A 113,021-nucleotide genomic window follows, 5' to 3' on the forward strand; every position below is an offset into this window, starting at 1 on the left:
CCCAGCGGACTGGAGCAGGGCATGCGATCGCAGGGCCGCGGCCAACCCGCCGATCAGCGCCGTGATTCTGGCCGACTTGATTGCCTGTGAAGTCCTGTCCGGATAGTAAGTCTTGAGACCTCTGTTCATCATACCGACCGAGATACGTTGTTTCTACCATTGGTTGATATATATCCGATGGAGGGCAACCTACGGACGTTCTTCACGATGCATCTTTCTGCAAATGCCGAGGAGAAGTTGGCTGCGCCGTCAGTGCTGGAATCTCAGCATGGCTCGGTTCGGCCGCTCGCCGCCGAAGATCTCGAGCGCGTCGCCGCACTCTTCCTGACGAAGTTTCGCCGGCGGCGGCGTCACCTCCTCGATCGCGCAATCGCCGAGACGGCCGCGTATATGAGAGAGATTTATCTCGACCCTGCCGGCCACTCCGGTGAAAGCAACGCTCTTGTCCAGATCAACCGGCAGGGTCGCCTGGGTGGATTCCTCGGCGTTCTGAGAGCCCGCTACGAGCTCAATGGAGCGGCATTGAATGCGGCGATCATCGGGCCGCTCATGGCCGACCCCGGCACCGATGACGGCTCGGCCGGACCCCAATTGCTGCGTGCCTTGCATCAAGGCGAATTCGATCTGCAACTGACCGATTCGGCCAACCGGACATCCTTGGCCTTCGCGCGTCCGATGAAGTATCAACTCCTGCCGGTGCATTGTCTGGGATGGACATATGTTTTCCGGCCGGCGGCGATGGCCGCCTCCGCACTGCACCGTAAATGGCCTGGCCTGCCTCGCCTTGTACTCGATCCATGCGCGAGAGCATTCGATGCTCTCGCGAAGAAAAGGTTCGAGCCCCCCGTCCTCCATTCATCGTCACATCGCACCCACCGTGAGCCGATCGATGCCGTGCAATTTGCCGAGAAGCTGCCGACTCTCCTGTCTGGTTACGCTCTTCGGCCGAGTTGGAAGGATGGGGAACTGCCACGACTGCTTGCGCTGGCGGCCGAGAAGCGGGCCGACGGCCCCCTTCATTTCGGTGGGATCTACGACGAAACGGGCAAAATGCTCGGTTGTTATGCCTTCTACGGTCAAGCCGGCGACATGGCGAACCTGTTGCAAATCCAGGCATTCGGATCGCACTGGGGCGCGACACTGGATGCGCTTGTCGCCGCCGCATGGGAGATGGGCTGCGTCGGCATCACCGGACAGACGCAAACCAAATTCATCCCCCAACTCTTTGGCTACAAGAATGTCTTCTTCCGCTATGCCGGGGGAACGATGGTCCGCTCGCGCATCGCCGAGGTCACGGAAGCGGTCCGCTCCGGCGACATTTTTATCGGTGGATTGGTGGGCGACCGCTGGACCCGCCTCAGTTCCGATGATTTCGGCCGCTGATCGCCTTCAACCGGTCGTCGGCCCCAGCGGCTGGCTACGCTTGGGTCACAAAGGCCGCCTCCGGACTGCGCGCCTCCTGAGGCGTCCACCGCCCGGTCTTTTCATTCCAGCCGCCATGTTCTATGTCTGCCGGGCAACGCGGGGGCGCGTCTTGTCAACCACAAAAGCATCCGGTACGTCCCGTTCATGACAGTTACCGTTCGTTTCGCCCCGTCGCCGACCGGCCGCATTCATATCGGCAATGCGCGCACGGCCCTGTTCAACTGGCTGTTCGCCATGAACAACAAGGGCCGATTCATCCAGCGCTTCGACGACACCGACATTGCGCGCTCGAAGCAGGAGTTTTCCGACGCCGTCCTCTACGACCTGCATTGGCTGGGCATTTTTCCCGACGCCACCGAGTACCAGTCGCGGCGCTTCGAAGTCTATGACGCGGCGGTCGAGAGGCTGAAGACGGCAGGCGTTCTCTATGCCTGCTACGAAACGCCGGAGGAACTCGATCTCAGGCGCAAGGTGCGCCGCACGCGCGGCCTGCCGCCGGTCTATGGCCGCGAGGCGTTGACCCTGACGCACGAGCAGATCGCCGAATACCAGGCCGATGGCCGCCAGCCGCACTGGCGGTTTCTCCTCCCCAATTTCTCAGGCGATCCACAACAGCCGGAACGCACCGAAATCCACTGGAACGACCTGGTGCGCGGCGAGGAAACCGTCGATCTCGCTTCGCTTTCCGATCCGGTCCTGATACGCGAGGACGGCACCTATCTCTACACTCTGCCTTCTGTCGTCGACGACATCGAGATGGGCGTCAGTCATATCATCCGCGGCGACGACCACGTCACCAACACCGGCGTGCAGATCGCCCTGTTCCAGGCGCTGGCTGCCGAGCCGCCGGTGTTCGGCCACCATAATCTCCTGACCACCGCATCGGGCGAGGGCTTGTCGAAGCGCACCGGCGCACTCTCCATCGAGAGCCTGCGCGAGGACGGCATCGAGCCGATGGCCGTCGCATCATTGGCCGTGCTGGTCGGCACTTCGGAGAATGTCGCGGCGGTGCCGACGATGGGCGAACTCGCCGAACGCTTCGATCCGGCGGCGACATCGAAATCCGCCGCCAAGTTCGATCCTGACGAGCTGTTCGTGCTCAACCGGTCGCTGCTGCACCATATGCCGTTCGCCGAGGCACAAGACCGTCTGATCGTGCTCGGCGTCTCCGGCGATCAGGCCGAACCGTTCTGGCTGGCGGTGCGCGGCAATCTCGACAGGCTGGCCGATGCGGTCAATTGGTGGCGCATCCTGCGCGAAGGGCCTCAGGAGACGCCGGAATTTTCCGATGAGGACCGCGACTTTCTTCGACAGGCGTTCGACCTGTTGCCGGAGGAACCCTGGACCGCGACGATCTGGAAGGACTGGACGGGCAAGATCAGGGAAGCGACCGGCCGCAAGGGCAAGGCGTTGTTCATGCCGCTCAGAACAGCCCTTACCGGACTGCCTTCGGGGCCGGAGCTTGCAGATCTATTGCCGCTGATGGGTCGGGAAGGAACGTTGGCCCGACGACCCTGACCTTCCGCTGTTCCGGCGGCAAGGCTGATATCGGCGACGTCACCGGCTTGGCGGAAACCCGCTTGATCGTCTCGCGGTCGAGCCCGCCTTCCTGATTGGCCAGCGTTTCGGGATCGGCACCTGGATCCGGTTTGGAGATCGGCACCGGAATGAACGGTGCGGAGTCCGTCTCGGGTTGCAACTGTTCCGGATTCGGCGGGTTGCCGGCGATGATCTGAAAACCCTGCGCGGCGGCGTTGCAGCCGCAAGCCGGCGGCCGCGACATATCGGGCTGCTTGTAGAGATAGGCGGTCGGCAATTCACTGTAGGGCCGGCCGGTGATAGATGACGTCATCGAGGCCGAATCGTCGCCCATGCCGCGCGAGTAGAAAACCTGCATTTCGGTGCCGGGGCAGCTCGATTCGCAATTCTTCTGGTCACGTTCGAAATCGCCAGCCGAGGCTGAGTTCGACATCGGGAAGAAGTAGCCGTCGCAGGTGCGCACACAGGAGGTGTGGAACTCACCGCCGACGCTCGGAAAATCGGGTATGCCGGGCTGGTTGAGCACCCGGCGGACATTGCGCTCCTCGCCTGGATCGTCGGGCGGGCTAGGCTCATCAAGCATATCGAGTTGCTGGCTGTTGCCGCCAAAAAGCTGATTGAACAGGTTTGCGCTGCCGCCGTCGCGGTTGGCTTCCTGCAAAGGCGTCCGCCCAAACGCTACGATGTCGTCGCGGCAGCCATTGGCGTCAAGCGCCGCCAGGATGCGTCCGCGGTCGCGGCGAGAGCCGCCGCCGGCCAGCCGCTCGCGCTTGTTCTGCAAGGCGTCGAGATTGGCATTCATGCGGTCGATCGTGGCGTTGAGTCCGGCGCATTGATTGAGGTTGCGACCAAACAGCGAAAAACCGCACCCGGCCCGGCTCGCCTGGCTGCGAGCCTTCGAAATCTGTTCATGCTGCCTGGCAATTGCGGAATCGTATTTCCGGATCAGCGCCGGACCGCCACCGCCGCCGCGCGAGGACGCGGCAAGATCGGCTTCCAGCTGGCGGCAGACCCGCGAAGCAGCCTGTGGCTCGGCCACCCCCCAGGTTGCAGACAACAGGAGGCCAAGCAGCACGGCAGCATGCGCCTGCTTCCACCCTCCGCTTGCCATCCGCCCAAACTCCGCCTGCCAAATCCCGACTGTTAGCCCCGCAAGGCTACCGTGTTCGCGGTTAACTGCAGTTTACCGCGAAATCCGTGTTCAGCCCAGATTGACGACCGCCTGTGCCTTGTGGGCGGCTTCGACCACGGCAAGCGCCGTCATGTTGACGACGCCGCGCGAGGTGACGGACGGCGTCAATATATGCGCCGGCATGTCGGTGCCGAGCAGGATCGGCCCGACGTGTAGCGCATCCGTCATGGTTCTGAGCGCCGTCAGCGTGATGTTGGCCGAATCGAGGTTGGGGAACACCAGCAAATTGGCTTCGCCCTTCAGCCTCGAATGGGGATACACGCGCTGGCGCAGGTGCTCCGACAGAGCAGTGTCCGCATGCATCTCGCCATCGCATTCAAGGTCAGGCGCGATGCGCGCCAGGATCGCCGCTGCTTGCCGCATCTTCAGGGCACTGGGCGAATCGCGCGAGCCGAAATCGGAATGCGACAAGAGCGCTGCCTTAGGCTCGATGCCGAAGCGCTGGATTTCTTCCGCCGCCAGCACGGTCATTTCGGCGATTTCTTCCGCCGTCGGGTCGACGGAGACGTGGGTGTCGGTCAGGAAGATGATGCCGCGCTGCGAGATCAGCATGGAAAGCGTCGACAGGTCGTGGTCCTTGATGCCGGCGCGGGGGCCGATGATCAAGGTGACGTTGCGCAGATGCCGCTCGAAGCGGCCTTCGAGGCCGCAGACCATGGCATCGGCATCGCCGCGCTTCAGCGCAAGCGCTGCGATTACCGTGTTGTCGGTGCGCACCATGGTGCGCGCGGCCTCCGTCGTCACGCCACGCCGGCCGGCGAGTTCGATCAAAAGGTCGACATAATGGCGGTAGCGCGGATCGTCTTCCGGGTTGATCAGGCCGAAATCGACACCGGGCTTGATGCGCAAGCCGTAGCGCTTCAGGCGCACCTCGATGACGTGCGGGCGGCCGATCAGGATCGGCTCGGCGATGCCTTCCTCGAGCACCACCTGGGCGGCGCGCAACACGCGCTCATCCTCGCCGTCGGCATAGATGACGCGCTTGGCGCTCGATGCCTTGGCGGAGGAGAACACCGGCTTCATCACCAGGCCGGAGCGGAAGACGAAGCGGTTCAGCTTGTCGATATAGGCGGCGAAGTCGGTGATCGGCCGCGTCGCGACACCGGTGTCGCAGGCTGCCTTGGCGACCGCGGGCGCTATGCGCAGGATCAGGCGCGGATCGAAGGGCGAAGGGATCAGGAATTCAGGGCCGAAGATCGGCGTCTCGCCGGAATAGGCGCGTGCCGCGACATCGGATGGCTCTTCGCGTGCTAGCGCTGCGATCGCCCGCACCGCCGCCATCTTCATCTCCTCGTTGATAGCGCTGGCACCACAGTCGAGCGCGCCGCGAAATATGTAAGGAAAACAAAGTACGTTGTTGACCTGATTGGGAAAATCAGACCTGCCTGTGCAGATCATCGCATCGGGACGCGCCGCACGCGCCGTTTCCGGCATGATCTCGGGATTGGGGTTGGCCAGCGCCAGGATCAGCGGTTTTGGCGCCATGTGCTCAAGCAGTTCCGGCTTCAGCACGCCTGCCGCCGACAAGCCGAGGAAGACATCGGCGCCCGATATGACGTCGGCCAGCGTGCGCGCCTCGGTGTCCTTTACATAAGGGTCTTTCCAGCGATCCATCTCATCAGTGCGGCCCTTGTAGGCAACGCCGAAACGGTCGGTGACCCAGATGTTTTCGACTTTGGCGCCGAGCGAGACCAGCAGGTTGAGACAGGCAAGGGCGGCAGCCCCGGCGCCGGAGGTGACGATCTTGATGTCCGATATGGTTTTTCCGGCGAATTCCAGCCCGTTGAGCACGGCGGCGGCGACAATGATGGCGGTGCCGTGCTGGTCGTCGTGAAAGACCGGTATGGCCATGCGGGCCTTCAACTGCTCCTCGACCTCGAAACATTCCGGCGCCTTGATGTCCTCGAGGTTGATGCCGCCGAAGGTCGGCTCCAGGGCCGAGATCGTCTCGACCATGCGCTCGATACCGGGCGCGTCGATCTCTATGTCGAAGACATCGATGCCGGCAAACTTCTTAAACAGGACGGCCTTGCCTTCCATGACCGGTTTGGAGGCCAGCGGGCCGATATTGCCGAGGCCGAGAACGGCCGATCCGTTGGTGACGACGCCGACAAGATTGGCGCGCGCGGTATAGTCGGCGGCGGTCGCCGGATCGTCGCGGATTTCCAGGCACGGGGCGGCGACGCCAGGCGAATAGGCGAGCGCCAGGTCGCGCTGATTGCCGAGCGGCTTGGTCGCCTGGATCTCGAGTTTTCCCGGCCTTGGGTGCTTGTGGAAGTAGAGGGCGGCTTCGTCGAGGTCCGAACGTGCCGTCTTTTTGCTCTCGCCTTCCATGCGGCCGCTCCCTCGAAATCTGGCTGGAGATTCCCTTTTAGCATGCAGCCGTGGTTTTTCGCGACGCTAATTGACGCGCCGAGAGCTTTACCCGGTGGCGCGTCGAAAGCCACAATTAATCAGATGCTTATCTTGATTTTCTGACAGACCATTCCTGCAGTTTCACGGACAAGTTGATCAGAATGCGCTGACGTAGAGACCACCATCGACCGGTATGTTCTGCCCGGTCAGATAGCCGGCATGGACCGAGCACAGGAAGGCGCAGATCTGGCCGAATTCCTCCGGCGTACCGAGCCGCTTGGCCGGAACGTCGGCGCTGATGCGGGTCTTGCGCGCGGCTGCGGCCTCAGGGCTTTCGACACTGCCGGCTTCATGCGGGCCGCGCAGCCGGTCGGTGTCGAGCTTGCCCGGCAAAAGACTGTTGATGGTCACGTTGCGGTCGACAACCGTTCTGGCCACGCCGGCAAGAAACGAGGTCAGGCCGGCGCGCGCGCCGGACGACAGGTCGAGGCCGGGAATGGGCACATAGACCGACAGCGAGGTGATGTTGACGATACGGCCGAAGCCGCGCTTGGCCATGCCGTCGATGACAGCCTGCACCAGCTCGATCGGCGTCACCATATTCTGGGTGACGCCTTCGAGGATTTTTTCGCGATCAAGCGTGCGGAAGTCGCGAAGCGGCGGCCCGCCATTGTTGTTTACGAGGATATCTGGCTCGGGACAGGCCGCGAGCAGCGCCTTCTGCACCTCCGGCTTCGAAACGTCGCCAACGACTTCCGTCACCGTGACGCCATAGCGCTCGCGCAACTCAGCGGCGGTTTTCGCCACCAGTTCGGCGTTGCGCCCGTTGACCACGACATCGCAGCCGGCCTCGGCCAGCGCCATGGCGCAACCGAGCCCAAGTCCCTTGCTCGAAGCGCAGACGATGGCCTTCTTTCCGCGGATACCAAGATCCATGACGATTTCTCCTGTGATTTGGCCGGCAGGCTAGTCCTTCGGCTGGACCAATCGCAACCGTCATACGGTTGTTGCATGAATCGGGGCATAGGCTCGCGAAAGCAACGGTGAAATCGCGATGTCCGGCCAAGAGCCCCGCACTTTCCGCAGCATGTTCATTTCCGACGTCCATCTGGGCTCGAAGGCGGCCAAGGCCGAGTTCCTGATCGATTTCCTTCGATATCACGATGCCGATATCATCTATCTGGTGGGCGACATCGTCGACGGCTGGCGGCTGCGACGGAGCTGGCATTGGCCGCAAAGCCACAATGACGTCGTGCAGAAACTGCTGCGCAAGGCGCGCAAGGGCGCCAACATCACCTACATCGCCGGCAACCATGACGAGTTCGCCCGCCAGTTCCAAGGCGTGCATTTCGGCGGCATCGTCGTCGCCGACCGCGCCATCCACGAGACCGCCGACGGCAAGCGGCTGCTCGTCATCCATGGCGACCAGTTCGACACCGTGGTCCACAATGCGCGCTGGCTCGCCTATCTCGGTGATCACGCCTATGACGCGGCCATGCTGGTCAATCGCGTGGTGACGCGGCTGCGGCAACTGCTCGGCCTGCCGTATTGGTCGTTTTCGTCCTGGGCCAAGCACAACGTCAAGAAGGCGGTGAACTTCATCGGCTCGTTCCAGACCATGCTTGCGGACGAGGCGCGCCGCTCGCATGTCGATGGCGTCATCTGCGGCCACATCCATCATGCCGTCATCGAGAATTTTGGCGATGTCCAGTACATCAACACCGGCGACTGGGTGGAAAGCTGCACGGCGGTGGTCGAGCATTTCGATGGCCGGATGGAAATCCTGACCTGGGCGAAGGTGCTGCCAGAGTCGCTGGACGAGCCCTTTATCCCGCTGCTCATCGAAGATCGGGTAGGGCAGGCGGCATAGGCCGGAGTTCGTCTCAGCTGCGGGATCAATCGATTAGTCCAAACGGTTTCGCCCGGTTTTCGTCCATGTTAAGGGATCGACACGCGTTGCCGTCCGGTCGAATACAGCGCGATTGGATCGATTCATGGCCCTGCCGCAGCTCTCGCCCGAACAACTCGTCAAGCCGCGCCATTTCGAACTGCGCATGAGCCTGATCTTCGCGACGCTGTACGTGCCGCTCGGAACGCATTTGCCTTATTTTCCACTGTGGCTGCAGGCCAAGGGTTTTCACGCCGAGCAGATCGCCGTCATTCTGGCGGCGCCGATGTTCCTGCGCGTGGTGACGACGCCGTTACTGACCGCGCTGGCCGACCGTGCCAGGGACCGCGCCGATGTCTATGTCGCGCTGATGGCTGCATCACTGCTCTTGTCGGCAGGTTATTTCCTGCCGCCGACCTATGCGATGGTGCTGGCGGTCTCATTGGCGCTGACCATTGTCTGGACGCCGCATTCGCCGATCGCCGATTCGCTGGCGCTTTCGGGGGTCCGCCGCTTCGGTTCGAACTACACAAGCATGCGCAAATGGGGCTCGATCTCCTATCTCTGCGCCAATGTCGCCGGCGGCTTCATTCTGTCGGCAACCGGCTCGCAGGCCGTTCCGGTTGTCATTCTGGCGGCGTTTGCCGCGGCCCTTGCCGCCGGCCTGCTGGCGCCGCGTCTAGGCCGTCCGCGGCGCGCCTCACCGCTGTCGGCCGCCGACATCCAGCATTCGGCGCCGAAGCTTCTCAACCCGTATTTCCTGTATTTTTCCGTCGGCGTCGGCGTCATCACCGCCAGCCACGCATTCCTCTACGGTTTCGTCTCCATCTATTGGAAATCGATCGGCATCAGTGATTCGGTTGTCGGTCTCTTATGGGCTTGGGGTGTGGTGTCGGAAGTCTGCATGTTCATGATGTTCACCCGCTTTTTTGACCGGTTCTCCGTCGTGTCGATCATGGTGATGGCGGGGATCGGCTCCATCGTGCGCTGGATCGCCTTTCCGCTGGTCTGGCCGCTCGGCCTCAGCATTCCCGGTTTCTTCGGTGTCCAGTCGCTGCACTCGGTCTCGGTGGCGCTTGGGCTGATCGGCCTGCAGAAGATGATCGGCGAAACCGTCTCCGAGGAGCGGACAGGTGCCGCGCAAGGCATTGCCTATTTCTCCAACGGCTTCTTCATGGCGGTGGTGACGCTGGCGTCCGGCCCGCTCTACGACCGTCTCGGCGTGGACGGCTTCTTTGCCATGATCCCGATCGCCTTGATCGGGCTGGTGCTCATCGGGCTTGCTGCGCGCTCAGCCCCACAGCGCCACATCGGGCGGTGACACCAGCGATCCCTGGTAGATAAGGCCCGGTACCCGGTCGCGGGCAAGCAGCAGCGGACCGTCGAGGTCGACGAAATCGGCATGCTGGGCAAGCAGCACCGCTGGCGCCATCGCCAGTGACGTGCCGACCATGCAGCCGACCATCACGCCGAAACCGAGTTCGCGGGCGCGATCGCGCAGCACCAGTGCCGCAGTCAGGCCTCCCGACTTGTCGAGCTTGATGTTGACCGCATCGTAAAGACCGACAAGCGCTTCGAGATTCTCAGCCTCGTGCACGCTTTCATCGGCGCAGATCGGCACGGGATGGGCGATATGGCGCAGGATCTCGTCACGACCGGCCGGCAGCGGCTGTTCGATCAGCGCGATGCCTTGTTCGGCGGCAAAGGCGAGGTTCGCAACGATGTTGTCGTCGCTCCAGCCCTCATTGGCGTCGAGGATGATGCGGCTGTCTGGCGCTGCCTGCCTGACCGCGCGGATGCGGGCAATGTCGTTGTCGCCGCCGATCTTGACCTTGAGCAGCGGCCGCGCGGCATTGACGCGGGCCTGCGCCGCCATCGCCTCCGGCTCGCCCAGCGACAGCGTGTAGGCGGTTTCGAGCGCCTGCAAGGGAAGAGCACCTATCGCGACTGCTACCGAGGTTCCGCTGAGCTTTGCCTCCAGATCCCACAGGGCGCAGTCTATGGCGTTGCGGGCGGCTCCGGCCGGCATCGCATCGAGCAAGGCGGTCCGGCCGATGCCACCGGCGATCCGGCCACGCATGGCCTCGATCGCGTCGCGCACGCCCTCCATGGTCTCGCCATAGCGCTTGTAGGGGACACATTCGCCGCGGCCGAAGTGGCCGCCGTCGCCGATCGTGCAGGAGATCACCTCGGCTTCAGTCTTGGAACCGCGCGAAATGGTGAAGGTTCCGGCGATGGGAAAACGCTCGGCCTCAACCGAAATGACACGCGCCATATTTTTCTGCTCCTGCTATGCGACAACCGTTGTCGGCAAATCGACAGGTCAGACCCGTCAGGCTAAACAGGACGCCATGTTGACCATCGGCAAGCGCGACGCAAGCGGCACGACCGCAGGGGAGGCTGACCACGAACCGCGCGTGGCGATCGGCGAGGAGGATGGCGTTCTTGGCTGCGCTTTCTCCGGAATCTGGACCACAAGGACCGTCGCGCTCATCGACGCCGACATGCGCAAGATCGAAAAGCGAAGCGGCTTCAAAACCTTGGCGCTCGATGTTTCCAAGATCGAGAAGATGGACACCGCCGGCGCCTGGCTGATCGACCGGCTGGTCAGCGCCTTCGAGAAGAAGGGCGTCGAGATCCAGATGCAAGGCCAGAGCGAGATCGCTTCGATCCTGCTCGAAGCTGTCGGCGAGGCCGTGCGGCGCGAACCCGAATCCGGCCCGGCGCGACCGCCCAACATCGTCATTCGCGCGCTGGAGGCGGTGGGCCGCCGGGTCTACGAGATGCGCGACGATTTTCTCGCCTCGATGAACATCCTCGGCGCCACCATCCGTGGCGCGCAGATGAAGCTCGGCCGTGGCCATGCCGTCAACCCGGCGGCGATTTTCAACCAGATCGACCGCATGGGCGTCGGCGCCATTCCGGTGGTGGTGCTGATGTCGGCGATCGTCGGCGCCATCGTTGCCCAGCAAGGCGCCTATCAGCTCAGCTATTTCGGCGCCGATATCTTCGTCGTCGATCTGGTCGGCGTGCTGATCCTGCGCGAGCTTGGCGTGCTGATGACGGCGATCATGATCGCCGGCCGCTCCGGCAGTGCGATCACCGCCGAGATCGGCTCGATGAAGATGCGCGAGGAGGTCGACGCGCTGAAGGTCATCGGGCTCAACCCGATCGGCGTCCTGGTCTTTCCGCGGCTCGTGGCGCTGGTCATCGCCTTGCCGTGCCTGACCATCATCGCCAATTTCGCCGCACTCGGCGGCGGCATACTGGCTGCCTGGCTCTATTCCGACATCCCGCCCGCCGCCTTCATCGACCGGTTGCGCGTCGCCATCGATCTCAGCACCATCTTTGCCGGCCTGATCAAGGCGCCGTTCATGGCCATGATCATCGGCACGATTGCCTCGGTCGAAGGCATGAAGGTCGGCGGCAGCGCCGAATCGCTCGGCCAGCATGTTACCGCTTCGGTTGTGAAGTCGATCTTCGTCGTCATCATCCTCGACGGACTTTTCGCCATGTTCTACGCAGCGATCGAGTTCTGAGATGAAGCTGCGAAACAGGAAAAGGGCAGGCGCATTGGCTGATGACGCGGGTGAGGGCGACATCGTGCTATCCGCGCATGACATCAGCGTGTCCTTCGCCGACAAGCTTATCCTCGACAGACTGTCGCTCGACATAAGGCGCGGCGAAATCCTTGGATTTGTCGGCGCCTCGGGTGCCGGTAAATCCGTTCTGCTGCGCACCATTCTCGGCCTGACGCCCAAGCAGTCGGGTACGATCAATCTGTTCGGCGTCGATATCGAGAAAGCTGATGATGCCGAGCGTCTGCGCATCGACATGCGGCTTGGCGTGCTGTTCCAGCACGGCGCGCTGTTCTCGGCGCTGACAGTGCTGGAAAACGTCCAGGTGCCGATGCGCGAATATCTCGACCTGCCGCGAAAGCTGATGGACGAACTGGCGATGCTCAAGATCGAGCTGGTCGGGCTGCCGCCCGATGCAGCGCAGAAATTCCCGTCCGAACTGTCCGGCGGCATGATCAAGCGCGCCGCGCTGGCCCGGGCGCTCGCGCTCGATCCCGACATCGTCTTCCTCGACGAGCCGACATCGGGCCTCGATCCGATCAGCGCGGCGGAGTTCGACGAACTGGTGGTCAAGCTGCGCGATACTATGGATCTGACCGTCTACATGGTGACGCACGATCTCGACACGCTGTTCACCGCTTGCGACCGGGTGGCCGTGCTCGGCAAGAAGAAAGTGCTGGTCGAAGGCACCATCGACGACATGCTGAAGAGCGAGGAACCGTGGGTAAAGTCCTATTTCCGCGGAAAACGCGCCCGGCAACTTGATCTTGCGGCGCGCGCATAGCCATAAGTGGGACAATGGAAACCAGAGCCAACTACGTCATTGTCGGCATCTTCACGCTGGCCGCGATCCTGGCGGCGTTTGCCTTCGTCTACTGGACGGCGGCCATCGGCGACAAGGGCGAGACGACGTTGCTGCGCGTGCGCATTCCGGGCTCGGCGTCCGGGCTTGGCCGCGGCAGTTTCGTGCTGTTCAACGGCGTCAAGGTCGGCGACGTCAAGCGCGTCTATATCGACGTCGACAATCCGACGGTTGCCATCGCCGATACCGAGATCGACCGCATGACGCCGATCACCAAATCGACGCAAGCCGATATCGGGCTTGCCGGCCTGACCGGGCAGGCCAACATCGAGCTCAAGGGCGCCGACCCCAAGGAGGTGAAACTCCTCGACCAGGCGGAAAAGGAAGGTAAGGTCGCCGAGATCGTCGCCAACCCGTCGGCGGTGACCAACCTCTTGCAGACGGCGCAGAATATCTTCACCCGCGCCGACAAGGTGCTGACCGAGCTCGAAGGCTTCACCAAGGACGTTCGCGGGCCGCTGACGCAGACCGTCCAGAATGTCCAGACCTTCTCCGATGCGCTGGCCAAGAATTCGGACGGGATCGACAAGTTCCTGTCCGCCGCCAGCACGCTGGCGGATGAGCTGAAAGGCGTTTCCGGCAAACTCGACGGCACGCTGAAAGCAGCCGAAGGCCTTCTCAACGCCGTCGACAAGGACAAGATCAAGAGCATCGTCGCCAATGTCGACGCGGTAACCGGTAACCTCAAGGAGACGTCGAAGCAGTTCGACGGCGTGATCAAGAACGTCGATACGGCCGTGGGGTCGGTCAACGATTTTACCAAACGGACGCAAGGCACGCTGGCCAAGGTCGACAACGTGCTCGACGGTATCGATCCCGCACAAGTGCGCTCGGCGCTCGCCAACATCCAAAAGGCCAGCGAGAGCGCCGACAAGGCCGCCGCCGACATCGCTGAGGTGACCCACAAGTTCGCCAACCGGGCCGACGACATCGACCAGACGATCAAGGACGCAAAGCAGCTCGCGCAACGGCTCAACGATGCCTCGGTGCGCGTCGATGGCATTCTTGCCAAGGTCGATACCTTGCTCGGGTCGGGGCAGGCCGATGGCGTGATGGCGGATGCCAGGGCGACGCTGAAGTCGTTCAAGCAGGTTGCCGACACGCTGAATGCCCGCCTTGGCGTCATCACCGACAATCTGGCGCGCTTCTCGGGACAGGGGCTTTCGAATGTCGAGGCTTTGGTGCAGGACAGCCGCCGTTCGATCAGCCGCATCGAAGAGGCGGTGACCGATCTCAGTCGCAATCCGCAGCGCATCCTTTCGGGTGGCGACGGCGAGGTTCGGCAATTCGATGGCAGGGCGCGGCGTTGACTTCGGCGTCGGCGCGCCCCAGAAACATGAGCCGCGAAAGCGGGTCGATCTTACGATCCGGGGACAACGGGGATCGCGCGTGAAGTCTGTGTGGGTGAAAACGGGCGGGTTGACATCGGCTGCGGCACTGCTTGCCTTGACGCTGGCCGGCTGCGCGGCGTTGGGCGGCAAGCCCGCGCCGCTCGATACGTTCGAGCTGTCGGCGCCTTCGGTCGACGCGCATGGCCATAGCCGCCGGCAGATCCTGATCGCGCAGCCGTCGGCGCTCAAGGCGCTGGACAGCCAGAACATCGTCATCAAACCGTCGGATCGCTCGATCCAGTATCTCAAGGGCGCGCAATGGGCCGACCGGCTGCCGCTGATCGTGCAGGCGCGGCTGGCCGAGACCTTCCAGCGCTCGGGCAGCTTTGCCGGCGTCGGCAAGCCGGGCGAGGGCCTGGCGATCGACTATCAGGTGATCGTCGAAATACGGTCCTTCGAGGTGCGTGTCGACGGCGGCGAACATGCCAAGGTCGATCTGTTCGTGCGCATCCTGAACGATCGCAACGGCGAGGTCCGTGCCTCCAAGAGCTTCACCGCAGCCGCACCCGTCTCGGGCAGCGGCAATCCTGCCTATGTCAGCGCGCTCGACAAGGCGTTCGGCGACGCCGCCGGGCAGATCGTGAGCTGGACGGATTCGGTGATCTGAGCGCGGGGGCGCCGGAATCCCACAAAGCTTCATCCCTCCAGGCTTCTCTACCTACAAGCGGTCGAAGATTTCCGGGCGGAGCTTTCCGGTCTGCATCAGGTGCTGCAGGGTATAGGTGACGGACAGCGCGTCATCGAGCGCGTCGTGCCCCTGCAATGGCGGGTGTTCGACGCCGTAGTAGTCGGCGAGCTTGTTGCTCGGCGTTCTCGCCAGATCCTCGATCGGCATTCCGGCCGCGATCAGCAGCTTGACGGCATTGTCAAACCGGGTGGCCGGGACCGGAGGCTGAATGCCCGCGACATAGCAACTGATGGCGATCATGTTCAATTCGTCCTTGCCCCAGGACCAGAATCGCGACCCTCCGGAAAAACGATCGACGTCAGCGAGCGCTTCTCCTAGCGCAACACCTTCGGTCTCCAGATCTTCCTCGGTGATGCCGGTCAGTTTGGTGAAGAACGGGTCGAGGGCGTATCTCTGACCAAACCGGTCGACCGGTCTGATATAGGCCTTGTGTGTGCCGAGCAGGGGAAAGTCGCCTTCAAGTCCAAGCCTGACCGCGCCAATCTGTGCGATGACGGGGTCGGGGTCGTGGGCTGCGCACCAAAATCTGCGTTGGGAGCCCTCAAGGCAAAGAAACTCACAGTCGAAGATGATTGCCGTCTTCACAGTCAGCATCCTCATGAAGCAGGACAACGTTTCGCCGACAGTCTTGCGGGTGTCGCGAAATCGGATTTTGGCGTCGAGACGTTTCTCGAATGCAAGAGGCGGGGCCGTGGCCCCGCCTCTTCAGTTCCGTCGTATGCCGGCTAGTGCAGACGACCGCTGGCATGGGCCAGCATGGTGTAGACCTTGCCGGTGTCCGACGTCAGGTAGGTCTGCGCCATGATGTTGTCACGGTCGTTGCGCGAGACATCCTTGAGCAGCTTCTCGAAATCGTCGCAGTAGCGGTCGACGGCGGCGCGGAACTCGGCCTCGGCCTGATACTTGCGACGAATCTCGTCGAACGTCTGCTGTCCCTTCAGCGTGTAGAGCCGCCGCGTGAACACGTCACGCTCGCCACGCCGGTAGCGGTTCCACAGCTCGATCGAAGCATCGTGGTCGATGGCACGCGCGATATCGACGGAGAGCGAGTTCAGCGATTCCACGACATGCAGGGGCGAGCGCTGGGCAGGGGTAGCGCGCTGCGCTTCCACGGGGGCCGTAGGGGCTGCCGACCTGAGGTCCTCATCGTTCGATGCCGCGGTAAGCAGATCGCGCACCCATCCGCCCTGAGGCGTGCGGGCGCTGGCATCGCCGCGCGGACGCGGTGCCGCCTCGCCAGGACGCTCAAGGTCGAGCGTGCCTCGCAATGCGGGGCCGCCCAAGGGCGCCTGAGGCGTGCGCAGGTCCGGCTGCGGTGCCGGTGCGCGGCGCGGCGGCTCGGCAGCGCGTGCGGCCGGCGCTTGCGGCGCCGGGCGCAGGTTGCGTGGTTCTGATCCGTCACCGCCGCCGCGGCCGGACTTGGCCACGATGTCCGAAAGCTCCTTGAGGGCGTTGATCTGCTCGGAAACGGCGCGGCGGATGGCCGAGGTCGATTCCTTTGCCTCTTCCGGCATTTCGATGACGCCTTTCTTGAGCTCGGCCCGGGTCAGGTCGAGTTCGCTCTTGATCGAGCCCGCGGTGCGCCGCATCTCTTCGGTCGCATCGGCAAAGCGCTTGGTTGCCGAATCGACGACGTCGGTGATGGCGTTGCGGATCTTGTCGGCCGACTCCATCGTCTTGCCTTCGGCGTTCTGCAGCGTCTGGCCGACGAGATTTTCGAACGAGCGCATGACCCTTTCGAGATCTTCCGACTTCTTGACCAGACCGACGGCGAGGTCTTCGAGCGACGACTGCCGTTCGAGCGTGTGTTCGAGATTGCTCTGGGCCGAGCTTAGCAGGTCCGAAGCGCTGGACAGCAGGCGGCTGTGTTCGTCGAACTTGGTGGCGATCGACGCCACCTCGCGCAAGGTGGACGACGACAGTTCCGTCAGCCTTGTCGTGTTCGAATCGACCAGTCGCGCCGAGCTGGCGAAGGTCTGCGCGGCTTTCTCCGTGGTGGCGGCGAAGCTTTGCGTGCTGCCGCTCAGGCGTTCATCGACCTGGCCGAGATTGACCGCGGCCTGTTCGATCAGCTGGCCGAGCTGCGAACTGGACTTGGTCATCCGGCCGATGAGATCGGCGACGCTGTCGGACAGCGACGAGCGGGCGCCCTCGACCGCCGACAAGGTTTCGGCGGTGCGGTTCGCGAGTGCGTCGACAAGCGCGGCATTCTCGCTGCGCAGCTTCTCGGTGGCGCGTTCGGTGACCTCTTCCATGCTCTTTTGCAGGTCCGAGCCGCCCTGGGCGAAACGCTCGACCAAGGGCCGTGCGGTTTCGTCGAGAATCTTCGACATTTCGGCCGAACGTGCGGCGAGCATGGTGTTGAGTTCGCGGGTGTTGGCGCCGATCGTCTTGGCGGCATCGTTGGTGCTCTGGCCGATATGCTGGCCAACCGCGGTGAAGGTCTCGGCGATCACATTGGCGCGCGAGACGAGTTGCGCCTCGGCATTCGACACCTGTTCGTTGAGCTTCTGGCCCATCGTCTCGGCCGTGAAGGCGAGGCGGTTCTCAACGCCTGAGACCTGCTCTTCGACACGGGCGGCCGCGGCCGCCGCGCTCGAGGCGAGCCGCTCGTCGGCGCCGGCAAGCGCCTGCTCGATTTCGCGGGCGTGCACGGCCATTTCCTGGCCGGTCCGCCTGGCGCGTTCGGCGACCCTTTGCTCGGTATCGGCAAAGGCACCGACGATGGTCTCGGCATGCTCGCCGATCGTGGTGGTGCTGCTGGCGATGCGCGACACCAGACGCTGATCCGCGTCGTCGAAGATACGGCCGATTTCCGAGGCACGGCTCGACAGCGCTTCCGAACCTTCGGCGATGCGCGAGACGAGTTGCTGGTCGGCGGCATCGAAGATGCGGCCAAGGTCCGATGCGCGTGCGGCAAGCGCTTCGGCCGATTCGCCGATGCGCATGCCGAGCCGCTGGTCGGCGCCTTCGAAGTTGCGCAGGATGTCGCCGGCGCGCGCGGCCAGCGACTGGGCCGTTTCGATGGCGCGGGCGACCAGCTTCTGGTCGGCGGCATCGAACGTGCCTGCAATCTCGCTTGCACGAGCTGCCAGATGATCGGCGGTGTCCTGAGCCCGGGCGGTCAGCTGATCGGCGGTTTCCTGGGCGCGGGCGGCGAGCTTCTGGTCCGCCGCTTCGAAGGTGCCGGCGATCTCGCTTGCGCGAGCAGCCAGTTGATCGGCGGTTTCATGGGCGCGGGCCAGCAGCGAGCTGGACGTGTCGTCCGCACGGGCAAGCAAGGCGCTCGACGTATCTTCCGCACGGGCGTGCAGGCGACGGTCTGCATCCTCGAAGGTGCGGGCGATGTCTTCGGCCCGCGCCAAAAGGGCGGCGGAGGTCTGCTCGGCGCGCTCGGCGATCTTGCGGTCGGCGTCGCTGAACGCGGCACCGGCCTGCTCGTGCAGGGTGCTGGTGACTTCCAGCACCTTCTCGCGCAGGGCGCCGGCGACAAACACGGCGCTCTTCTCGAGGACGGCGCGGACGTTGTCGACGCCTGTCGAGAGCGCACGCTCCATGGTGCCGGCGCGCTCCTCGATGATGCCGGTCTGACGGCTGAACGCCTGCTCGATCTTCTCGACATCTCCCGCAATCGCGGCAGAGATGTCCGAGCTTCTGGCGGCGATCTGGTCGATGTGGCCCGACAGCGAGCGGTCGACGTCCTTGCGGGTCTCGGCGAGCTTGCCGAGATCGTCTTCCAGCGCGCGGGTCAGCATATTGCGGCCTTCGGACAGCTTGCCGACATGTCCGGCGATGACGTCGTCGATATCGCTGCGGCTTTCGGTCAGCTTCTGCAGGTCAGCTTCGAGGGCGCGTTTGAGAACGTCGCGGCCCTCGGCCAGTTTCTCGACCTGGCCCGCGACCAGGCCGTCGATGCTGGAGCGGCTTTCGGCCAGCTTGGCCAGATCGGCTTCCAGCGCACGCTTGAGAACATCGCGGCCTTCGGCGAGCTTCTCGACCTGGCCGGCGACCAGGCCATCGATGCTGGAGCGGCTCTCGGCCAGCTTGGCGAGATCGTCCTCGAGCGCCTTCGACAGGGTCGAGCGCTCCTGGACAAGCCTTTCCGCGTGGCTGTTGACGAGGCCGCCGACATTTTCGAGGTCGGCTTCAAGCGCTTTCGACAGCGTTGAACGATCCTGGACGAGCCTTTCGGAATGGCTGTTGACCAGGCCGTTGACGCTTTCGAGATCGGCCTCGAGTGCCCGGGCGAACTGTGCCCGGTCATCGACCAGCTTCTGCGACTGGTCGGCAATGGTGCCCTTGATTGCATTGAGGTCGGATTCAAGGGCACGCCGCAGGATGTCGCGACCCTCGGACAACTTCTCGACCTGACCGGCAACCAGCCCGTCGATGCTGGAGCGGCTGTCGGCCAGCTTGGCGAGATCGTCCTCAAGGGCCCTGGACAGGGCGGAGCGGTCTTGGACAAGCTTGTTCATGTGATCGGCGATGACGCTGTTCACATTCTGCAGGTCGGCTTCCAGGACCCGGGAAAGCTGACCGCGGTCCTCGGCCAGCTTTTCCGACTGACTTGAGATAACGCCCTTGATCGTGTTCAGGTCGGATTCCAGGGCGCGCTTGAGAATGTCGCGGCCTTCGGCCAGCTTTTCGACCTGACCGGCGACCAGACCGTCGATGCTCGAGCGGCTCTCGGCCAGCTTGGCAAGGTCGGCTTCGAGCGTCTGCGACAGCAGGCCGCGGTCCTCGGCCAACCGTCCCGAATGGCTTTCGATCAGGCCGCGTATGCCGGACAGATCATTGTCGAGCGAATGGGAAAGCTGCGTGCGGTCTTCCGCCAGTTTGGCGGAATGGGTTTCGATGAGGCTCTTGATGCCGACGATGTCGTTTTCCAACGCCCTGGCGAGCACGGCGCGGCCTTCGGCGATCTTTTCCACCTGACCGGCGACCAGACCGTCAATGTCGGCGCGGCTGTCGGACAGTTTGCCGAGGTCGGCTTCCAAGGCGCGCGACAGGATGTTGCGGCCCTCGGCGAGCTTGCCGACATGGCCAGCGACCATTTCATCAATGATCGTACGGGCTTGCACCAGTTTACCGGAGTCTTCGTTTAGGGCAGTGGAGAGCCTGTTGCGGCCTTCTTCCAACCTTTCGAGATGGCTGCCGAGCGACGCATCGATGGCCGCCCGCGATTCATTGACCTTGCGCAGATCCTCTTCGAGAGCGCGCGAGATCAGGCTGCGGCCTTCGGCCAGCTTCTGCACCTGGTTGGTCACCGCCGCATCGATGCCGGCGCGGCCCTCGGCGAACTTCGCCAGGTCGGCCTCCATGGCCGCGGCCATGCGTTCGCGGCTTTCGGACAGTTTCCTGCTGTGGTTCTCGACAGCTTCCTCGATGCCGACGCGGGCGTCGGCGAGCCGCTGGATGTCGCTGTCGAACGAACGCGACACGACGTGGCGGGCGGCTTCCATGCGTCCGGCGAAGTCGCTGGCGCGGGCTTCGAGCATGGAGGAGGTCGAGGTGACGATGTCGGCCATGTCGGCGCCGATCTGGGTCTTGCCCTGATCGATCATCGCCGACAGCGTGTCCTTGCTCTCGGCGAAGGTGTGCGCGATTTCACGGGCGCGCTCGACCAGCGTTTCGTTGATCTGGCGGGCGCGGGCCTCGAGTGCCGCATTGAGCTTCTGCGTTCCGGTGTCGAGCGCCTCGGCGCGGGTCTGGAACTCGCTGATCAGTGCCTGGCCGCGTTCGGCGAGCGTGCGCTCGATGCCGTTGAGGCTGGCCTCGAATTCGGAATTGAGGGTGCGTGCGGCGCCGCCGAGCAGTGACACCATGCCGGTGGTGCGATCGTCCAGCAGATCGGTCAAGGACCGCGTCAGGCCGTCCGTGGTGTCCGTCAGCTTGGCAATGCGGGTGTCGAGCAGGCTGGCGAAGGCCTCGCCCGAGGTCGACAGCCGGTCGGTGATCGAATCGAGCCGGCCTTCTACCGAATCGAAGATCGACATCGAGCTTTCGTTGATGCGGTCGATGAGCGTGTCGCCGGAATTGGTGATCGTCATCGACAATTTGGTCGATGCATTGAGGATCGAGTCGCGGATGATGTCGGAGGCGGCGCCGATCTCGTCCTTCAGCGTCTCATGCGCGCCGGTGATCGAGGCGCGGACGCGCTCGGCATGGGTGACGACGGCTTCGCGCTCGCTGCCGAGCCCGTCGACCAGCGAACGGATGCGGGATTCATTCTCGGAATAGGAGCGTTCGATCTGGTTGACTTCGCTGTGGACAAGCGTTTCCAGTTCGACGGCGCGGGCAAGTGTGCGTTCGATGCCTTCGCCCATGGCCGCGACCTCGCGACGAACGGCCTGGCCGATCATCATGACGCGATCCTGGGCAAGGTTTTCCGGCTCGGTCAGGCGGAAGGCCACTTCGGTCATGGACTGTGCGGCGATGCGCATTTCCTGGGCGCGGCGAATCATGGCGGCGAAGGCCCAGAACAGGATGACGGGCACGATGGCCGCGACGGCGAGGCCGATCAGTTCCGGACGGGCAAGGAACTGGTCGAGCGTACGGATTCTCCAGATGCTCGGTCCGAAAAGCAGATTGGCCAAACCGCCGGCGCCGGCGAACCAGGCGAGCGAAACGAAGGCGACGACCCAGTAAATGGTGTTCGAGGCACGCCTGTTGAGGCTGTGCAGAAGCGTCTTGTAGTCCTTCTGGCGATCGTCATTGGCCGGCGCGAAACCCGCGGGCTGGGCGCCATTGCGTGTTTCCACGGGGCGCAATTCGGCAGGCTTGGCCTTGGGCGCGGGTTTCGCGGCGTGGTTCTGATTGACCACAGGCTCCGGGTTTTGTTCCGGCTTATGATTGCGTCCCTCGCGCGCCAGCTCGTCGGCCGCCTGGGATATCTGAGCTTCCAGATCCTCCATCGAAGCCGCGATGTCGAGGTCGCCGCTGCCGATCTCGTTGCTGAGGTCGAGATCGAGCGCCTTTTCCAGTTCCCTGGCCACGTCGCTGTCGAGAGTTCTCGTCGTCGTTGGTTTCTTTGCCATGCCTTCGCTACCCTGTACTAGCTGCCGCGGGCTTATAATTCTGTTTGTCTTGCCCCGCGCAGGAGGCTGAAAATGGACCCCTCGTATCGTAATGACACAGGGGGGTAAAGAAAACATGCATTCCGCGGGATACGTAAAACTTTAAATATAAGGTTAACGGAACTGTGATTTGGGCGCCGCTTTGGCAACATTTTTCCCGGCCATTCATTAACCCGTTGTCCATTGGATTCGCCTAGGTTTTTGGGCGAATCGAAGAAACGGAGTTCGAGTTTATGCGTGGCGAAAGCGGCATTGCCTTCTCAATGCCCGGGGGCGACGTATCCGGACCAAGGCGGTCACGGCCGGTCGATTTGGCACACCTTGCCCGCCAGACGATGGGTGACCGCAGCCTTGAGCAAGAGGTGCTGGCGCTGTTTGTACAGCAGGCGCTGTCCGTGCGCGACAGAATAGTCGACGCCGACATCAAGGACCGGCTTCTGCTCGCCCATGGATTAAAGGGTTCGGCACGGGGCGTGGGCGCCTTTGCCATTGCCGATTGCGCCACCGAGATCGAGCACCGGCCGGAAGACGGCCAGACGCTCAAGCGGCTTGGCACGCTGATCGACGAAGTGCGCGATTTCATCGCCGCCATCAACCGCTGAATCCGCGCCGAACCCGATTTGCGGAAAAACGTCATCGGGCGGCGCTTTCATGCGGCAGTTGACTTGTCAGCCGGAGTGATTATCTCGGCTGGAACTCCCTTCAGGTGACAAATGACCAAGCTGACTTTCATTGCCCATGACGGCACGCATTTCGACATGGACGCCGAGAACGGCTCTACGGTCATGGAGAACGCGATCCGCAACGCCGTGCCCGGGATCGAAGCCGAATGCGGCGGTGCCTGCGCCTGTGCCACCTGTCACGTCTATGTCGACGAAGCCTGGACGGCTGAAGTCGGCGAGCCGGAAGCGATGGAAGAGGACATGCTGGACTTCGCCTACGACGTCCAGCCCAACTCGCGCCTGTCATGCCAGATCAAGGTCCGCGATGCGCTTGACGGCCTGGTCGTACGGGTGCCTGCCCGCCAGGGATAAGCGGTATTTTTGCCAACTGATTTTTCCCGCTGCGGCTTGGCAGCGGAGCATTGGTCATGCAGTGTCCTGCTCTCTTCGCAGCGAGGCACATCGCATGACCGAGACCACCAAGACAGACGTGCTTATTGTCGGGGCAGGGCCGGTCGGCCTGTTTGCCGTGTTCGAGCTCGGCTTGTTCGACATGAAGTGCCACCTGATCGACATTCTCGATCGGCCGGGCGGCCAGTGCGCGGAGCTCTATCCTGAAAAGCCGATCTACGACATTCCAGGCTGGCCTTCGATCTCGGCGCAGGGGCTGGTCGACAAATTGCTCGAGCAGATCGCGCCGTTCAAGCCTGATTTCAGCTACAACCGAATGGTTTCCAGCCTGGAAAAACTGGAGGACGGCAGTTTTCGCGTCACCACCGACGAAAATGAGGTGTTCGAGGCCAAGGTGGTGGTGATTGCCGCCGGCGGCGGCTCCTTCCAGCCCAAGCGACCGCCGATCCCCGGCATAGAGCCCTATGAAGGCAAGAGTGTCTTCTATTCGGTGCGCCGGATGGAGGATTTTCGCGGCCATGACCTCGTTATCGTCGGCGGCGGCGACTCGGCACTCGACTGGACGCTGAACCTGCAGCCGGTGGCAAAGAGCGTGACGCTGGTGCACCGACGGCCCGAGTTCCGTGCCGCCCCCGACAGCGTCAACAAGATGTATGCCATGCAGGAGATGAAGCAACTCGAATTCCAGGTCGGGCAGGTGACCGGATTGACCGGTGCCGACGGCCAACTGTCATCGGCCACCATCAAGGGACCGGACGGCGATGTCGAGGTGCCTTGCACGCGCATGCTGCCGTTCTTCGGCCTGACCATGAAGCTCGGACCGATCGCGGAATGGGGTCTCAACCTTCACGAGAACCTTATTCCGGTCGATACCGAGAAGTTCCAGACATCGGTGCCCGGTATCTTCGCGGTCGGCGACATCAACTGGTATCCGGGCAAGCTGAAGCTGATCCTGTCGGGCTTCCACGAAGTGGCGCTGATGGCGCAGGCCGCCAAGCGCATCATCAGCCCCGGCGAGCGCATCGTTTTCCAGTACACGACCTCATCGACCAGCCTGCAGAAGAAGCTCGGCGTCTCCGGCTGAAGCTTACTCGGCGAGGATCGGCGCCGCATTGTCGGCGTAACCGCGAAGCTCCTTTTCGGGCATCAGCGTCAGCGTGATCAGCCCCAGCAGCAATGTAGCGGCGGCGACGGCAAAGATCATCACGAACGGCTCGACCGTCGCGCTATGGCCCACGATCCGCATGCCTTCACCGGCAAGCGGCAAGCCGTAACCCAGAGCGACCGCGCCGAGCATCGCGACACCAAGCGCACTGCCAAGCGAACGCAGGAATGTCAGCACGCCCGTCGCGACGCCGAGATGCACGCGATCGACGGCGTTTTGCACCGACACGGTGGTGACCGGAAACGTCGTTCCGGTTCCAAACCCGATGCAGATCGTCAAGACCTCTACCTCCAGCAGCGTTGCATATCCTGCGACGACGGCCAGCAGGCAGAGGCACAGCATGCTGAAGACGACGCCCACCATTGCAATGCGCTTGTAGTGGGTGAAATGCGGTATCATGCGCCCGCTGAATGCCGCGCCGCCGACGGTCCCCAGCAAAAGCCCAAGCATCGCGATGCCCGACTCTGCTGCCGACAGGCCGAGCACCGCCTGAAGATAGACGGGCAGGTACACAGCCATGCCGACGCTTGCGGCCTGAAGCAGGAACATCGAAAGCGTGCCTGCCAGAACGATTGGATTGCCAAGCACTTCAAGCGAGATGAGCGGCTCGGCGGCTCGCATAAGCCGCAAGGCAAAAGCGCCCCAGAAAATCGCCGAACCGCAGAGAACGCCGATGACTTCAAGCGAAATCCAGGGATAGGCGCTGCCGCCCCAGTTCAATGCGAGCAGCAGCAGCGCCGTGGCAATGATCAGAAGCAACGCGCCCAGGCCGTCGATACGATGGCGCTTTGCGGCAACGGGCAGTTTCTTGAGCGGCTTGTTGATGATCGCCATCGCAAGAAGACCAAGCGGAATGTTGATCCAGAAGATCAGTGACCAGTGTAGGTGCTCGGCGAAAGTGCCGCCGAGCAACGGACCGGCAACGCTGGCGACGGCCCATGTGCCGGAGAACCAGGCGGCATAGCGTGCCCGCTCGCGCGGCGGAACGAGATCGCCGACGACGGTCTGCGTCAAAGCGAACAAGCCGCCGCCGCCGGCGCCCTGGATCGCCCGCCCGACAACCAGCACAAACATGTTGGGAGCCATCGCACTGACCAGCGATCCCGCCAAAAAGATCAGGATCGCGGCATAGACGGTTGGCCGGCGTCCGTAGACATCGGAAATCTTGCCGTAGAGCGGGGCCACGGCGGTAGCGGTCAGGAGATAACCGGTGACGATCCATGGCAGATAGTGTGCGTTTCCGAGCGCATGCCCGATGGTCGGCATGGCCGGCGCGACAATGGTCTGATCGAGTGCCGCCAACAGCATCGACAACAGCACGCCGCCGATAATGGCGTTCTTTTCGCTCTCTGTTATCGGCGTGCCGGTTTCCGCCATCGTTTTGTTATCGACAGCCTGGTCCATGATCGTTCATCCATAAGCTTGCGATTTGACCGGCGCTGTTCAGCCGTTCCGGTTTCTCGACCGTTCGGATCGCATTGGTGTTTTATGCTCGCGTCTGGCGAGCCTGATATATGTCGTCCCATATAGGCCGGTTTCGACAGCGGCTCGAAAGTTTTTCGAATCTGGCACTACGCTTCGGCGAATTTGGCTTCAGTTCGGGTGCGTTCAGGCCGGCGGCAGTCGGCCGTTGCCGATGCGCTCCATGCGGTAGCGCAGCAGCCGCAGGATGCGGCTTTCGAAATTGACGCTTTCGACGCGGTCGAACTGAAGCTGGGCGCGGTCGTGCCTGGCCAGGACAGCCGCGGTGATCGCGGCCGCCTTGGCCTTGGCGGCGTCGCAGTTCTTTTGCGGGTAGGTGGCCTTCAAGGCCTCTTCGAGTTCGCCGCCATGGTTCTTGGCGATTTCGACATGGCGCTCCTCATGGCGCTTGATGTCGGCGGACAGCGTATCCCAGAACAGCCTGACATCGGCATCGGCCTTGCGCGGGCGGCGCCACTCGGGAAGGATCACCTTCACCTTGACGGTCACCACCGCGTCGGCGATTCGGCAGGAACTCGGTGTCTGCGCATAGCTGATACGGGTGGTGAAGGCCATTTGCGTGGCGCCCGGGTGCCGGGTGCCGGTGCTTTTCACCTCCGGCCCGCGTTTGGAGAGTTGTGCCTCGATGTCGTCGAGCGTGCTGCCGCCGATGGCGAAATAGCTGTACGTCTTGACGAGATTGGCGGCAGCCGCCGGAAGCGGGGTCATGGCGAGCAGCAGCGCGCAAGCCAAGGATTGTTTCACGCACAGGGACGGTTTTTTCATGCCAAGCATGGATCGTTTCATCATGTTGCCTCTTCGACCACCTTGCTTTACGGCCGTTGCCGGCGCAATGAAATTGATCCGCCAGGGATCACATGATTGATGAACTCCATGGTCGATGAGCAATGACGGCCAGGCGATGGCAGTTGGCGCATGGACGCCATCTCGACCTTGGCGGCAAGGCCGTGGTCGTCGGCATCCTCAATGTCACGCCCGACAGCTTTTCCGATGGCGGCCAGTTCGACGCCCCTGAAAAGGCGCTGGCCCAGGCGCGCCGCATGATCGGGGAAGGGGCACTGGTCGTCGATGTCGGCGGAGAATCGACGCGCCCAGGTGCTGCCGCGGTATCGGCCAGTCAGGAACAGGACCGCATCCTGCCTGTGATCGAAGCGCTGGCGGGCGTGAGTGAGGTGCTGATTTCGGTCGACACCTATCGCGCCGACACGGCGCGGCTGGCGGTTGCCGCCGGCGCTCATATCGTCAACGATGTATGGGGTTTGCAGCGCGAGCCCGATATTGCGCGTGTCGCCGCCGACACCGGCGCCGGGCTTGTCATCATGCATACCGGGCGGGATCGCCAGAAACTGCCGGATGTGATTGCCGATCAATTGACGTTCCTGCGAAAGTCGCTGGAAATCGTCCGCCAGAACGGCATCGCCGACGATCATATCGTGCTCGATCCCGGTTTCGGATTCGCCAAGGAGACGGCGAAGGAAAATCTCGACCTGATGGCACGCTTTTCGGAATTGCATGCACTCGGCTTGCCGCTGATGGTCGGTACGTCGCGAAAACGCTTCATCGGCACGGTCACCGGCCGTGATGCCGCCGACAGAGGGGTCGGAACAGCGGCGACCAGCGTTATATTGAGGCTCCAGGGCGCCGATCTGTTTCGCGTCCACGATGTCGCATTCAACGTGGACGCTTTGGCGCTTGCGGATGCTATGCTGGCGCGTCAGACGGACCGGGCGAGAAACTGAGCGATGTATGTCATCCGCATGAAGAACTGCGCTTTCTTTGCCCGGCACGGCGTGCTGGACGAGGAGGAAAGGCTCGGCCAGCGCTTCTATGTCGATGCCGTTCTCACCGTCGATCCAGGCCGGGCGCTTGCCGAGGATTCCATCAAGGATACGGTCCACTACGGCATTGCATTCACCGTCATTGAAAAGATCATCACCGGGCAGCGCCGTTTTCTGATCGAGTCGCTGGCGCTCGAAGTGGCCCGTGCGCTGACGGCGCGTTTTCCGCAGATAAAGAAAGCCGAGATCACGGTGCGCAAGCCGAACGCACCGGTGCCCGGCGTGCTCGATTATGTCGAGGTGACCGTTGTCTGGCCCGAATAGTACCGTTTATCTCAGCCTTGGCGGCAATCTTGGCGATCCGGCGAAATCCATGGGCGCGGCGCTGCGAATGCTGGATGCCGACGCGGATACGCGCGTCACCGGCGTCTCGTCGCTTTATCGCACGCCGCCCTGGGGCAAGCTCGATCAGCCGGATTTTCTCAATGCGGCCGCCGAGATTTCCACCGTGCTTGCACCGCGTGCCTTGCTCGACCTCTGCCTCGATGCGGAGCGCAAGCTGAAGCGGGTGCGCGAGGAGCGCTGGGGGCCGCGGCTGATCGACATCGACATTCTGGTGTTCGGCGACCGCGTCATCCACGAGACCGGGCTGGAGGTGCCGCATCCGCGCATGCTGGAGCGCGCCTTCGTGCTGGCGCCGCTGGCCGAGATCGCGCCCAGCCTGGTTGTCAGCGGCCGCAGCATCACCGACCGCCTGGTCGCCGTCGATACCTCAGGCATCGAGCGATTGTCGTCCGGCCGGGATTGGTGGCTGGCCTGAGGTCCGGACGAGGCAGTAGCCGGATCTTCAGCCAGAGAAGCCGCCACCATCCAGGAACGCCTGCTCCTGCACCGTGGTTTCGCGGCCAAGCATCTTGTTTCGATGCGGAAAACGGCCGAAATGCTGAATGATATCGCGGTGTTCGACAGCGTATTTCAGGTAGGGCTCGGCCCTGGCCTGCGTCAGCTCGACCGAAATGTCCTGGTCGGCCAGCAGTTCCGAATGCTCGTACGGCAGGTAGAGGAAAACGCGGAGTTCTTCCTCGAGTGCCAGGTCATGGCCGGCCGCGACCGCCCTCTCTGCGAAATATCTAGCGAGCGGATCGGTCGCGTACATATGGCCGGTGCCGCGAAAACAGTTCCGCGGAAACTGATCGAGCAGGATCATCAGCGCCAGCGCGCCTTCGGCATGTTCCAGCCAGTCGTCGCATTCACGCCGAGCGGCGGCATAGTGCAGGCCGAGAAAGCGGTCGCGGAACTCGGCATCGAATGCTTCGTTCTTCTCGAACCAGGCATCCTCGCCGGCATCGCGCCAGAATTTGGTGACCGATAGGGCCCGGCTGTCCAATTCCATGCATAGTTCCTTGCTCAATCGGCGGGTTCGGACTTGTGCAGCACACCCGCGGTTTCTTCATTGAGTGCCTGACCAGGCCGGCGCGGCGTGGAGAGCGGTGTCGGAATCGGCGTGCCGATATTGCCTCTCAGGAAGCGCTGTCCGGCGCGAATGCCTTCGGCAAGCTGGGTTTCGAAGCGATCGGTGTCGCGGCGCCTGACGTCTTCGATCGTTTCAGCCACGTCTTCGGGGTCGACGCCCAGCGATTCCAGTGCCGAGCCACCGAAAACAAGTGCGGATTCGAAGGTTTCGCGCAGTTGGTAGTCGACGCCGGCACGAATGAGCTGCAGCGCCGTTCCACGGTCGAATGCGCGGGCCAGCACTGTGAGCAGTGGGAATTCGGCCTTGATCAACTGGGCGATGCGAACAGCCACATCGGCCTTGTCGACGCAGATCAGCACGGCGCGCGCCCGGCCGGCACCGGCGGCATGCAGGATGTCCAGTCGCGTGCCGTCGCCATAGTAGACCTTGAAGCCGAAATCGGCCGCCGCCTGGATCATTTCGACATCATTGTCGATGATCGAGACGTCGATGCCGCGCAGCAGCAGCGGCTGGCTCGCGATCTGGCCGAAGCGGCCGAAGCCAATGACCAGCACGCTGCCGGTCAGGCCATCGGCGACATCGACGCCGTCGAGCGACTGCTCGTCGCGCGGCGTCAGATAGCGCAAGGCGATGATCGCCAGCGGCGTCAGCACCATGGAGATGATAACGATCGCCGTCAGCGTCGCGTTGGCCTGGCCGTCTATGATGCCGACCGCCGCGGCCGCCGAGTAAAGGACAAAGGCGAATTCGCCGCCTTGTGCCATGAAGACCGCGCGCTCCAGCGCTTCGCGGTGGCCTGACTTCAGGATACGGGCGACGATGTAGATGCCGAACGCCTTCATCACCATGTAGGCGACGACATAGACGGCGATCAGCCGCCAGTTCGCCGCGACCACATGCAGGTCGAGCGACATGCCGACGGCAAGAAAGAACAGACCGAGCAGGATGCCGCGGAAGGGTTCGATGTCGGCTTCGAGTTGGTGGCGGAAGGTCGATTCGGACAAAAGCACGCCGGCCAGGAAGGCACCCATCGCCATCGACAGGCCGCTGAGCTGCATGGCGAGGGCTGACCCAAGGACGACCAGAAGTGCCGCGGCCGTCATCACCTCGCGGGCACGGGCATCCGCCAGGATGCGGAAGAACGGGTTGAGCAGATAGCGGCCGGCCACCACCAGGCCGACGATAGCGGCGAGGCCGATGCCGACCTCGGTCAGCCGCTCCGACAGGCTGGTGTCGGCTCCACCGGGTGCCAGGAACGCGATCAAGGCCAGCAGCGGCACGATGGCAAGATCCTCGAGCAGCAGGACCGATACGATGCGCTGGCCTTTCGGTGCGGCGATTTCACCGCGTTCCTCCAGGAGTTGCATGACGATCGCCGTCGAGGTCAGCACGAAGCCGGCGCCGGCGACGAAGGATTGCGCGATCGGAAACCCTCCCGCCATGCCGACACCGGTCAGCAGAAGCGCGCAGACGCCGACCTGCAACGCACCGAGGCCAAAGATCTCACGGCGCAGGCCCCACAGCCGCGATGGCTGCATTTCCAGCCCGATGATGAACAGGAACATCACCACGCCGAGTTCGGCGACATGAAGAATGGATTCCGATTCGGAAAAGACGCCGAGGCCGAACGGGCCGATCACGACGCCGGCGGCCAGATAGCCGAGAATCGAGCCGAGGCCCATGCGCTTGAAGATGGGGACGGCGACGACGCCGGCAGCAAGCAGCGCCACCACCTGAACCAGATCACTGCCCGATGCTTCCGCCGCCATGCCTCTTGTCCCTGTGTCTCGCAGCACTCCTTGCATGCAGTTGGAGCGGGAGGCAAGGCGAGAAATCTGCCGGGAAAGGTAGGGTGCCGTTGCAGCGATTCCCCTGGTGGAACAACGCTCCCCGCTTGCCTGCCGGACGTTCGGCATCTATATCACGTATATGCCTGACTATTCGTCCCGGCCGTCTTCGACGCCACATATCCCGATGGATGCGCTCAGCGAAGTTTTACAAGACTTTCGCTTGAGTGGTGTCAACTATGGTCGCTGCGAGCTCCGGCACCCATGGAGCATAGACTTTCCGCAACAACAGCTGCTTCGGTTTCACTTTGTCGGCCAGGGCCCGTGCTGGATTCATACTGAATCGCAAGGCTGGCAGGAGTTGCGCGATGGCGATCTGGTGCTGCTGCCGCAAGGCATCGCCCATCGGCTGGCCAGCGCGCCGGACGTTGCAGGGGACTCGCTCGAAGGTTGCCAGGTGATCAAGTTGGGGGGCAACGTCTGCGAAGTGGTACGGCAAGGAACGGGCGCGACGAGCACTCTTTTCTGCGGCTCCATGGCCTTGGACTCCTATGCGCTCAACCCATTGATCACGTTGATGCCGCCTGTCATCAAGGGTTGCGACGTGGCCGGCAATGACCCGGTCGTCGGTCCTTTGCTGGCGGCCATGACGGTGGAGGCCTCGCAACCGCAGATGGGCAGCGCCACGATTCTCTCGCGTATGGCCGACTTGCTAACGGCCCGGCTCATACGCTGTTGGGTCAATTGCAACGGAGCCTCGACCACCGGTTGGCTCGCAGCCATCCGTGACCCCCATATAGGCCGGGCTTTGGCGGCCATGCACCGCGACCCCGGCCACAACTGGACGCTGGGAAGCCTGGCCGGCGTGGCAGGCCAATCGCGTTCGATTTTCGCCGAGCGTTTCGGTGCGGTATTGGGAGAGGGTGCCGCACACTATCTCGCCCGCCTGCGTATGCAGCTTGCCCGCGAATTGCTGGGCCAAAACGGCTTGTCGGTTGCCGAAGTCGCTACCCGTTTGGGCTATGATTCCGAGGCATCCTTCGCGCGCGCGTTCAAGCGCATCACCAATGTCTCGCCTGGCGTTGTGCGTCGCACAATTCCCGGACGAATGGATATGAATTTCGGATTCTAAGATACATATCATCCGAGCGGACTCGCCTATTTAAGACCTCCAAACTTTGGAGATCTTTCCGTGACTGACACAACATTACAGCTTGAAGACGCGGCGATTGGCCTTGATGCCGATGCACCAGCCGCGTGGAGCGCAGCCACTTGGTTCGCGGTCATTTCATTGGCGGCCACCAGCTTTGCCCTGGTGTCTGCCGAATTCCTGCCCGCAGGTCTGCTGACGCCAATGGCACGCGATCTCGGCATCAGCGAGGGGACGGCCGGCCAGGTCGTCACCGCCACCGCTTCCGTCGGCGCCGTGACGGCCATGTTGAGTAATGTTCTCATCGGCCGCTTGAACCGCAAGGCGGTGCTGGTTGGTCTCAGCGCCCTTGCGGTCGGTTCCAATATCCTGGCGGCGCTGGCGACCGATTTCTGGCTGTTGCTGTTGGGCCGGGCCGGACTGGGCATCGCTCTCAGCGCTTTCTGGGCACTTTCGGTCGCCGTCGTGGCGAGGCTGGTTGGCGCCAATGCGACAGGTCGGGGCATGGCGATCGTCACCCTCGGCGTCTCGCTTGCCACCATTGCCGCACCGTCGATGGGCGCGCTGATCAGTGACTGGATAGGGTGGCGCAGTGCCATGGCCATGACGGCGGGGCTGGCCGCGCTTGCCATGCTGCTGCAGTTTCTCAGCCTGCCGACCTTGCCTGCAACGGCAAGCAACAGCCTTGCAGATGTATTTCGGCTGACCCGGCGGCGCGGCATCCAACTCGGCATGTTGGCTATTGTTTTGCTGATGACGGGGCATTTTGCCGGCTCGGTCTATGTGCGCCCCTTCCTCGAACAGGTGACACTCCTTACAACCGGACCGATTGCCCTGGCTCTGCTCGGGTTTGGCATCGCTGCCGTGATCGGTAATGTTGCCGGCGGCCGCATGGCCGACACCAACATCCACATGGCCCTCGCAGTCACCGCAGCGTTGATGGCGGTTGCGGCACTTACTTTGGTGCTTTGGGGCTCGCATATCGGCGTTGCCTTCGGCTTCGTTACGCTGTGGGGTTTCGCCTTTGGCATGGCGCCGGTGGTGCTGCCGACCAATATGTCGCGCGCGGCGCCTGATGCGCTGGAGGCAGCGGGCAGCCTGATGGTCACCTCTTTCCAAATTGCCATCACCATCGGCGCGGTTGTCGGCGGCTATGTCGTGGACACCTATGGCGCGACTGGGCCTTTGACTCTGACTGCTATCCTTGCCGCATCGACCGCCGTCTTGGCGCTGCTGCAGCCGCGCAGCTGAACTTTGCTGCCGCTGATAAAATAGCCTGAATCCAGGCCGCCGCCGATGTTGCAGGCGCGATACACAAGTTGAGGCCGGGAACACGTTGCATCTTGCCGCAATCGAAGGCTAAGGACGCTCGGCTTCGGCCATTGGAGGGTGATCGACGATCAAGTCGCGCCCTTTTTGAGGAGATGACTGACATGAAGAAGTTTTTGTTTGTTGCCGTCGGCCTGGCGGTGCTTGCCGGTTCGGCTTGCTCGAAGGCGCCTGAGTGCACGGCGGAGATCGCGACCAAGAAGGCGCAGGACATGGCTGCAGCACTTCAGGAAGCGATTACCAAGGACCCGTCCAAAGCGGCTGATCTGACGGCCAAGGTCCAGGCGGTGACAACCAAGTATCAGGGCGCTACGACATTGGCCGACTCCTGCAAGGCCTATGACGAACTGACGGCCACGATCAAAGGCTAACGCCCTGATTCGATTGGATCAAACGAGGCGGCGACCGTTGGGTCGCCGCCTTTTCTTTTGAATTGTTCAGTTCGGCGCGATGGAGCCGACTTCGACCGCGTCGACGCGCTTCAGGCTCATGCCGATCACCGGCACCAGCTGGTCGTCGACGCGCACGGCAATAGTCACCGTCATCGAATTGTCGTCAGGGATGCGAGCCTGCATGACGCCGCGCAGCTGGTTGCGGTTGATGGTAAAGACCACTTTGCGGGCATCGACGACGTTGCCGCCGATGATGTCGAGGCCGGAACCGGTCGCGCCACCCATGAAGCTGCCCTTGTAGCCCTCACGGCCCTTGCGCTCGATCTTGGCCGACATCGGCTGGGTGAACATGCCGACCCGACAGCCGCCGTCGAGCGACATGCCGACCTTGCCGTCGGGCGTCGAGCCGGTGAAGCTGCAGTTGAACTTCGTGCCTTTGTACTTGCCGGCGACGATTTCGCCGGGACCGATCCACTTGCCTTCGGCGGACTGGAAGAACTGCTTGTCAGGCTCGGCCGCAGAGGCCACTCCGGCAATGCCGACGACTGCCGTAATCACCGTTGCCAGGGGCAGGACACTGGATAGAATTACGCTTTTCATCGACGACACCCGGCAACAAAGATGCTGTTTGGAACCCGTCTGACCATGAACAAGATTGGTTAATGCTTCGTCACCGCGGGGCCGCCGCAAAGCAGTCCGGTAACAATTCCGAAGGTCCAGACACTCCAGCCCGGCTCACTTGCCGGATGGGGTCGTTTCACCATCTTTCCTGGTTGCGAACGATGTCAGCGCCGAGAGGAAATCACCAAGTCCGGGACGCTTGGCGGCGCTGAAGGGCAGGGGTCGCGCCGTCTCCATCGCGGCAATGCCGATGCGTGCCGTCATCATGCCGTTGACGACGCCCTCGCCAAGCTTGGCCGAAAGGCGCGCGGCCAGGCCGTGGCCGACGATCTGCTGGACGAAACTGTCGCCGATCGCGATCGAGCCGGTAACCGCCAGATGCGCCAGCACGCTGCGCGCCAGGCGGAAGAAACCCAGCGTTCCCGGCCGTCCGCCATAGAGTTCTGACAGGCGGCGAATAAGCCGCCCGGCCTCGAACACGACATAGGCGACATCGACCAGTGCGCGTGGACTGACCGCCGTCACCAGCGAAACGCGTTTGGCGGCTTCGAGAATCATCACCTTCGCCCTGGCATCGAGTGGTCCGAGAATTTCAGCCTCGGCCAAGCGCACGAGATTGCCGCCGTCGATGATTTCGCCGCGCAGTTCGGCCAGCGCGCGCCGGCCGGCCGCGGTTTCGGGTTTGGCCGCGACAAAGGCCGACAATTCGTCGACGACCGATCGTGCAGCCTTGGGATCGTCGCGGGCGATCGCGTCGAGCGCACGCTTCTGCAGCTTTTCGACCTCGGCAAGGCGGGCGATCGCCAGGAACTCGCGAATCAGGATCACCATAAGCGCCAGCACGGCGATGGCAGCCATGCCCGCGGCCAGCCAGCCCAGCCATTCGGCGCGCGCGAAGAGGTCGCGTATGAGCTGGTCGGTCCACAGGCCGACAGCTAGCGAAACCAGCACGCCAAAGGCGCCGAAGAAGATGCTGCCGAGCAGTGAGCGTTTTCTGGGGGCGATCGCCGGCGGCGGCTCCGCGGCAATGATGTCAGGCTCGTCGAAGACATCGACTTCCGCCGGGATGACCATCGCGACATCGGCCTTCATCGCGCGGGGTTTGCGCTGGGCATCGGCCTGGGCACGGCGCGCCTGCGGCGCCTCTTGCCTTGGTTCGGCTTCCGGCTCGATGCGGAACGCTGCCGGCTTGCGGGGCGCAGTCATGCCAGATGATCTCCGATCAGGAACTGCAAGGCACGGTCGAGCCTGATATGCGGCAGCGACAGGGTGATACCTTCGGCCGTGCGTTCTAGCTTTGGGGGACGGAAACGGACGAAGCGGATTGCAGGGTCCGCGGCATCCTGCTTGTGATCGGCTCCCGAAAGATCAAAAACCGCATCAATTTTCTCCGGTAAATCACCGGGAAATATGGCTGTTTCAGCTTTTCCATCGAAGGTTTCGCCGTTGATCTTCTCGCCGGCGATCGGCGTGCCGATAATGACTGGCAACGTCTCTCGGCCTTGCTTGACGGTGCCTTCGCGCGTCGCGCGCACCGCCGCCATGGCGACCACATCGACGTCGGCGCCGGTGAAATTCGCCCGTGCCACGGCGCGGTCGGCAAGCCGCCGCACGATCGACTGCAGGCGGTCATGGCTTTCGTGATGCAGATGGTCGGCTTTGGTCGCGGCAACCAGGATGCGGTCGATGCGCCGCGAGAACAGGTCGGTGAGGAAGCTGCCCCGGCCGGGTCGGAAACAGCTGAGGATCTCGGTCACCGCGCGTTCCAGGTCGGCCATGGCGCCGGGGCCGGCGTTCAGCGCCTGCATGGCGTCGATCAGCACGATCTGGCGATCGAGTCGGGTGATGTGTTCGCGGAAGAAGGGTTTGACGACATGCGTCTTGTAGGCCTCATAGCGCCTGTCCATCATGGCGTGCAGCGACCCTGCGCGCGGACGCCTGTCGCCAATCCCGGCCAGGGGCGCGAAGGTCAGTGCCGGCGAGCCTTCGAGATCGCCCGGCATCAGGAAACGGCCGGGCGGCAAGGTCGAAAGCGCCCGCTCGTCGAGCTTGCAGGCCTTCAGATAGGCGGCGAAGCTTTCGGCCAGGCGGCGCGCCGTCATCTCGTCGGCGTCGGCGTTCGGATCGATCCCGGACGACAACGCCCGCCAGCCCTGCGAAAGGTCCTCGCGCACCGGCAGAACGGCCATTTCAAAGGCTTCGTGCGAAAAATCGGCAAAGGATTTGCCGAGCAGCGGCAGATCGAGCAGCCATTCGCCGGGATAGTCGACGATATCGACCGACAATCTGCCGGAGGAAAACATGCGGCTCCAGCCGGAAGCCGATTCATATTCGATGGTCAGCCGCAGTTCCGAAATGGCGCGCGTCGAATCGGGCCAGGCACGATCGTTGACCAGGGCGGCGATGTGGTCCTCGTACTGGAAACGCGGCACCGCGTCGTCCGGCTGCTGCTCGAGGAAGGCGCGGGCGATGCGCCCAGATTTCTGCGCCTCGAACAGCGGCAGGCGGCCGCCATGGATCAAATTGTGGACAAGGGCCGATATGAACACCGTTTTGCCGGCGCGGGACAATCCCGTCACGCCGAGGCGCAGCGATGGGGAAAAAAGCCCGGTGGCGCGGCCCGACAGCGTGTCGAGGGCAATCCTCGCCTCGTCGGTGAAGGTGGTCAGCGATGATGCCAAAATATGCTCTCTCGAACTTCGGTCCGTCCGATATAGGCTCTGCTACCCGGCTTTGAAATGGCTTCAGAGATCGGCCGGCGTCAGGAACGCTTCGAGATAGCCGGCGCCTTGGGCGGCGCTGGCAAGATCGCCGTCAAAGCGGACGACTGCCAGGCCCGCGGTCGGGAACCCATGGTTCAGCGTGACCCGCGCAGTCTCGTCGCCGTCGCCCGAAACTGCCATGGTGAGGTCTTCCATCATCGGGTTGTGGCCAATGACCAGCAATGAGCCTGATCCGCCATTGTCGCGGATAAGGTGGAGGTACCCGGCCGCGTCCGCGCTGTAGAGCGCGTCGAAGAACAGAACCCGGCCGGTGTCGGTCTGGCCGGCCAGGCCTTCCAGCGTCTCCTTGGCGCGCTTGGCATTGGAGCAGAGCGTCCGGTCCGGAACATAGAGGCGGGAGCGCATGGCGGCCCCCACCATTTCGGCATCGGCGCGGCCGGACGCATCGAGCGGGCGATCGAAATCCCGCATGCCGGGCAGTGCCCAGCCAGCCTTTGCATGTCGCAACAGATAAAGCCTGCTCACCCAACCTCCGAATGCCGAAGCGTCCCGGGATTAGCCACGAGAACGGCGTTGCGCACAATGGCCCGTGCTCTTCAACACGGCGAAGCACCCAATGCTGCTTGCTGCAAAGGTCTCTTGCGTATCGGCCCCGGGGGTCACGGCAATCTCGGAAAGCATGTGCCACCGGATCGAAAGTGTCTCGGCGAATTTGTACCAAAGCGACCGTACGCGGCCGCAGAGACGCGTGACGGGTACTTTAACAATTGCGTGAGACAGCGGCCGATTGCGCTTGTGCAGGCGTCGGACGACGAATATATAGGCGCCAAAATTGGGGCAGTTTGGGTGAGTCGAATGAACGACATCGTTACCGCCGATTACGTACCCTCCGAAGACGAGCCGTTCATGAACGAGCGGCAGAAATCCTACTTCCGCTCAAAGCTCGTCACCTGGAAGAGTGACATATTGCGCGAAGCGCGCGAAACACTGGAAATCCTGCAGCAAGAGAACGCCAACCACCCCGATCTGGCCGATCGCGCCTCTTCGGAAACCGACCGTGCCATCGAACTCAGGGCCCGCGACCGTCAGCGCAAGCTCATTGCAAAGATCGACTCCGCCCTGCAGCGCATCGACGAAGGCACTTACGGCTATTGCGAAGAGACCGGCGAGCCGATCGCGCTGAAGCGGCTCGATGCGCGTCCGATCGCGACATTGTCGATCGAAGCGCAGGAGCGGCATGAGCGCCGCGAAAAAGTCTATCGCGACGACTGAGGTCAAGGCCGGCGGCGCACGGCCGGCTGTCTCGAACGAACTCGATTCTGAAATGGCCGGTTTTCCGGCCATTTCTATTGGTGTGGCATCCACCGCTCTGAGGCGCGCGAAGGCGCAAACCCTTGATATTTTGCGCTTGGACGAGGTGGTTCGGCAGCGGACCGGCGACGATGTTTCGCGGGATAGCGACCCGGCGGTCGCTCATCTCTTCTGACTGGAGAGTTCGCCGAGAAGCTTGGTCATCTCGTCGTCGAGCGACGGCGGCGCCGCCGCCTTGCCCACGGGGCCGCCCGAACGGGGCTGGTCCAGCGACACTTCGAGTTCCCTCATCAGCGTGTCGTCGATGCTGTCCTGCACCGGCTGCGGTGGTGGCGGCGCGTGCCGGGCGGTGTTGGCGTTGGCGGAGCCGTAGGCAGGCAACGGCGTGACATTGGTCGGCTGATAGCTTTGCGTTGCCGGCTTCGGTGCAGGTGCCGGCGGCGCTGTTGTACGCGGGCGGGCGGGTGGCGTCGTGTTCACCGGCTGTGGAGCGGGAGCCTGTCTCGCCGGCGGCGGAGCGGGTTGCGGCGGACGCGGTCTTGCCGGGGCCGCGGCGGCCGGAACCGGCTGCAAGCCGCCATCTCCGGTCAATGCCGGCCGGCGTAGCGCCGAAAGTCGGATATCGCGCTCGACGACGACGTCGGTCGGGCCGCCGATCAGAAGCAGGTGCTCGATATCGTCACGGCGTATCAGCACCAGCCGGCGATGGCTGTCGACGGCGGTGGCATCCATGACGGCCAGTCGCGTCTTGCGGTTCCGGCCACCGGCGACGAAGGTTCCGAATGTCAGGTTGCGCACCAGCTTGATGATAACGAGAACGATAACCAGCAGGACAAGCGCTGCAAACGTCCACAACAATGCTGCGGCATAACCGGGACCTGCCACGCTATCGAGCCATTGCATTGGGTTCCCCTGATCGCCCTTGGAAGTGAAGAGACACTAGACCGTTGCAGCGGGCCACCGCAAGTTGCGTTTCACGCTGGTGAACAGCTAGAAAAACTCCGAAGCCTGGAAGACATCATTTTTATCCGACATTTGCCGCCCAGGCCTTTTCCGGACTAGGAGAATGTGATTCAACCCGCTAGGGGCGGGTGTCGGAACACCGGAATTCACGAGCAGGGGGCACATGGCCAAGGAAGCGCGCGGCGATTTCTATCCGGTACCGATCGTCGACCAGAATACGCGACCCGGCGCGGTCACCCGGCTTATCATTTTCATCGTCGTTCTGACGGGGGCGGCGATCGTCTTCGGGCTTTTCCGCGAGCGCCTCGGCGATCCTTTCCTGCTCGGCATGCTCGGCGTGCTGGCGATGATCGGCGTCGGCTTCCTGTTCGCGACGGCGATCGGCTTCGTGCAGGTCACGCCACGCTCGACAGGCGACGAACTGTCGAAATCCTTCGTCGATTCGATGTCGCAGGGGCTTCTCGTCACCGACACCAAGGGCCGCGTCGTCTACGCCAATCGCGCCTATGCGGATATGACCGGAGCATCGTCCGCTGCCGACCTGAAGACCGTCGAGGGATTGCTCTCGGATGTCCCCGAAGCCTCGGTGACGATCTATCGCCTGGCATCCGGCCTGCGCGACGGCCAGCCGGGCGACGGCGAGTTTAGGCTCGCACAGTCCATTCGGCCCGGTGCCGAGCCTGGCGCCCGCTGGTACCGGGCACGCGCCCGCGCCTTCAGCGTTCCAGGCCAGCGGCTGCCGATGCTGGCCTGGCAGCTTGCCGACATCTCGCAGGAGCGGGCCGAGCAGGAGCGCTTCTTCCTCGATCTGCAGAAGGCGATCGATCATCTCGACCACGCGCCGGCCGGCTTCTTTTCGGCCGACCAGGAGGGCCGCGTCACCTATATCAACGCCACGCTCGCCGAATGGCTGGGCATCGACCTCACCAGCTTCACGCCCGGCGCCGTGTCTCTGTCGGAGATCGTGGCTGGCGACGGCATGGCGCTGGTCCGCTCGGTCAAGGCCGACCCCGGCACCACACGCAACGCGGTGATAGATCTCGACCTGACGACCACGACGGGCGAAGCGCTGCCGGTGCGCTTCATGCACCGCGTTTCGGCCAGCCGCGAAGGATTGAACGGGCCGACACGCACGATCGTGCTCAACCGCACGCAAGGCGAGGATGCCTCTGCCGATTTGCGGGCTTCGGAAGTGCGCTTCACCCGCTTCTTCAACTCGACACCGATGGCGATCGCCGGCGTCGACCACAATGGGCGCATCCTGCGTACCAATGCGCCGTTCCTGTCGCTGTTTTCGTCTGTCGTCGATCGCGACGCCGTCGACCGTCGCGTAAGGCTCGACACGGTGATCCACGAACGCGACCGGCCGGCCTTCGCGGCTGCCTTCGAGAAAGCGCAGCAGCGGCAGGCCGACATCGAGCCGATCGACACGCTTTTGCCTGGCAACGACGAACGGCACATCCGCTTCTACGTCAACGCCGTCGCCGACGGCACCGGCGGCGAGGGGGCCGAGGAGTCGGCCATCGTCTACGCCGTCGAGACAACGGAGCAAAAAGCACTCGAAGGGCAGATGGCGCAAAGCCAGAAGATGCAGGCGGTCGGCCAGCTTGCCGGCGGCATCGCGCATGATTTCAACAATGTGCTGACCGCCATCATCATGGCGTCCGACCTTTTGTTGACCAACCACCGTCCGTCGGACCCCTCCTTCCCCGACATCATGAACATCAAGCAGAACGCCAACCGGGCGGCTTCGCTGGTGCGGCAGCTTCTGGCCTTCTCGCGCAAGCAGACGTTGCGGCCGGAAGTGCTCAATCTGACCGACGTGCTCGCCGATCTCAGGATGCTGCTCGCCCGCCTGGTCGGCAACGACATCAAGCTGAAGGTCGACCATGGCCGCGACCTGTGGCCGGTCAAGGTCGATATCGGGCAGTTCGAGCAGGTGGTGGTCAACCTTGCGGTCAACGCGCGCGACGCAATGCCGGCGGGCGGCGATCTCACCGTGCGCACCCGCAATGTGACCGCCGAGGAGTGCAAGGCCTTTTCCTACCGCGAACTCGCCCCGGCGGACTATGTCGTGGTCGAAGTCGAGGACACCGGCAGCGGCATCGCGCCCGACGTGCTGAAGAAGATTTTCGAGCCTTTCTTCACCACCAAGGAAGTCGGCAAGGGCACCGGCCTTGGCCTGTCGATGGTCTACGGCATCATCAAGCAGACCGGCGGCTTCATCTTCTGCGATTCCGAAGTCGGCAAAGGCTCGACTTTCCGCATTTTCCTGCCGCGTCACATCGCCGAAGCGAAAAAAGCAGGCGAGCCCGGCGATGCGCCGGCAGCGCCGGCAAAGGTCGCCGATCCGGCCAAGGATCTGTCGGGCTCGGCCACGGTGCTGCTCGTCGAGGACGAGGATGCCGTGCGCATGGGCGGCATGCGGGCGCTGACCTCGCGTGGCTACACCGTGCACGAGGCATCGTCGGGCGTCGAGGCGCTGGAAGTGTTCGAGGCGCTGGGCGGCAAGGTCGATATCGTCGTTTCCGACGTGGTCATGCCGGAAATGGACGGACCGACACTGCTTGGTGAATTGCGCAAGCGCCAGCCGGACATCAAGTTCGTCTTCGTGTCCGGCTACGCCGAGGACGCATTCGCCAGAAACCTCCCGGCAGATGCGCATTTCGGCTTTCTGCCCAAGCCGTTTTCGCTCAAGCAACTGGCGACGATCGTCAAGGACGTGCTGGAGTCTTAGAGACTTTCCCATGTTCCTCCTTGCACAACGCCGTGACAACGCCATGATTGCGGGTGAAACGGCAGGAAGGCTTAGGGGAGCAACTTGTGACGCCGCACAACGAAGCGGACAAGGACGACTACGCCGACACGGTGTTGTTGCCGGGTGATCCGCAGCGTGCCGAATGGATGGCGCGAACGTTCCTGGAAGCGCCGCGCTGCATCAATCGCCGCCGCGGCACGCTTGGCTTCACCGGGCTGTTTCGTGGCAAGTCCATCAGCATTCAGGCGACGGGCATCGGCGTTTCATCATTTCTGATCTATGCGCATGAACTGCTGGACCATTATGGCGCCCGGACCTTGATCCGCACCGGCACCTGCGGCAGCCTGACCGCAAAGGCGAAACTGCGCAGCCTTGTCATCTCACAATCGGCACAGGCGGAAAGCGCCCAGAGCGGCCAGGTTTTCGGCCTTTATGGACCCGCTGGCCCCGACCCGGCGCTTCTCGCATCGTCACTGGCCAAGGCGGTAGAATTCGGCATCGACCATCATGCCGGCCTGACGGTGTGCAGCGACATCTTCTATCACCCGGAAGGGCGCGCCCGTTTTGCCGTTGCGCGGTCGGAAGGAGCTCTGGCCGTGGATATGGAAACCAGCGCGCTCTATCGCATATCGGAGCATTTCGGAGCGCGTGCGCTGTCGATGTGTGTTGTGGTCGACAACATCGAGACCGGCGAACAGACCGACTATTCCGAGCGCCAGGAATTGTTCGCAGACATGAGCCGTCTGGCGCTCGCTGTCGCAGCAGAGAGCTAGAGTACGGGTCTACCGGGTCAGCCCCTTGCGTACGGCAGCGACATCGTCAGAGGAGACCGCCGGGGCGGCGTTGCCCCAGCTGGCGCGCACATAGGTCAGGACGTCGGCGACCTCCTGGTCTTTCAGGCGCCAGGCCAGGGAGGGCATGGCGGGCGTAGTCGGTGCATCAGCCGTGTGCACGGCCTGGCTGCCGGCAAGGACGAGCCGGGCCAATGTTTCGGAACTGCCCTGCGCGACGATCGAATTGCCGGCAAGGGAAGGGAAAAGCACGCCTGACCCGGCACCATCTCCACCATGGCAAGCCGAGCAATTGTCGCGATAGATTGCCTCGCCCGTTGCCATCCGTGTCGCGTCAGGTTTTGCCGGTTGGACGCTGTCGACATCCGAGCCCAGGCTCTTGAGGTAGACTGCAACCGCCTTGAGATCGGGATCGGTCATTTTCGACGTGGAGTTCTCGATGGCCTCCGCCATCGGACCTGATGCAATCGAATGCGCGTTGACGCCGGTCTTGAGGTATTGGACCAGATCCTCCTGAGACCATTTCCCAAGGCCCGATTGCGCATTGTTGGTAATGTCGGGGGCAAACCAGCCTTGCAGGGAGGCACCTTGCAGGAACTCGCTGTCCTTGTCGGCGCCAAGGAAAGATTTGGGCGAGTGGCAGGTGCCGCAATGTCCTGCACCCTGGACGATATAGGCGCCGCGATTCCACTCCGCCGATTTGGAGGAATCCGGCTGAAAGCTTGCCTCGGTAAAGTTGAGGGCATTCCAGCCCAGCATCGCCAACCGGATGTTCAACGGGAAGGGCAGCTGATTGGCCTCGACCTTGTTCGATACCGGTTCAACCGTCGTCAGATAGGCCCACAGGTCGGAAATGTCCCGATCGTTCATCCTGGTATAGGCGGGGTAGGGCATTGCGGGGTAGAGCCGCACGCCATTGTGGCCGATGCCTGACTTCATCATGCTGCGGAAATCGGCTTCCGACCAATTGCCGATGCCCGTTTCGCCGTCGGGGGTTATGTTGGGCGGGACAAGCATGCCGAACGGCGTTTCGAGCGGTAGTCCGCCAGCCAGCGGTTTGCCCCCGGCCTGCGTATGACAGCCTGCGCAGTCGCCGAGTACGGCCTGATACACTGTCCACGTATGATCTGGTCCGCCTGGTCGGCACTCCGTGCCGGGCCCGCGTTGAGGGCCGCGGCGCCGATGGCGAGCGTGAAAACGAGCTTGTTCATGCCTGCACCAGGGGTGCACCGGGATTGCGCAGATATTGATTGCGGATGGCATCGGCGGCGCGGAAAGCGAGCGCGCCGACGGTTCCTGTCGGGTTTTTGCCGGCATTCTGCGGGAAGGCCAACGCGCCGATGACGAAGACATTGGGGACGTCCCAGCTTTGGAGGAAGGTGTTGACCGCGCTCTTCTTCGGGTCCGTTCCCATGATGGCGCCGCCCGTATTGTGGGTGCTCTGGTAGGGGACGGTCGAGGTAGTTGTTGCGCGTCGCGTAACTGCTTCCCTGGGACGAGTAGCCAAGCGTGCTCCTGTAACCCTCGACCGTTGCCTTCTTCCAGGCGCTGCCCCATTTCGGCGTGCCGGGCAAGGTCGGCCTGGTTCCGATCGGGCGCCCGTTGGTGGGAATGCAGTTGATGCCCGCGCCGCCGACGAAGTCCAGCGCGCCGTGGTCGAACGCGTCACCATTGTAATCGTCGATCGTCTGGCCGAGCGCGCCGGCGGCGATGAACGGGTTGAAGTTCTTGTCGTCGAAGAACACCTGCACGCCGGCATTTGTCTGGTAGCAGTAATTGCGCCCAACCGTTCCTTCGCCACTGCCGGGATCGTAGATCTTGCCGATACCGGACAGCATCATCAGCCGGGCATTGTGCAGGCCGTAGGCGCACAGCAGCACCAGATCGGCCGGCTGGAAATATTCCTCGCCTGACGTGTCGACATAGGTGACGCCGCGCGCCGACTTGCCTCCGGGAGCCAGATCGACATGCAGAACCTCGCTGTCGGTGCGAACCTCGAAATTCGACTTCTTCATCAGCACGGGAAGGACGGTGGTCTGGGCGCTCGACTTCGAATAGTTGGCACAGCCGAAGCGTTCGCAGAACCCGCAATAGGTGCATTGACCCATGGCGATGCCGAGCGGGTTGACATAGGCCCGCGACATGTTGGCGGATGGGGTCGGGAAGGGATGCAGGCCGATCGACCGGCCGACCTCGGCGAACAGGGTTGGCGCGTAGGTCATCTGCATCGGCGGGTTCGGATAATCCCGCGACCTTGGATCCTCGAACGGATTGCCGCCTTCCTGCAACTGCCCCTTGATATTGCCGGCCTTGCCCGAGATGCCTGCCAGATACTCGAACTGGTCGTAATAGGGCTCCATCTCCGCGCCGGTCACGCCCCAGTCCTCGACCTGGAGATCGGCGATTCTCGATGCACCGTATTTCTTCGTCAGATTGGTCTTTATCTGAAAGTCCGAATCCCAGAACCGCCAGGTGTGGCCGTTCCAGTGGACGCCGGCGCCGCCGACGCCGTTGCCGGGGAGGAAGGAGCCGAAATCGCGCATCGGCAGCGCCTTCTGCGACGGGTCATTGCGCGCCGTCATGGTTTCGACGGTCGGCTGCAGGAAGAGGTCGCGCCGGATGCTGTAGCGCAACTCGTCCTGCGCATAGCCGATGTTGAAATCGGTTGCCGTGTCGCGCCAGGGGCCGCGCTCTATGGCCACCACGTCCAAGCCCTGATCGGTCAATTCGTGGGCCAGAATGGATCCTCCAGCCGAGGCCGACGATCACGACATCTTTGCGAGGCAGTATCTTGGTCATGATCAGGCGCCTTTGCCGAGCCATTCGGGACGCCCGATGATCGAGACAGGCGGCTGCGGATATGGCTGATTGTGTTTGCTGACATGGTCGCGGTAGTCGTAGCGGGCACCTGGAAAACCAAGCATGCGCCACGAGACCATGTCCTTGTTGCCGCCATAGACGGGGTCGGCAAAGAACCCTTCCATGGTGTTCTGCAGCAGAAGCCCGAAGAAACCGGGACCCTTGACGCCATTGGGCAGGTCGACTTTCCCGGCCTCCATTGCCGTCAGGAAGGCATCCTGTTCGGCCGATGCGAGCTCGACGAATGTCTTGCCGTCCCGCTGTTTGAGGAAGGCGTCGATGGCGGCAAGCCCGGTGCGGTAGCGCTGCGCCGGATTGGCCTCGCCCTGATAGCCCTGGGTGGGCAGTCCAGGCAGAAACGGGCCTTGCGTGTAAAGCCGGCTCGACGCTCCGAACGCCCCCATCAACTGCCTGTCGATATAGACGGCGCAACCGGCTTCCTTGCCGCCCATGCTGAGCTCGTCGGCCGGAATGATGCGGTCGACGATCGCCTCGACAAGGGCTGCTTCCTGGGCTGAGAAAAAGTGCCAGCCGCCGGCCACGACCTGCGTGGGTGGATCGGATGCCATTGGCGTCCAGGGCAAAGTGCCCGAGAACGATCGCGCAAAACCGGCCGATGTCGCGGTTGCCGTAAATATTGCGACCGAGGACAGGAAAAGACGCCGATTCATTCGAACAGGATTGCGATGGTTAATATTAGGAATCTCGAAAATAAGAGAACGCGCCCGGGAAGTGACGCCCAAGTAATCATGACAACGATAGTTGGGTTAATCCGCAGACCGAATGCCGATAGACTGCGAGATGAAAATGACCTCGTCAACCACATCACAAAATCGTTAGCGAGGGTTCGGTCGACTGCCGATCGGGTCTGGGTGTGTTGTTGAAGCCGGATGGCTGCCCGAAAGTCGGGCCACGATCCCGCGAAGCATCCGGCCTACCTGCCCGGATGCTGGACCGATAGAAACAGCGTCGTGCCATCAGGCATGAATCAGGAACCAGCCACTGACCGGGTGGCGTTCGAGGTCGCGGTCAATGCCAGGCCCTACCGCGACGCATCACCAGGCTCTCAAGACCCCTTGATCATACTTGCTCAGCTGGCAAGCAGGCTAATGAGTTTACGACCTGGACGACACCTTGTAGACTGAACACCATGGCGCTCAAACGGATGGACAACATAGGAATCGTCGTCGATGACCTTGAAGAGACGATTGGTTTCTTTGGCGAGCTCGGCCTTGAGCTCGAAGGGCGGGCTACGATCGAAGGAGAATGGGCCGGACGTGTCACGGGACTGGGCGATCAGCGCGTCGAGATTGCCATGATGCGGACGCCCGACGGCCACAGCCGGCTCGAACTGTCCCGTTTCCTCACGCCGCCTGTCGTCGCCGATCACCGCAACGCCCCGGTAAACGCCCTGGGCTACCTCCGCGTCATGTTCACTGTGGACGACATTGACGGGACGCTCGAAAGGCTCCGCAATCGCGGTGCGCGGCTCGAAGGCGAAGTCGTCCAGTATAGAGACGTGTATCGGCTATGTTACATTCGAGGGCCTGGAGGGCTTCTCATCGGGCTCGCCCAAGAACTCAGCTGAGCGCAATACGCTAAGCGGCCTCCCGCTTCGGCACCATCTGCTCATCCATCCCTGGCCGATGGCCGCGCAGATAGAGCGCGCAGGTGGTGCGCAGCATCGACGCAAAGTTCGGGATGGCGCCGTTGATCTCTATGGCTTCGTCATAGAGCTTGGAGATGAATTTCGGCGTCGTCAGGTTCTGGTTCTCGGCGATCTCGTCGAGCAACGCCCAGAATGTTCCTTCAAGCTGGATGCTGGTCGAGTGGCCGTCGATGCGAATCGACCGGTTGATCTGGCGATAGCCTTCGGGATCCTGGCCCGCAAACACCCTGCACATCCGACAAACCTCCCATGATTGTTGGTCTTGGGTGGACGGGCGTGCAGTTTGATACTGCTTGACCTGTCCCCACATGCATTCTCGGGTAAAATCGCCGCCACGGCAATCGGACTTTTGTCCTTGTTGGCGATGGAGGACGGTTCACGGCTTCGGGCGTGGTAACCGGCTGCCACCACCTTTTGTCCGTGCCGCGCATAATCGTCTCCACACCAGAGCGGAGACTGATTTGGCCAAGGCGATCCACAGCATGATCCGGGTTCTCGAAGAGGCCCGGTCCGTCGATTTCTACAGAAACGCCTTCGGGCTCGATGTCGCCGACAGGCTGGATTTCGAGACATTCACGCTCCTTTACCTCAGCAATGCCGAGGCAGGGTTCGAGCTCGAACTGACCGTGAACAAGGATCGGCAGGAGCCTTACAGGCTCGGCGACGGCTACGGTCACCTTGCGGTCTCGGTCGCCGATCTCGACGGCGAACATGATCGTCTCGGTGCGCTTGGCCTCAATCCGAAGAAGATCGTCGAGTTCAACCGCGACGGGTCGCTGATCGCGCGTTTCTTCTTCATCGAGGACCCCGACGGCTACAAGATCGAGGTTCTGCAACGCACAGGTCGCTTTCAATAGGAGACATTGCAGCCGCACCGGCAGGTAGCGCCAGCAACGGCACTCTCAAGGGTGCAAATAGCAAGCAGGGAGGAATAAAAATGGTCACGATCTATGACGCGAAGCCTGGGCTTTCCCGTCGAGAGCTTCTCAGACGCGGCGGCATCGGCGCGCTGCTCGTCATCTCCGGCAGCGCCGTCATCAGCCCCGAACATGCCTGGGGGCTCGAGACATCGGCACTCAAGCCCGAAACCATGGCGACGCTGATCCAGATGGCGCGTGACATCTATCCGCACGATCAGGTTCCGGACAAATATTACGCCATTGCCGTGAAAGGTCATGACGAGCAGGCCGGCAAGGACGCCGCCTACAAGGCGATGCTCGAGGACGGCATCGCCGACCTCGACAAGAAGTCCGGTGGCGGCGGCTATCGCGGCCTTGGCTGGGAGGAGCAGCGGGTCGCCGTGTTGAAGCAAATCGAGGTGACGCCATTCTTCCAGGCCATCAGAGGCGGCCTCGTCGTCAGCCTCTACAACCAGAAAGAGGTGTGGCCGATCTTCGGTTACGAGGGCGAGTCCTATTCCAAGGGCGGCTACATCGCGCGCGGTTTCGACGACATCGAATGGCTCTGAGCCCCGTCGTTCCTGAACCCGCAAACAGAAATCATGGGAGGAAACCATGGCAGCTTCATTTGATCTGAACAACGACGGCGTGGTCGTCATCATCGGCTCGGGCGCCGGCGGCGGCACGCTCGGCAACGAACTCGCCCAGAAGGGTGTCGACGTCGTCATCCTGGAAGCCGGCGCGCGCCACGAATACGAAGACTTCGTCAATGACGAGTGGGGTTCGTTCAGCCAGCTCGCCTGGACGGACAAGCGCACCACGTCCGGCGACTGGCGTGTGGCCAAGGATTTTCCGAACCTGCCGGCCTGGATCGTCAAGTCGGTCGGCGGTTCGACCACGCATTGGGCCGGAGCCTCGCTGCGCATCCAGGAGCATGAGTTCAAGACGCTGTCGACCTACGGCAAATTGGAAGGCGCCAACCTGCTCGATTGGCCGATCACGCTGGCCGAGCTGGAGCCCTACTATGCCAAGGCTGAAGCCAAGATGGGCGTCACCGGCACCAATGACTGGCCGCGGCTGCCGGGCAACAACAATTTCAAGGTGCTGAAGGCCGGCGCCGACAAGCTCGGCTATAAGGAATGCCACACCGGCAACATGGCGATCAATTCGGTCGATCGTGACGACCGCATGTCTTGCCAGCAGACCGGCTTCTGCTTCCAGGGCTGCAAATGGGGCGCCAAATGGTCGACGCTCTACACCGAGATCCCCAAGGGCGAGGCGACAGGCCATCTCGAAGTCAGGCCGAACGCCATGGCGATCAAGATCAACCACGACGCTAGCGGAAAGGTGACCGGCGTCGTCTACGCCGACAAGGACGGCAAGCTGCAGGAGCAGAAGGCGCGCATCGTCGCGGTTGCCGGCAATTCGATCGAGAGCCCGCGGCTGCTGCTCAATTCGGCATCGGGAAAATTCCCCGATGGGCTTGCCAACTCGTCGGGTCAGGTCGGCAAGAACTACATGCGTCACACCACCGGCTCGGTCTATGCCATCTTCGACAGACCGGTGCACATGTATCGCGGCACGACCATGGCCGGCATCATCCGCGACGAGGCGCGGCATGATCCATCGCGCGGTTTCGTGGGTGGTTACGAGTTCGAGACGCTGTCGCTCGGCCTGCCGTTCATGGCGGCGTTCCTCGATCCGGGTGCCTGGGGGCGCTCGTTCACCGCCGCACTCGATCATTACGACCACATGGCCGGCCTGTGGATCGTCGGTGAGGACATGCCGCGTGCGGAGAACCGCATCACGCTGCATACCGACGAAAAGGACGCGCACGGCATGCCGATCGCCGACGTGCATTTCGACGACCATCCGAACGACACCGCGATGCGCAACCACGCCTACAAGCAGGCTACGGCACTTTACGATGCGGTCGGCGCCACCCGCACCTTCCCGACGCCGCCCTATCCGTCGACCCACAATCTCGGCACCAACCGGATGAGCGAGAAAGCGGAAGACGGCGTCGTCAACAAGCACGGCCAGGCGCACGACATCAAGAACCTGTTCGTGTCCGACGGCAGCCAGTTCACCACCGGGGCCGCCGAAAACCCGACCCTGACGATCGTGTCGCTCGCGATCCGCCAAGCCGACTACATCGCCGCGCAGATGTCGGCAAAGACGATCTAGTCAAATCCTCCCGACAGACTGCTGGCGCGGAACCCGCAAGGTTCCGCGCCTTTTTTCCTTGCCGCCTCATTGCTTGGTGCAGGTCGAGGCGGTGAAGGCGCCGTCGGGCTGCTTCATGATGATGTCGAAGGAAGGCGCGGTTTCACCGTCCAGCGTCGCCTGGGTCAGCGACAGTGAATTGCCGCCGGCGGTATATCCGCCCAGCGGCCCCAGCCACGAGATCACGCCGTTTGCGTCCATTTGGTAGTTATAGCCCTGCCGCGCGGTGCCGAAGACGCCGAGGCTGGTGTAGACGGGGCCGCTGTAGACGTTCCCCTTGATGGTGATGTCGCCGAGGCTGAGGAACATGCCAAGCAGGTACACTTCGCAATGATAGGCGCCGTCAGGCATCTTGCCGTCGCTGAAATCGGCTCGCGCTGCCCCGGTTGCTGCCGTCAGAAGTACTATGCCGATGAAAATACGTGAAATACCTGAAACCATGACGTCGCTCGCTTGAAGAGCGAGCTTGCCCTATTTTTGCACCGCGCTGCAACATCGGTCGCCTGAGGCACTGGTGAGATCAAAATCTAGGCAGATTGGGAAAGTGATCGAAAAATAGGCAGCAGCTGCGCAAGCTGCGCAAATTTCCCTCAATCGATTTCTGGCCACCTCTCTTTGTTTTGTAAGCTCTATATTCCAAGGTGCTGATATCTCTAATTTATTTGTGCCCTTTCGGGATTGCCAGAGCGGTTGGCATGGGGGTTGCTTTGTAGTGTTGCGGTGCAATCAACCAGCTTGGGAGTCCGTAATATGAGGGGTAATTTCTCGACAATAACAAAAATGTTTTCGGCGAGCGTGGTCGCCGCCGGCATGTTGATGTCCGCTCCGGCGAAGGCCGCCGACGACACGATCAAGGTCGGCATTCTCCATTCGCTGTCGGGGACCATGGCGATTTCGGAGACGACGCTGAAGGACGCCATGCTGATGCTCATCGACGAGCAGAACGCCAAGGGCGGCCTGCTCGGCAAGAAGCTCGAGGCGGTCGTCGTCGATCCGGCTTCCAACTGGCCGCTGTTTGCCGAAAAGGCGCGCGAGCTGATCTCCAAGGACAAGGTCGCGGCGGTGTTCGGCTGCTGGACCTCGGTGTCACGCAAATCGGTTCTGCCTGTTTTCAGCGAGCTCGACAATATCCTGTTCTATCCGGTCCAGTATGAGGGCGAGGAGAGCGAGCGCAACGTGTTCTACACCGGTGCGGCGCCAAACCAGCAGGCCATTCCGGCCGTCGACTATCTGATGAGCGAGGATGGCGGTTCGGTGAAGCGCTGGGTGCTGGAAGGCACCGACTACGTCTATCCGCGTACCACCAACAAGATCCTCGAAGCCTATCTGAAGGCCAAGGGCGTCGCGGCGGAAGACATCATGGTCAATTACACGCCGTTCGGCTTCTCCGACTGGCAGACCGAGGTTTCGGCGATCAAGAAGTTCGGTTCGGCCGGCAAGAAGACCGCCGTCGTCTCGACCGTCAATGGCGACGCCAATGTGCCGTTCTACAAGGAACTCGGCAACCAGGGCGTCAAGGCCGAGGACATCCCGGTCATGGCGTTCTCGGTCGGCGAGGAAGAGCTTGCAGGTCTCGACACCGCGCCGCTGGTCGGCCATCTCGCTGCCTGGAACTACTTTGAGAGCATCGACACGCCTGAGAACAAGAAGTTCATCGCCGACTGGCACAAGTTCATCAAGAACGACAAGCGCACCACCAACGACCCGATGGAAGCCCACTATATCGGCTTCAACATGTGGGTGAAGGCGGTCGAAAAGGCCGGCACCACCGATCCGGACAAGGTCATCGACGCCATGATCGGCGTCTCGGTGCCGAACCTGACCGGCGGCTATTCGACGATGATGCCGAACCACCACATCACCAAGCCGGTGCTGATCGGTGAAATCCAGGCCGACGGCCAGTTCGAAACCGTGTCGCGCACGCCGGGTCTGGTGATGGGCGACGAGTGGTCCGACTATCTGCCTGATTCCAAGGACCTGATCTCCGATTGGCGCGCGCCTCTGTCCTGCGGCAACTTCAATGTTGCCACCGGCAAGTGCGGCGGCAAGGGCACGAACTGATCCCTCCCAGGGCTGACCTAGTCAGACCGCGGGCGTCCGGCCGGCTTCCCCCGCCGGCCGGACGCCCACTTCAACCTTCAAGGGTTACCAGAGACCGATGAACCTGTTTCGTACGATTGGTTTGATGCTGTTGTTCCTGCTGGCGACACTGTCGTCCTCCGGCGCCGGCGAAGCCGATCTGCGCGGCATCATCGCCAAATTCGCCGCGGCCAAGGGCTTTTCCGAGATCGGAGCCGTCGTCCACGAACTGGCTGCTGCCGGCGATCCGGCGGTGGAGCGGCCGCTTGCGGCACTGGCCGACGGCAACCTCTATGTCCGCAAGGCCGATTCCCTGGTGTTTGTCGGCAAGGAAGCGGGCGAAAGCGTCCAGCTTTCCGACCCGTTGAGCGGCGAGGCATCGGGCGAGGCGGCCAAGGACGACATCACCAAGATCAAGGTCAACAACACGCTGCGTCGCGTCATCCGCGATGCGTTGGGCACGCTGACGCTTGGCGCCAAGGATCCGGCCGTGCGCATCGCCGCCGCCGACACCATGTTCAAAACGCCCGACGCCGCAAACATCGGACCGCTCGACACGGCCATTGCCAGCGAGACCGTGGCAAGCGCCAAGGCTCTGCTCGAACAGGCCCGTGCGGCCTCCGTTCTGGTCTCCGACCGGCCTGATGGCGAAAAGCTCGCTGCCATCGCGCTGATCGGAGCGCGGGGCGACCGCGACGCGGTTTCCCTGCTCACGTCTGTCGAGGCGAACTCCACCGACGCGGTCAGGCAAGCGGCGACGACCGCAATCGCCAACATCAATTCGACGCTGGCCTTCTGGGATGCCGGCCAGAACATCTGGTACGGCATTTCGCTGGGCTCGGTGCTGCTGCTGGCGGCGATCGGCCTTGCCATCACCTTCGGCGTCATGGGCGTTATCAACATGGCGCACGGCGAGATGGTCATGCTCGGCGCCTACACGACCTTCGTCGTCCAGCAGGTGATCCGCACCTCCTTTCCCGGCCTGTTCGACTGGTCGCTGGTTATTGCGCTGCCGCTGGCTTTCCTCGTCTCGGCTCTGGTCGGCCTGATCATCGAGCGCGGCGTCATCCGCTTTCTCTACGGGCGGCCGCTGGAAACACTGCTTGCGACTTGGGGCGTCTCGCTGATCCTGCAACAGGCCGTGCGATCGATCTTCGGGCCGACCAACCAGGAGGTGGGCAACCCCTCGTGGATGTCGGGCTCGTTCAATGTCGGACAGTTGGCGATCACCTGGAACCGGCTGTGGATCCTGGTTTTCGCGCTCGCTGTCTTCGGCATCCTGCTCTACGTGATGAAGCGCACGCCCTGGGGCCTTCAGATGCGCGCCGTCACCGCCAACCGGCGCATGGCCGCCTCGATGGGCATCAGGACGCCATGGGTAGACGCGCTGACTTTCGCGCTCGGCTCCGGCATTGCAGGCATTGCCGGTGTCGCGCTCAGCCAGATCGACAACGTCTCGCCCAATCTCGGTCGCGGCTACATCATCGACAGCTTCATGGTCGTCGTCTTCGGCGGCGTCGGCAATCTGTGGGGCACGCTGGTCGGCGCCTTCTCGCTTGGCATCGTCAACAAGTTCCTCGAGCCCTATGCGGGCGCGGTGCTCGGCAAGATCGTCGTGCTGGTGCTGATCATCCTGTTCATACAGAAGCGCCCGCGCGGCCTGTTCGCGCTCAAGGGCAGGGCGGTGGAAGCATGATCACGGGACGCTTCTTTGCCGCCGGCGCGGACCGCCGCATCGCCATCACGATCTTCATCCTGCTGGCGGTGGCCGTCATCGTGCCGCTGCTCAACCTTGCGGTGTCTCCTGCCAGCGCCTTCTACATCCCATCCTACATTGTCGCGCTGACCGGCAAATATCTCTGTTATGCACTGCTCGCCTTGGCGCTCGATCTTGTCTGGGGCTATTGCGGCATACTCTCGCTCGGTCACGGCGCCTTCTTCGCGCTCGGCGGCTATGCGATGGGCATGTATCTGATGCGCCAGATCGGCTCACGCGGCGTCTACGGCAATCCCATCTTGCCCGACTTCATGGTGTTCCTGAACTACAAGGAATTGCCCTGGTTCTGGTACGGTTTCGACCATTTCTGGTTCGCCGGCCTCATGGTGCTCGCGGTGCCCGGCCTGCTCGCTTTCGTCTTTGGCTGGTTCGCTTTCCGCAGCCGCGTCACCGGCGTTTATCTCTCCATCATCACCCAGGCGATGACGTACGCGCTGCTGCTTGCCTTTTTTCGCAACGACATGGGGTTCGGCGGCAACAACGGCCTGACCGATTTCAAGGATATTCTCGGCTTCAACGTGCAGGCCGACGCGACGCGCTCGGCGCTGTTTGCCGCCAGCGCCGTGATGCTCGCGCTAGCCGTCTTCGTCACCTGGGCGATCGTCGGCTCCAAATACGGCAAGCTCCTGATGGCTGTGCGCGATGCCGAGAGCCGCACGCGCTTCCTCGGCTGGCGGGCGGAGAACGTAAAACTGTTCGCCTTCACCGTCTCGGCCGTCATGGCCGGCATAGCCGGCGCGCTCTACGTGCCGCAGGTCGGCATCATCAATCCGGGCGAGTTCGAGCCGGCCAATTCGATTGAAGTCGTCGTCTGGGCGGCTGTCGGCGGGCGAGGCACCATTGTCGGGCCGATCATCGGTGCGTTGCTGGTCAATGCCGGCAAATCTTGGTTCACCGGCGTGCTGCCGGAATTCTGGCTGTTTGCCTTGGGCGGGCTGTTCGTCGCCGTCACGCTTTTGCTGCCCAAGGGCATTATCGGCATGTGGGACAGCTGGCGCGGCAACGCCAGGGCGTTGCGGGCAGCTTCCGTCGCCGAGGAAGCCGGTAGCGACCCCGACGTCCCGCCGCCGGCGAAAATCGTTCGCAGCGAGGCGAGAAAGCCCGGCGACTGGTCCGCCAGCAACCCCGAGCCGCAGCCGGCGGAGTGAGCGACCATGTCAAAATCGAACACGATCCTTTATCTCGACGGCGTCTCGGTCTCCTTCGACGGCTTCCGCGCCATCAACAATCTGTCGCTGGTGCTCGACAAGGGCGAGATGCGCGCCATCATCGGCCCCAACGGCGCCGGCAAGACGACGATGATGGACATCGTCACCGGCAAGACGCGGCCCGACGAAGGCGACGTGTTCTTCGACGGCCAGGTCGATCTGACCAAGCATGATGAGGCCGAGATCGCCATGATGGGCATCGGCCGCAAGTTTCAGAAGCCGACCGTGTTCGAAAGCCACACGATCGAGGAAAACCTGATGCTGGCGCTGAAGGGACCGCGCTCGATCTTCCCCGCGCTGTTTCATCGCCGCTCGGCCGCCGAGACGCGGCAGATCGACGACATCCTCGGCATCATCCGGCTTGGCGACAAGCGTGACGAACTGGCGGCCAATCTCAGCCATGGGCAAAAGCAGTGGCTCGAGATCGGCATGCTCTTGGCGCAGGATCCGAAACTGCTTCTGGTCGACGAACCGGTCGCCGGCATGACCGATGCCGAGACCGAGGAAACCGCGCGGCTGCTCAAGGATATTGCCCGCGACCATTCGGTCATCGTCGTCGAGCACGACATGCATTTCGTGCGCGAGCTCGGCGTCAAGGTCAGCTGCCTGCATGAGGGCTCGGTGCTGAGCGAAGGCACACTCGATTTCGTGTCGGCCGACGAGCGTGTCGTCGAAGTCTATCTGGGGAGATGAGCATGGTTTGGCGGGTGCAGTTCCATCACTTCGATCTGTCGTTTCTGCGGTTCTGGAAAAGGCGCTGACATGCTCGAAGTTTCCAACGCCACGCTGCACTACGGCGCCGCCCAGGCGCTGCGCGGCGTGTCGCTGAAGGCGGGCGCCGGCAAGATCACCTGCGTGCTCGGCCGCAATGGCGTCGGCAAGACCAGTTTGATGAGATCGATCGTCGGCCACCACCGGCTGACGAGCGGAAGCGTTGCCTTCGAGGGGAAGGCGCTCGACCGGAGCGCGGCGTATGACCGCGCCCGGTCGGGCATCGCATTCGTACCGCAGGGCAGGGAGGTCTTTCCGCTGCTCACCGTGCGGGAGAACCTGGAATCAGGCTTTGCGCCGCTGAAACGGGCCGACCGCAACATTCCTGCACATGTCTTCGAATTGTTCCCGGTGCTGAAGCAGATGCTCGGCCGTCGCGGTGGCGATCTTTCCGGCGGCCAGCAGCAGCAGCTCGCCATCGGCAGGGCATTGGTGATGCGGCCGAAGCTGCTGGTGCTCGACGAGCCGACCGAAGGCATCCAGCCGTCGATTATCAAGGACATCGGCCGCGCCATCCGCTACCTGCGCGACCAAGCCGGCATCGCCGTGCTTTTGGTCGAACAATATCTCGATTTCTGCCGCGAACTCGCCGACGAGGTCAACATCATGGACCGGGGCGTGATCGTCCATACCGGTCCGGCGGAAGATCTGGACCGTGCCGATGTCCGGAAGTTCCTGACGGTGTAGAATTGCCGCCGCACTTCAGTTGACGATCCGAAGTCCTTGCCAAGTCCAATATTTCTCCGGCCCTGCATCAGCGTCTCTGGTGCATCGGCAACTGCGTGCTAGTCTTTTCCTAGGCTTTTGTGAGTCGGCCGCTTCCGTACCAGTCTGGTTTATCGCAGATCGAGCCGCGGCTATCACCGGCAAGTCTCACGCAAGCAAGGCTTCCTAGCTTCTCTCCTGCGATCTTTGTCGTTCAACGCGTTTGGGCACACAGGCTAAGGGACAGCCATGGAACGTTACGTCGAGGACTACCAGAAGCGGCGGCTTACCGAGCGCGTCGATATCATCACTGCCATCAACATCTTGAAGTCCCAAGGCTACGGCCATGACGACCTGATCGAGGAGATCACCAAGGTCTTCTATGTCGACCTGGATGCATTCAATGAAATCGTGATGGCGGCGTAGAGCAATTCTGGGAAAAGTGCGAAGCGCTTTCCCTGGATAATTGCATCAGGGTTAGAGCAGCTCGCCGTTTCCTTGAAACGGTGAAATGCTCTGGAAGTCGCACCGCTCATCGTGATCGTGGCTGCCACAGATGCGCGATCAGCCTGCGCGCCTGAACGGAGAGGCGGTGACGCGGTTGCGGCCACCGCGCTTGGCGTCGTAGAGCGCCTTGTCGGCGGTATTGAGCACCTTGTCGAAGCCGAGACCTTCCTTGGTGCCGAAAGCAGATCCGGCACTGACCGTGCATATCAGCGAGCCTGTCTCGGTTTCGATGCGGTGCGCGGCAAAAGCTGTCCGTATGGCCTCGGCGGTGGCCTCCACCGTTTCGGGCAAGGTCCGCTTCAGCACCAGCGCGAATTCCTCGCCGCCCATGCGCGCGGCGACGTCGCCCGGGCGGAGATTGCCGGCGAGTTCCCGTGCGAACACCTTCAGCACCTCATCGCCGGCGGCGTGGCCGAATTCGTCGTTGACGGCCTTGAAGTTGTCGAGGTCGAAGACGACCACCGCCGTGAAGGCGCCGACCGGCGCATCGCCGTGCAGGTCGAACAGGGCGCGGCGGTTGAGCAGGCCGGTCAGCGGGTCGGTCAGGGCATTGTGGCGGTGATGCCGGGCCAGACGTCCCTGGTTCAGGGCCAGGGAAAGCGCCCCGATCCCGGTCATGCTGGCGATGACGATGATGAGGCTCAGTTCCTCGGCCCAGTTGCTTGGCGCATGTCCAAGGACCAGCTTTCCATCCAAGGCTAGAACCATGGCGCAGAGAGCGAAGGATGCGGCCGTGGCGGAATAGAGCGCGGTGATACCGATCGTCAGGGCAGGGGCTTCGTCGCGGCCTTTCCAGTATTCGACCGCCGTTGCGAACAGAAGCAAGGCGGCGAAGGCATTTTCGAACATGAAGCCCAGCCCGTCATAGCCTAGAGCCATCGGAGGCAACGTCACGGCCAGCGAAATGGCGCTGCCAAGCACCGTTCGCGGCACTGGCGAGCCGCCGGTTCTGAACTGGTAGGCCGCGCCCAGCATTGTCGAGAAACCGAGCAGGAGGAAAGCCAGCGTGGCGATGCCGAGCAGGCGCCCGGGCATATCGATATAGGCGTCATAGACAAAAATATCGCCGACCACGAACACCAGACTGATCGCCCATGTCAGCAGGAATTTCTCCGAGCGAGCGGTCAGCCACATGCCAAACAATGTCAGGCTCAGGCAGGCAGCGGAAAAACCGACAGCCAGCAGAAGTGAAGTGTAGTCGAGCGACATGCCCCTCGTCCTTGCCCGCGGCGGCCCAAATCTGCGACTGGTTCGGCTGGATTCATGCAGCAAGGAGGTATCGATAAGGTTACGACGGTAGCGAAGATGCCATGATTCCGCTGCGTCAGGGCACCGGCTGACCCTGGTCCACTCGCTTCATCAGTGCCATGGCGCCGAACGGCGCGCGCACCTTGCCCTCGGTGATGAAGTAGACGAACACGTCGCGCGGCTTGACCGGCGCATCGGTGGCGGGGTCGGCGCGCCGCAGGTCGGCCGGCTGCTTGCCTTGCGCCCAAATCTTTACCCGCGCGGCCCATTCATCGAGGCCTTTCGGCGTGTAGCAGTCGGGATTGTCATCGCTGCCGGTCTGCAGCCGGGCGTAGACGAAATCACCGGTGACATCGGCGATGTCGGGATATTTGGCATGGTCGGCGTAAACGATCGCGGCCTTGTATTTTCGGGCAAGTGCTGCGAATTCCGGCACGACAAAACTGTCGTTGCGGACTTCGAGCGCATGGCGCAGCCCAACGCCGTCCTGCTTTTCCGGCAGCAGTTTCAAAAAGGCTTCGAAATCGTCCGGATCGAATTTCTTGGTCGGCGCGAACTGCCACAGGATCGGCCCGAGCTTTTCACCGAGCGCGGCAACACCCGAGCCGAGGAAGCGCATCATCGATTCGCCGGCCTCGCCGAGCACGCGCCGGTTGGTGACGAAGCGGTTGCCCTTTAGCGAGTACAGGAAACCGTCCGGCGCCTCGTTGGCCCATTTAACGAAGGTCGGCTCCTTGAAGCTGGAATAGTAAGTGCCGTTGACCTCGATGCTCGGCACCTGGCGAGTGGCGTAGTTCAGCTGCTTGGCCTTGGGAAGCTTGTCGGGATAGAAGGACGTATCCCAGGGCTCGAAGGTCCAGCCGCCCATGCCGGCGCGGATTGTTCCCGATGTGCTCATTGTCATCCTCCCAGTGCTGAAAAAATCAGGCCGCGGTGGTCTCATCGACGACTTTTGCCATGTCGACGAGCACCCATCCCGGCCGGTAGGGATTGGGCCGGCGACCCGTTTCGTGGAAACCGTAGGCCAGATAGAGCGCGATGTTCCGCTCCATCCTGGCGTTGGTGTAAAGCCGCACCTCGGGCAAGCGCCACAGCCGCGTCTGTTCGTCCGCGTGTTTGAGCAACGCAATACCGAAGCCTTTGCCCTGAAAGTCAGGAGAGACCGCGACGGAGAAGATCATCGCGTGATCGTCGTGCCGTTCCAGTGTGAGTACTCCGGCAATTTCGCTGCCGCTTTCCAACACCCACACCTCGCCGCGCGCGATGCGCGGCGTATAGTCTTCGGTGACTGGGATCGGCGGTGCGCCTAACAGTGCAGTGTAAGGCGCATAGGCCGCTTCCGTCAGCGAGACGACAGTTTGGAGATCACCGGCAAGCGCTCTTCTGATTTTCATTCAAAAGCTCTCCAGGCGCCAACCGGTCCGATCACTCCGCCGCTTCGCGCTTGCCTCCGGGGCGCCGCTCCAGAAGCTCCTTGAGGAACTGGCCGGTGTAGCTGCGCTTCTCGCGCACGATTGCTTCCGGCGTGCCGGAGGCAACCAGTTCGCCGCCGCCGTCGCCGCCTTCGGGGCCGAGGTCGAGCACCCAGTCGGCGGTCTTGATCACCTCGAGATTGTGCTCGATGACCACCACCGTGTTGCCCTGGTCGACCAGTTCATGCAGCACTTCCAACAGCTTGGCGACGTCGTGGAAATGCAGCCCGGTGGTCGGCTCGTCGAGGATATAGAGCGTCTTGCCGGTCGCCTTGCGCGACAGTTCCTTGGCGAGCTTGATGCGCTGTGCTTCGCCGCCGGACAGCGTCGTCGCCTGCTGGCCGATGTGGATGTAGCCGAGGCCGACCTGCTTCAGCGTTTCGAGCTTGTCGCGCACGCCGGGCACGGCGGCGAAGAAATCGACGCCTTCCTCGACCGTCATGTCGAGCACGTCGGCGATCGACTTGCCCTTGAACACGACGTCGAGCGTCTCTCTGTTGTAGCGCTTGCCGTGGCAGACGTCGCAAGTGACGTAGACGTCGGGCAAAAAGTGCATCTCGATCTTGATGACGCCGTCGCCCTGGCAGGCCTCGCAGCGGCCGCCCTTGACGTTGAAGGAGAAGCGTCCCGGCTGGTAGCCGCGCGCCTTGGCTTCGGGCAGGCCAGCGAACCAGTCGCGGATCGGCGTGAAGGCGCCGGTATAGGTGGCGGGATTCGAACGCGGCGTGCGACCGATCGGCGACTGGTCGATGTCGATGACCTTGTCGAGGAATTCGAGGCCCTCGATGCGGTCGTGGTCGGCCGGATGTTCGCGCGAGCCCATGATGCGGCGCGAGGCAGCCTTGAACAGCGTCTCGATCAGGAAGGTCGACTTGCCGCCGCCGGACACGCCGGTGACGGCGGTGAAGGTGCCGAGCGGTATTTCGGCGGTGACGTTCTTCAGATTGTTGCCGCGCGCGCCGACGATCTTCAGGCGGCGGTTCTTCTTCGCTTCACGTCGCACGCCGGGCGTCGCCACTTCGAGCGCGCCCGACAGGTATTTGCCGGTGATCGAATTGGGATTGGCCATCACCTGCTGCGGCGTGCCCTGGGCGATGATCTCGCCGCCATGGATGCCGGCGGCCGGGCCCATGTCGACGACATAGTCGGCATGCAGGATGGCGTCCTCGTCATGCTCGACGACGATCACCGTGTTGCCGATGTCGCGCAGGTGCTTCAGCGTATCAAGCAGGCGGGCATTGTCGCGCTGGTGCAGGCCGATCGATGGCTCATCCAGCACATAGAGCACGCCGGTGAGACCGGAGCCGATCTGCGACGCCAGCCGGATGCGCTGGCTTTCGCCGCCCGACAGCGTGCCGGAATTGCGCGACAGCGTCAGATAGTCGAGCCCGACATCGTTGAGGAAGCGCAGCCGTTCGCGGATTTCCTTGAGCACGCGCACCGCGATCTCGTTCTGCTTGTCGTTGAGCGACGCTGGCAGGTCGGTGAACCACTGGTCGGCCTTGCGGATGGAAAGCTCGGTGACTTCGCCGATGTGCTTGCCGGCGATTTTCACCGCCAGCGACTCGGGCTTCAGCCGATAGCCCTTGCAGACCGGGCAGGGCGTCGCCGACATGAAGCGCTCGATTTCTTCGCGCATCCAGGCGGATTCGGTCTCTTTCCAGCGCCGCTCGAGATTGGGAATGACGCCTTCAAAGGTCTTGGTGGTCTTGTAGGAGCGCAGGCCGTCATCATACTGGAAGGTGATTTCGCGCTCGCCCGTGCCGTGCAGGATGGCTTCCTTGGCCTCTTCGGACAAATCCTTGAACTTGTCGCCAAGCTTGAAGCCATAAGCCTTGCCCAGCGCTTCCAGCGTCTGCGCGTAATAGGGCGAGGTCGACTTCGCCCACGGGCTGACGGCGCCGTCGCGCAGCGAGATGTTCTCGTCCGGCACGATCAGATTGCCGTCGATGGCGCGCTGGCTGCCGAGACCGTCGCAGGTCGGGCAGGCGCCGAACGGGTTGTTGAACGAGAACAGCCGCGGTTCGATTTCCGGAATGGTGAAGCCGGAGACCGGGCAAGCGAACTTTTCCGAGAACAGGATGCGCTCATGCGTCTCGTTCTTCGACTTGTTGACCGAATCCTCGCCGGTCTGGCTGGCATCGAGCGGCTTGTCGGCGAATTCGGCGACCGCCAGCCCATCGGCCAGCTTCAGGGCGGTCTCGATGGAATCGGCAAGCCGCGTCGCCAGATCGCCGCGCACGACGATGCGGTCGACGACGACGTCGAGGTCATGCTTGTACTTCTTGTCCAGCGCCGGCACGTCGGCGATTTCGTAGAAGACGCCATCGACCTTGACGCGCTGAAAGCCCTTTTTTTGCAACTCCAGCAATTCCTTGCGGTATTCGCCTTTGCGGCCGCGCACCATCGGCGCCAGGATGAACAGCCGCGTGCCTTCCTCGACCGCCAGCACGCGGTCGACCATCTGCGAAACCGTCTGGCTCTCGATCGGCAGGCCGGTGGCCGGCGAATAGGGGATGCCGACGCGCGCAAAAAGCAGCCGCATATAGTCGTAGATCTCGGTGACGGTGCCGACGGTCGAACGCGGGTTCTTCGAGGTGGTCTTCTGCTCGATGGAGATGGCGGGCGACAGGCCGTCGATCTGGTCGACGTCAGGCTTCTGCATCATCTCAAGGAATTGCCGCGCGTAGGCCGACAGGCTTTCGACGTAGCGGCGCTGGCCTTCGGCATAGATCGTGTCGAAGGCAAGCGATGACTTGCCGGACCCCGACAGGCCGGTCATGACAATCAGGCTGTCACGCGGCAAGTCGAGATCGACATTCTTCAGATTGTGTTCGCGCGCCCCGCGAATGGAAAGATATTTATGGTCGGCCATAGCCGGTCGCCGCCTCAGAATCTGGAATTTCCTGGAATGGCGGGTTTTCCCGGCCATCCCCTATGTAGGTAGTTTTGCCGCCACGTCGAGAGACGCCACAATTCCCGACCAAAGCGTTTAACCGTCTTTCGCGTGAACGGGCAAGCGGAAAGAACAAAGGCCGAACACGCTCCTGACAAAGCTGTGCAAAAGCTGACCTGCACGTAACCTTCCGGCGATCACATTTTTCGGTAACCGGCTATTGATGGTTGACGCCACCAGCTGACGGGAGCAGTCTCCAGCAGTCAACGAAGACGGCCGTCTTTCGATGGCCTCGCCGCCCAAAGGCGGCCTGCGAGACGCCGCAGGCATTTGCGATTTGTGCTTCGTGACGACAACGTCGCAATGGACAAAGGAGCGGAGCTATGACGCCACCGGATCGTCCCATAGGGTTCCAGTTGTTACTGGAGCGGCGGCAGGCATAAGTGCCAGGGTTTAGCGTTTTCGCCACCCGACAAACCGTGACCTGCCATATCCCCGTAAAAATCAGAGACTGTTAGTCGGATCGTCGGTCGAACGCCGCGTTGCATCCGAAATCAAATGCCGGCAGTACACTCCCGGTAGAGATTGGATTTGAGATCCAAAAAGGCCCCGTCCGTTTGCGCAAAGCACGGCGGGGCCGTTTTCATGTGCGGATTGTCTGTTTGGCGCAACGCAGCACGCGCCGACAGACTGTCAGTGGCGCGGCGGCCCGATCGAGCCGGCGCCGACATCGACGGTGATGCTGCCGGAAATCCTGACATCCGTATCGCCGATCTTGAACTGGCCGTTGCCGTTGCCGGGAAACGCGTCGTCGGACTCCGGAGCCGGCTTGGCGATGCGGTAGTCACCGGTTACGCCGGGCAGGGCGCCTTTTTGCGTTGACGGCGAACTGTCTTCGGCAAGTGCCGCGCCGCTGGTGAGGCCCGCAATGGCGAGCGCTATAACGGCGATGACGCGGTGCAATGATCTGGACTGATGAGTGTCGGTCATCCCAAGACTATAGTGGCGCGCCGCCGATGGAACCAGACCGGCATCGTCAAATCTTCGACAGCCGGACGTACTCCGATCCGGCCCTGGCTCACGCCGCCTTTTTTCGCGTGTCGAAAACATGGTCGACGATGCCCCATGCCTGGGCCTCGCGGGCGGTCATGAAGTGGTCGCGGTCCAGCGTGCGCTCGACCTCTTCATAGCTGCGGCCGCAATGCTGCGCGTAGAGTTCGGCCATGTGCCGTTTCGTCCGGCCGATGCGCTCGGCATGGCGCTGGATGTCGGAGGCCTGGCCCTGGAAGCCGCCCAGCGGCTGGTGCAGCAGGATGGTGGCGTTCGGCAGGGAAATTCGGCGCCCCGGTGCGCCTGCCATCAGCAGGAACGAGCCCATCGATGCGGCAAAGCCCATGCATACGGTCGACACCGGGCAGCTGATATATTGCATTGTGTCGTAGATGGCGAAGCCGCTGGTGACCACGCCGCCCGGCGAGTTGATGTAGAGCGAGATCTCCTTGTCGGGATTGTCCGATTCCAGCGACAGAAGCTGCGCGCAGACCAACGCCGAGATGTCGTCGTTGATCTCACCGTTGATGAAGACGATGCGCTCGCGCAGCAGCCGCGAAAAGATGTCGAAGGCGCGCTCGCCGCGGCTCGATTGCTCGATAACCATCGGCACCAGACTGGCAACACCGCTCATTATCTCTCTCCGTCCGTTTTGTTTTCAGGCCGCGCGAAGCAGGAGGCGAGGCGTGTTTGCGGCGATTGGCTTAAATGACCTGTTTGCACCGAGCGAAAGCCGGCAGCCGGCGCCTGCCATGGCGACGGCAGGCATGGCCTTGCGGGCAAAGCCGTCATGGACGACACGCAGATGCGTGCCGCCGGAAACGGTTCGGGCAAGTGTGAAGGTGACGGTGCTGTCGAGCGGATCCTGCCTAGCTGCGTCGCCCGGCTGCTCCCGCCAGGAATAGCGCAGCAGCTTCTCGGGATCGGCGTCGAGGATTTCGCATTCGATCGACGCGCCCGTTCCGGCGAAGGCAAAACGGTTGCCGATCTCGGGTCTCATGTCGTTCGGCATCATCCAGGCGGCCAGCAATTCCGGTACGGTCAGGGCCCGCCATACCTTTTCCGGCGGCTCGGCAAGCTCGTACTCGAACTCGAGCGCATCCGGGGCGTCGCTTTGACCGTCGTTGGTCGTTGATCCCGCCTTCTTCATTGATCCATGTCCTTCAAAACCGCCTTCAGCCTTTCGATGCGTTCCGGCCAGAAGGTCCGGTAGCGTTCGATCCAGGAGAGCAAGGGGGCGAGCCCCTGCGGATCGGCGCGGTAATAGGCATTGCGGCCGGCTCGCCGCTCGACCACCAGGCCTGCGCCACGCAGCACCGCCAGATGCTGCGACACCGCGGGCTGCGACACCGTCATCCCGGTGCGCAATTCCGACACGCTCATCTCGCCGGCGGCCAGCCGCTCAAAGACGGCGCGGCGCGTCGGGTCGGCCAGTGCGCGAAAAATCTCTGCTTCGATCATGCTAAAAGCATAAGTGCATACTTATCGATTTGGCAAGCGGTCTTTTCGGGCCCATATGATCGGCTTCGACAGTGCTGCCATTCCTTGACAATAAGCAGCGATGCGGATAAGAACGAAAAGGGAACAAAAACCTTGTGGGTAAAGGCAGCCATGGCAAGCGGCGATCGCCTGCAGCCTGTAAGGTGCTGCGACAAAAATTTGTTTCGGATGAGCGCGGAGAAATATCATGGCGGGTAGCGTCAACAAGGTCATTCTGGTCGGCAATCTCGGCGCGGATCCCGAAATTCGTCGCCTGAATTCGGGTGAACCGGTCGTCAACATCCGCATCGCCACATCGGAAAGCTGGCGCGACAAGAATTCCGGCGAACGCAAGGAAAAAACCGAGTGGCACAACGTCGTCATCTTCAATGAGGGCATCGCCAAGGTGGCGGAGCAATATCTGAAGAAGGGCATGAAGGTTTATGTCGAGGGCCAGTTGCAGACGCGCAAATGGCAGGACCAGACCGGTGCCGACAAGTACACGACGGAAGTCGTGCTGCAGAAATTCCGCGGTGAGCTGCAGATGCTCGACGCACGCGGACAGGGCGAGGGCGGTCAGGTCGGCGGCTATACCGGTGGCGGCAGCAGCCGTGGTTCCGATTTCGGCCAGTCCAGCCCGAGCGAAGGCTTCAATCGCGGCGGCGGCGGTGCCAAGAGCGGCGGCGGTGGCGGTTCGTCGCGCGAATTGGATGACGAAATCCCGTTCTGATCGCAACAGTTATGTCAGACAGTGCCCCGAGAGTCGTTGATGGACTTTCGGGGTTTTGCATCGTGAATTGAACGCTGACCGGGCCGATCAACGAAACACGGTGAAAGGACGAGTTCGGTGAAAGCACGCGTAAAGTGGGTCGAGGAGCGGACCTTCGTCGGTGAATCCGGCAGCGGCCACAAGGTCGTGCTCGGAACAGCGCACGGACCGGAAGGCAAGACGCCGGGTCCAAGCCCGATGGAGCTGGTGCTGATCGGCACCGGTGGCTGTTCGGCCTATGATGTGGTGCATATCCTCGAAAAAGGCCGCGAGGCGGTCGAGGACTGCGTCGTCGAACTCGACTCCGACCGCGCCGAAACCGAGCCCAGGGTTTTTACACGCATCCATATGCATTTCGTCGTCAAGGGCAGGGCACTCTCCAGCGACAAGGTGAAACGCGCGATCGACCTTTCGATCGAAAAATATTGCTCGGCGTCTGCGATGCTGGCCAAGACCGCGACGATTACCCACGATTTCGAAGTGATCGACACGACGGTGAAATAGGGCCGGCTTCGGCGGCAGCTCGTCGCGTTACCCCGCCATCAGCGCCTTGATGCCGTCGGCGACGAATTGCACGGCCAGTGCCGCCAGGATGACGCCAAGCAGCCGGGTCAGGATCGAACGACCAGTCTGGCCGAGGATGCGGTCGATGCGTTCCGACAGCACGAACACCAGATAGGTGATGGCGAGGCAGACGAAGATGATGCCGACCAGGGCGGCCTGCGCGGCAAATCCCTGAAATGAACCGGAAAGCAGCACCGTCGCCGAAATCGCGCCGGGGCCGGCGATCAGCGGGATCGCCAGCGGGAAGGCGGCGATGTTGTGGATCATGTCCTTGGTGATGGCGACGTCGCCGATCTTCTCCTTACGGTCCTGCCGGCGCTCGAACACCATCTCGAAGGCAATGAAGAACAGCAGGAAACCGCCGGCGACGCGGAAAGCCGGCAGCGTGATGCCGAACACCGACAGGATCGAGGCCCCGGCAACCGCAAACAGCGCCATCACCAGAAAACCGATGATCGAGGCGCGCACCGAAACCTGCTGGCGCTCCTCGCGGTTCATGCCGCGCGTTACGGCCAGGAACAGTGGCGCCAGGCCAGGCGGATCGATGGTCACGAGAATGGTGACGAAGGCGTTGAACAGGCTGTCGAAACTCGGCATCTCTGACCCTCCCGCCGGGCCGTGCCCGGACAGAATATTGGTAGAGCAAAGCCCGGTCGGTGGGAACTGTCAGCGGGAAAGTGGTTGATGCCGGCGCAAAGGATCGCGACGCTTTTATTCTGGGCTGCTGCTGCATTCCTCGGCGATCAAACCTCTCGGCGCGCCAGGAACTCGACTTCCAGCCGCCATGTCGCGCCATTGTCTTGCGAGCGTTCGCCCAGCCATCGGAAGGAGTTTTCGGTGATGCGTGAAAAGCTCCAGCGTACTGAACTGCCGGTGCCGTCGGCGCCCACTTGCACGATCGTGTCACCCTCGGCGCGGCCGAGCTGGCGGCTGAAATACTGGTTGCGCGGGTCGCTCCAGAAGATGTGCCAGGCATCCGCGCCGGGATCATAGACGCGCAGCGTCGTGCCATAAAAAGTCCATTTGCCGAGCGAAGGCTGGGAACCAGTGTCCCGCGCGGGCAGGATCCACACGTCCTGAATCGCCCGGCCTTCCAGCACCCAGCCGAAATGCACCTCGCCACGCCCTGTCAGCACCGTACCGTCCTCGAGATGGCGCGAGGCGTTGAAAGTCCAGGCGCCGACGAAGCGGCCGTAAAGGCTCAGTTTTTCGGCAAGCCCTTCGATCGGTCCGGGGCTATGCAGGGCTTCGGCAAACGAGGATTGATCGAACATGGTTGTGGCCTCTTCTTGTCAGGAGACTGGGAGGGAGTAGGCGGTGATGGGGTTCTGGGCTTGGGAAAAATTGCTATATTTCGTCCATGACAGCGACAACGCATACGCTTGCATCCGGCCCCGGCTGGCGCGTGACGGACGTGATCTGCTCGGCCGGCGCTGGCGATCGGCCGTTCGAGGAAGCTCATCAGGATTTCTGTGTGGCCGCCGTCACCAGCGGCACGTTCCGCTACCGCGCGCAACAAGGTACGGCAATGCTGGCGCCCGGCGCCCTCCTGCTCGGCAATCCCGGCACATGTTACGAGTGCGGGCATGAACATGGCAGCGGCGACCGTTGCCTGTCGTTTCATTTCGGGCCGTCCTACCTGGAACGGATCGTGGCTGGCGTGCCGGGCGCCAGGAAGCTGGCCTTCGCCACACCGCGCCTGCCGCCTTTGCCGGTGCTGGCGCCACTGCTGGCCGAGGCGGAAGCCGCGCGCGAGACTGCCGACCTGGATGCCTTCGAGGAACTTTCCCTGCGCATAGCCGGTGCCGCCGCGACGGCTGCCACCGGAGCCACGCATGTCAGGCGCGCGCCGAGCCGCCGCGATCAGAAACGGGTAGCCGAGGCAGTGCGGCGGATCGAACTGGACGCCGATGGGCCGGTCTCGCTTTCAGCACTTGCCGATGAGACGGCGACCAGTCCGTATCATTTCCTGCGCATTTTCCGGCAGGTCGCGGGCATGACGCCCTATCAGTTCCTGCTCAAGCTCCGGTTGCACAGGGCCGCGGTGCGGCTACGCATGTCGAACGATACGGTCTCGGCGATCGCCTTCGAGGCCGGCTTCAACGATCTGTCGACCTTCAATCGTCGTTTTCGGCGGATCATGGGGGAGACGCCGGGCCAGTATCGCAGCCGCCGTGGCGCACAGGCCGTTTCTGCTTCGTGAATCGGCCCCGTGCCCGCAAAGGCACACACGCAGGCTTTTGCGAGAGGGCGGCGAAAACCGCCTTGGCCATATCGTCGCAATCAGCGGTATCCATTTGAAATTACCATCAAAAATGACACTGGAAAAGTGCCGTGAAGGTTGGAGTTTCGGGCTTGCTTCCTATATAAGCACCAAGTGATTCCTGATTAGATTGTGATCCGATTTGACCGACCAGAAGACATCGCGCGGCGCCGACGGCGGCCCCACCGGCATCGAGCCGATATCCATCGTCGAGGAGATGCAGCGCTCCTATCTCGATTACGCCATGAGCGTCATCGTCAGCCGTGCGCTGCCGGACGTGCGCGACGGCCTCAAGCCGGTGCATCGCCGCATTCTCTTCGCCGCCCATGAGAGCGGTTACCACTGGAACCGCAAATATGTGAAGTCGGCGCGTCCTGTCGCCGACGTGATGGGTAAATACCATCCGCATGGCGACGCCTCCATCTATGATGCCTTGGTGCGCATGGCGCAGGACTGGTCGCTGCGCGTTCCGTTGATCGACGGGCAGGGCAATTTCGGCTCGATCGACGGCGATCCGCCTGCGGCGATGCGCTACACGGAAGCGCGCCTGACCAAGGTCGCGCACGAGCTCCTGGAGGATATCGACAAGGATACCGTCGATTTCCAGGACACTTATGACGCGTCGGGCAGCGAACCGAAGGTTCTGCCGGCACGGTTTCCCAACCTTTTGGTCAACGGCTCGGGCGGCATCGCCGTCGGCATGGCGACCAACATCCCGCCGCACAATCTCAGCGAAATCTGCAACGGCGCCATTGCCCTAATCGACAATCCGGCGATCGACCTGCCGGCGTTGATGGAGATCATTCCGGGACCGGATTTCCCGACCGGCGGCATCGTGCTTGGCCGTTCGGGCATCTACAACGCCTATTCGACCGGCCGTGGCTCCATCGTCATGCGCGGCAAGGTCAACATCGAACAGCGCGGCAATGACCGCGAGTCGATCATCATCACCGAAGTTCCCTACCAGGTGAACAAATCGTCGATGATCGAGAAGATGGCTGAACTGGTGCGCGACAAGCGTATCGAGGGCATTTCCGATATCCGCGACGAGAGCGACCGCCAGGGCTACCGCGTCGTCATCGAGTTGAAGCGCGACGCCGTTGCCGACGTCATCCTCAACCAGCTCTATCGCTTCACGCCGCTGCAGACCTCTTTCGGCGCCAATATGGTGGCACTGAATGGCGGCAAACCGGAAGTGATGAACCTGACCGATATGCTGAAGGCGTTCGTCGCCTTCCGCGAGGAGGTGATCACAAGGCGGACAAAATTCCTGCTGCGCAAGGCGCGCGACCGCGCCCATGTGCTGGTCGGTCTCGCCATCGCCGTCGCCAATATCGACGAGATCATCAAACTGATCCGCACCGCTCCGGATCCGCAGACAGCGCGTGAGCAGTTGATGGAGCGGCGCTGGCCCTCTGGCGACGTGGAATCTCTGATCCTCCTGATCGATGACCCACGTCATCGGATCAATGAAGACGGCACCTACAATCTGTCAGAGGAACAGGCGCGCGCCATCCTCGAACTGCGCCTGCAGCGCCTGACCGCGCTCGGCCGCGACGAGATCGCCGACGAGTTGAACACGATCGGCGCTGAAATCATTGATTATCTGGACATTTTGTCGTCCCGAGCGCGTGTCCAGAAGATCGTCAAGGACGAGCTTGCCGCCGTGCGCGACGAGTTCGGCACGCCGCGCCGCACCGAACTCACCGACGGCGGTTCGGACATGGAAGACGAGGATCTGATCCAGCGCGAGGACATGGTCGTGACGGTGAGCCATTCCGGCTACATCAAGCGCGTGCCGCTGTCGCTCTACCGGGCGCAGCGCCGCGGCGGCAAGGGCCGCTCCGGCATGTCGACCAAGGAAGAGGATTTCGTCACCCGGCTGTTCGTCGCCAACACCCATACACCGGTGCTGTTCTTTTCCTCGCGCGGCATCGTCTATAAGGAAAAGGTCTGGCGGCTGCCGATCGGCAATCCGCAATCACGCGGCAAGGCGCTGATCAACATGCTGCCGCTGGAGCAGGGCGAGCGCATCACCACCATCATGCCGCTGCCCGAGGACGAGGCCAGCTGGAGCGAACTCTACGTGATGTTCGCCACCACACGTGGCACTGTGCGCCGCAACGATCTATCCGACTTCGTCCAGGTCAACCGCAATGGCAAGATCGCCATGAAGCTGGAGGAAGAAGGCGACGAGATCCTCGGCGTCGAGACCTGCACCGACAAGGACGACGTGCTGCTGACCGCCAGTTCCGGCCAGTGCATACGCTTCTCCGTCGGCGACGTGCGCGTCTTCCAGAGCCGCAATTCGGTCGGCGTGCGTGGCATAACCATGGCCGAGACCGACCGCATCATCTCGATGTCGGTGATAGAGCATGTCGATGCTTCGCCGGCGGAACGTGCCGCTTACCTGAAGCGCGCGGCGGCGGAGCGGCGTCTTGCCACAGAAACGGCCGGCGAAGAGGAAGAGATCGCGCTGACCAATGAGGAGATCGGCGAGGAGACGGAGCTTTCCGAAAGCCGATACGAAGAGCTCAAGGCGCACGAACAATACGTGCTGACGGTGACCGAGTTCGGCTACGGCAAGCGTTCGTCGTCTTATGATTTCCGGCTGACTGGACGCGGCGGCAAAGGCATCCGCGCCACCGACGTGTCGAAGGCAGCCGAGATTGGCAGGCTGGTGGCGACGTTCCCGGTCGGCAATGACGACCAGATCATGCTGGTGTCGGACGGCGGCACCGTCATCCGGGTGCCGGTCAACGGCATCCGTTTCGCCAGCCGCGCCACCAAGGGCGTGACCATCTTCAACACGGCTGAAGGTGAAAAGGTGGTTTCGGTCGAGCGGATATCGGAACCGCAAGCGGACGAAGAAAGCGACGAGACGGTCGAGGGCGGTCCCGATGCCGCTCCGGCGCCTGACGCCGGTCCGGAGGGTACGGACTAAGTCCGGCACCCAGGTTTTGACATGGCAACGCCGGCCAGTTGGCCGGCGCAGCAGCAAATCAGGCTTTATCAGTAGTGACGATATGGCTTGCGCGGGCCGAAGCCTTCGAAGCGCTTGGTGTTTGCCTTGACGCGGATGCGTTGTGCCTCGTGATGCAGCCCAAAGACGGTGGCGATCAGCATGGCGACGGTCATTGCGGTGGCGAGCATGTAGATCAGCATGTGCGTGTTCTCCTGCGCCTAACAACGGATAGATGGGATTTTGGTTTCATCTTATTAAGGTGCAACCTAGTGAACGCTGCGTGAAGGCTTCGTGATCAGCGTGTTCATCTGTCGTTCATGTGCCGGAAAAGGTTCATGGCCGGCGCGCCGATCGGATTTGCCTTTGCGAGAGAGGCTCGCTAGAGCCTGTTCCATCTTGATGGACGGAAGATGGAACAGGCTCTAGCTTTCATTTGAGCATGATCTCTAGGACAAACGAAAAACCGTTTGTCCGCAAAAACCGGTTTCCACTTTTTGGGATCATGCATTAGAAGCACCAGCCATGACTGAACGCATCGCCCTCTATGCCGGCTCCTTCGACCCGCTGACCAACGGCCATCTCGATGTGCTGAAGGCCTCGCTGGCCGTGGCCGATATCGTTTATGCGGCGATCGGCATCCATCCGGGCAAGCAGCCGCTGTTTTCCTTCGAGGAGCGGGTGAAGCTGATCGAGACGGCGACGAAGACGGAATTCGGCAGCGATGGTGCCCGCATCAAGGTCGTCGCCTTCGACGGGCTGGTCATCGACGCCGCCAGGAAGCACGGCGCCTCGATCATGATCCGCGGCCTGCGCGACGGCACCGACCTCGACTATGAGATGCAGATGGCCGGCATGAACGAGACCATGGCGCCTGAACTGCAGACGGTTTTTCTGCCCGCCAGTCCTTCGGTACGCACCATTACCGCCACACTTGTCCGCCAGATTGCCTCGATGGGCGGCGACATTCGCCCCTTCGTGCCGGCGGCGGTTGCCGGCGCGCTCACAGCCAAGTTCAAGAAGTAAGTTTTCGGAGAAAACCATGCAGCTGAAAAAGCTAGCCTCGTTCCTTGTCGTGCTCGCCGGTCTTGTGGCTGCGTCGGTCTCGGCTTTCGCCGCCGACCCGGAAAACACAATGATCATCACGCTGAAGGACGGCGACGTCACCATTGCGCTGAGGCCCGATCTGGCGCCAAAGCATGTCGAGCAGATCAAGAAGCTGGTGCGCCAAGGCGCCTATGACAACGTCGCCTTCCACCGCGTCATCGACGGCTTCATGGCGCAGACCGGCGACGTCAAGTTCGGCAATATGAAAAAGGGTTTCAGCGCCGAGGCCGTTGGCACCGGCGGTTCCGACCTGCCCGACCTGCCCGCCGAATTCTCACAGACCGAACATTATAAGCGCGGCGTGGTCGGTATGGCCCGCTCGCAGGACCCCAATTCGGCCAATTCGCAGTTCTTCATCATGTTCGCTCCGGCACCGCCCCTCGATGGCCAGTACACGATCGTCGGCAATGTCGTCAGCGGCATGGAACTGGTGGATCACATCAAGAAGGGCGACCAGGCGGACAACGGCACGGTCACCGATCCCGACCGGATGATCAAGGTGCGCATCGCCGCCGACAAGTAAATTGTCGAATAACTCTGTTTTTCTGAAAAAGGATATCTGACATGGCCGAAATCAAGGACCGCGAGAACGCGCTCATCATGGAAACGACCAAGGGCAATGTGGTCATCGAACTTTTCCCCGACCTGGCGCCGGGCCATGTCGCCCGCATCAAGGAACTGGCCAGGGAAGGCGCCTATGACGGCGTGGTCTTCCACCGCGTTATCGAGGGTTTCATGGCGCAGACCGGCGACGTCAAGTTCGGCAATTCCAGCAAGCCTTCCTTCGCGCCGTCCCGCGCGGGCATGGGCGGCTCTGAAAAGCCGGATTTGAAGGCTGAATTCTCCAACGCCAACCATGCTCGCGGCACCTGCTCGATGGCCCGTTCGCAGAACCCGAACTCGGCCAATTCGCAGTTCTTCATCTGCTTCGACGATGCCGCCTTCCTCAATCGTCAGTACACGGTCTGGGGCCAGGTCATCGAAGGCATGGACAATGTCGACAAGATCAAGCGCGGCGAGCCGGTGCAGGATCCCGACAAGATCGTCTCGCTGAAGGTCGCGGCCGACGTCAAGTAAGGGCAAACGACAATGATGGGCGTCGTCTGGTCGCTTCTCGGCATCCTGTCCGGCGCCTTCATTGCCATTCAGGCGCCGATCAATTCGCAACTGGCGCGCGGCCTGGGCCTCCCGGTCGCGGCGGCTGCGTTTTCGTTCCTGTCGGGCGCGATCGTGCTCGGCATTATTTCCGTCACGGTGGTGAAGCTGCAGGGCATCTCGCTCGACTGGAAGGCGCCGGCGCCCTGGCTGTTCGTGGCCGGCGGCATGCTGGGCGGTTTCTATGTCACGCTGTCGACGATTCTCACGCCACGCATCGGTGCGGCCGCGCTGATGGCGTTTCTGGTCGCCGGCCAGTTGCTGGCCGGCATGCTCATCGACCGCATCGGCTTCCTCGGCGTCGCGGTGCGTGAAATCTCGCTCGGTCGCATCGCCGGCGCGGTGCTGCTGCTGGTCGGAGCGCTGCTCGTCCGGCTCTACTGATGCGCGTCGATCTCTTTGACTTCGATTTGCCGGAGGAGCGCATCGCGCTTCGCCCGGCGGAGCCGCGCGACAGCGCCAAGATGCTGGTGGTCAAGCCGGGCGAGGCGCTCGACGACCGGACGGTTGGCAACCTGCCATCGTTGCTCAGGGCCGGCGACGTGCTGGTGTTCAACGACACCAAGGTCATTCCAGCGCAGCTCAAAGGCATCCGGCGGCGGGGTGAGGCGACGGCGCAGGTCGAAGCCACGCTGCATATGCGCATGGCGCCGGACCGCTGGCTGGCCTTCATGCGGCCGGGCAAGCGCATCGCAGCCGGCGACCGTATCCATTTCGGCCATGACGGCAATTCCTGTTTCCTCGGTCAGCTCGACGCCACGGTGATCGAGAAAGGCGAGGGCGGCGAAGCGCTGCTTGGCTTCGATCTGTCGGGGCCGTTCCTCGACGAGGCGCTGCACGCGGTCGGCCACATTCCGCTGCCGCCCTACATCGCCTCGAAACGCGACGACGACGAACGCGACCGGGCCGACTACCAGACCATCTATGCAAGCGAGGAAGGCGCCGTTGCGGCTCCGACAGCGGGCCTGCATTTCACGCCGGAGCTTTTTGCAGCGCTTGACAGCAAGGGCATCGAACGCCGCTTCGTCACCTTGCATGTCGGCGCAGGCACGTTCCTGCCGGTGAAGGCGGACGACACCGCCGACCACAAGATGCATGCCGAGACCGGTTCGGTCAGCGCGGAAACAGCCGACGCGCTGAATGCGGCCAAGGCGAGGGGTGGGCGCATTGTCGCCGTCGGCACGACCTCGCTGCGTCTGCTGGAGAGTGCGGCGCGTCAGGACGGTACTCTGGCTGCGTGGTCCGGTCCGACCGATATCTTCATCACGCCCGGCTACCGTTTTCGCACCGCCGACGTGCTGATGACCAATTTCCATCTGCCGCGCTCGACGCTGTTCATGCTGGTCTCGGCCTTCAGCGGCCTCGACACGATGCGTGCAGCCTATGCCCATGCGATCGAGAACCGTTACAGATTCTATTCCTATGGCGACGCAAGCCTGCTTTACCGCCGCCAGTCGCTCGACAAGCAGGCACCGGGCGCTACGGTCCACGACAAGGAATTCAATGGCTAAGCCGTTCAGCTTCAAGGTTCTGGCGACTGACGGCAGGGCGCGACGCGGTGTGATCGATATGCCGCGCGGCGAAATCCGTACGCCGGCCTTCATGCCGGTCGGCACCGGCGGCACGGTCAAAGCGATGTACATGGACCAGGTGCGCGGTGTCGGTGCCGACATCATCCTGGGCAATACCTATCATCTGATGCTGCGACCCGGTGCCGAGCGTGTGGCGCGGCTCGGCGGGTTGCACGAGTTCGCCCGCTGGCCGCATCCGATCTTGACCGACAGCGGCGGCTTCCAGGTGATGTCGCTGTCGAAGCTGCGGAAGCTGACCGAAAAGGGCGTCACCTTCCGCTCGCATATCGATGGCGCCGCCTACGAGATGTCGCCGGAGCGTTCGATCGAGATCCAGGGACTGCTCGATTCCGACATCCAGATGCAGCTCGACGAATGCACGGCGCTGCCGGCCGAGATGAAGGAGATCGAGCGCGCCATGGAATTGTCGCTGCGCTGGGCCGAGCGCTGCAAGACGGCGTTCGGCGACCAGCCGGGCAAGGCGATGTTCGGCATCGTGCAAGGCGGCGACAACGCAGCACTGCGGGTGCGTTCGGCACAGGCACTGAGCGCGATGGAGCTGAAGGGCTACGCGGTCGGCGGCCTGGCCGTCGGCGAGCCGCAAGCGGTGATGCTCGAAATGCTCGACATCACCTGTCCGGAATTGCCAGCGGACAAGCCGCGCTATCTGATGGGCGTCGGCACGCCTGACGATATTTTGAAATCGGTGGCGCGCGGCATCGACATGTTCGACTGCGTAATGCCGACGCGGGCCGGCCGCCACGGCCTTGCCTATACAAGGCGCGGCAAGGTCAATCTGCGCAACGCCCGCCATGCCGACGATCCGCGGCCGCTCGACGAGGAAAGCGACTGCCCTGCCGCCCGGGACTACTCACGCGCCTATCTGCATCATCTGGTGCGCTCACAGGAGGCACTTGGCGCCATGCTTTTGACCTGGAACAACCTTTCCTACTATCAAAAGCTGATGCAGGATATCCGCGCTGCGATCGAGGCCGGCGCCTTCGAGGCGCGCGGCGCGGAAATCACCGAGGGCTGGGCGAGGGGCGATATCCCGTTGCTGTGAGGCCTCAAGTGCTGAGCGAATTCGAGGCGCGCAGGCTGCAACCGGTGATCTGGAACGTGCCGTCGGGCTGTTGCTGCAACGTGTAGACAGCCTCGTAGTCCTTGCCGTCGGGGCCGACGATCAGCACCTGCTGGACGATCGAACCCGGAGCCGTCTCCTCGACCTTGCCGAAGGAATAGGTCCGCGGCTTGCGCACCGGCGGGTAGCCGTTGGTCACCATGTTCATGAAAGCGTCGACGGTCGGGAAGATCCGCTTCACATTCGGGGCGGCGAAGCTGTAGGCGGTGGCGCCGTCATTGGCGATGAGGGCCTTTAGCTGACCGTCGATGACGGACTGGCCTGCCTTGATCTCGGCATCGCCGGCCAATGCCGACGACGCGAAGAGGAATGGAACGACTGCGATTGCGAAAAAGGCGCGGCGCATGGCCTGTCTCCGTTGTCCCGCGAAATATCTTCCCTCGAAATGGCGCTGTCCGAAGGCGCATCATAACATACGCTTGGCAGCGCATCGCGGTTTCAGCGATTGCGAATAATCGCTGGCGATCGGCGGCAGGTTGCATGCTGGTGTAGAGCTGCGGAAGATCGCAGCCCAGGCCTGGGCCGGCTAAGTACGGATTCCAGCGCTTGAAAGCCCGCCTCCAGTCTGCCAGAAGGGCCGCTGGACTTGGACGTTTAGCGGGACGAAGCCATGAAGGCGTTTTTCGTGCAGATCAAATGTGAGTTGGGCAAATCCTATGAGGTTGCCAGCGCGCTTGCCGATGCCGAGATCGCCTCGGAAATCTACTCCACCGCCGGCAATTACGATCTGCTCGCCAAATTCTACGTCGACGACGAGGAAGACGTCGGCCATTTCGTCAACGAAAAGGTGCAGATTCTCCCCGGCATCAAGGACACGTTCACCGTCGTCACGTTCCGCGCTTTCTAGCTGGCAAACGCATTTGCCCGGGCACGAGGCAAAGGCTGACCAAGGTCATATTTCACCTGCCTCAATTTTAGGCAGGCGCAACATACTGATCGCCCGTATCTCCCAAATCACCGATTGCGCTTGATTTTCTCCGGCGACCCCAGTGAAATGGCGTCACAGGGGAGTATGCGATTGGCAGCGTTCGATGAAATGCTTCCGGAAGTCTCCGGATTGAGAAGACCGTATTCGGCTTATGATCGCTGGCTGAAGGAGCAGGACCCAGCCAGGTTGACCGAGAAGATGCAGGACGCCGAACGCGTCTTCCGCAAGACCGGTATCACCTTCGCCGTTTATGGCGAGCAGGAAGCCTCCGAGCGGCTGATCCCGTTCGACATCGTTCCCCGCATCATTTCAGGCAATGAATGGCGGCGCCTCACGCAGGGCATAGAGCAGCGCGTGCAGGCGCTGAACGCCTTCCTCGACGACATCTACCATCGCCAGGAAATCCTGCGCGCAGGGCGCGTCCCCAGGGAATTGATCGCCAGGAACGAGGCATTCCTGCCGGAGATGATCGGGGTCAGGCCGCCGGCCGGCGTCTATACCCACATCATCGGCGTCGACATCGTCCGCATCTCGGAGGACGAATTCTACGTGCTGGAGGACAATGCGCGCACGCCGTCGGGCGTCTCCTACATGCTGGAGAACCGCGAGACGATGATGCAGCTGTTCCCCGAGCTGTTCCAGAAGATCAAGGTGCGGCCGGTGGAAAACTACCCTCAGCTTCTGCGCCAGTCGCTGGCGGCGGTGCGGCCGCAAAGCACAAAGGGTGCGCCGACCATTGCGGTGCTGACGCCCGGCAGTTTCAACTCCGCCTATTTCGAACACGCCTTCCTCGCCGACCAGATGGGCGTGCAACTGGTCGAAGGCCAGGATCTGCGGGTCGTCGACGGGCATGTCGCGATGCGCACGACCGAAGGCTACAAGCAGATCGATGTGCTTTACCGCCGCGTCGATGATTCCTTCCTCGACCCGCTGACCTTCCGGCCGGACTCCGCACTTGGCATACCCGGCATCATGGATGTCTATCGGGCCGGCAACATCACCATCGCCAACGCGCCGGGCACCGGCATTGCCGACGACAAGGCGATCTATTCCTACATGCCCGAGATCATCGAATTCTACACCGGCCGCAAGGCGATCCTGGGCAACATCCCAACCTGGCGCTGCTCGGAGCCGGACAGCCTGAAATACGTGCTCGAACACATCGACGAACTGGTGATCAAGGAAGTGCACGGTTCCGGCGGCTACGGCATGCTGGTTGGGCCGGCAGCAACCAAGAAGGAATGCGAGACGTTTGCCAAGAAACTCCAGGCAAAACCTTCGAATTACATCGCCCAGCCGACGCTCGCGCTGTCGACATGCCCGATCCTGACGGAAAAGGGGTTGGCGCCGCGCCATGTCGATCTCAGGCCCTATGTGCTGGTCTCCGACCGCATCCAGATTGTCCCCGGCGGGTTGACCCGCGTCGCGCTGAAGGAAGGCTCGCTGGTCGTGAATTCCTCGCAAGGCGGCGGCACCAAGGACACGTGGGTGCTGGATGATTGAAGTGAGCGAGTAGGGCAGTAGGCAGTAGGCAGTAGGCAGTAGTGGAAGCAGAGGGACAGGGAAATGCCATATTCCATTGAGATTCAAACTCTTACTATTGCCTATTGCCTATTCCCTACTCACTAGCCCGAAGGGCCAATTCAATGCTTCTCGGCCGCACCGCCAACGGGCTCTATTGGATGAATCGCTATATCGAGCGGGCCGAGAATATGGCGCGGCTGGTCGATGCCGGTTTGCGCATGGCGCTGACCCGTACCCAGAGCGCCTCGGAAGAGTGGAGTTCGGTGCTGCTCAGCGCCGGTTCCGACGTCACCTTCAGCCAGAAATATTCTGACTATACCGCCGCCAATGTCGCCGACTTCCTGTTGCGCGACACGTCGAACCCGTCGAGCACGATGGCGTCGATCGAGACGGCCCGCAACAATGCCCGCATGGTGCGTACCGCGCTGACGCGCGAAACCTGGGAAAGCATCAACGAAGCCTGGATGTCGCTGAAGCGGATGCTGGCCAAGCCGATCGACGAGCGCGACCTGCCCAGCGTGCTCGACGCCATCAAGCGCGAGACGGCGCTGATCCGCGGCTCATTCTACGGCACCATGCTGCGCAACGAGATCTTCGACTTCTCGCAGCTCGGCACTTATGTCGAGCGCGCGGACAACACGGCGCGCATCCTCGACGTGAAATATTATGTGCTGCTGCCGTCGATCTCCTGGGTCGGCTCGACGCTCGACAATTATCAGTGGGAATCGATCCTGCGTTCGGTCTCGGCGCATCGCTCCTATCGCTGGGTCTACGATGCCGATTACAAGCCGACCAACATTGCCGATTATCTGATCCTCAACGTTCGTATGCCGCGCTCGCTGATGTTCTGCTATCGCTTCCTGTCGGAGCATCTGAAATTCCTCGGCGACGATTACGGCGAACGCCATGCCTGCCACGCAACGGCCGAGAAGACGCAGACAATGCTGAGAGCCGGGTCGATCAAGGGCATATTCGACGCCGGCCTGCATGAGTTCCTGGCCAATTTCATTCGCGACAACACCAAGCTGGGCGAAGAGATCGCACAAGATTATCGGTTCAATTGAGCATGGTCCCGAAAGGTGGAGCCGGTTTTCTCAGACAAATGGAAACCGTTTGTCCGGAGATCGTGCTCACAAACGGAATAGAAGCATGCGGCTGAAGATCACCCACCGGACCGAGTACCGTTACGATACGCCGGTGCACTATCTGTTGCAGCGGCTGCGGCTGCTTCCGGTCAGCGGATCGACGCAGACCATTCTGTCCTGGGCTCTGGCGATCGAAGGCGCGCGCGAAGAGGTCCGCTTCGTCGACCATTTCGGCAACGACACAAGGCTGTTGAGCGTCGAGGGCGAGCGCGACTTCATCACTGTGGAAGCATCAGGCGAAGTGGTGACGCGCGACACCGCGGGTGTCTCGGGACCACACCAGGGCTTTACGCCGCTCTGGCTGTACAGCCATGAGACACCATTGACGACGATCGGCAGCGGTGTTCGCGATCTCGCCGCGTCGGTCGGCAAGGGCAGCGACATTGAAAGGCTGCACCGGCTGATGGCCATCATCGGCGAACGCGTCGCCTACACGCCCGGCACCACCAACGCGACGACGCCGGCGGAGGAAGCCTTGGCGCTCAAGACCGGGGTCTGCCAGGATCATACCCATATCTTTGCCGCCGCCGCCCGCGCCATGGGCTTTCCAGCTCGCTATGTCAGCGGCTATCTGATGCTGGATGCCACGGTCGAGCAGGCGGCCAGCCATGCCTGGGCCGAAGCGCATGTCTCGGGTCTCGGCTGGGTTGCCTTTGATGCCGCCAATGGCATTTCACCCGACGAGCGTTATGTAAAGGTGGCAACGGGCCGCGATTACCGCGACGCCACGCCGGTGTCGGGAATTCGGCTGGGACAGGCGGAAGAACGGCTTGCGGTCACCGTCACGGTGGAGCAGTAATCCTTCGCACGATTGCTGCCGAGCGATTCATCGTTTCAAGGAACGCCGAACCGCTCTATCCCCTTGTTTTAACGCAATTCCGCACGGAAAACCGCTTCACAATTTTCCTGGAATTGCTCTAGAAGAGATTCCATGACCTATTGCGTTGGCCTGAAGATCGACCGCGGGCTCGTGTTCATGTCGGACACGCGCACCAATGCAGGCATGGATTCCATCTCCACCTTTCGCAAGATGCATGTCTGGGAAGAGCCGGGCGAGCGTGTCATCGTTTTGATGTCGGCGGGCAATCTGGCGACGACGCAGGCCGTGGTCAGCCTGCTCGACGAGCGCACCAAGGCGATCTCCGAAAGGCATTCTACGGTGCTCGAAACGCCGTCGATGTACCAAACGGTCCGCATTGTTGGCGACACGGTCAAGGAGGTCATCGCCAATTCGTCACCCGCTGGCGAAAAGGCGGATTCCTATTTCAATGCGTCCTTCATCCTCGGCGGTCAGATCAAGGGCAGCGAGCCGCGCCTGTTCATGATCTATCCCGAAGGCAATTTCATCGAATCGACCGATGACACGCCGTTTTTCCAGATCGGCGAGACCAAATACGGCAAGCCGATCATCATCCGCGCCTACGAAAGGACGATGAGCCTGGCCGAGACGGTGAAGCTGCTTTTGGTGTCGTTCGATTCGACGTTGAAGTCGAACCTGTCCGTCGGCTTGCCGCTCGACCTGCTCTTCCTGGAGAAGGACGCCTTCAAGGTCGGATTGAAGAAGCGGATCGGCCAGGATGACCAGTACTACCGCACGATCTCCGACGGCTGGTCGAATGCGCTGAAGACGGCCTTTGCCAGCCTGCCGGATTTCCCCGGCTGAGGCGTGCGGCATCCGTTGCTGGTTGCATATATTTCACGCGTTAATTAATAAAGAGACCAGCCGCGATGGATGGTGGCGGTCGATCATGTCGGGAGGACAGGATGAACAACGATGATTTCCGGCAATGGTCGCGGCGCGCCGCCGACTGGGGCGCCGACTACCGCAATACGCTGCGCGAGCGGCCGGTGCGGCCGCTGGTCGAGCCTGGCGACATTTTCCGAGGCATAGAGGCGTCGCCACCCGAAGACGCCGAACCGATGGACCGGATCTTCGCCGATTTCGAAGAGAAGATCCTGCCGGGAATGACACATTGGCAGCATCCGCGTTTCTTCGCCTATTTCCCGGCCAATGCGGCGCCGGTCTCGGTGGTGGCGGAATATCTGGTTTCGGCGATGGCCGCGCAATGCATGCTCTGGCAAACCTCGCCGGCGGCGACCGAACTTGAAACGCGCACCGTCGACTGGATGCGCCAGGCGCTCGGCCTGCCCGAAGGGTTTTCCGGGGTGATCCAGGATTCAGCCTCGTCGGCGACACTGGCCGCGGTGCTGACCATGCGCGAGCGGGCACTCGACTGGCAAGGCAACAAACAAGGCCTGGCAGGGCAGGCGCGGCTGCGCATCTATTCCTCCGATCAGGTGCACACTTCGATCGACCGGGCGATCTGGGTGTCAGGCATCGGCGAGGACAATCTCGTGCGCATTCCGGTCGGCGGCCGCTTTCGCGCCATGGACACGGCAGCGCTCGAGGCGGCAATCGTTGCTGACCGGGAAGCCGGCATGGTGCCGGCCGGGATCATCGCTTGCGTAGGCGGCACCAGCACCGGCGGCACCGACGACATTGCAGCGGTTGTCGAGGTCGCACGGCGACATGGGCTTTATCTTCACGTCGACGCCGCATGGGCGGGATCGGCGATGATCTGTCCGGAGTATCGGCATTTCTGGACAGGCGTCGAAGGCGCCGATTCAATCGTCTTCAATCCGCACAAATGGCTGGGCGCGCAGTTCGACTGCTCGATCCAGTTCCTGCGCGATCCCGAGAGCCATGTCAGGACGCTGGCCATCAAGCCGGATTATCTGAAGACGCACGGTCATGACGGCATCATCAACTATTCCGAATGGTCGGTGCCGCTCGGCCGGCGCTTCCGCGCGCTGAAATTATGGTTCCTACTGCGCGCTCATGGCCTGGAACGCCTGCGCACGATGATCCGCAATCATGTCGCCTGGAGCGAAGGGTTGGCGGAGCGGTTGGCAAGGGAGCCGGATTTCGAGATCGTCAGCGAACCGATGCTGTCGTTGTTCTCGTTCCGGCACAAGACCGTAATCGACGCGGACGAGCACAATCTGCGCCTTGTCAATGCGATCAACGACGATGGCCGCATCTACCTGACGCAGACGAAGGTTGATGGACTGATCGCAATCCGGTTCCAGGTCGGACAGTTCGAGGCGACTGCCGCCGATGTCGATGCGGCTTTTGTCGTTATCAAAGAAATCGCACGTGGCCTGGATCGCTGATTTCGTTAGCCGGCTTATGCCTTTCCATCGATTTCGTTTTCGACTATAGACAAGAAAAACGAAAACGGGAGGTTGCCCATGTATCTGTCGCCGCGCCATGCCGAGATTATCCAGATGGCCAAGGATCATGGCCGCGTGCTGGTCGATGATCTGGCCACCCACTTCAATGTGACGCCGCAGACCATACGCAAGGACCTCAACGATTTGTGCGACCAGCGGCTGCTCTCGCGCATCCATGGTGGCGCGCTGTACCCCTCCGGCATCGAAAACATGGAGTATGAGGCGAGACGCAAGATCGCCGCCGACGAGAAGGAGGCGATCGGCCGCGCGGCCGCCAGACTGATCCCCGACAACGCCTCGCTGTTCATCAACATAGGCACCACGACAGAGTCGGTCAGCAAGGCGTTGCTCGATCACAACGGTCTCATGGTCATCACCAATAACATCAATGTTGCCAATAGGATGCGGATATATCCGTCGATCGAGGTGGTGATTGCGGGTGGTGTCGTGCGCGGGTCCGATGGCGGTGTGGTCGGCGAGGCGGCGGTCGACTTCATCAGGCAGTTCAAGGTCGACTACGCGGTGATCGGCGCATCCGCCATCGACCATGACGGCGCCTTGCTCGACTTCGATTTTCGCGAGGTCAAGGTGGCGCAGGCGATCATCGCCAATGCAAGGCATGTCATCCTGGTTTCCGACCAGACCAAATTCGAGCGAACCGCACCGGTGCGCATCGGCCATCTGTCGCAGGTCAACACCTTCATCACCGATCGTTGCGACATCCCGTCGGTGCGCAAGATCTGCCAGGAGGCCGAGGTTCAGCTGATCGAGACGTCGCTCGCCTAGGCGGTTTTCACCCGATATCACGCGCTCGTGATATTTCGTTTGACATTCGTTATCATTTCGAAATAATTCCGACACGGTTTCGTAAAAGCCCAAAAATGGTGCAATGCGAAATCGTTGGAGGAATTGTGGACGCATCTCCGATCCGTGACATTTTCGTCATAGGTGGCGGCATCAATGGCTGCGGCATTGCCCGTGATGCCGTCGGTCGTGGCTTTTCCGTGTTTCTCGCCGAGATGAACGACCTCGCCAGCGGAACCTCCTCGGGTTCGACCAAATTGATCCATGGCGGCCTGCGCTACCTCGAATTCTACGAATTCCGCCTGGTGCGCGAGGCGCTGATGGAGCGCGAGGTTTTGTGGAAGAACGCGCCGCACATCATCTGGCCAATGCGCTTCGTGCTGCCCTATGCCAAGGGCCTGCGCCCGGCCTGGCTGATCAGGCTCGGTCTCTTCCTCTACGACCACATTGGCGGGCGCAAATTGCTGCCCGCGACCCGGACGCTGGACATGGCCAGGGATCCGGCCGGTAAGCCTTTGAAGCCGCTGTTCAAGAAGGCCTTCGAATATTCTGATGGCTGGGTCAATGACGCGCGGCTGGTGGCGCTGAACGCACGTGATGCCGCCGACCGCGGCGCCACGGTCCGCACCCGCACGAAAGTGACCGGCGCGCGCCGCGAAAACGGCCTGTGGGCAATCCAGATCGAGGATCTGCAGACCGGCGAGACCGAGGAGATCAAGGCGCGACTGCTGGTCAATGCCGCCGGCCCCTGGGTCGATCATGTGCTTTCCGGCGTCGTTGGCCTCAACGATGTGCACAATGTCCGCCTCGTGCAGGGCAGCCACATCGTCGTCGCCAGGAAGTTCGACGATCCACGCGCCTATTTCTTCCAGAACAAGGATGGCCGCATCATCTTCGCCATTCCCTATGAGGAAGAGTTCACACTGATCGGCACCACCGACCAGGATTATCCCGGCGATCCGCATGACGTGAAGATCAGCGACACCGAGATCGATTATCTCTGCGCCGCGGCAAGCGAATATTTCGCCCAACCCGTCAAGCGCTCGGACATCGTCTGGACCTATTCGGCCGTCCGTCCGCTCTATGATGACGGCGCCTCCAAGGCGCAGGAAGCGACGCGGGACTATGTGCTCAAGGCCGATGGCGGCGAGGGCGCCGCCCCGATCGTCAACGCCTTCGGCGGCAAAATCACCACCTATCGCCGGCTGGCGGAATCGATGCTGGAAAAGATCGAGGGTTTTCTTGGCAAACGCGGCAAGCCGTGGACTGCAAACGCGCCGTTGCCGGGCGGCGATTTCCCGGCCACCGGTTTCGATGCCGAAGTGGCGAAATTGAAAACCGCTTATCCATTCCTCGACGCGCGCCTGGCTCGCCGGTTGACCCGGCTCTATGGAACCCGCGCGAGGATGCTGTTGGGGCTGGCCAAATCGAACGTCGATCTCGGCCGCAACTTCGGCGTCGATCTCTACGAGGCCGAGGTGCGCTATCTCGTTCAAAACGAATGGGCCGTCACATCGGAAGATGTATTGTGGCGCCGGACCAAGCGCGGTCTGCATCTCAGCCGCGAGCAGGTGGCGGCGCTCGATGAATTCATGCGCGGCATAAGCCGGCGCCATGTCGCGGCTGCCGAATGAAGAGGGGTTTGAGCTGATGCGGAAAGCCTGGGAGGAGGCGTCATGCTGGAACTGAGAAACGTCACCAAGACGGTCGGTGCGGTCGAGCATATAAGCGACGTGTCGCTGACGCTCCAGCACGGCTCGCTCAACGTCCTGCTCGGACCGACGCTTTCGGGCAAGACCAGCTTGATGCGGCTGATGGCCGGCCTCGATGTGCCAACCTCCGGTTCGATCTGGTTCGACGGCCAGAATGTCACCGGCGTGCCGGTGCAGAAGCGCAAGATCGCCATGGTCTACCAGCAGTTCATCAACTATCCGGCGATGACCGTTTATGAGAACATTGCTTCGCCGCTACGGGTGGCCGGCATCGAGCAGGCCAGGATCGACAGCCAGGTACGTGAAGCCGCCGCTCTTCTCAAGCTGACACCCTATCTCGACCGCACGCCGCTCAGCCTGTCGGGCGGCCAGCAGCAGCGCACCGCGCTGGCGCGCGCCATCGTCAAGAACGCAAGCCTGGTCCTGCTCGATGAACCGCTCGCCAATCTCGACTACAAATTGCGCGAGGAACTGCGCGCCGAATTGCCCAGGATATTCGCGGCCGCCGGCACCATCTTCGTCTACGCCACGACCGAGCCGCACGAGGCCCTGCTGCTGGGCGGCAACACGGCGACGCTTTCGCAAGGCAAGATCACCCAGTTCGGACCGACCATCGAGGTGTTCCGCAAGCCGGTAGATCTGGTGACAGCCAGGACGTTTTCCGATCCGCCGCTCAACACCATCGTGCTCGCCAAGAAGGGTCGGGATTTCCTGCTCGAGGGCGGCGTGAACCTGCCGGTGCCGACCGAACTCTCCGGCATTGCCGACGCCATCTATACGATCGGTTTTCAGCCGCACCACCTGTCGCTCGAGCGGCCCAATGCGGCGGCGGTGCCGGTGCGTGCCAAGGTGACGATCACCGAGATCACCGGATCGGAGAGCTTCATCCATCTCGATTTCGCCGATGCGCGCTGGGTCATGCTGACCCATGGTATCAGGCATTTCGAGCCAGACGAGGTGGTCGAGGTGTTCATCGATCCGCGCCACATCATGGTTTTCGACGAGCACGGCAGCGCCGTGACTGCGCCGAAGCTGGCGGCTTGAGGGCAAAGAGATGGCACGCATCGACGTCAATCATGTCCGACATTCCTACCTGCCGAACCCGCAGAAGGATGCCGATTTCGCGCTGCGGGAAGTGCATCATGTCTTCGAGGACGGCGGCGCCTATGCGCTGCTCGGGCCCTCCGGTTGCGGCAAGACCACGCTGCTCAACATCATTTCGGGATTGTTGCACCCCTCGCACGGCCAGTTGCTGTTCAACGGCAAGGACGTGACCAATTTATCGACGCAGGAGCGCAACATCGCGCAGGTGTTCCAGTTCCCGGTCATTTACGACACCATGACCGTCTACGATAATCTGGCCTTCCCGCTGCGCAACCGCGGCGTGCCGGAAGCCGATGTCGACCGCAAGGTTCGCGAGACGTTGGAGATGATCGATCTGGCGTCCTGGGCGAAGAAGAAGGCGAGGGGCCTGACCGCCGACCAGAAGCAGAAGATCTCGCTCGGCCGCGGGCTGGTGCGCTCCGACGTCAACGCCATCCTGTTCGACGAGCCGCTGACCGTCATCGATCCACACATGAAGTGGGTGCTGCGCTCGCAGCTGAAGCAGTTGCACCGCCGCTTTGGCTACACCATGGTCTATGTGACCCACGACCAGACCGAGGCGCTGACCTTCGCCGAGCAGGTCGTGGTTATGTATGATGGCGGCATCGTGCAGATCGGCACACCAGCCGAATTGTTCGAACGGCCACGCCATACCTTTGTCGGTTATTTTATCGGCTCGCCGGGCATGAACGTCATGCCGGTGGCAATCGACGGCAAGACGGCGACGCTCGGCTCGCAGCGAATCGAACTGCCGGGCGCACCCAAGTCAGCCAGCGGCGCCGTCGAGCTCGGCATCCGTCCCGAATATGTCCGGCTCGGCCGCGAAGGCATGGCCGTGCAGGTCAGCAAGGTCGAGGATCTCGGCCGCCACAAGGTGGTGCGCGCCAAGCTCGAAGGCCGCGATATTTCTGCCGTGATCGGTGAGGACGAGACCCTGCCCGCCGATCCGAAGGTGCGGTTCGACCCGGCCGGCATCAACATCTATGCCGATTCCTGGCGTGTCGAGATGGAGGCCTAGATGGAGAAGACCTGGAACAACAAGGCCTGGTTTATGGTGCTGCCGGTTCTTCTGCTGGTGGCGTTCTCGGCGGTGATCCCGCTGATGACGGTGGTCAACTATTCGGTGCAGGACACGTTCGGAAACAACGTCTTCTTCTGGAACGGCTCGGACTGGTACACCGAAATTCTGGAGTCGGAACGCTTCTGGCTGTCGATGGTCCGCAACCTGATCTTTTCCGCAACCATCCTCGCCATCGAGATTCCGCTCGGCATCTTCATCGCTCTCAACATGCCCAAGAAAGGCTGGGGCGTGCCGGTCTGCCTGGTGCTGATGGCTCTGCCGCTGCTGATCCCGTGGAACGTCGTCGGCACGATTTGGCAGGTATTCGGCCGCATCGACATTGGCCTGCTCGGCTACACGCTGTCGGCGCTCGGCTTCGACTACAACTACGTCAACGATCCGACTGATGCCTGGGTGACGGTCATCCTGATGGACGTATGGCACTGGACAAGCCTCGTCGTTCTGCTCTGCTACGCCGGATTGGTCTCGATCCCCGATGCTTTCTACCAGGCGGCCAAGATCGACGGCGCCTCACGCTGGGCAGTGTTCCGCTACATCCAGCTGCCGAAGATGAACCGCGTGCTTCTGATTGCAGTGCTGCTGCGCTTCATGGACTCGTTCATGATCTACACCGAGCCGTTCGTGGTCACGGGCGGAGGCCCTGGCAATTCGACGACGTTCCTGTCGATAGACCTGGTCAAGATTGCGATCGGTCAGTTCGATCTCGGGCCGGCGGCCGCCATGTCGATCATCTACTTCCTGATCATCCTTTTGCTGTCTTGGGTGTTCTACACCGTCATGACCAATGTCGATGCGGAGCGCTGAGATGAGCGGCGCCAACGAAGGAACGACGAGGCAGGACCGAGTGCGTGAGACGGCGGTTTCGGACGGGCTCGCCAGCACATTGTCGCAGGACCAGCTTGCGCGGCTGATGCGCCGGCGCGGCGAAGAATCCCGGTTCTGGTGGTTGGTGCCGACGATCTACATCATCTTTCTGATGCTGCCGATCTACTGGCTGGTCAATATGAGCTTCAAGACCAATCAGGAGATTCTGGGCGCGTTTTCGCTGTGGCCGAAGAGCCCGACCCTGGCCAACTACATCGTGATCTTCACCGACCCGTCCTGGTACAAGGGCTACATCAATTCGATCATCTATGTCGTCATGAACATGGTGATCTCGGTTTCGGTGGCGCTGCCGGCGGCCTACGCTTTCTCGCGCTACCGGTTCCTCGGCGACAAGCACCTCTTCTTCTGGCTGTTGACCAACCGCATGGCGCCGCCGGCAGTGTTCGCGCTGCCGTTCTTCCAGCTCTATTCGGCGTTCGGGCTGATCGACACGCATATCGCGGTGGCGCTGGCGCACTGCCTGTTCAACGTGCCGCTGGCGGTCTGGATCCTCGAAGGTTTCATGTCCGGCGTGCCGAAGGAGATCGACGAGACCGCCTATATCGATGGCTATTCCTTCCCGCGCTTCTTCCTGAAAATCTTCATGCCGCTGATCGCAAGCGGCGTCGGCGTGGCCTGCTTCTTCTGCTTCATGTTCTCATGGGTCGAACTGCTGATCGCGCGCACCTTGACCACGACGGCCGCCAAACCGATCGCGGCGATCATGACGCGTACGGTCTCGGCCTCCGGGCTCGACTGGGGCGTGCTGGCCGCCGCCGGCGTGCTCACCATCCTTCCAGGCGCGCTCGTGATCTGGTTCGTCCGCAACTACATCGCCAAGGGCTTTGCCCTGGGGAGGGTATGACCATGAACCTCACCTGGATGGCATGGACGCTGCCAACGGCGATCTTTTTCATCACGATCCTGGTGCTGCTCTGTGGCATGGCGGTCTGGGAATACGCCTCGCCTGGCGGCAATCCCCGGATCGGCCTCCTGCGCTTCGAGACGACGCGCGGCGACCGCCTCTTTGTTTCGCTGCTCGGCAGCGCCTTTATCCATCTCGCTTGGCTGGGTCTTGTCGGACCCAACCTGTGGTGGGCTCTCGCTCTCTCCGTAGTCTACGCCGTCGGCGTGTTCCGCTACGTATAGAGGGGGAAACTGTTGGAGCGACCGCGTGCCGGCGGCCGCTCCAGATCGCACTTGAAACTGAAAAGTGGAGGAAACGAAATGCGAAGGCAATTTTTAACATCAACGACTGCGCTTGTCCTGCTCTGGGGAGCAGGCCAGGCCTACGCCGGAATGGATGAAGCCAAGACCTTCCTCGATACCGAAATCAAGGACTTGTCGACGCTCGATCGCGGCGCCCAGGAAGCCGAATTGCAATGGTTCATCGATGCCGCGAAGCCTTTCGCCGGGATGGACATCAAGGTGGTCTCCGAGACCATCGATACGCATAGCTATGAGTCCAAGGTCTTGGCGCCCGCCTTCACCGCGATCACCGGCATCAAGATCACTCACGACCTGATCGGCGAAGGCGATGTCGTCGAGAAGCTGCAGACGCAGATGCAGTCGGGCGAAAACATTTACGACGCCTACGTCAACGACTCCGATCTGATCGGCACCCACTGGCGGTACCAGCAGGCGCGCAGCCTGACCAAGTGGATGGCGAATGAGGGCAAGGATGTCACCAATCCCAACCTCGACCTCGCCGACTTCATCGGCACCAAGTTCACGACCGCTCCGGACGGCGACCTCTACCAGCTGCCCGACCAGCAGTTCGCGAACCTCTACTGGTTCCGCTACGACTGGTTCAACGACGAGAAGAACAAGGCCGATTTCAAGGCCAAGTACGGCTACGACCTCGGCGTTCCGGTCAACTGGTCGGCCTATGAGGACATCGCCGAGTTCTTCACCGGCCGCGAAATCGACGGCAAGAAGGTCTATGGCCACATGGACTACGGCAAGAAGGACCCCTCGCTCGGCTGGCGGTTCACCGACGCATGGCTGTCGATGGCCGGCAACGGCGACAAGGGCCTGCCAAACGGTCTTCCCGTCGACGAATGGGGCATCAAGGTCAACGAGAAGTCGCAGCCTGTCGGCTCGTGCGTCGCGCGCGGCGGCGACACCAATGGCCCGGCTTCCGTGTATTCGATCCAGAAGTACCTGGATTGGCTGAAGGCCTATGCGCCGCCGGAAGCCCAAGGCATGACGTTCGGCGAATCCGGCCCCGTCCCGTCGCAGGGCACGGTCGCGCAGCAGATGTTCACCTACACCGCCTTCACCGCCTCCTTCGTCAAGGAAGGGCTGCCGGTCGTGAACGCGGACGGCACCCCGAAATGGCGCTTTGCTCCCTCGCCGCATGGCGTCTACTGGAAGGACGGCATGAAGCTCGGCTACCAGGACGTGGGTTCATGGACGCTTCTCAAGTCCACGCCTGACGATCGCGCCAAGGCCGCCTGGCTCTATGCGCAGTTCGTCGTATCGAAGACGGTCGACGTGAAGAAGAGCCATGTCGGCCTGACGCTGATCCGCGAGTCGACGATCCAGGACAAGAGCTTCACGGAGCGCGCTCCGAAGCTCGGCGGCCTGATCGAGTTCTACCGCTCGCCGGCCCGTGTTCAGTGGTCGCCGACCGGAACGAACGTTCCGGACTATCCGAAGCTGGCACAGCTCTGGTGGCAGGCGATCGGCGATGCGTCGTCGGGTGCCAAGACGGCACAGGAGGCGATGGACTCGCTTTGCTCTGAGCAGGAAAAGGTCATGGAACGCCTGGAAAAGGCCGGCATCCAGGGCGATATCGGCCCGAAGATGGCCGAAGAGCATGACCTCGCCTACTGGAACGCCGACGCGGTCAAGAAGGGCAATCTCGCTCCTCAGTTGAAGATCGAGAACGAGAAGGAAAAGCCGGTCACCATCAATTACGACGAGCTGGTGAAGAGCTGGCAAAAGTAAGACTGTTCTAAGCGGGCGTCTGCGCCCGTGTGACATTGGGGGAGGCGGCATCTTGCCGTCTCCCCTGTTTGTGTAAAAGACAAAGCGGGGAGGCATAATGACCGGATATATCCTTGCCATCGACCAGGGCACGACTTCGACCCGGGCGATACTGTTCGACGGCGAGATGAAGGTCGCCGGCAGCGGGCAAAAGGAATTCGCCCAGCACTATCCGGCTTCCGGCTGGGTCGAGCACGATCCCGAGGATATCTGGGCGAGTGTGGTGTCGACCGTGAAGGCGGCGCTGAAGAAGGCCGGCCGGAATGCTTCCGACGTGGCCGCGATCGGCATCACCAATCAGCGCGAAACCGTGGTCATCTGGGACAGAGCGACCGGCAAGCCGATCCACAATGCCATTGTCTGGCAGGACCGGCGCACCGCGCCGCTGTGCCAGAAACTCAAGAAGCAAGGGTTGGAGAAGACATTCACCAAGAAAACCGGGCTGCTGCTCGATCCCTATTTTTCCGGCACCAAAATCGCCTGGATGCTGGACAAGGTGAAGGGCGCCAGAAAACGCGCCGAGAAAGGCGAACTGCTCGCCGGCACCATCGACAGTTTCCTGATCTGGCGGCTGACCGGCGGCAAGGTTCACGCCACGGACGCCACCAACGCCTCGCGCACGCTGGTCTACAACATCGCTGAGAATGCCTGGGACGACGAGCTGCTGTCGATCCTCAACATCCCGGCAAAAATGCTTCCCCAAGTGAAAGACTGCGCCGATGATTATGGAATCACGGAGAAAAATCTCTTTGGTGCCGAGATTAAAATCCTCGGTGTCGCCGGCGACCAGCATGCGGCGACCATCGGCCAGGCCTGCTTTGAGCCGGGCATGATGAAATCGACCTACGGCACTGGCTGTTTTGCGCTGCTCAACACCGGCAGCGATCTGGTGCGTTCGAAGAACCGGCTCTTGACCACCATTGCCTACAGGCTGAACGGCAAGACGACCTATGCGCTGGAAGGTTCGATCTTCATTGCAGGGGCCGCGGTGCAGTGGCTGCGCGACGGCGTCAAGGTGATCGGCAAGGCCGAGCAGAGCGGCAAATTGGCTGATGAAGCTGATCCGACGCAGAATGTCTACCTGGTGCCCGCCTTCGTTGGGCTCGGCGCACCGCATTGGGATGCCGAAGCACGCGGTGCCATTTTCGGACTGACGCGCAATTCAGGACCGGCGGAGTTTGCCCGCGCCGCGCTCGAATCCGTCGCCTACCAGACACGCGACCTGCTCGACGCCATGCGCAAGGACTGGAAGGGCGCCTCAGCCAAGACCGTGCTGCGGGTCGACGGGGGCATGGTGGCGTCGGACTGGACGATGCAGCGTCTGGCCGACATCCTCGATGCACCGGTCGACCGCCCAACCATTCTGGAGACGACGGCGCTCGGTGCCGCCTGGCTTGCCGGCTCGAAGGCAGGTGTGTGGCCGGATGCCAAGAAGTTTGCGAAGAGTTGGGCACTCGAACGGCGCTTCAAGCCGGACATGGATGGCTCCGTGCGCGCAGCCAAGCTCGCTGGTTGGCGCGATGCTGTGCGCAGGACGCTCAGCGTGTCATAAACAGCCATCAGTGGCGGGTGATGGGGCGCGAGGAATGCAGCCAGACTGGTATCCTGCTTGGCGCGACGAGGCTATCGAACAGCTGAAGGCCAAGAATGCACGCTTGAAAAAAGATCTCCACCTCGGTAGCTGGTTGCGCTATGACTATGACCTGACGGCCGGAACGCTTCTGTTCTCGCAAGACGGGGTCGCCAAGGTCGTCACCGAAATCCAGATTGTCGGCTCAACGAGCACGGAGGCCGGAAACTGGCTGTGGGCTTGGGCAAATTCCAGCCTGCCCAGCGAGCTCCTCAGCGATGCAAAGCTAGTCCGATCCTTCGGAGAGCAGAATGGCATCGACGAACTGGCCCAAGCCTATGCGACGGATGCGGACAATGCGCTGGAAGTGGTTGGTTGGGAACTCAGTGCGGTGATGGCCCGTATCTGCAATGGGTTGGGTATCTATCGTTGTCCCAGCAGAGAGGACGGCGGTGGCTTTTATCTGATGCTCAAGAGCATCAACTGGGCAAGCTGACGGCAACTGTTCGTCTTCCGTCCAAAGGATCAAAAGCCCGCGCCGTTGCCGGCGCGAGCTCCACTAACGCATCTCAGCTACTTAAACGCGCCTTGATCAGTAAGGCGAACGGCACTCCTTGCGAGGGCCGTAATTCGGCTGGAACGTGTTGTCCGAAGCACGGTAGCTGCGATAGCGGTCGTAGCACCATTGGACGTGGGCGTTGCCTCCGTAGACGCGGTTGTTTTCGTTGTTGATGATTGCGCCGGTAATCAGCGCGCCAGTAGCGAAGGCGGCAAGCGGGAACCAATAATCGCCGTGACGACGGTAGCCGGGGCGATATTCGCGATAGCCGCGATGGCCGTTCCAATATGCGCCGCGATTGCGGGAAAAATTGCGGTCACGCGAAAAACTGCGGTCACGCGAAAAATTGCGATTGTGGCGGTCCTTACGCCACTCCCGGTACTGGACTGTCTGCACATCCGGCACCGCGACCTGGGATTGCGGCACATAGTTCGGTTGGGCATTAACGGACACCGCCTCCGCCGCAACGAATGTGACGGAGAGAGTGGCCGCCAGCAGGCTCGTTGTGATTCTGTTCATTGGTCTTCTCCTCGATAGTTTGGCGGACGTCCCTGTGCCGGGAAAACGAGCGGCGCATACAATTGTTCCCCAGACTGGATGCCGCTGTCGGGCAGAAATGCCAGTGTTCCCTTGGCTGTTCTCCCACCGATGGCGCGGCTGGCAAGTGTCGCGACAGGGCGAAGCCGCCCGTGTTTGCGAGCCCTCTTTTTCCGGTTGACCGGTCGAGGCACTCTCCCTATGTTCCGCGCAATTTCGAGGGCCGCCTTTCGCCCGCGGGAGCGCGTAGCTCAGCCGGTAGAGCAACTGACTTTTAATCAGTAGGTCATGGGTTCGAATCCCATCGCGCTCACCAAATCCACGCGATAAACTGTCACCCATCTCTCGGGAAGGGCACACCACAACTGGCTCGAAGCCGTCAGCGCTTCCAGAAATCGCGGTGCGGTGCGAGCATCTCGTCGGCGATTTCTGGGAAGGGGCCAAAGACCTCGATCTTTTTCTGGCCAGAGTCGAGGACGGTGCGCGAAGAGAGGCTCATCGTCGGATTCTCTGCGTGATCCCCGGTGAGCGCCAGCAGCTCGGTCTCCTCGAAGCCGTAGACCAGCCGGCCGATATTCGCCCAGTAGAGCGTTCCGGTGCACATCGCGCAGGGCTCACCGGTTGAGACCAGCGTGCATTGCCATAAGAACTCCGGCTCGTAGGCTGCCGCGGCGCGCCGGGCGAGCTCCGTCTCGGCGTGGCGCACCGTGTCGAGATTGCCTTGCCGCATCAGCACCCGATCGTCCGGCCCGACCAGCACGCAACCAAACGGATGATGCCCATGCGCCGCCGCCTCGCGCGCGACCGCGTCGGCGGATCGAAGGTGGGCGAGCATCTGATCGCGTGTCATGGCAAGATCCTGTCATGCCGACATCCACCGATGAGCGGCTGAGCGAGATTGGTGCCAACGGACGCGAGTGGCAAGAGCCAACTTTTGCTTGAGACCTTTGCCTCGGGATATCAGACCTTTGCCCTACAATCCGCCGGCCGGTCTTGGCGTCGAACAGATGAGCACAGGCGCGGCAAAGCGGAAAGCCGGCTGAAAAGGCCATCCTCGCCGAGCTTCTCGAAGGAGTTCGGCGGCGCGAAAATGCGAACAGCGTCAGACCGAAGGCTCCCCGAACACCAGCGAAACATTGGCGCCGGCGTGGCGTTCGAGCCGGCCGGCGAGGTCGAGTTCCAGCAGCACCATGAAGACCTGGGCCGGGTGCAGGCCGGTGTGGCGGATGATCTCGTCGACCGCCACTGGCGTCGGGCCGAGCGCCTCGATGACGCGGGCGCGGTCGCTTTCGCCGGGCGGTGGTGTGGCCGAGAAGTCGGGCGGCTCTTCGAACGGCGGCACGTCGGGCGCCCGCATGCCGGTCAGCGGGGCGATCGCCCTGGAAATATCCGATGCCTCGGTGACCAGGGTGGCACCATCCTTGAGCAGGCCGTTGGTACCGGCGGCGCGTGGATCGAGCGGTGAGCCCGGCACGGCAAAGACCAGCCGGCCCATTTCGCCGGCAAGCCTGGCGCTGATCAGGGAGCCGGAGCGTTGCGCTGCCTCGACCACCACCAGCCCAAGGACCGCACCCGCAACAAGGCGGTTGCGGCGCGGAAAATCCTGGGCGCGCGGCTGCCAGCCGAACGGCATCTCCGAAATGATGGCGCCACGCTCGGCGATTTCCTCGCACAGGCCGGCATTTTCAGGCGGGTAAGGCAGGTCGAGACCGCCAGCCAGGACGCCGATCGTGCCGGTCGCAAGACTGCCCTGATGCGCCGCGGTGTCGATGCCGCGCGCCAGGCCGGAGACGATTGCGTAGCCGTCGCGGCCGAGGTCGGCCGCCAGCATGCGTGCCATCTTGATGCCGGCCAGCGACGCGTTGCGTGCCCCGACGATGGCGACACCCGGCAGCCGGAAAACAGCTGCGTTGCCCTTTACCGCCAGCAGGGGCGGCGGATGGTCCATGTTGCGCAACAGGGGTGGGTAGTCTGTCTCACCGATCCCGACAAAGCGGGCGCCGGCCTTTCCGGCTAGTTCCAGTTCCGCCTCGGCTTCGGCAACGGAAGGGATGCGAGCGATCCGGATGGCGCCGCCCGAAATCATCAGTTCCGGCAATATCTCCAGCGCCACCTCGGCCGAACCGAAACGGTTGATGAGGTCGCGAAAGGATGCGGGGCCGACATTCTGGGTGCGGATCAGCCGCAGCCAGCTCAGCCGCTGCCGGTCGCTGAGCCGCGGCCCGGCGGCCGGCCCACTCACCACGGCGGCAGGCTCGCTCACCCCTTGGCTCCGATCTTGCCCTCGGTGCCGGTAAGCAGGCGCGAAATGTTTTCCCGGTGCTTGATGAAAACGATGATGCTCATCACCACGAACAAGGCCGCATTCTGTGGTGTGCTCAGCACATAGAGGGCGATCGGCACGATGACCGCCGCTGTCAGCGCCGCAAGCGAGGAATACCGGAAGAGGAATGCCATCACCAGCCAGGCGACGGCGAAGATCAGCGCCACCTGCCAGGCAAGGCCGATCAGCACACCGAGATAGGTGGCGACGCCCTTGCCGCCCTTGAAACCGAGCCAGACCGGGAAGAGATGACCGAGAAAGGCGCCGAGACCGGCCCAGATCGCCAGGTCAGGCGCGAAATGGCCTGCTATCAGCACGGCGGCCGTGCCCTTCAGCGCGTCGAGTAGCAGCGTCGCGGCGGCAAGGCCCTTGTTGCCGGTGCGCAGAACGTTGGTGGCGCCGATATTGCCGGAGCCGATCTTGCGCACATCGCCAAGGCCAGCGGCGCGAGTGAGCAGGAGCCCGAACGGAATCGAGCCAAGCAAATAGCCGAACACGAGCGCTGGGATGAGGCTGTAAATCATTGTTTCCCCCGCATTTCCCCAGTTCGGCCGGATCAGGCGCGGTGCGCCGTGGCCGGTTCAGGCGGAAAACACTGTGCGGCCCGCAATCAGCGTTTGCAAGACCTTGCCTTGCAGTCGCGCGCCTTCGAAACAGGTGTTTTTCGACCGCGAACGAATGCCGCTTTCGCTGACGATCCAGGGTCCGTCGAGGTCGACAAGCGCAAGATCGGCGACAGCGCCCGGCTTCAGCGTGCCGCCGGGCAGGCCGAACAGTTTTGCGGGAGCGGTGGACAGGGTTTCTATCAGCCGCAGCAACGGCACATCGCCATTGTGGTAGAGCCGCAGTGCGGCGCCCAGAAGCGTCTCCAACCCTATGGCGCCGGCCGCCGCATCGGCGAAGGGCAGGCGCTTGGTGTCGACATCCTGCGGATCATGCGAGGAGACGATGATGTCGATCGTGCCGTCCCTGACCGCCTCGATCATCGCCAACCGGTCTTCCTCGGCGCGCAAAGGTGGCGTCAGGCGGAAGAAGGTGCGGTATTCGCCGACATCGTTTTCATTCAGCGACAGATTGTGGATCGCCACGCCTGACGTCACCGTCGCGCCGTCGGCTTTCGCACGCGTTATGGCGTTTGCCGCCATCGCCGTCGAGATCTTTGCTGCATGGTACGAACCACGCGTCAGCCGGGCCAAGGCCAGATCGCGCTCCAGCGGGATGGATTCGGCTTCGCGCGGAACGCCGGAGAGGCCGAGCCAACTGGCGTAGAGGCCTTCATTCATCACGCCGGATGAACCGAGGTCCGCATCCTGCGTCTCATGCACGATGGTGGCGCCGAAGTCGCGCGCATAGGTCAGCGCGCGGCGCATCACCAGCGCGCTCGATATGGTGTGACGGCCATCGGTGAAGGCGACGGCGCCGGCTTCGCGCAGCAGGCCGAACTCGGTCATTTCGCGCCCGTCGAGGCCCTTGGTGATCGCCGCAGCCGGAAAGACGTTGACGATGGCCGTGTCCTTGGCGGTGCGCAGCACGAATTCGACCAGCGCCACATTGTCGATCACCGGATCGGTATCGGGCATCATGACGATGGATGTGACGCCGCCGGCCGCCGCCGCGACACTTGCCGACGCAATGGTCTCGCGATGCTCGCCGCCCGGTTCGCCGATGAAGACACGGCCGTCGATCAGGCCTGGAATGATCGCCTTGCCGGCGCAGTCGATAACGGTGGCGCCCTCGGGCGCGCCCTGGTTCAGCGCTGCTTTGCCGGCGGCTACGATCTTGCGGCCATCGACGAAGACGGCGCCGACTTCATCGATGCCGCGCGAGGGGTCGATAATGCGGGCGCGCTCAAAGACCGTTATGCTCATGCGCCGCGGCCCTCTTGATTACGGCGCGGGTCAAGAAGCGCTTCCATCACCGCCATGCGCACGGCGACGCCCATTTCAACTTGTTCCTGGATGACGCTTTGCGGACCGTCGGCGATTTCCGAGGCGATCTCGACGCCGCGGTTCATCGGCCCGGGGTGCATCACCAGCGCGTCGTCCTTGGCGGCCTTCAGTTTTTCCGCATCGAGGCCGAAATAGCGGAAATATTCGCGCACCGAAGGCACGAAGGCGCCCTCCATGCGCTCGCGCTGCAGGCGCAGCATCATCACCACATCGGCGTCCTTGAGGCCCTCGGCCATCGAGCGGGTGACGATGACGCCCATTTTCTCGATGCCGGTGGGCAGCAGCGTCGACGGTGCGACGACGCGCACCTGCGCGCCGAGCGCATTGAGCAGCATGATGTTGGAACGCGCCACGCGCGAATGCAGGATGTCGCCGCAGATTGCCACGATGAGCTTCGACAGCGGACCCTTGGCGCGACGAATGGTCAGCGCATCGAGCAGCGCCTGTGTCGGGTGTTCATGCGCGCCGTCGCCGGCGTTGACGACGGAGCAGCCGACCTTCTGCGCCAGAAGCGCGGCAGCACCGGCCGATTGGTGGCGGATGATCAGGATGTCGGGCCGCATGGCGTTCAGCGTCATCGCCGTGTCGATGAGCGTTTCGCCCTTCTTCACCGAAGAGCTTGCCACCGACATGTTCATGACATCGGCGCCGAGCCGCTTTCCGGCAAGCTCGAACGACGACTGTGTGCGCGTCGAGGCTTCATAGAAGAGGTTGATCTGTGTGCGACCGCGCAGCGTCGAGGTTTTCTTCTCCGACTGCCGCGAGATCGCGACCGCCCGGTCCGCCCTGTCGAGCAACAGCTCGATATCGGCGGGGGAAAGGTCGCGGATGCCCAGAAGATGGCGATGAGGATAGGGGGACGAAGCGTCGGTCATCTCAAGGCGCTGCTATAGGGTGGAGACTTTGCGGCTGCAAGCGCCAGCTTTGCATTGTAGCCGTTCTCCTCAATTTTTTCGTGTAGATAGCCGATTGTATCGGCCGGTATTTTCATCGCGCGCGCTGCATGGCTTGGCTATATCTAGCCGACAGCCCCGGATTCGTGGCTTTCTGACGATAGAAGGATTGGGCGTGACCGACGTGACGAACCAGCCGCCGCCGCTGACGGGCGGCAACGCCTGGCGGGGCGATCCGTTGCTGATCCAGCTCGCGGAGCGTTTTTCCGATCCGGTGCGCCGGGAACTCGATGGTCTCGGCCGCTTTGTGCTGACGCAGGAGGCGCAGGAATTGGCGCGCCTCGCCAATGTCGAGACGCCGAAGCTCAGGACGCATGATCGCCAGGGACGGCGCATCGACGTGGTCGAGTTCCATCCCGCCTATCATGCCTTGATGCGCCGCTCTGTGGCCAACGGGCTGCATTCCTCGGTGTGGGAAAACGGCGACACCGAGATCGGCCGCCGCCATCAGGTCCGCGCCGCCCGGTTTTATCTGACGGCTGAGCTCGAGACCGGGCATCTGTGCCCCATCACCATGACCAACGCTTCGCTGGCGGCCTTGATGGCCAGCCCGAAACTGTTTCGCGAATGGGCGCCGCGCGTGACGACGCGCAAATACGACCAGAGCCAAAAGCCGCCGGTCGAGAAGACCGGGCTGACCCTCGGCATGGGCATGACCGAGAAACAGGGCGGCACCGATGTGCGCGCCAATGTGACGAGGGCGGAACGCGCCGGCAGCGGTTTTTATCGTCTGAACGGGCACAAATGGTTCATGTCGGCGCCGATGTCGGATGCCTTCCTGGTGCTGGCGCAGGCGCCTGAGGGACTATCGTGCTTCCTCGTGCCGCGCGTTCTCGGTGACGGTTCGGGCAACGGCTTCCGCTTTCAGCGGCTGAAGGACAAGCTCGGCAATCGTTCGAACGCCTCCTCCGAAGTCGAATTCGTCAATGCCATCGGCGAGATGGTCGGCGAACCCGGTGCCGGTGTAAAAACGATCATGGACATGGTCACCCTGACCCGGCTCGATTGTGCCATCGCATCGTCGGCGATCATGCGCGCGGGCCTGGCCGAGGCCGTTCACCACGCCCGCCATCGCCAAGTGTTCGGTTCGACCCTGATCGAGCAGCCGTTGATGCAGCGCGTTCTGGCCGACATGGCGCTCGATGTCGCCGCCGCCACCGCGCTGTCGTTCCGGTTGGCGCGCTCCTTCGACGAGGCGGCCAGCGATCGCGGCGAGGCGGCGTTTGCTCGGGCCATGACGCCGGTCGTCAAATACTGGGTCTGCAAGATCGCGCCGCCTTTGCTCTATGAGGCTATGGAGTGCCTCGGCGGCAATGGCTATGTCGAGGAGGCGCCACTCGCCCGCTACTATCGCGAGGCCCCGGTCAACGCGATCTGGGAAGGCTCGGGCAATGTCATGGCGCTTGATGTGCTGCGCGTGCTCGGCCGTGCGCCCGGCCTGTTCGAGGATGTGCTGGCCGGCATCGACCGTGATCTCGGCGCCGGCGGACGCGGCACGATCGGCGTGCTGAAGGCGGCGATGCAGGTTGCTTCAACCGACGAAGGTTCTGCCCGGCTGCTGACCGAGCAGCTGGCGCTGTCGGCTGCGGCGGCGGAATTGCGCCGCCTGGGGGCAGGGCGGATCGCCGACGCTTTCGTCGAGACGCGTTTGGCCGGCCAATGGCGCAACACCTATGGCATGATCGATTCGCGCCACGATGCACGCATGATCATCGACACGCTCTATCCGCCGGTGAACTGAGCCGTGAGCGTCGCAAAAAACGGCGCCATCCACAGTTTTGACGCGTTGGCGGGCATCCTCACGCGTATGGCTAATCGCCGTTAACCTTAACAAATGGTTTCCGTTGCGATGGCGGACGGCAAGGCCCACTGTCCCAGTACAAGCAGGGAATGGTTCAGATTGGCCGTCTCTTGCTCTGCGAAGCAGGAACGCCGATGCGACAGGTACTGACCTCTTTTCTGGCCTTGCACTGGGCGATTGTTTTCGCCCTGCTTGCGCTCATCTGCATCGACGGAAACCGGGGTGTGGCGGCGGCGCTCGGCGTGCTGGGTGCCACAATCGAGGGTACCCGCTTCGTCGACCTCGACAATTTCGTCGTCGTGGCGCCGCTCGCCACCGCATTGCTTGTCGTCGCGGTTCTGTTTTTCTGGGCCTTTGTCGAAGCCCTGGTCAACGACGCGACCAGCGCGGGCGCCGACAGCGTCGCCCGCATCGCCTTCATATGCGCGTCCGGCGTGTTGTCGCTGATCGTCGTCGGTGGCGCCGCGCAAGGCATCAACGGGCTGTTCATGGCAGTCGCCGTGCAACTGGCGGCACTTCTGGCGTCCTATGTCGCCATGCTTGCCGAGCGGCGGTCCGTGGTTGCGGCAGCGGCTTCCGGCGAAAGCGAGATCCATGCCGTCGCGCATGGCATGGCAAAAGCCGCGGCCCACAATTCGCTGCTTTCACTCATATCAGGCCGAACGGTCTCCAAGACCGGCTCCAATCCCAGGGGAGGCCGCTGATGCGCTACATCTTCGGATTTTGGGCGGCGCCGATGGCGATTTTCTGGGGCTGGTTCTATCTGTCGGCCAATGACATCAATTTCGGCTACACGATGCTCAGCCGACAGATGCACGACTTCTTCTTCCAGCTCTATGGTCAGATGCTCGGCATCGACCCGGCGATCATTCCCGGCATGGTGGCGAAGACGTGCGTCTTCGACGGGTTGCTGCTGATGGCGCTTTGGGCCTTCCGCCGTCGCCGCGAAATCGCCGGCTGGGTCAGACAGCGCTGGGCGGGTCCGGTTCCGTTCGAGCGGATGCGTGGAGCGACTGAAGCCGGTCCAAAACTCCCTGCAGAATAAACGCGGCTGCCGCCGAATCGATCTTGCCGGCGCGTTTGCGGCGCGAGAAATCCATCTCGATCAGCGTCCTTTCGGCCGCGACCGTCGATAGTCTCTCATCCCAGAGCACGAACGGTAGGTCGCTCATCTGGGCCATGTTGCGGACGAAGGCGCGCGATTTCTGCGCACGCGGACCTTCCGAACCGTCCATATTGATCGGCAGCCCGATCACCACCGCGCCGGCATTCTCCTTCCGCAGCAAGGCGAGCAGCACCGCCGCATCGAGCGAGAATTTCCTTCGCATGATGACCGGGCGCGGATGGGCGAAGGAAAACCTCTGGTCCGAGACCGCGACGCCGATCGTCTTGTCGCCGAGGTCAAGCCCCGCCAGCGTCTTGCCGCCGGTTAGCCGCGCCGGCAATTCCTCGATCGTGATAATGCCCACCGGCCGTCCTTCGCCTTTCACCACCACGTGTTTTGTCAAACGCGTGGCGGACACAGTAACCCTTTGATCTCCGGGCCGTCGGCGTTCTATCCTTTGGCAAGATAAAAATCGAGGAATGCATTCATGAAACTGACCTGGTACGGCCACTCGGCCTTTCGCATCGAGACCGCTGATGCCAAGATCCTCATCGATCCCTATCTGATCGGCAATCCGTCCTGGACGGGCGGCTGGGAGGGACCGGCCGAGGGGATCACGCATGTGCTGCTGACGCATGGCCATAGCGACCACATCAGCGGCGCCGTGGAAGTGCTCGGCAAAAGCGGCGCCCAATTGGTCGCCAATTTCGAGATCTGCATGTATCTGGTCGGCAAGGGTGTCAGCGACAAGAAGATCAACCCGGGCAACATCGGCGGCACCGTCGATTGCGGCAGCTTCACCACCACTTTTGTCCAGGCGCTGCACTCATCCTCGTTCCCCGGCGAGGGCGGCCAGAACACCTATCTCGGCAATCCGGGCGGCCTCGTCCTGCATTTCCCGGAAGACAAGACGCTCTATCACATGGGCGACACCGACATCTTCTCCGACATGGCGCTGATCAACGAGTTGCATGAACCGAAGATCGGCATCGTGCCGATCGGCGACCGTTTCACCATGGGCGGCGCGGTGGCTGCACTTGCCTGCCGGCGCTTCTTCAAATTCGATACCGTGGTTCCCTGTCACTTCGGCACGTTTCCGATGATCGATCCGACCGCCGACAAGTTCGAGGCCGGCATGGAAGGGTCCGGCGTGACGGTGGCATTGCCTGATATCGGTGAGACGATTACGATCTAGGCGTGGCGAAAGCGGAATAAGACCATGGCTTTGAGGAAATCTCTTTGTGTATCGATGTTGGTCGCGGCGTCGCCCGCGCTCGCCGCGGATGATTTCATCGAGGGCGTCTACCTGCAATCCGAGGAGCTTTGCAAACAGGCCAAAAAGGACACGCTGCAAACGCTGATCGACGCAGGCAACATCGTGCTTTCGGCGCACGGCCTGCAGAGCGTCGAATACAATTGCGAGTTTCTGCAGATCAGCAAGGCCACGGCTTCGCCGAGCTGGGCGGTGACGGCCATCTGCCAGGAACCGGGTTATGTCTTTCCCGACGTTCTCTCCGTGACGCAAATGAACGCCAAGCAGATCGATCTCGTGTCGGTTCGGCCCGTCGACGACGAAAGCGAAGCAAGCGGCAACAGCGGCAGCTACTATCTGTGCGAAGGCGTTGCTCTGCCATAGACGTATTCTGAGGGCCCACGAGCGGGCCGCCGGCACAGCCTGGTCTCTCGCACGATGCATGTTGCGCAGCGCGCGCGGCGCCGCTATAGCCCGAACTGGTTTTCCCCGAGGCAAAAACATGTCCGTAGATCTTCAGACAGTGAAGCGCGTCGCGCATCTCGCCCGCATCGCGGTGAGCGAAGAAGATGCCGAACGGATGACCGGGGAGCTGAACGCCATTCTGGGCTTCGTCGAGCAGCTGAACGAGGTCGATGTTTCCGGTGTCGAACCAATGACCTCGGTAACGCCGATGGACATGAAGAAGCGCAGCGATGTCGTCACCGACGGCGGCAAGGCCGCCGACATCGTCGCTAACGCGCCGGCGACCGAAGAGAATTTCTTCCTCGTGCCGAAGGTCGTGGAGTAAACCGGCCGATGGCAATCGAGATCGCCATTGAGAAGCCGCTCCAGGACGACGTGCGCAGGCTGGTCACGGAACTCAACGAGACCTTGCTCGAACTGACGCCGCCGGAGCATTGCTACCATTTGACGGTCGAGCAGATGGCCGGTGAGGACACGACGGTTTTCATCGCCCGCGATAATGGCCTGGCCATTGGCTGCGGCGCGCTGAAGCGTCATGACGGCGCCATTGGCGAGGTCAAGCGCATGTATATCAGGCCGTCGCATCGCGGGCAGAAGATCGGCGCGAAAATCGTTGAGCGGGTCGAATCGCTGGCGCGCAACGAGGGGCTGAAGCGCCTGGTGCTGGAGACGGGCGATCGTCATCCCGCGGCGTGGACAGTCTACGAACGCGCCGGGTTTTCGCGCTGCGGCCCGGTGCTGGATTATCCCGATTCTGAGTGGTCGGTGTTTTACGAAAAGAGCCTTTGATGAGCGACCTGACCCAGCTGACGATTTCACAGGCCCGCGCCAAGCTGCGCGACAAGGAAATCACCGCGACCGAGATCACCGAGGCCTATCTCGGCGCTATCGAGCGCGCCAATCCGGCGCTCAATGCCTATGTCGCCGTGACCGGCGACAAGGCGCGCGACATGGCCAAGGCGTCCGACGCCAGGCTGGTCAAGGGCGAGGGCGGTGCGCTGGAAGGCATTCCGTTGGGGATCAAGGACCTGTTCGGCACCGAAGGCGTCCACACGCAGGCTTGCAGCCATGTGCTCGACGGGTTCAAGCCGCGCTACGAATCGACCGTTACGTCAAATCTGTGGGCCGACGGCGCCGTTATGCTCGGCAAACTCAACATGGACGAGTTCGCCATGGGCTCGTCCAACGAGACGTCCTACTATGGCCCGGTCATCAATCCGTGGCGGCGCTCGCGCCTCGATACTGCGGTGATGCCCACGACGCATCAGGGCGACGGCGGCTTCGTTTCGGCCGGCGGCACGAGGACCGTGCGCAGCCTGGACAATGCGCAGTTGGTGCCGGGTGGCTCTTCTGGCGGGTCGGCCACGGCAGTCTCCGCCTTCCTGTGCGCCGGCGCGACCGCGACGGACACTGGCGGCTCGATCCGCCAGCCGGCCGCCTTCACCGGGACGGTCGGCATCAAGCCGACCTATGGCCGCTGCTCACGCTGGGGTATCGTCGCGTTCGCCTCGTCGCTCGACCAGGCCGGCCCGATCGCGCGCGACGTACGCGATGCCGCGATCCTGTTGAAATCGATGGCCTCTGTCGATCCGAAGGACACGACGTCGGTCGACCGGCCGGTGCCGGATTATGAGGCGGTGATCGGCAAGCCGATCAAGGGCATGAAGGTCGGCATTCCCAGGGAATACCGCGTCGACGGCATGCCCGAAGAGATCGAAGCGCTGTGGCAGAAGGGCATTGCCTGGCTGAAGGACGCCGGCGCCGAGATCGTCGACATTTCCCTGCCGCATACGAAATACGCGCTGCCCGCCTATTACATCGTGGCGCCGGCCGAGGCTTCGTCCAACCTCGCCCGCTATGATGGCGTCCGCTACGGCTTGCGCGTGCCGGGCAAGGATATCGTCGACATGTATGAGAAGACCCGCGCCGCGGGTTTCGGCCGCGAGGTCAAGCGCCGCATCATGATCGGCACCTATGTGCTGTCGGCCGGCTATTACGACGCCTACTATCTGCAGGCGCAGAAGGTGCGCAATCTGATCAAGCGGGATTTCGAGACTGTCTTCGCCGCCGGCGTCGATGTCATCCTGACCCCGGCAACGCCGTCCGCCGCCTTCGGCATCGCCGACGAGGACATGGCTGCCGATCCGGTCAAGATGTACCTGAACGACATCTTCACCGTCACTGTGAACATGGCGGGCCTGCCGGGCATCGCTGTGCCCGCCGGGCTCGACGCCAAGGGCCTGCCGCTCGGCCTGCAGCTGATCGGCCGGCCGTTCGATGAGGAAACCCTGTTCCAGACCGCTGCCGTCATCGAGCAGGCCGCAGGCACGTTCCAGCCGGAGAAGTGGTGGTAGGGACGTCGCTCGTCTAGCGCATGCCCTGAAAGTCGAATCGATTTTCGGAAGGATCCTGCGCAAAAGCAAAGTGTTAGCGTCCTTTGAGCGCGCACGCCCGCGCGGCGCTGCAATGGGGTGAGCGATGTTCTTCTACCTGTCCAAGATCTTTTGGTTCTTCATCCAGCCGCTGAACCTGGCGATCTTTCTGCTGCTGGCGGGATTGCTCGCGGCCATGATCGGGCGCCGGCGGCTGGCGGCTACCGGCAGCGTGCTGGCATTTCTGGTCCTTGCGCTGTCAGCGTGGACGTCGCTCGGCGCCATGATGCTCAATCCGCTGGAAGAGCGCTTCGCGCGCCCGCCGCTGCCGGCAAAGGTCGACGGCATCGTCGTGCTCGGCGGCGGCTTCGAGGGCGCCATCAATCTGGCGCGCGGCGGCTATGAGTTGAACAGCAGCGGAGATCGGATGGTCGAGACCGCAGTTCTGGCCCGGCGCTTTCCTACCGCCAAGGTGGTCGTCTCCGGCGGCACCGGCGCGTTGTTTCTCGATGGCGAGGGCGATGCCGCAACCGCGCCGCGCCTGCTCACCGCGCTTGGCGTGGCCGCCGATCGTCTGATCCTGGAGAACAAGTCCCGCAACACCTATGAGAACGCGGTCTTCACCAAGGAGTTGCTAACGCCGAAGCCCGGCGAGACCTGGCTGCTGGTGACTTCGGCCTTCCATATGCCGCGCGCCAAGGCGCTGTTCGACAAGGCTGGCTTTGCGACTGTTCCCTGGCCGGTCGACTATCGCACCTCGGGCAAAGAAGGCATCGGCCTGTTCCGCGACAATCCAGCCGATTCGCTGCAGGCCGCCACCATGGCCATCCGCGAATGGATCGGGCTTTTTGCCTACTGGCTGTCAGGCCGGATCGATCAGCCTTTTCCAGGCGGCTGACCGATCACCGCCTGCCTGGCGGCCGAGAAGAACTGGCGCCGCACCAGAACGGCCAGCAGCAACAGCGTCGACAACACGAACACCATTGGGTCGACGAACCAGCCGAGATAACCGATCGAGAAGAACACGCCGCGCAGGCCGGAGTTGAAGTGCTTTCCGGCCAGCATGTTCATTTGCGCCGCACGCCACACCGCCGTTTCGGTGACCGGATTGCGTGAGGCTTCGCCATGCGGGATCGGCACGGCGCCGATCAGGATCGTGCAATAGTTGAACAGCCGGTACGCCCAGCCGAACTTGAAGAACGAAAACGCCAGGATCAGCACCAGCCCGAACACCTTTATCTGGAAGGCCGCGCGCGACGGCGCGCCACCCAGGGGCAGATCGCTGAGCACTTCAAGAACCCGGTCGGATGCGCCGAGCAGGGCAAAACAGCCGCCGATGGCGATCAGCGAGCTGGAGGCGAAGAAGGCGGTGCCTTGCTGCAGCCCGCTCATGATGGCGGTGTCGACGATGCGGATCTCGCGCTCGGCCATGGTCCGCATCCAGGCTTGCCGCTGTGCATTCATCGCCGTCGTCAGCGACATGCGGCTGACCAGCTTGCCGTCGGAGGCGAACGTGTGCAGCAGCCACGCGACGAGGAAGAAGGCCAGCGCCGCGAGATCGGCTGTCGAAAGATCGAGGGAATCGCCCATGGCCTGAATTTAGCACATTCAGCGCGATCGCTTCGATGTCCGCCTACAGCGATAAGGCACCAATGTCGCTGCCGGAGCAAACAAGGTCGGCGGGTGCAGCGCCGCGATTTCCAAAAGAGCGGAAACATCGTGGGAATTCCTATATATAGTCCTCGACCTGACGCCAGGAGACTACGCCGCGTGTTCCTTTCGGTTTTCGACCTGTTCAAGATCGGCATAGGACCCTCGAGTTCGCACACGATGGGGCCGATGACCGCCGCTGCGCGGTTTCTCGACGAGGTCGCGGGAAATGACTGGCCGCGTCCGGCGGGCGTCAAGGTTGACCGGCTTGGTGCGAGCCTGCACGGGTCACTCGCCTACACCGGCATCGGCCACGGCAGTGATCGCGCCGTCATGCTCGGCCTTGCCGGTCTGACGCCGCAGACGGTCGATCCCGACCAGGCCGATGGCATTGCCGGCCGCATCGCCGCCGAAAAGCGCATTTCGCCGCCCGGCCATCCCTCGTATCGCTTCGATCCGGCCACCGATCTGGTGCTGGATCGCAAGACGCCGCTCACCGGTCACGCCAACGGCATGGCGTTCTACGCCTATGATTCCGGCGGCCGCCTGCTGCTCAAGCGCATCTATTATTCGATCGGCGGCGGCTTCGTGGTTTCCGAAGAAGAGCTGCAGCGGATGAAAGCCAAGGGTTCGGTGACAACCGAAGGCAAGAAAGTGCCTTATCCGTTCAAGAATGCGGTCGAGATGCTGGCCATGGCCGGCAAAAGCGGCCTTTCCATCGCCGACATGAAACGCGTCAACGAGGAGACACAGATGACGCGCGAGGAGCTCGACGCCGGCCTCGACGGTATCTGGAGCGCCATGAAGGGCTGCATCGACCGTGGCCTGTCGCAGGATGGCATCATGCCGGGCGGGTTGAAGGTGCGCCGGCGTGCCCGCATGCTGCACGACAAGCTGCAGGAGCAGTGGCAGCAGAACAAGCCCAATCCCCTGCTCGCCAATGACTGGCTGTCGATCTACGCCATGGCCGTGAACGAGGAAAATGCCGCCGGCGGCCGCGTCGTCACCGCGCCGACCAATGGCGCTGCCGGCACGCTGCCGGCGGTGCTGCGTTACTGGCTGCATTTCCATCCCGAGGCGGACCAGCCGAGCATTCGTGATTTCCTGCTGACGGCTGCCGCCGTTGGCGGCATCATCAAGACCAACGCATCGATCTCGGGCGCCGAGGTCGGCTGCCAGGGTGAGGTAGGCTCCGCGTCGGCGATGGCGGCGGCCGGCCTGTGCGCCGTCATGGGCGGCACGCCCGAGCAGGTCGAGAATGCCGCCGAGATCGCGCTCGAACATCATCTCGGCATGACCTGCGATCCGGTCGGCGGGCTGGTGCAGGTGCCGTGCATCGAACGCAATGCGCTGGGCGCGGTCAAGGCGGTGACGGCAGCGTCACTGGCCATCAAGGGCGACGGCATCCATTTCGTACCGCTCGATGCGGCGATCGAGACCATGCGCCAGACCGGCCTCGACATGAACGAGAAGTACAAGGAAACCAGCCTTGGCGGGCTTGCAGTCAACGTCGTGGAGTGCTGAAGGCTGGCCTAAACCGCTACTGTGGAGAAGTCGATCCGGTCGTTGACGCGTTCGCGTGCAGGACTAACCTTAAGCGATGTCTCTCAATCTCATAAAACTCTGTGTCGGCTGCGACAGCGTCGAGGATCTCGAAGAGTGGATCGCCTTCCGCCTCGACGAGCGGCGGCGCGCCGGTGAGCCGGTCGAGCAGTATCACACCACCCGTATGATGCCGACGCGCGGCGCCGAGGTTACCGATGGCGGTTCGCTCTATTGGGTGATCAAAGGCAATGTGCAGTGCCGCCAGTTGATCACCGAAATCCGGCCGTTCACCGACAGTGAAGGCATAGGCCGTTGCCATCTGATACTCGACCCCGAGGTTGTACGCACCGACTGGCAGCCACGCCGGGCTTTTCAGGGCTGGCGCTACCTGAAGCCGGCGGACGCGCCGCTCGATCTGGGTAAGGGCAAGGCCGGATTGATCGAGATGCCGCCGAAACTCAGGCGCGAGCTGGCCGATCTCGGTCTGCTCTGACCCAGGTGGCATCACCGCTTGGCCCTTTGCACCGCCCGATGTGGGGCTTGCAAGCGATGTGGCAACGCCACATCTTGTTTTTCATGAGCGATAAGAAGCAGCCCGTGCCCGCGAGGACCAATCCTGCGCCGATCAAGCCTCAATCCAACGCCGGCGAGATCGACGCCTTCATTCGTCAGGCGAGGACACTTGCTGCGTCGGCGACCGGTTCGGGCAGGCTGATCCTAGCTCTCGACGCAACAATGAGCCGCCAGCCGACCTGGGATCTGGCCTGCACGCTGCAGGGCCAGATGTTCGACGCCGTCGGCAAGGCCGGAACCCTCAGCGTGCAACTGGTCTATTTTCGTGGTCTCGGCGAGTGCCGTTCGTCGGCTTTCGTGAGCGACACCAACGCCTTGAAGCAGCTGATGACGCGGATCGAATGCCGTAGCGGCCACACCCAGATCGGCAAGGTCCTGACGCATGCGTTGAAACAGACGGCGGCCGCCAAGGTCAATGCGCTGGTCTACATCGGCGACGCGATGGAAGAGAATATCGACGATCTGGCCGAAAAGGCCGGCAGCCTCGGCCTTCATGGCGTTCCCGTCTTCGTGTTTCAGGAAGGCCATGATTCCGGCGCAGAAAAGGCGTTCAAAGAGATTGCACGGCTGTCCAAGGGGGCTTGGTTTAGATTTGATCGGCGGGCTGCCGCGACCCTGGCAGGACTGCTTTCGGCCGTCGCCGTGTTTGCGACCGGCGGGTTGAAGGCGCTCGAAGCCAGGGGCAGGCCGGAAGACCGGCTGATGATCGAGTATCTGCGGGGCGGCGGAAAATAATGGGCGCGATCATCGCTTTTGGAGCGTTGCTTCTGCTGCTCCTCGGCGCAGTGACGATCTTTCTGCGTGCCGAGCCGGCGAAACTGGCGAGCACGCTGCGAACGCTCGGGCCGGCTCTTCTGGCACTTGTCGGCGTCGCCGTGCTTGTGGTCGGCCGGGAAGGCATCGGCGGCATGATTCTCACCGGCGCAATTGCCTGGTATGGTTCCATGCGCATGAAACGCCAGCCGGCCGGGCTTGCACCGGGCAAACGCTCGACGGTGCGCACAGCGGCATTGGAAATGGAACTCGATCACGATACCGGCGGCCTCGAAGGACTGGTCCTGGCTGGCCGCCACGAAGGCAAGATGCTTGGCGCGATGGGGCTGGCGGAATTGCAACACCTCTACCGCGAACTCTCCGGCGATCCGGAGAGCCGACAGCTGCTAGAGACGTATCTTGACGGCAGATTTCCCGTCTGGCGCAAAAACGCTGAGACGAACGGTGGCGAAGGGCTGGGTGTTGCGCCAGGTCCGGGCGCCATGACTAAGGAGGAGGCCTACAAGGTCCTTGGTCTTGAAGCGGGGGCCGCCGCGGCGGATGTCCGCAAGGCGCACCGCCGCCTGATGCAGCGCCTGCACCCCGATGTCGGCGGCACGTCTTTCCTGGCGGCGCGGATTAACGAAGCCAAGGACGTCTTGCTCTCCAATCACAACTAGTCTCCTTCGACGCAGAATTTTTCCGGGAGATGGCTTGCACGCCGTCCTACTGCTGGACGGCGTAGCACTCGATGTTCTTCTTCTTCAAAGCGGTACAGGCCTTCCAGGCGGCGGTCTTCGAACCGAAGCCACCGAAGCGGGCGCGGTAGTAGGTGACGCCATCCTTGTCGAAGGCGACAGTGAAACCGGAAGCGTCCGCCAGCACCTTGGGCGCCTGCTTGGTGGTCTTGTCGAGAAAGGCCTGGGCCTCGGACTGCTTGGGCGACGAGGCGACCTGAATGGCCCAACCCGAAGGCACCGACGCGGTGTTGACCGGGTCGACAGCCGCCGGCGTCGGCTCGGCATAGGCCGCTACAACCTGGGCCGTCGCGACTTGGGG

The 113,021-nt window shown here is 62.4% G+C and carries 110 protein-coding genes, 1 tRNA gene and 1 pseudogene (1 of these 112 only partly in view); 71 read left to right on the forward strand and 41 right to left on the reverse strand.

What is annotated here, in order from left to right; translation table 11 throughout:
- Positions 1–177: 177 nt before the first annotated feature.
- Both NKK51_RS11880 and gltX read left to right on the forward strand, forming a co-directional pair.
- Entirely contained in the window at positions 178–1,383 is a 1,206-nt protein-coding gene (locus NKK51_RS11880) for a hypothetical protein (RefSeq protein WP_352552973.1), read from the forward strand.
- Between the two features lie 186 nt (positions 1,384–1,569).
- Positions 1,570–2,943: a glutamate--tRNA ligase gene (gltX, locus tag NKK51_RS11885; RefSeq protein WP_352552974.1), complete on the forward strand. Its 1,374-nt coding sequence runs from the start codon at positions 1,570–1,572 to the stop codon at positions 2,941–2,943.
- Here the strand turns inward: gltX and NKK51_RS11890 are convergent.
- From NKK51_RS11890 to NKK51_RS11900, 3 genes are all read right to left on the reverse strand, one after another.
- On the reverse strand, positions 2,861–4,075 hold the full coding sequence (locus tag NKK51_RS11890; RefSeq protein ID WP_352552976.1) for a DUF2865 domain-containing protein: 1,215 nt from the start codon (positions 4,073–4,075) through the stop codon (positions 2,861–2,863). The genes gltX and NKK51_RS11890 overlap by 83 nt on opposite strands.
- 90 nt (positions 4,076–4,165) lie before the next feature.
- Positions 4,166–6,490, reverse strand: a complete 2,325-nt coding sequence (locus NKK51_RS11895) for an NADP-dependent malic enzyme (protein WP_352552978.1) — start codon at positions 6,488–6,490, stop codon at positions 4,166–4,168.
- Positions 6,491–6,667: 177 nt separating this feature from the next.
- A complete protein-coding gene (locus NKK51_RS11900) occupies positions 6,668–7,447 on the reverse strand; it encodes an SDR family oxidoreductase (protein ID WP_352552979.1) in 780 nt (259 codons plus the stop codon).
- A gap of 118 nt (positions 7,448–7,565) precedes the next feature.
- On the opposite strand from NKK51_RS11900, the gene NKK51_RS11905 reads away from it, so the two are divergent.
- Both NKK51_RS11905 and NKK51_RS11910 read left to right on the forward strand, forming a co-directional pair.
- Positions 7,566–8,381, forward strand: a complete 816-nt coding sequence (locus NKK51_RS11905; RefSeq protein WP_127296177.1) for a UDP-2,3-diacylglucosamine diphosphatase — start codon at positions 7,566–7,568, stop codon at positions 8,379–8,381.
- A gap of 124 nt (positions 8,382–8,505) precedes the next feature.
- Positions 8,506–9,720, forward strand: a complete 1,215-nt coding sequence (locus tag NKK51_RS11910; RefSeq protein ID WP_352552981.1) for an MFS transporter — start codon at positions 8,506–8,508, stop codon at positions 9,718–9,720.
- On the opposite strand, the gene dgcA is transcribed toward NKK51_RS11910, so the two are convergent.
- Entirely contained in the window at positions 9,691–10,674 is a 984-nt protein-coding gene (gene dgcA / locus NKK51_RS11915; protein WP_352552982.1) for an N-acetyl-D-Glu racemase DgcA, read from the reverse strand. The genes NKK51_RS11910 and dgcA overlap by 30 nt on opposite strands.
- Positions 10,675–10,750: 76 nt before the next feature.
- On the opposite strand from dgcA, the gene NKK51_RS11920 reads away from it, so the two are divergent.
- The 4 genes from NKK51_RS11920 to NKK51_RS11935 all read left to right on the forward strand — a co-directional run bounded on the left by NKK51_RS11920 (position 10,751) and on the right by NKK51_RS11935 (position 14,837).
- On the forward strand, positions 10,751–11,938 hold the full coding sequence (locus NKK51_RS11920) for an MlaE family ABC transporter permease (protein ID WP_023810578.1): 1,188 nt from the start codon (positions 10,751–10,753) through the stop codon (positions 11,936–11,938).
- A gap of 1 nt (position 11,939) precedes the next feature.
- The gene (locus tag NKK51_RS11925) at positions 11,940–12,761 is read left to right on the forward strand and encodes an ABC transporter ATP-binding protein (RefSeq protein WP_352552983.1); all 822 of its coding nucleotides are present in this window, start codon (positions 11,940–11,942) and stop codon (positions 12,759–12,761) included.
- Positions 12,762–12,775: 14 nt separating this feature from the next.
- Positions 12,776–14,149 (forward strand): MlaD family protein, encoded by a 1,374-nt coding sequence (locus NKK51_RS11930; RefSeq protein WP_352552985.1) that lies wholly within the window; start codon positions 12,776–12,778, stop codon positions 14,147–14,149.
- 79 nt (positions 14,150–14,228) lie between these two features.
- The gene (locus tag NKK51_RS11935; protein ID WP_502902457.1) at positions 14,229–14,837 is read left to right on the forward strand and encodes an ABC-type transport auxiliary lipoprotein family protein; all 609 of its coding nucleotides are present in this window, start codon (positions 14,229–14,231) and stop codon (positions 14,835–14,837) included.
- A gap of 51 nt (positions 14,838–14,888) precedes the next feature.
- On the opposite strand, the gene NKK51_RS11940 is transcribed toward NKK51_RS11935, so the two are convergent.
- Both NKK51_RS11940 and NKK51_RS11945 read right to left on the reverse strand, forming a co-directional pair.
- Positions 14,889–15,503 (reverse strand): 3'-5' exonuclease, encoded by a 615-nt coding sequence (locus NKK51_RS11940; protein WP_352552989.1) that lies wholly within the window; start codon positions 15,501–15,503, stop codon positions 14,889–14,891.
- 140 nt (positions 15,504–15,643) lie between these two features.
- On the reverse strand, positions 15,644–21,955 hold the full coding sequence (locus tag NKK51_RS11945) for a kinesin (RefSeq protein WP_352552990.1): 6,312 nt from the start codon (positions 21,953–21,955) through the stop codon (positions 15,644–15,646).
- 272 nt (positions 21,956–22,227) lie between these two features.
- Between NKK51_RS11945 and NKK51_RS11950 the strand changes: the two genes are divergently transcribed.
- The 3 genes from NKK51_RS11950 to NKK51_RS11960 all read left to right on the forward strand — a co-directional run bounded on the left by NKK51_RS11950 (position 22,228) and on the right by NKK51_RS11960 (position 24,151).
- A complete protein-coding gene (locus tag NKK51_RS11950) occupies positions 22,228–22,596 on the forward strand; it encodes an Hpt domain-containing protein (protein WP_023813039.1) in 369 nt (122 codons plus the stop codon).
- A gap of 111 nt (positions 22,597–22,707) precedes the next feature.
- Complete coding sequence (locus NKK51_RS11955; protein WP_013531878.1) at positions 22,708–23,028, forward strand: 2Fe-2S iron-sulfur cluster-binding protein; 321 nt, start codon at positions 22,708–22,710, stop codon at positions 23,026–23,028.
- Between the two features lie 94 nt (positions 23,029–23,122).
- Positions 23,123–24,151, forward strand: coding sequence for an NAD(P)/FAD-dependent oxidoreductase (locus tag NKK51_RS11960; RefSeq protein WP_352552992.1), 1,029 nt, complete (start codon positions 23,123–23,125; stop codon positions 24,149–24,151).
- 3 nt (positions 24,152–24,154) lie between these two features.
- Here NKK51_RS11960 and NKK51_RS11965 read toward each other — a convergent pair whose 3' ends face one another.
- Complete coding sequence (locus NKK51_RS11965; RefSeq protein WP_352552994.1) at positions 24,155–25,636, reverse strand: MDR family MFS transporter; 1,482 nt, start codon at positions 25,634–25,636, stop codon at positions 24,155–24,157.
- A gap of 204 nt (positions 25,637–25,840) precedes the next feature.
- Positions 25,841–26,500, reverse strand: a complete 660-nt coding sequence (locus NKK51_RS11970; RefSeq protein ID WP_352440309.1) for a DUF922 domain-containing Zn-dependent protease — start codon at positions 26,498–26,500, stop codon at positions 25,841–25,843.
- A gap of 101 nt (positions 26,501–26,601) precedes the next feature.
- On the opposite strand from NKK51_RS11970, the gene folP reads away from it, so the two are divergent.
- From folP to folK, 3 genes are read left to right on the forward strand one after another with little or no spacing between them, the layout of a single operon-like run.
- Positions 26,602–27,453 (forward strand): dihydropteroate synthase, encoded by an 852-nt coding sequence (gene folP, locus NKK51_RS11975; protein WP_352552995.1) that lies wholly within the window; start codon positions 26,602–26,604, stop codon positions 27,451–27,453.
- Between the two features lie 3 nt (positions 27,454–27,456).
- Positions 27,457–27,816 (forward strand): dihydroneopterin aldolase, encoded by a 360-nt coding sequence (gene folB / locus NKK51_RS11980; RefSeq protein WP_352552997.1) that lies wholly within the window; start codon positions 27,457–27,459, stop codon positions 27,814–27,816.
- On the forward strand, positions 27,800–28,312 hold the full coding sequence (gene folK, locus NKK51_RS11985; protein WP_023813033.1) for a 2-amino-4-hydroxy-6-hydroxymethyldihydropteridine diphosphokinase: 513 nt from the start codon (positions 27,800–27,802) through the stop codon (positions 28,310–28,312). Before folB ends, folK begins: the two co-directional genes overlap by 17 nt.
- A 27-nt stretch (positions 28,313–28,339) precedes the next feature.
- On the opposite strand, the gene NKK51_RS11990 is transcribed toward folK, so the two are convergent.
- Together NKK51_RS11990 and NKK51_RS11995 are read right to left on the reverse strand one after the other, a co-directional pair.
- Positions 28,340–28,885: a DUF924 family protein gene (locus NKK51_RS11990; RefSeq protein WP_023813032.1), complete on the reverse strand. Its 546-nt coding sequence runs from the start codon at positions 28,883–28,885 to the stop codon at positions 28,340–28,342.
- Between the two features lie 14 nt (positions 28,886–28,899).
- Positions 28,900–30,735 (reverse strand): monovalent cation:proton antiporter-2 (CPA2) family protein, encoded by a 1,836-nt coding sequence (locus NKK51_RS11995; protein WP_352553000.1) that lies wholly within the window; start codon positions 30,733–30,735, stop codon positions 28,900–28,902.
- 160 nt (positions 30,736–30,895) lie between these two features.
- On the opposite strand from NKK51_RS11995, the gene NKK51_RS12000 reads away from it, so the two are divergent.
- The 3 genes from NKK51_RS12000 (at position 30,896) to NKK51_RS12010 (ending at position 33,603) form a co-directional block, all read left to right on the forward strand.
- Positions 30,896–31,885 (forward strand): AraC family transcriptional regulator, encoded by a 990-nt coding sequence (locus NKK51_RS12000; RefSeq protein ID WP_352553079.1) that lies wholly within the window; start codon positions 30,896–30,898, stop codon positions 31,883–31,885.
- A 60-nt stretch (positions 31,886–31,945) separates the two neighbouring features.
- The gene (locus tag NKK51_RS12005) at positions 31,946–33,154 is read left to right on the forward strand and encodes an MFS transporter (protein WP_352440296.1); all 1,209 of its coding nucleotides are present in this window, start codon (positions 31,946–31,948) and stop codon (positions 33,152–33,154) included.
- A 182-nt stretch (positions 33,155–33,336) separates the two neighbouring features.
- A complete protein-coding gene (locus tag NKK51_RS12010) occupies positions 33,337–33,603 on the forward strand; it encodes a hypothetical protein (RefSeq protein ID WP_127295927.1) in 267 nt (88 codons plus the stop codon).
- Positions 33,604–33,669: 66 nt separating this feature from the next.
- On the opposite strand, the gene NKK51_RS12015 is transcribed toward NKK51_RS12010, so the two are convergent.
- From NKK51_RS12015 to NKK51_RS12030, 4 genes are all read right to left on the reverse strand, one after another.
- Positions 33,670–34,224, reverse strand: a complete 555-nt coding sequence (locus NKK51_RS12015; protein ID WP_023813027.1) for a hypothetical protein — start codon at positions 34,222–34,224, stop codon at positions 33,670–33,672.
- A gap of 135 nt (positions 34,225–34,359) precedes the next feature.
- Positions 34,360–35,451 carry a YcjF family protein gene (locus NKK51_RS12020; protein WP_023813026.1) on the reverse strand — a complete coding sequence of 364 codons (1,092 nt, stop codon included), beginning with the start codon at positions 35,449–35,451 and terminating at the stop codon, positions 34,360–34,362.
- Positions 35,448–36,926, reverse strand: coding sequence for a YcjX family GTP-binding protein (locus NKK51_RS12025; RefSeq protein ID WP_352553002.1), 1,479 nt, complete (start codon positions 36,924–36,926; stop codon positions 35,448–35,450). Before NKK51_RS12025 ends, NKK51_RS12020 begins: the two co-directional genes overlap by 4 nt.
- 63 nt (positions 36,927–36,989) lie before the next feature.
- Positions 36,990–37,493 (reverse strand): SixA phosphatase family protein, encoded by a 504-nt coding sequence (locus tag NKK51_RS12030; RefSeq protein ID WP_352440299.1) that lies wholly within the window; start codon positions 37,491–37,493, stop codon positions 36,990–36,992.
- Positions 37,494–37,823: 330 nt separating this feature from the next.
- Here NKK51_RS12030 and dksA point away from each other — a divergent pair, with 330 nt between their 5' ends.
- Both dksA and NKK51_RS12040 read left to right on the forward strand, forming a co-directional pair.
- Positions 37,824–38,240 carry an RNA polymerase-binding protein DksA gene (gene dksA / locus NKK51_RS12035; RefSeq protein ID WP_023813023.1) on the forward strand — a complete coding sequence of 139 codons (417 nt, stop codon included), beginning with the start codon at positions 37,824–37,826 and terminating at the stop codon, positions 38,238–38,240.
- A complete protein-coding gene (locus tag NKK51_RS12040; RefSeq protein ID WP_352553004.1) occupies positions 38,206–38,454 on the forward strand; it encodes a hypothetical protein in 249 nt (82 codons plus the stop codon). The genes dksA and NKK51_RS12040 overlap by 35 nt, the downstream gene beginning before the upstream one ends.
- On the opposite strand, the gene NKK51_RS12045 is transcribed toward NKK51_RS12040, so the two are convergent.
- Positions 38,442–39,182 carry a flagellar biosynthetic protein FliO gene (locus tag NKK51_RS12045; protein WP_023813022.1) on the reverse strand — a complete coding sequence of 247 codons (741 nt, stop codon included), beginning with the start codon at positions 39,180–39,182 and terminating at the stop codon, positions 38,442–38,444. The genes NKK51_RS12040 and NKK51_RS12045 overlap by 13 nt on opposite strands.
- Before the next feature lie 223 nt (positions 39,183–39,405).
- Between NKK51_RS12045 and cckA the strand changes: the two genes are divergently transcribed.
- On the forward strand, positions 39,406–41,979 hold the full coding sequence (cckA, locus tag NKK51_RS12050) for a cell cycle histidine kinase CckA (protein ID WP_023813021.1): 2,574 nt from the start codon (positions 39,406–39,408) through the stop codon (positions 41,977–41,979).
- 86 nt (positions 41,980–42,065) lie between these two features.
- Positions 42,066–42,773 carry a purine-nucleoside phosphorylase gene (locus NKK51_RS12055; protein ID WP_352553006.1) on the forward strand — a complete coding sequence of 236 codons (708 nt, stop codon included), beginning with the start codon at positions 42,066–42,068 and terminating at the stop codon, positions 42,771–42,773.
- Between the two features lie 9 nt (positions 42,774–42,782).
- Here NKK51_RS12055 and NKK51_RS12060 read toward each other — a convergent pair whose 3' ends face one another.
- The 3 genes and pseudogenes from NKK51_RS12060 to NKK51_RS12070 form a co-directional block, all read right to left on the reverse strand.
- Entirely contained in the window at positions 42,783–44,108 is a 1,326-nt protein-coding gene (locus tag NKK51_RS12060; RefSeq protein ID WP_352553008.1) for a cytochrome c, read from the reverse strand.
- Positions 43,999–45,590: pseudogene (locus NKK51_RS12065) on the reverse strand (GMC family oxidoreductase). Before NKK51_RS12065 ends, NKK51_RS12060 begins: the two are co-directional and overlap by 110 nt.
- 2 nt (positions 45,591–45,592) lie before the next feature.
- Positions 45,593–46,219 (reverse strand): gluconate 2-dehydrogenase subunit 3 family protein, encoded by a 627-nt coding sequence (locus NKK51_RS12070; protein WP_352553010.1) that lies wholly within the window; start codon positions 46,217–46,219, stop codon positions 45,593–45,595.
- Positions 46,220–46,800: 581 nt separating this feature from the next.
- Here NKK51_RS12070 and NKK51_RS12075 point away from each other — a divergent pair.
- Positions 46,801–47,238, forward strand: coding sequence for a VOC family protein (locus tag NKK51_RS12075; RefSeq protein ID WP_023813016.1), 438 nt, complete (start codon positions 46,801–46,803; stop codon positions 47,236–47,238).
- Positions 47,239–47,248: 10 nt separating this feature from the next.
- Here the strand turns inward: NKK51_RS12075 and NKK51_RS12080 are convergent, their stop codons facing one another.
- The gene (locus NKK51_RS12080; protein ID WP_023813015.1) at positions 47,249–47,554 is read right to left on the reverse strand and encodes a ribbon-helix-helix domain-containing protein; all 306 of its coding nucleotides are present in this window, start codon (positions 47,552–47,554) and stop codon (positions 47,249–47,251) included.
- Positions 47,555–47,780: 226 nt separating this feature from the next.
- Here NKK51_RS12080 and NKK51_RS12085 point away from each other — a divergent pair, with 226 nt between their 5' ends.
- From NKK51_RS12085 to NKK51_RS12095, 3 genes are all read left to right on the forward strand, one after another.
- Positions 47,781–48,176 (forward strand): VOC family protein, encoded by a 396-nt coding sequence (locus NKK51_RS12085; protein ID WP_352553012.1) that lies wholly within the window; start codon positions 47,781–47,783, stop codon positions 48,174–48,176.
- Positions 48,177–48,256: 80 nt separating this feature from the next.
- Positions 48,257–48,787 carry a gluconate 2-dehydrogenase subunit 3 family protein gene (locus NKK51_RS12090; RefSeq protein ID WP_352553014.1) on the forward strand — a complete coding sequence of 177 codons (531 nt, stop codon included), beginning with the start codon at positions 48,257–48,259 and terminating at the stop codon, positions 48,785–48,787.
- 46 nt (positions 48,788–48,833) lie between these two features.
- Positions 48,834–50,405 (forward strand): GMC family oxidoreductase, encoded by a 1,572-nt coding sequence (locus NKK51_RS12095; protein WP_352553016.1) that lies wholly within the window; start codon positions 48,834–48,836, stop codon positions 50,403–50,405.
- A gap of 66 nt (positions 50,406–50,471) precedes the next feature.
- Here the strand turns inward: NKK51_RS12095 and NKK51_RS12100 are convergent, their stop codons facing one another.
- Positions 50,472–50,885 (reverse strand): hypothetical protein, encoded by a 414-nt coding sequence (locus tag NKK51_RS12100; RefSeq protein ID WP_352553018.1) that lies wholly within the window; start codon positions 50,883–50,885, stop codon positions 50,472–50,474.
- A gap of 309 nt (positions 50,886–51,194) precedes the next feature.
- Between NKK51_RS12100 and urtA the strand changes: the two genes are divergently transcribed.
- From urtA to NKK51_RS12130, 6 genes are all read left to right on the forward strand, one after another.
- Positions 51,195–52,505 carry an urea ABC transporter substrate-binding protein gene (gene urtA / locus NKK51_RS12105; protein WP_352553020.1) on the forward strand — a complete coding sequence of 437 codons (1,311 nt, stop codon included), beginning with the start codon at positions 51,195–51,197 and terminating at the stop codon, positions 52,503–52,505.
- A gap of 97 nt (positions 52,506–52,602) precedes the next feature.
- Positions 52,603–54,219, forward strand: a complete 1,617-nt coding sequence (gene urtB, locus NKK51_RS12110) for an urea ABC transporter permease subunit UrtB (protein WP_352553022.1) — start codon at positions 52,603–52,605, stop codon at positions 54,217–54,219.
- Positions 54,216–55,448 carry an urea ABC transporter permease subunit UrtC gene (gene urtC, locus NKK51_RS12115; RefSeq protein WP_352553024.1) on the forward strand — a complete coding sequence of 411 codons (1,233 nt, stop codon included), beginning with the start codon at positions 54,216–54,218 and terminating at the stop codon, positions 55,446–55,448. The genes urtB and urtC overlap by 4 nt, the downstream gene beginning before the upstream one ends.
- A gap of 6 nt (positions 55,449–55,454) precedes the next feature.
- On the forward strand, positions 55,455–56,201 hold the full coding sequence (gene urtD, locus NKK51_RS12120) for an urea ABC transporter ATP-binding protein UrtD (RefSeq protein WP_352553026.1): 747 nt from the start codon (positions 55,455–55,457) through the stop codon (positions 56,199–56,201).
- A gap of 69 nt (positions 56,202–56,270) precedes the next feature.
- Positions 56,271–56,966 (forward strand): urea ABC transporter ATP-binding subunit UrtE, encoded by a 696-nt coding sequence (gene urtE, locus NKK51_RS12125; protein ID WP_023813006.1) that lies wholly within the window; start codon positions 56,271–56,273, stop codon positions 56,964–56,966.
- Between the two features lie 267 nt (positions 56,967–57,233).
- Positions 57,234–57,410, forward strand: a complete 177-nt coding sequence (locus NKK51_RS12130) for a hypothetical protein (protein ID WP_023759335.1) — start codon at positions 57,234–57,236, stop codon at positions 57,408–57,410.
- A 138-nt stretch (positions 57,411–57,548) separates the two neighbouring features.
- Here NKK51_RS12130 and NKK51_RS12135 read toward each other — a convergent pair whose 3' ends face one another.
- The 8 genes from NKK51_RS12135 to NKK51_RS12170 form a co-directional block, all read right to left on the reverse strand.
- Complete coding sequence (locus tag NKK51_RS12135) at positions 57,549–58,700, reverse strand: GGDEF domain-containing protein (RefSeq protein ID WP_352553028.1); 1,152 nt, start codon at positions 58,698–58,700, stop codon at positions 57,549–57,551.
- Positions 58,701–58,815: 115 nt separating this feature from the next.
- Entirely contained in the window at positions 58,816–59,637 is an 822-nt protein-coding gene (locus NKK51_RS12140; RefSeq protein ID WP_352553030.1) for a DUF72 domain-containing protein, read from the reverse strand.
- Between the two features lie 25 nt (positions 59,638–59,662).
- Positions 59,663–60,133, reverse strand: coding sequence for a GNAT family N-acetyltransferase (locus NKK51_RS12145; protein ID WP_023813003.1), 471 nt, complete (start codon positions 60,131–60,133; stop codon positions 59,663–59,665).
- Between the two features lie 31 nt (positions 60,134–60,164).
- Entirely contained in the window at positions 60,165–63,086 is a 2,922-nt protein-coding gene (uvrA, locus tag NKK51_RS12150) for an excinuclease ABC subunit UvrA (RefSeq protein ID WP_352553032.1), read from the reverse strand.
- A gap of 714 nt (positions 63,087–63,800) precedes the next feature.
- Positions 63,801–64,097, reverse strand: a complete 297-nt coding sequence (locus NKK51_RS12155) for a hypothetical protein (protein ID WP_352553034.1) — start codon at positions 64,095–64,097, stop codon at positions 63,801–63,803.
- A gap of 88 nt (positions 64,098–64,185) precedes the next feature.
- Positions 64,186–64,791 carry an ATP-dependent Clp protease proteolytic subunit gene (locus tag NKK51_RS12160; protein ID WP_352553036.1) on the reverse strand — a complete coding sequence of 202 codons (606 nt, stop codon included), beginning with the start codon at positions 64,789–64,791 and terminating at the stop codon, positions 64,186–64,188.
- A 24-nt stretch (positions 64,792–64,815) separates the two neighbouring features.
- Complete coding sequence (locus tag NKK51_RS12165) at positions 64,816–65,307, reverse strand: SRPBCC family protein (RefSeq protein ID WP_352553038.1); 492 nt, start codon at positions 65,305–65,307, stop codon at positions 64,816–64,818.
- Positions 65,304–65,618, reverse strand: a complete 315-nt coding sequence (locus tag NKK51_RS12170; RefSeq protein ID WP_013531836.1) for an ArsR/SmtB family transcription factor — start codon at positions 65,616–65,618, stop codon at positions 65,304–65,306. Before NKK51_RS12170 ends, NKK51_RS12165 begins: the two co-directional genes overlap by 4 nt.
- Before the next feature lie 226 nt (positions 65,619–65,844).
- Between NKK51_RS12170 and NKK51_RS12175 the strand changes: the two genes are divergently transcribed.
- Together NKK51_RS12175 and NKK51_RS12180 are read left to right on the forward strand one after the other, a co-directional pair.
- Positions 65,845–66,366 carry a single-stranded DNA-binding protein gene (locus NKK51_RS12175; protein WP_127270744.1) on the forward strand — a complete coding sequence of 174 codons (522 nt, stop codon included), beginning with the start codon at positions 65,845–65,847 and terminating at the stop codon, positions 66,364–66,366.
- A gap of 117 nt (positions 66,367–66,483) precedes the next feature.
- Positions 66,484–66,909: an OsmC family protein gene (locus NKK51_RS12180; RefSeq protein ID WP_352553039.1), complete on the forward strand. Its 426-nt coding sequence runs from the start codon at positions 66,484–66,486 to the stop codon at positions 66,907–66,909.
- A gap of 27 nt (positions 66,910–66,936) precedes the next feature.
- Here the strand turns inward: NKK51_RS12180 and NKK51_RS12185 are convergent, their stop codons facing one another.
- Together NKK51_RS12185 and NKK51_RS12190 are read right to left on the reverse strand one after the other, a co-directional pair.
- Positions 66,937–67,566 carry a MarC family protein gene (locus NKK51_RS12185; protein ID WP_023670949.1) on the reverse strand — a complete coding sequence of 210 codons (630 nt, stop codon included), beginning with the start codon at positions 67,564–67,566 and terminating at the stop codon, positions 66,937–66,939.
- A gap of 146 nt (positions 67,567–67,712) precedes the next feature.
- On the reverse strand, positions 67,713–68,243 hold the full coding sequence (locus NKK51_RS12190; protein ID WP_352553041.1) for a hypothetical protein: 531 nt from the start codon (positions 68,241–68,243) through the stop codon (positions 67,713–67,715).
- Between the two features lie 86 nt (positions 68,244–68,329).
- Between NKK51_RS12190 and NKK51_RS12195 the strand changes: the two genes are divergently transcribed.
- Positions 68,330–69,172 (forward strand): helix-turn-helix transcriptional regulator, encoded by an 843-nt coding sequence (locus NKK51_RS12195; protein ID WP_352553043.1) that lies wholly within the window; start codon positions 68,330–68,332, stop codon positions 69,170–69,172.
- A 202-nt stretch (positions 69,173–69,374) separates the two neighbouring features.
- Positions 69,375–72,176, forward strand: coding sequence for a DNA gyrase subunit A (gene gyrA, locus NKK51_RS12200; protein WP_352553045.1), 2,802 nt, complete (start codon positions 69,375–69,377; stop codon positions 72,174–72,176).
- Positions 72,177–72,244: 68 nt separating this feature from the next.
- Here gyrA and NKK51_RS12205 read toward each other — a convergent pair whose 3' ends face one another.
- Positions 72,245–72,397: a hypothetical protein gene (locus NKK51_RS12205; protein ID WP_352553047.1), complete on the reverse strand. Its 153-nt coding sequence runs from the start codon at positions 72,395–72,397 to the stop codon at positions 72,245–72,247.
- Between the two features lie 322 nt (positions 72,398–72,719).
- Here NKK51_RS12205 and coaD point away from each other — a divergent pair, with 322 nt between their 5' ends.
- The 6 genes from coaD (at position 72,720) to tgt (ending at position 77,090) form a co-directional block, all read left to right on the forward strand.
- A complete protein-coding gene (gene coaD, locus NKK51_RS12210; protein ID WP_023812993.1) occupies positions 72,720–73,220 on the forward strand; it encodes a pantetheine-phosphate adenylyltransferase in 501 nt (166 codons plus the stop codon).
- A gap of 109 nt (positions 73,221–73,329) precedes the next feature.
- On the forward strand, positions 73,330–73,824 hold the full coding sequence (locus NKK51_RS12215; RefSeq protein WP_245273275.1) for a peptidylprolyl isomerase: 495 nt from the start codon (positions 73,330–73,332) through the stop codon (positions 73,822–73,824).
- Between the two features lie 41 nt (positions 73,825–73,865).
- Positions 73,866–74,378: a peptidylprolyl isomerase gene (locus tag NKK51_RS12220; protein WP_352442597.1), complete on the forward strand. Its 513-nt coding sequence runs from the start codon at positions 73,866–73,868 to the stop codon at positions 74,376–74,378.
- A gap of 12 nt (positions 74,379–74,390) precedes the next feature.
- Positions 74,391–74,840 (forward strand): DMT family transporter, encoded by a 450-nt coding sequence (locus NKK51_RS12225; RefSeq protein ID WP_352442598.1) that lies wholly within the window; start codon positions 74,391–74,393, stop codon positions 74,838–74,840.
- Complete coding sequence (queA, locus tag NKK51_RS12230; protein WP_352553049.1) at positions 74,840–75,967, forward strand: tRNA preQ1(34) S-adenosylmethionine ribosyltransferase-isomerase QueA; 1,128 nt, start codon at positions 74,840–74,842, stop codon at positions 75,965–75,967. Before NKK51_RS12225 ends, queA begins: the two co-directional genes overlap by 1 nt.
- Positions 75,960–77,090, forward strand: coding sequence for a tRNA guanosine(34) transglycosylase Tgt (tgt, locus tag NKK51_RS12235; RefSeq protein WP_352553050.1), 1,131 nt, complete (start codon positions 75,960–75,962; stop codon positions 77,088–77,090). The genes queA and tgt overlap by 8 nt, the downstream gene beginning before the upstream one ends.
- Before the next feature lie 4 nt (positions 77,091–77,094).
- Here tgt and NKK51_RS12240 read toward each other — a convergent pair whose 3' ends face one another.
- Positions 77,095–77,514, reverse strand: a complete 420-nt coding sequence (locus NKK51_RS12240; RefSeq protein ID WP_352553052.1) for a DUF4864 domain-containing protein — start codon at positions 77,512–77,514, stop codon at positions 77,095–77,097.
- Between the two features lie 264 nt (positions 77,515–77,778).
- Between NKK51_RS12240 and NKK51_RS12245 the strand changes: the two genes are divergently transcribed.
- From NKK51_RS12245 to NKK51_RS12320, 16 genes are all read left to right on the forward strand, one after another.
- Positions 77,779–78,015, forward strand: a complete 237-nt coding sequence (locus tag NKK51_RS12245; protein ID WP_010909609.1) for an Lrp/AsnC family transcriptional regulator — start codon at positions 77,779–77,781, stop codon at positions 78,013–78,015.
- Between the two features lie 171 nt (positions 78,016–78,186).
- Positions 78,187–79,599, forward strand: a complete 1,413-nt coding sequence (locus NKK51_RS12250) for a circularly permuted type 2 ATP-grasp protein (RefSeq protein ID WP_023812984.1) — start codon at positions 78,187–78,189, stop codon at positions 79,597–79,599.
- A gap of 143 nt (positions 79,600–79,742) precedes the next feature.
- Positions 79,743–80,684, forward strand: coding sequence for an alpha-E domain-containing protein (locus tag NKK51_RS12255; protein ID WP_352553054.1), 942 nt, complete (start codon positions 79,743–79,745; stop codon positions 80,682–80,684).
- Positions 80,685–80,769: 85 nt separating this feature from the next.
- Entirely contained in the window at positions 80,770–81,564 is a 795-nt protein-coding gene (locus tag NKK51_RS12260) for a transglutaminase family protein (protein ID WP_352442601.1), read from the forward strand.
- Between the two features lie 132 nt (positions 81,565–81,696).
- Positions 81,697–82,428: a proteasome-type protease gene (locus NKK51_RS12265; RefSeq protein ID WP_023812981.1), complete on the forward strand. Its 732-nt coding sequence runs from the start codon at positions 81,697–81,699 to the stop codon at positions 82,426–82,428.
- A gap of 101 nt (positions 82,429–82,529) precedes the next feature.
- Positions 82,530–83,939: a pyridoxal phosphate-dependent decarboxylase family protein gene (locus tag NKK51_RS12270; RefSeq protein WP_352553056.1), complete on the forward strand. Its 1,410-nt coding sequence runs from the start codon at positions 82,530–82,532 to the stop codon at positions 83,937–83,939.
- 78 nt (positions 83,940–84,017) lie between these two features.
- Entirely contained in the window at positions 84,018–84,785 is a 768-nt protein-coding gene (locus NKK51_RS12275; RefSeq protein ID WP_127258922.1) for a DeoR/GlpR family DNA-binding transcription regulator, read from the forward strand.
- 125 nt (positions 84,786–84,910) lie between these two features.
- Complete coding sequence (gene glpD, locus NKK51_RS12280; protein ID WP_352553058.1) at positions 84,911–86,437, forward strand: glycerol-3-phosphate dehydrogenase; 1,527 nt, start codon at positions 84,911–84,913, stop codon at positions 86,435–86,437.
- A 42-nt stretch (positions 86,438–86,479) separates the two neighbouring features.
- On the forward strand, positions 86,480–87,559 hold the full coding sequence (locus tag NKK51_RS12285; protein WP_352553060.1) for an ABC transporter ATP-binding protein: 1,080 nt from the start codon (positions 86,480–86,482) through the stop codon (positions 87,557–87,559).
- Between the two features lie 10 nt (positions 87,560–87,569).
- Entirely contained in the window at positions 87,570–88,637 is a 1,068-nt protein-coding gene (locus NKK51_RS12290; RefSeq protein WP_128303595.1) for an ABC transporter ATP-binding protein, read from the forward strand.
- On the forward strand, positions 88,638–89,504 hold the full coding sequence (locus NKK51_RS12295; protein ID WP_023812975.1) for a carbohydrate ABC transporter permease: 867 nt from the start codon (positions 88,638–88,640) through the stop codon (positions 89,502–89,504). It abuts the gene before it with no gap.
- Between the two features lies 1 nt (position 89,505).
- Positions 89,506–90,429 carry a carbohydrate ABC transporter permease gene (locus tag NKK51_RS12300; RefSeq protein ID WP_027036701.1) on the forward strand — a complete coding sequence of 308 codons (924 nt, stop codon included), beginning with the start codon at positions 89,506–89,508 and terminating at the stop codon, positions 90,427–90,429.
- A gap of 2 nt (positions 90,430–90,431) precedes the next feature.
- Complete coding sequence (locus NKK51_RS12305) at positions 90,432–90,713, forward strand: DUF2160 domain-containing protein (protein WP_352553061.1); 282 nt, start codon at positions 90,432–90,434, stop codon at positions 90,711–90,713.
- Between the two features lie 78 nt (positions 90,714–90,791).
- Complete coding sequence (locus NKK51_RS12310) at positions 90,792–92,516, forward strand: ABC transporter substrate-binding protein (protein WP_023812972.1); 1,725 nt, start codon at positions 90,792–90,794, stop codon at positions 92,514–92,516.
- A 97-nt stretch (positions 92,517–92,613) separates the two neighbouring features.
- Positions 92,614–94,107: a glycerol kinase GlpK gene (gene glpK, locus NKK51_RS12315; RefSeq protein ID WP_352553063.1), complete on the forward strand. Its 1,494-nt coding sequence runs from the start codon at positions 92,614–92,616 to the stop codon at positions 94,105–94,107.
- Positions 94,108–94,141: 34 nt separating this feature from the next.
- On the forward strand, positions 94,142–94,621 hold the full coding sequence (locus NKK51_RS12320; RefSeq protein ID WP_128303598.1) for a DUF6882 domain-containing protein: 480 nt from the start codon (positions 94,142–94,144) through the stop codon (positions 94,619–94,621).
- 96 nt (positions 94,622–94,717) lie between these two features.
- On the opposite strand, the gene NKK51_RS12325 is transcribed toward NKK51_RS12320, so the two are convergent.
- Complete coding sequence (locus NKK51_RS12325; protein ID WP_023812969.1) at positions 94,718–95,203, reverse strand: BA14K family protein; 486 nt, start codon at positions 95,201–95,203, stop codon at positions 94,718–94,720.
- Positions 95,204–95,461: 258 nt separating this feature from the next.
- Here NKK51_RS12325 and NKK51_RS12330 point away from each other — a divergent pair.
- Positions 95,462–95,537 (forward strand) — tRNA-Lys (locus NKK51_RS12330).
- 63 nt (positions 95,538–95,600) lie between these two features.
- On the opposite strand, the gene NKK51_RS12335 is transcribed toward NKK51_RS12330, so the two are convergent.
- The 5 genes from NKK51_RS12335 to NKK51_RS12355 form a co-directional block, all read right to left on the reverse strand.
- On the reverse strand, positions 95,601–96,071 hold the full coding sequence (locus NKK51_RS12335) for a nucleoside deaminase (RefSeq protein WP_352442609.1): 471 nt from the start codon (positions 96,069–96,071) through the stop codon (positions 95,601–95,603).
- A 252-nt stretch (positions 96,072–96,323) separates the two neighbouring features.
- Positions 96,324–97,463: a DNA-processing protein DprA gene (gene dprA, locus NKK51_RS12340; protein ID WP_023812967.1), complete on the reverse strand. Its 1,140-nt coding sequence runs from the start codon at positions 97,461–97,463 to the stop codon at positions 96,324–96,326.
- A 17-nt stretch (positions 97,464–97,480) separates the two neighbouring features.
- Positions 97,481–98,068: a glycerol-3-phosphate 1-O-acyltransferase PlsY gene (gene plsY, locus NKK51_RS12345; protein ID WP_023812966.1), complete on the reverse strand. Its 588-nt coding sequence runs from the start codon at positions 98,066–98,068 to the stop codon at positions 97,481–97,483.
- A gap of 57 nt (positions 98,069–98,125) precedes the next feature.
- Positions 98,126–99,412: a dihydroorotase gene (locus NKK51_RS12350; RefSeq protein WP_023812965.1), complete on the reverse strand. Its 1,287-nt coding sequence runs from the start codon at positions 99,410–99,412 to the stop codon at positions 98,126–98,128.
- Entirely contained in the window at positions 99,409–100,368 is a 960-nt protein-coding gene (locus NKK51_RS12355) for an aspartate carbamoyltransferase catalytic subunit (protein WP_013531794.1), read from the reverse strand. The genes NKK51_RS12350 and NKK51_RS12355 overlap by 4 nt, the downstream gene beginning before the upstream one ends.
- Before the next feature lie 187 nt (positions 100,369–100,555).
- Here NKK51_RS12355 and NKK51_RS12360 point away from each other — a divergent pair, with 187 nt between their 5' ends.
- The 3 genes from NKK51_RS12360 (at position 100,556) to NKK51_RS12370 (ending at position 103,292) form a co-directional block, all read left to right on the forward strand.
- On the forward strand, positions 100,556–102,187 hold the full coding sequence (locus tag NKK51_RS12360; RefSeq protein WP_352553066.1) for a DNA alkylation response protein: 1,632 nt from the start codon (positions 100,556–100,558) through the stop codon (positions 102,185–102,187).
- Positions 102,188–102,381: 194 nt separating this feature from the next.
- Entirely contained in the window at positions 102,382–102,951 is a 570-nt protein-coding gene (locus tag NKK51_RS12365) for a hypothetical protein (RefSeq protein ID WP_352553068.1), read from the forward strand.
- Entirely contained in the window at positions 102,951–103,292 is a 342-nt protein-coding gene (locus tag NKK51_RS12370) for a DUF6105 family protein (RefSeq protein WP_023812962.1), read from the forward strand. Before NKK51_RS12365 ends, NKK51_RS12370 begins: the two co-directional genes overlap by 1 nt.
- Here the strand turns inward: NKK51_RS12370 and ruvX are convergent.
- Positions 103,210–103,716, reverse strand: a complete 507-nt coding sequence (gene ruvX / locus NKK51_RS12375; RefSeq protein ID WP_023812961.1) for a Holliday junction resolvase RuvX — start codon at positions 103,714–103,716, stop codon at positions 103,210–103,212. The two genes, NKK51_RS12370 and ruvX, sit on opposite strands and share 83 nt — an antisense overlap.
- Positions 103,717–103,839: 123 nt before the next feature.
- Between ruvX and NKK51_RS12380 the strand changes: the two genes are divergently transcribed.
- The 6 genes from NKK51_RS12380 to NKK51_RS12405 all read left to right on the forward strand — a co-directional run bounded on the left by NKK51_RS12380 (position 103,840) and on the right by NKK51_RS12405 (position 108,339).
- Positions 103,840–104,547: a metal-dependent hydrolase gene (locus NKK51_RS12380; RefSeq protein WP_352553069.1), complete on the forward strand. Its 708-nt coding sequence runs from the start codon at positions 103,840–103,842 to the stop codon at positions 104,545–104,547.
- 24 nt (positions 104,548–104,571) lie between these two features.
- Complete coding sequence (locus NKK51_RS12385; protein ID WP_352553071.1) at positions 104,572–104,988, forward strand: hypothetical protein; 417 nt, start codon at positions 104,572–104,574, stop codon at positions 104,986–104,988.
- Positions 104,989–105,106: 118 nt separating this feature from the next.
- Positions 105,107–105,394: an Asp-tRNA(Asn)/Glu-tRNA(Gln) amidotransferase subunit GatC gene (gene gatC / locus NKK51_RS12390; protein WP_023812958.1), complete on the forward strand. Its 288-nt coding sequence runs from the start codon at positions 105,107–105,109 to the stop codon at positions 105,392–105,394.
- A gap of 8 nt (positions 105,395–105,402) precedes the next feature.
- On the forward strand, positions 105,403–105,858 hold the full coding sequence (locus NKK51_RS12395) for a GNAT family N-acetyltransferase (protein WP_023812957.1): 456 nt from the start codon (positions 105,403–105,405) through the stop codon (positions 105,856–105,858).
- Positions 105,858–107,423 carry an amidase gene (locus NKK51_RS12400; protein WP_023812956.1) on the forward strand — a complete coding sequence of 522 codons (1,566 nt, stop codon included), beginning with the start codon at positions 105,858–105,860 and terminating at the stop codon, positions 107,421–107,423. The genes NKK51_RS12395 and NKK51_RS12400 overlap by 1 nt, the downstream gene beginning before the upstream one ends.
- A 124-nt stretch (positions 107,424–107,547) precedes the next feature.
- A complete protein-coding gene (locus tag NKK51_RS12405; protein ID WP_352553072.1) occupies positions 107,548–108,339 on the forward strand; it encodes a YdcF family protein in 792 nt (263 codons plus the stop codon).
- On the opposite strand, the gene NKK51_RS12410 is transcribed toward NKK51_RS12405, so the two are convergent.
- Complete coding sequence (locus NKK51_RS12410; protein ID WP_027161543.1) at positions 108,318–109,031, reverse strand: DUF599 domain-containing protein; 714 nt, start codon at positions 109,029–109,031, stop codon at positions 108,318–108,320. The genes NKK51_RS12405 and NKK51_RS12410 overlap by 22 nt on opposite strands.
- Positions 109,032–109,211: 180 nt before the next feature.
- Between NKK51_RS12410 and NKK51_RS12415 the strand changes: the two genes are divergently transcribed.
- The 4 genes from NKK51_RS12415 to NKK51_RS12430 all read left to right on the forward strand — a co-directional run bounded on the left by NKK51_RS12415 (position 109,212) and on the right by NKK51_RS12430 (position 112,642).
- Positions 109,212–110,615 carry an L-serine ammonia-lyase gene (locus tag NKK51_RS12415; protein ID WP_023812954.1) on the forward strand — a complete coding sequence of 468 codons (1,404 nt, stop codon included), beginning with the start codon at positions 109,212–109,214 and terminating at the stop codon, positions 110,613–110,615.
- A gap of 76 nt (positions 110,616–110,691) precedes the next feature.
- The gene (locus NKK51_RS12420) at positions 110,692–111,129 is read left to right on the forward strand and encodes a DUF1489 family protein (RefSeq protein ID WP_013531780.1); all 438 of its coding nucleotides are present in this window, start codon (positions 110,692–110,694) and stop codon (positions 111,127–111,129) included.
- Positions 111,130–111,212: 83 nt separating this feature from the next.
- The gene (locus NKK51_RS12425; protein ID WP_352553073.1) at positions 111,213–111,944 is read left to right on the forward strand and encodes a vWA domain-containing protein; all 732 of its coding nucleotides are present in this window, start codon (positions 111,213–111,215) and stop codon (positions 111,942–111,944) included.
- Complete coding sequence (locus NKK51_RS12430; RefSeq protein WP_023812952.1) at positions 111,944–112,642, forward strand: DnaJ domain-containing protein; 699 nt, start codon at positions 111,944–111,946, stop codon at positions 112,640–112,642. The genes NKK51_RS12425 and NKK51_RS12430 overlap by 1 nt, the downstream gene beginning before the upstream one ends.
- A 46-nt stretch (positions 112,643–112,688) precedes the next feature.
- On the opposite strand, the gene NKK51_RS12435 is transcribed toward NKK51_RS12430, so the two are convergent.
- A protein-coding gene (locus tag NKK51_RS12435; protein WP_128303603.1) for a D-alanyl-D-alanine carboxypeptidase crosses the window boundary here: on the reverse strand, positions 112,689–113,021 show its final stretch. 1,077 nt of this gene lie beyond the right edge of the window; 333 of the gene's 1,410 nt are visible here — the last part of the coding sequence; the start codon falls outside the window, past its right edge; it ends in the stop codon at positions 112,689–112,691.

It is taken from the genome of Mesorhizobium sp. M0011, from assembly GCF_040324155.1.
In the GTDB taxonomy this organism is placed as follows: Bacteria; Pseudomonadota; Alphaproteobacteria; order Rhizobiales; family Rhizobiaceae; genus Mesorhizobium.

Excerpts from the sequence above, each read along its gene's own strand:
- NKK51_RS11895 (WP_352552978.1), bottom strand. The coding sequence starts at position 6,490 with ATGGAAGGCGAGAGCAAAAAGACGGCACGTTCGGACCTCGACGAAGCC.
- NKK51_RS12215 (WP_245273275.1), top strand. The coding sequence starts at position 73,330 with ATGATCATCACGCTGAAGGACGGCGACGTCACCATTGCGCTGAGGCCC.
- NKK51_RS12335 (WP_352442609.1), bottom strand. The coding sequence starts at position 96,071 with ATGACACGCGATCAGATGCTCGCCCACCTTCGATCCGCCGACGCGGTC.
- NKK51_RS12405 (WP_352553072.1), top strand. The coding sequence starts at position 107,548 with ATGTTCTTCTACCTGTCCAAGATCTTTTGGTTCTTCATCCAGCCGCTG.
- NKK51_RS12170 (WP_013531836.1), bottom strand. The coding sequence starts at position 65,618 with ATGATCGAAGCAGAGATTTTTCGCGCACTGGCCGACCCGACGCGCCGC.
- NKK51_RS12045 (WP_023813022.1), bottom strand. The coding sequence starts at position 39,182 with ATGCAATGGCTCGATAGCGTGGCAGGTCCCGGTTATGCCGCAGCATTG.
- NKK51_RS12245 (WP_010909609.1), top strand. The coding sequence starts at position 77,779 with ATGAAGGCGTTTTTCGTGCAGATCAAATGTGAGTTGGGCAAATCCTAT.
- NKK51_RS11970 (WP_352440309.1), bottom strand. The coding sequence starts at position 26,500 with ATGAAACGATCCATGCTTGGCATGAAAAAACCGTCCCTGTGCGTGAAA.
- NKK51_RS12160 (WP_352553036.1), bottom strand. The coding sequence starts at position 64,791 with ATGAGCGGTGTTGCCAGTCTGGTGCCGATGGTTATCGAGCAATCGAGC.
- NKK51_RS12220 (WP_352442597.1), top strand. The coding sequence starts at position 73,866 with ATGGCCGAAATCAAGGACCGCGAGAACGCGCTCATCATGGAAACGACC.
- NKK51_RS12290 (WP_128303595.1), top strand. The coding sequence starts at position 87,570 with ATGGCACGCATCGACGTCAATCATGTCCGACATTCCTACCTGCCGAAC.
- NKK51_RS12240 (WP_352553052.1), bottom strand. The coding sequence starts at position 77,514 with ATGCGCCGCGCCTTTTTCGCAATCGCAGTCGTTCCATTCCTCTTCGCG.
- NKK51_RS12070 (WP_352553010.1), bottom strand. The coding sequence starts at position 46,219 with ATGGCATCCGATCCACCCACGCAGGTCGTGGCCGGCGGCTGGCACTTT.
- NKK51_RS12425 (WP_352553073.1), top strand. The coding sequence starts at position 111,213 with ATGAGCGATAAGAAGCAGCCCGTGCCCGCGAGGACCAATCCTGCGCCG.
- NKK51_RS12205 (WP_352553047.1), bottom strand. The coding sequence starts at position 72,397 with ATGCTGATCTACATGCTCGCCACCGCAATGACCGTCGCCATGCTGATC.
- NKK51_RS12100 (WP_352553018.1), bottom strand. The coding sequence starts at position 50,885 with ATGGTTTCAGGTATTTCACGTATTTTCATCGGCATAGTACTTCTGACG.
- urtC (WP_352553024.1), top strand. The coding sequence starts at position 54,216 with ATGATCACGGGACGCTTCTTTGCCGCCGGCGCGGACCGCCGCATCGCC.
- NKK51_RS12310 (WP_023812972.1), top strand. The coding sequence starts at position 90,792 with ATGCGAAGGCAATTTTTAACATCAACGACTGCGCTTGTCCTGCTCTGG.
- NKK51_RS11900 (WP_352552979.1), bottom strand. The coding sequence starts at position 7,447 with ATGGATCTTGGTATCCGCGGAAAGAAGGCCATCGTCTGCGCTTCGAGC.
- gatC (WP_023812958.1), top strand. The coding sequence starts at position 105,107 with ATGTCCGTAGATCTTCAGACAGTGAAGCGCGTCGCGCATCTCGCCCGC.
- NKK51_RS12395 (WP_023812957.1), top strand. The coding sequence starts at position 105,403 with ATGGCAATCGAGATCGCCATTGAGAAGCCGCTCCAGGACGACGTGCGC.
- NKK51_RS11905 (WP_127296177.1), top strand. The coding sequence starts at position 7,566 with ATGTCCGGCCAAGAGCCCCGCACTTTCCGCAGCATGTTCATTTCCGAC.
- NKK51_RS12320 (WP_128303598.1), top strand. The coding sequence starts at position 94,142 with ATGCAGCCAGACTGGTATCCTGCTTGGCGCGACGAGGCTATCGAACAG.
- NKK51_RS12195 (WP_352553043.1), top strand. The coding sequence starts at position 68,330 with ATGACAGCGACAACGCATACGCTTGCATCCGGCCCCGGCTGGCGCGTG.
- NKK51_RS12090 (WP_352553014.1), top strand. The coding sequence starts at position 48,257 with ATGGTCACGATCTATGACGCGAAGCCTGGGCTTTCCCGTCGAGAGCTT.
- dksA (WP_023813023.1), top strand. The coding sequence starts at position 37,824 with ATGAACGACATCGTTACCGCCGATTACGTACCCTCCGAAGACGAGCCG.
- NKK51_RS12325 (WP_023812969.1), bottom strand. The coding sequence starts at position 95,203 with ATGAACAGAATCACAACGAGCCTGCTGGCGGCCACTCTCTCCGTCACA.
- glpK (WP_352553063.1), top strand. The coding sequence starts at position 92,614 with ATGACCGGATATATCCTTGCCATCGACCAGGGCACGACTTCGACCCGG.
- NKK51_RS11910 (WP_352552981.1), top strand. The coding sequence starts at position 8,506 with ATGGCCCTGCCGCAGCTCTCGCCCGAACAACTCGTCAAGCCGCGCCAT.
- NKK51_RS12385 (WP_352553071.1), top strand. The coding sequence starts at position 104,572 with ATGGCTTTGAGGAAATCTCTTTGTGTATCGATGTTGGTCGCGGCGTCG.
- NKK51_RS12430 (WP_023812952.1), top strand. The coding sequence starts at position 111,944 with ATGGGCGCGATCATCGCTTTTGGAGCGTTGCTTCTGCTGCTCCTCGGC.
- queA (WP_352553049.1), top strand. The coding sequence starts at position 74,840 with ATGCGCGTCGATCTCTTTGACTTCGATTTGCCGGAGGAGCGCATCGCG.
- NKK51_RS12225 (WP_352442598.1), top strand. The coding sequence starts at position 74,391 with ATGATGGGCGTCGTCTGGTCGCTTCTCGGCATCCTGTCCGGCGCCTTC.
- NKK51_RS12175 (WP_127270744.1), top strand. The coding sequence starts at position 65,845 with ATGGCGGGTAGCGTCAACAAGGTCATTCTGGTCGGCAATCTCGGCGCG.
- plsY (WP_023812966.1), bottom strand. The coding sequence starts at position 98,068 with ATGATTTACAGCCTCATCCCAGCGCTCGTGTTCGGCTATTTGCTTGGC.
- urtD (WP_352553026.1), top strand. The coding sequence starts at position 55,455 with ATGTCAAAATCGAACACGATCCTTTATCTCGACGGCGTCTCGGTCTCC.
- tgt (WP_352553050.1), top strand. The coding sequence starts at position 75,960 with ATGGCTAAGCCGTTCAGCTTCAAGGTTCTGGCGACTGACGGCAGGGCG.
- NKK51_RS11990 (WP_023813032.1), bottom strand. The coding sequence starts at position 28,885 with ATGGAATTGGACAGCCGGGCCCTATCGGTCACCAAATTCTGGCGCGAT.
- NKK51_RS12185 (WP_023670949.1), bottom strand. The coding sequence starts at position 67,566 with ATGCCGAGTTTCGACAGCCTGTTCAACGCCTTCGTCACCATTCTCGTG.
- urtE (WP_023813006.1), top strand. The coding sequence starts at position 56,271 with ATGCTCGAAGTTTCCAACGCCACGCTGCACTACGGCGCCGCCCAGGCG.
- NKK51_RS12010 (WP_127295927.1), top strand. The coding sequence starts at position 33,337 with ATGAAGAAGTTTTTGTTTGTTGCCGTCGGCCTGGCGGTGCTTGCCGGT.
- NKK51_RS12410 (WP_027161543.1), bottom strand. The coding sequence starts at position 109,031 with ATGGGCGATTCCCTCGATCTTTCGACAGCCGATCTCGCGGCGCTGGCC.
- gltX (WP_352552974.1), top strand. The coding sequence starts at position 1,570 with ATGACAGTTACCGTTCGTTTCGCCCCGTCGCCGACCGGCCGCATTCAT.
- NKK51_RS12095 (WP_352553016.1), top strand. The coding sequence starts at position 48,834 with ATGGCAGCTTCATTTGATCTGAACAACGACGGCGTGGTCGTCATCATC.
- NKK51_RS11930 (WP_352552985.1), top strand. The coding sequence starts at position 12,776 with ATGGAAACCAGAGCCAACTACGTCATTGTCGGCATCTTCACGCTGGCC.
- NKK51_RS12255 (WP_352553054.1), top strand. The coding sequence starts at position 79,743 with ATGCTTCTCGGCCGCACCGCCAACGGGCTCTATTGGATGAATCGCTAT.
- NKK51_RS12075 (WP_023813016.1), top strand. The coding sequence starts at position 46,801 with ATGGCGCTCAAACGGATGGACAACATAGGAATCGTCGTCGATGACCTT.
- NKK51_RS12140 (WP_352553030.1), bottom strand. The coding sequence starts at position 59,637 with ATGAGCACATCGGGAACAATCCGCGCCGGCATGGGCGGCTGGACCTTC.
- NKK51_RS12190 (WP_352553041.1), bottom strand. The coding sequence starts at position 68,243 with ATGTTCGATCAATCCTCGTTTGCCGAAGCCCTGCATAGCCCCGGACCG.
- NKK51_RS12060 (WP_352553008.1), bottom strand. The coding sequence starts at position 44,108 with ATGCCGGCAAAAACCCGACAGGAACCGTCGGCGCGCTCGCTTTCCGCG.
- NKK51_RS11965 (WP_352552994.1), bottom strand. The coding sequence starts at position 25,636 with ATGGACCAGGCTGTCGATAACAAAACGATGGCGGAAACCGGCACGCCG.
- NKK51_RS11950 (WP_023813039.1), top strand. The coding sequence starts at position 22,228 with ATGCGTGGCGAAAGCGGCATTGCCTTCTCAATGCCCGGGGGCGACGTA.
- NKK51_RS12020 (WP_023813026.1), bottom strand. The coding sequence starts at position 35,451 with ATGACTGCGCCCCGCAAGCCGGCAGCGTTCCGCATCGAGCCGGAAGCC.
- NKK51_RS12285 (WP_352553060.1), top strand. The coding sequence starts at position 86,480 with ATGCTGGAACTGAGAAACGTCACCAAGACGGTCGGTGCGGTCGAGCAT.
- NKK51_RS12015 (WP_023813027.1), bottom strand. The coding sequence starts at position 34,224 with ATGAAAAGCGTAATTCTATCCAGTGTCCTGCCCCTGGCAACGGTGATT.
- folB (WP_352552997.1), top strand. The coding sequence starts at position 27,457 with ATGTATGTCATCCGCATGAAGAACTGCGCTTTCTTTGCCCGGCACGGC.
- NKK51_RS11960 (WP_352552992.1), top strand. The coding sequence starts at position 23,123 with ATGACCGAGACCACCAAGACAGACGTGCTTATTGTCGGGGCAGGGCCG.
- cckA (WP_023813021.1), top strand. The coding sequence starts at position 39,406 with ATGGCCAAGGAAGCGCGCGGCGATTTCTATCCGGTACCGATCGTCGAC.
- NKK51_RS11890 (WP_352552976.1), bottom strand. The coding sequence starts at position 4,075 with ATGGCAAGCGGAGGGTGGAAGCAGGCGCATGCTGCCGTGCTGCTTGGC.
- NKK51_RS12305 (WP_352553061.1), top strand. The coding sequence starts at position 90,432 with ATGAACCTCACCTGGATGGCATGGACGCTGCCAACGGCGATCTTTTTC.
- NKK51_RS12365 (WP_352553068.1), top strand. The coding sequence starts at position 102,382 with ATGCGACAGGTACTGACCTCTTTTCTGGCCTTGCACTGGGCGATTGTT.
- NKK51_RS12295 (WP_023812975.1), top strand. The coding sequence starts at position 88,638 with ATGGAGAAGACCTGGAACAACAAGGCCTGGTTTATGGTGCTGCCGGTT.
- NKK51_RS12400 (WP_023812956.1), top strand. The coding sequence starts at position 105,858 with ATGAGCGACCTGACCCAGCTGACGATTTCACAGGCCCGCGCCAAGCTG.
- NKK51_RS11945 (WP_352552990.1), bottom strand. The coding sequence starts at position 21,955 with ATGGCAAAGAAACCAACGACGACGAGAACTCTCGACAGCGACGTGGCC.
- NKK51_RS12265 (WP_023812981.1), top strand. The coding sequence starts at position 81,697 with ATGACCTATTGCGTTGGCCTGAAGATCGACCGCGGGCTCGTGTTCATG.
- uvrA (WP_352553032.1), bottom strand. The coding sequence starts at position 63,086 with ATGGCCGACCATAAATATCTTTCCATTCGCGGGGCGCGCGAACACAAT.
- NKK51_RS11920 (WP_023810578.1), top strand. The coding sequence starts at position 10,751 with ATGTTGACCATCGGCAAGCGCGACGCAAGCGGCACGACCGCAGGGGAG.
- folP (WP_352552995.1), top strand. The coding sequence starts at position 26,602 with ATGACGGCCAGGCGATGGCAGTTGGCGCATGGACGCCATCTCGACCTT.
- urtB (WP_352553022.1), top strand. The coding sequence starts at position 52,603 with ATGAACCTGTTTCGTACGATTGGTTTGATGCTGTTGTTCCTGCTGGCG.
- NKK51_RS12135 (WP_352553028.1), bottom strand. The coding sequence starts at position 58,700 with ATGTCGCTCGACTACACTTCACTTCTGCTGGCTGTCGGTTTTTCCGCT.
- NKK51_RS11880 (WP_352552973.1), top strand. The coding sequence starts at position 178 with ATGGAGGGCAACCTACGGACGTTCTTCACGATGCATCTTTCTGCAAAT.
- NKK51_RS12275 (WP_127258922.1), top strand. The coding sequence starts at position 84,018 with ATGTATCTGTCGCCGCGCCATGCCGAGATTATCCAGATGGCCAAGGAT.
- NKK51_RS12130 (WP_023759335.1), top strand. The coding sequence starts at position 57,234 with ATGGAACGTTACGTCGAGGACTACCAGAAGCGGCGGCTTACCGAGCGC.
- NKK51_RS12370 (WP_023812962.1), top strand. The coding sequence starts at position 102,951 with ATGCGCTACATCTTCGGATTTTGGGCGGCGCCGATGGCGATTTTCTGG.
- NKK51_RS12380 (WP_352553069.1), top strand. The coding sequence starts at position 103,840 with ATGAAACTGACCTGGTACGGCCACTCGGCCTTTCGCATCGAGACCGCT.
- coaD (WP_023812993.1), top strand. The coding sequence starts at position 72,720 with ATGACTGAACGCATCGCCCTCTATGCCGGCTCCTTCGACCCGCTGACC.
- NKK51_RS11955 (WP_013531878.1), top strand. The coding sequence starts at position 22,708 with ATGACCAAGCTGACTTTCATTGCCCATGACGGCACGCATTTCGACATG.
- NKK51_RS12080 (WP_023813015.1), bottom strand. The coding sequence starts at position 47,554 with ATGTGCAGGGTGTTTGCGGGCCAGGATCCCGAAGGCTATCGCCAGATC.
- NKK51_RS12420 (WP_013531780.1), top strand. The coding sequence starts at position 110,692 with ATGTCTCTCAATCTCATAAAACTCTGTGTCGGCTGCGACAGCGTCGAG.
- NKK51_RS12270 (WP_352553056.1), top strand. The coding sequence starts at position 82,530 with ATGAACAACGATGATTTCCGGCAATGGTCGCGGCGCGCCGCCGACTGG.
- NKK51_RS12260 (WP_352442601.1), top strand. The coding sequence starts at position 80,770 with ATGCGGCTGAAGATCACCCACCGGACCGAGTACCGTTACGATACGCCG.
- NKK51_RS11925 (WP_352552983.1), top strand. The coding sequence starts at position 11,940 with ATGAAGCTGCGAAACAGGAAAAGGGCAGGCGCATTGGCTGATGACGCG.
- NKK51_RS12355 (WP_013531794.1), bottom strand. The coding sequence starts at position 100,368 with ATGACCGACGCTTCGTCCCCCTATCCTCATCGCCATCTTCTGGGCATC.
- NKK51_RS12165 (WP_352553038.1), bottom strand. The coding sequence starts at position 65,307 with ATGAAGAAGGCGGGATCAACGACCAACGACGGTCAAAGCGACGCCCCG.
- NKK51_RS12300 (WP_027036701.1), top strand. The coding sequence starts at position 89,506 with ATGAGCGGCGCCAACGAAGGAACGACGAGGCAGGACCGAGTGCGTGAG.
- NKK51_RS12000 (WP_352553079.1), top strand. The coding sequence starts at position 30,896 with ATGCCTGACTATTCGTCCCGGCCGTCTTCGACGCCACATATCCCGATG.
- NKK51_RS12350 (WP_023812965.1), bottom strand. The coding sequence starts at position 99,412 with ATGAGCATAACGGTCTTTGAGCGCGCCCGCATTATCGACCCCTCGCGC.
- dgcA (WP_352552982.1), bottom strand. The coding sequence starts at position 10,674 with ATGGCGCGTGTCATTTCGGTTGAGGCCGAGCGTTTTCCCATCGCCGGA.
- urtA (WP_352553020.1), top strand. The coding sequence starts at position 51,195 with ATGAGGGGTAATTTCTCGACAATAACAAAAATGTTTTCGGCGAGCGTG.
- NKK51_RS12155 (WP_352553034.1), bottom strand. The coding sequence starts at position 64,097 with ATGACCGACACTCATCAGTCCAGATCATTGCACCGCGTCATCGCCGTT.
- NKK51_RS11995 (WP_352553000.1), bottom strand. The coding sequence starts at position 30,735 with ATGGCGGCGGAAGCATCGGGCAGTGATCTGGTTCAGGTGGTGGCGCTG.
- NKK51_RS12145 (WP_023813003.1), bottom strand. The coding sequence starts at position 60,133 with ATGAAAATCAGAAGAGCGCTTGCCGGTGATCTCCAAACTGTCGTCTCG.
- NKK51_RS12040 (WP_352553004.1), top strand. The coding sequence starts at position 38,206 with ATGAGCGCCGCGAAAAAGTCTATCGCGACGACTGAGGTCAAGGCCGGC.